Annotated in this window: 82 protein-coding genes and 3 tRNA genes (1 of these 85 only partly in view); 44 read left to right on the plus strand and 41 right to left on the minus strand. The window is 37.6% G+C overall.

The genetic code is table 11. The features are described 5' to 3' along the window. Positions 1-168, minus strand: the beginning of a protein-coding gene (gene hemW, locus PVV63_RS00950; protein WP_273790222.1) for a radical SAM family heme chaperone HemW. It extends 1,032 nt beyond the left edge of the window; 168 of the gene's 1,200 nt are visible here — the first part of the coding sequence; it begins with the start codon at positions 166-168; its stop codon lies off the left edge, out of view. After that, on the minus strand, positions 165-812 hold the full coding sequence (gene rdgB / locus PVV63_RS00955; RefSeq protein WP_273790223.1) for an RdgB/HAM1 family non-canonical purine NTP pyrophosphatase: 648 nt from the start codon (positions 810-812) through the stop codon (positions 165-167). Before rdgB ends, hemW begins: the two co-directional genes overlap by 4 nt. 503 nt (positions 813-1,315) lie before the next feature. On the opposite strand from rdgB, the gene hrcA reads away from it, so the two are divergent. Together hrcA and grpE are read left to right on the plus strand one after the other, a co-directional pair. Next, the gene (gene hrcA, locus PVV63_RS00960; RefSeq protein ID WP_273790224.1) at positions 1,316-2,386 is read left to right on the plus strand and encodes a heat-inducible transcriptional repressor HrcA; all 1,071 of its coding nucleotides are present in this window, start codon (positions 1,316-1,318) and stop codon (positions 2,384-2,386) included. Positions 2,387-2,510: 124 nt separating this feature from the next. Continuing rightward, positions 2,511-3,173, plus strand: a complete 663-nt coding sequence (gene grpE / locus PVV63_RS00965) for a nucleotide exchange factor GrpE (RefSeq protein WP_273790225.1) — start codon at positions 2,511-2,513, stop codon at positions 3,171-3,173. Positions 3,174-3,279: 106 nt separating this feature from the next. Here the strand turns inward: grpE and thpR are convergent, their stop codons facing one another. The 6 genes from thpR to PVV63_RS00995 form a co-directional block, all read right to left on the minus strand. After that, positions 3,280-3,819 (minus strand): RNA 2',3'-cyclic phosphodiesterase, encoded by a 540-nt coding sequence (gene thpR / locus PVV63_RS00970; RefSeq protein ID WP_273790226.1) that lies wholly within the window; start codon positions 3,817-3,819, stop codon positions 3,280-3,282. Positions 3,820-4,444: 625 nt separating this feature from the next. After that, entirely contained in the window at positions 4,445-4,738 is a 294-nt protein-coding gene (locus PVV63_RS00975; protein WP_012754483.1) for an HPr family phosphocarrier protein, read from the minus strand. 10 nt (positions 4,739-4,748) lie between these two features. Beyond that, positions 4,749-5,150 (minus strand): PTS sugar transporter subunit IIA, encoded by a 402-nt coding sequence (locus PVV63_RS00980; protein WP_273790227.1) that lies wholly within the window; start codon positions 5,148-5,150, stop codon positions 4,749-4,751. A 135-nt stretch (positions 5,151-5,285) separates the two neighbouring features. Further along, positions 5,286-5,750 carry an HPr kinase/phosphatase C-terminal domain-containing protein gene (locus PVV63_RS00985; protein ID WP_273790228.1) on the minus strand — a complete coding sequence of 155 codons (465 nt, stop codon included), beginning with the start codon at positions 5,748-5,750 and terminating at the stop codon, positions 5,286-5,288. 23 nt (positions 5,751-5,773) lie between these two features. Then, positions 5,774-7,558: a sensor histidine kinase gene (locus PVV63_RS00990; protein ID WP_273790229.1), complete on the minus strand. Its 1,785-nt coding sequence runs from the start codon at positions 7,556-7,558 to the stop codon at positions 5,774-5,776. A gap of 39 nt (positions 7,559-7,597) precedes the next feature. Then, positions 7,598-8,320, minus strand: a complete 723-nt coding sequence (locus tag PVV63_RS00995; protein ID WP_005774392.1) for a response regulator transcription factor — start codon at positions 8,318-8,320, stop codon at positions 7,598-7,600. 386 nt (positions 8,321-8,706) lie between these two features. Between PVV63_RS00995 and lysM the strand changes: the two genes are divergently transcribed. Then, positions 8,707-9,162: a peptidoglycan-binding protein LysM gene (gene lysM, locus PVV63_RS01000; RefSeq protein ID WP_273790230.1), complete on the plus strand. Its 456-nt coding sequence runs from the start codon at positions 8,707-8,709 to the stop codon at positions 9,160-9,162. Positions 9,163-9,282: 120 nt separating this feature from the next. Here the strand turns inward: lysM and PVV63_RS01005 are convergent, their stop codons facing one another. Continuing rightward, a complete protein-coding gene (locus tag PVV63_RS01005) occupies positions 9,283-9,837 on the minus strand; it encodes a copper chaperone PCu(A)C (RefSeq protein WP_273790231.1) in 555 nt (184 codons plus the stop codon). A 471-nt stretch (positions 9,838-10,308) separates the two neighbouring features. On the opposite strand from PVV63_RS01005, the gene PVV63_RS01010 reads away from it, so the two are divergent. The 6 genes from PVV63_RS01010 (at position 10,309) to lepA (ending at position 20,818) form a co-directional block, all read left to right on the plus strand. Further along, a complete protein-coding gene (locus PVV63_RS01010; RefSeq protein WP_273790232.1) occupies positions 10,309-10,485 on the plus strand; it encodes a hypothetical protein in 177 nt (58 codons plus the stop codon). A gap of 319 nt (positions 10,486-10,804) precedes the next feature. Beyond that, the gene (gene dnaK, locus PVV63_RS01015; RefSeq protein ID WP_273790233.1) at positions 10,805-12,697 is read left to right on the plus strand and encodes a molecular chaperone DnaK; all 1,893 of its coding nucleotides are present in this window, start codon (positions 10,805-10,807) and stop codon (positions 12,695-12,697) included. Between the two features lie 158 nt (positions 12,698-12,855). Then, on the plus strand, positions 12,856-13,998 hold the full coding sequence (gene dnaJ / locus PVV63_RS01020) for a molecular chaperone DnaJ (RefSeq protein ID WP_273790234.1): 1,143 nt from the start codon (positions 12,856-12,858) through the stop codon (positions 13,996-13,998). A gap of 1,727 nt (positions 13,999-15,725) precedes the next feature. Continuing rightward, positions 15,726-16,631, plus strand: a complete 906-nt coding sequence (gene argB / locus PVV63_RS01030) for an acetylglutamate kinase (protein ID WP_273790235.1) — start codon at positions 15,726-15,728, stop codon at positions 16,629-16,631. A gap of 32 nt (positions 16,632-16,663) precedes the next feature. Then, positions 16,664-17,578 carry a DMT family transporter gene (locus PVV63_RS01035; protein WP_273790236.1) on the plus strand — a complete coding sequence of 305 codons (915 nt, stop codon included), beginning with the start codon at positions 16,664-16,666 and terminating at the stop codon, positions 17,576-17,578. A gap of 1,434 nt (positions 17,579-19,012) precedes the next feature. Then, a complete protein-coding gene (gene lepA, locus PVV63_RS01040) occupies positions 19,013-20,818 on the plus strand; it encodes a translation elongation factor 4 (RefSeq protein ID WP_273790237.1) in 1,806 nt (601 codons plus the stop codon). A gap of 517 nt (positions 20,819-21,335) precedes the next feature. Here lepA and dapD read toward each other — a convergent pair. After that, on the minus strand, positions 21,336-22,184 hold the full coding sequence (dapD, locus tag PVV63_RS01045) for a 2,3,4,5-tetrahydropyridine-2,6-dicarboxylate N-succinyltransferase (protein ID WP_273790238.1): 849 nt from the start codon (positions 22,182-22,184) through the stop codon (positions 21,336-21,338). Between the two features lie 105 nt (positions 22,185-22,289). Here dapD and PVV63_RS01050 point away from each other — a divergent pair, with 105 nt between their 5' ends. Then, entirely contained in the window at positions 22,290-23,153 is an 864-nt protein-coding gene (locus PVV63_RS01050) for an LOG family protein (RefSeq protein WP_273790239.1), read from the plus strand. A 32-nt stretch (positions 23,154-23,185) separates the two neighbouring features. On the opposite strand, the gene truA is transcribed toward PVV63_RS01050, so the two are convergent. From truA to def, 3 genes are read right to left on the minus strand one after another with little or no spacing between them, the layout of a single operon-like run. Further along, positions 23,186-23,929 (minus strand): tRNA pseudouridine(38-40) synthase TruA, encoded by a 744-nt coding sequence (gene truA / locus PVV63_RS01055; RefSeq protein ID WP_273790240.1) that lies wholly within the window; start codon positions 23,927-23,929, stop codon positions 23,186-23,188. Position 23,930: 1 nt separating this feature from the next. Beyond that, positions 23,931-24,860 carry a methionyl-tRNA formyltransferase gene (fmt, locus tag PVV63_RS01060; protein ID WP_273790241.1) on the minus strand — a complete coding sequence of 310 codons (930 nt, stop codon included), beginning with the start codon at positions 24,858-24,860 and terminating at the stop codon, positions 23,931-23,933. Then, entirely contained in the window at positions 24,860-25,396 is a 537-nt protein-coding gene (gene def, locus PVV63_RS01065) for a peptide deformylase (RefSeq protein WP_273790310.1), read from the minus strand. Before def ends, fmt begins: the two co-directional genes overlap by 1 nt. Before the next feature lie 96 nt (positions 25,397-25,492). On the opposite strand from def, the gene PVV63_RS01070 reads away from it, so the two are divergent. After that, entirely contained in the window at positions 25,493-26,674 is a 1,182-nt protein-coding gene (locus PVV63_RS01070) for a DNA recombination protein RmuC (RefSeq protein ID WP_273790242.1), read from the plus strand. A 111-nt stretch (positions 26,675-26,785) separates the two neighbouring features. After that, positions 26,786-27,373: a hypothetical protein gene (locus PVV63_RS01075; protein WP_273790243.1), complete on the plus strand. Its 588-nt coding sequence runs from the start codon at positions 26,786-26,788 to the stop codon at positions 27,371-27,373. A 1,591-nt stretch (positions 27,374-28,964) separates the two neighbouring features. Here PVV63_RS01075 and PVV63_RS01080 read toward each other — a convergent pair. Then, positions 28,965-29,040: transfer RNA gene (locus tag PVV63_RS01080), tRNA-Ala, on the minus strand. A gap of 117 nt (positions 29,041-29,157) precedes the next feature. Next, positions 29,158-29,538, minus strand: a complete 381-nt coding sequence (locus PVV63_RS01085; RefSeq protein ID WP_273790244.1) for a TIGR02300 family protein — start codon at positions 29,536-29,538, stop codon at positions 29,158-29,160. 187 nt (positions 29,539-29,725) lie between these two features. On the opposite strand from PVV63_RS01085, the gene aroA reads away from it, so the two are divergent. From aroA to pncB, 5 genes are all read left to right on the plus strand, one after another. Further along, a complete protein-coding gene (aroA, locus tag PVV63_RS01090; protein ID WP_273790245.1) occupies positions 29,726-31,054 on the plus strand; it encodes a 3-phosphoshikimate 1-carboxyvinyltransferase in 1,329 nt (442 codons plus the stop codon). Continuing rightward, entirely contained in the window at positions 31,051-31,698 is a 648-nt protein-coding gene (gene cmk / locus PVV63_RS01095; RefSeq protein WP_273790246.1) for a (d)CMP kinase, read from the plus strand. The genes aroA and cmk overlap by 4 nt, the downstream gene beginning before the upstream one ends. 132 nt (positions 31,699-31,830) lie before the next feature. After that, positions 31,831-33,531 carry a 30S ribosomal protein S1 gene (rpsA, locus tag PVV63_RS01100; RefSeq protein WP_026500132.1) on the plus strand — a complete coding sequence of 567 codons (1,701 nt, stop codon included), beginning with the start codon at positions 31,831-31,833 and terminating at the stop codon, positions 33,529-33,531. Positions 33,532-33,759: 228 nt separating this feature from the next. Further along, positions 33,760-42,330: a GH36-type glycosyl hydrolase domain-containing protein gene (locus PVV63_RS01105; RefSeq protein ID WP_273790247.1), complete on the plus strand. Its 8,571-nt coding sequence runs from the start codon at positions 33,760-33,762 to the stop codon at positions 42,328-42,330. Positions 42,331-42,463: 133 nt separating this feature from the next. Then, positions 42,464-43,768 carry a nicotinate phosphoribosyltransferase gene (gene pncB, locus PVV63_RS01110; RefSeq protein ID WP_273790248.1) on the plus strand — a complete coding sequence of 435 codons (1,305 nt, stop codon included), beginning with the start codon at positions 42,464-42,466 and terminating at the stop codon, positions 43,766-43,768. Positions 43,769-45,330: 1,562 nt separating this feature from the next. On the opposite strand, the gene PVV63_RS01115 is transcribed toward pncB, so the two are convergent. The 10 genes from PVV63_RS01115 to nth all read right to left on the minus strand — a co-directional run bounded on the left by PVV63_RS01115 (position 45,331) and on the right by nth (position 55,076). Next, positions 45,331-45,717 carry a YbaN family protein gene (locus tag PVV63_RS01115; protein ID WP_273790249.1) on the minus strand — a complete coding sequence of 129 codons (387 nt, stop codon included), beginning with the start codon at positions 45,715-45,717 and terminating at the stop codon, positions 45,331-45,333. A gap of 409 nt (positions 45,718-46,126) precedes the next feature. Further along, positions 46,127-47,032 (minus strand): metal ABC transporter permease, encoded by a 906-nt coding sequence (locus PVV63_RS01120; RefSeq protein WP_273790250.1) that lies wholly within the window; start codon positions 47,030-47,032, stop codon positions 46,127-46,129. Beyond that, on the minus strand, positions 47,029-47,895 hold the full coding sequence (locus PVV63_RS01125) for a metal ABC transporter permease (RefSeq protein ID WP_273790251.1): 867 nt from the start codon (positions 47,893-47,895) through the stop codon (positions 47,029-47,031). Before PVV63_RS01125 ends, PVV63_RS01120 begins: the two co-directional genes overlap by 4 nt. After that, positions 47,892-48,722 carry a manganese/iron ABC transporter ATP-binding protein gene (locus PVV63_RS01130; RefSeq protein ID WP_273790252.1) on the minus strand — a complete coding sequence of 277 codons (831 nt, stop codon included), beginning with the start codon at positions 48,720-48,722 and terminating at the stop codon, positions 47,892-47,894. The genes PVV63_RS01125 and PVV63_RS01130 overlap by 4 nt, the downstream gene beginning before the upstream one ends. Beyond that, positions 48,719-49,627, minus strand: coding sequence for a metal ABC transporter substrate-binding protein (locus PVV63_RS01135; protein WP_273790253.1), 909 nt, complete (start codon positions 49,625-49,627; stop codon positions 48,719-48,721). Before PVV63_RS01135 ends, PVV63_RS01130 begins: the two co-directional genes overlap by 4 nt. A 289-nt stretch (positions 49,628-49,916) precedes the next feature. Then, positions 49,917-52,331 carry a phenylalanine--tRNA ligase subunit beta gene (gene pheT / locus PVV63_RS01140; RefSeq protein ID WP_273790254.1) on the minus strand — a complete coding sequence of 805 codons (2,415 nt, stop codon included), beginning with the start codon at positions 52,329-52,331 and terminating at the stop codon, positions 49,917-49,919. A 39-nt stretch (positions 52,332-52,370) separates the two neighbouring features. After that, complete coding sequence (gene pheS, locus PVV63_RS01145; protein WP_273790255.1) at positions 52,371-53,447, minus strand: phenylalanine--tRNA ligase subunit alpha; 1,077 nt, start codon at positions 53,445-53,447, stop codon at positions 52,371-52,373. A 94-nt stretch (positions 53,448-53,541) separates the two neighbouring features. Continuing rightward, positions 53,542-53,943 (minus strand): 50S ribosomal protein L20, encoded by a 402-nt coding sequence (rplT, locus tag PVV63_RS01150; RefSeq protein ID WP_012754515.1) that lies wholly within the window; start codon positions 53,941-53,943, stop codon positions 53,542-53,544. A 33-nt stretch (positions 53,944-53,976) separates the two neighbouring features. Then, positions 53,977-54,180 carry a 50S ribosomal protein L35 gene (gene rpmI / locus PVV63_RS01155; protein ID WP_183193590.1) on the minus strand — a complete coding sequence of 68 codons (204 nt, stop codon included), beginning with the start codon at positions 54,178-54,180 and terminating at the stop codon, positions 53,977-53,979. A 155-nt stretch (positions 54,181-54,335) separates the two neighbouring features. Continuing rightward, the gene (gene nth, locus PVV63_RS01160; protein ID WP_273790256.1) at positions 54,336-55,076 is read right to left on the minus strand and encodes an endonuclease III; all 741 of its coding nucleotides are present in this window, start codon (positions 55,074-55,076) and stop codon (positions 54,336-54,338) included. 120 nt (positions 55,077-55,196) lie between these two features. Between nth and PVV63_RS01165 the strand changes: the two genes are divergently transcribed. The 3 genes from PVV63_RS01165 (at position 55,197) to ilvD (ending at position 58,738) form a co-directional block, all read left to right on the plus strand. Further along, positions 55,197-55,628 (plus strand): Hsp20 family protein, encoded by a 432-nt coding sequence (locus PVV63_RS01165; RefSeq protein ID WP_012754518.1) that lies wholly within the window; start codon positions 55,197-55,199, stop codon positions 55,626-55,628. A gap of 26 nt (positions 55,629-55,654) precedes the next feature. Further along, positions 55,655-55,906 carry a DUF1150 domain-containing protein gene (locus PVV63_RS01170; protein ID WP_012754519.1) on the plus strand — a complete coding sequence of 84 codons (252 nt, stop codon included), beginning with the start codon at positions 55,655-55,657 and terminating at the stop codon, positions 55,904-55,906. A gap of 993 nt (positions 55,907-56,899) precedes the next feature. Beyond that, on the plus strand, positions 56,900-58,738 hold the full coding sequence (gene ilvD, locus PVV63_RS01175) for a dihydroxy-acid dehydratase (protein ID WP_273790257.1): 1,839 nt from the start codon (positions 56,900-56,902) through the stop codon (positions 58,736-58,738). 1,038 nt (positions 58,739-59,776) lie between these two features. Here the strand turns inward: ilvD and mutS are convergent. Beyond that, positions 59,777-62,521, minus strand: a complete 2,745-nt coding sequence (gene mutS, locus PVV63_RS01180) for a DNA mismatch repair protein MutS (protein WP_273790258.1) — start codon at positions 62,519-62,521, stop codon at positions 59,777-59,779. A 195-nt stretch (positions 62,522-62,716) separates the two neighbouring features. Between mutS and PVV63_RS01185 the strand changes: the two genes are divergently transcribed. Beyond that, on the plus strand, positions 62,717-65,017 hold the full coding sequence (locus PVV63_RS01185) for an NADP-dependent malic enzyme (RefSeq protein ID WP_273790259.1): 2,301 nt from the start codon (positions 62,717-62,719) through the stop codon (positions 65,015-65,017). 67 nt (positions 65,018-65,084) lie between these two features. Here PVV63_RS01185 and secB read toward each other — a convergent pair whose 3' ends face one another. After that, the gene (gene secB / locus PVV63_RS01190) at positions 65,085-65,561 is read right to left on the minus strand and encodes a protein-export chaperone SecB (RefSeq protein WP_273790260.1); all 477 of its coding nucleotides are present in this window, start codon (positions 65,559-65,561) and stop codon (positions 65,085-65,087) included. A 143-nt stretch (positions 65,562-65,704) separates the two neighbouring features. Then, positions 65,705-66,199, minus strand: coding sequence for an FxsA family protein (locus PVV63_RS01195; RefSeq protein ID WP_273790261.1), 495 nt, complete (start codon positions 66,197-66,199; stop codon positions 65,705-65,707). A 174-nt stretch (positions 66,200-66,373) separates the two neighbouring features. Between PVV63_RS01195 and PVV63_RS01200 the strand changes: the two genes are divergently transcribed. Both PVV63_RS01200 and PVV63_RS01205 read left to right on the plus strand, forming a co-directional pair. After that, on the plus strand, positions 66,374-67,066 hold the full coding sequence (locus tag PVV63_RS01200; RefSeq protein ID WP_273790262.1) for a Tim44/TimA family putative adaptor protein: 693 nt from the start codon (positions 66,374-66,376) through the stop codon (positions 67,064-67,066). A 52-nt stretch (positions 67,067-67,118) separates the two neighbouring features. Then, entirely contained in the window at positions 67,119-67,709 is a 591-nt protein-coding gene (locus PVV63_RS01205; protein WP_273790263.1) for a Smr/MutS family protein, read from the plus strand. Positions 67,710-68,622: 913 nt separating this feature from the next. Here the strand turns inward: PVV63_RS01205 and PVV63_RS01210 are convergent. Next, a complete protein-coding gene (locus PVV63_RS01210) occupies positions 68,623-69,159 on the minus strand; it encodes a GcrA family cell cycle regulator (RefSeq protein WP_273790264.1) in 537 nt (178 codons plus the stop codon). 486 nt (positions 69,160-69,645) lie between these two features. On the opposite strand from PVV63_RS01210, the gene PVV63_RS01215 reads away from it, so the two are divergent. The 3 genes from PVV63_RS01215 to PVV63_RS01225 are packed head-to-tail and all read left to right on the plus strand — an operon-like array spanning position 69,646 to position 72,830. Next, the gene (locus PVV63_RS01215) at positions 69,646-70,860 is read left to right on the plus strand and encodes an aspartate aminotransferase family protein (protein WP_273790265.1); all 1,215 of its coding nucleotides are present in this window, start codon (positions 69,646-69,648) and stop codon (positions 70,858-70,860) included. Beyond that, positions 70,857-71,792, plus strand: coding sequence for an ornithine carbamoyltransferase (gene argF, locus PVV63_RS01220; RefSeq protein ID WP_273790266.1), 936 nt, complete (start codon positions 70,857-70,859; stop codon positions 71,790-71,792). Before PVV63_RS01215 ends, argF begins: the two co-directional genes overlap by 4 nt. A gap of 36 nt (positions 71,793-71,828) precedes the next feature. After that, positions 71,829-72,830: an Hsp33 family molecular chaperone gene (locus PVV63_RS01225; RefSeq protein ID WP_273790267.1), complete on the plus strand. Its 1,002-nt coding sequence runs from the start codon at positions 71,829-71,831 to the stop codon at positions 72,828-72,830. An 848-nt stretch (positions 72,831-73,678) separates the two neighbouring features. Here the strand turns inward: PVV63_RS01225 and PVV63_RS01230 are convergent. From PVV63_RS01230 to ccmA, 4 genes are all read right to left on the minus strand, one after another. After that, entirely contained in the window at positions 73,679-74,293 is a 615-nt protein-coding gene (locus tag PVV63_RS01230; protein WP_273790311.1) for a DsbE family thiol:disulfide interchange protein, read from the minus strand. Between the two features lie 191 nt (positions 74,294-74,484). Next, positions 74,485-75,264 (minus strand): heme ABC transporter permease, encoded by a 780-nt coding sequence (locus PVV63_RS01235; RefSeq protein ID WP_273790268.1) that lies wholly within the window; start codon positions 75,262-75,264, stop codon positions 74,485-74,487. Positions 75,265-75,310: 46 nt separating this feature from the next. Next, complete coding sequence (gene ccmB / locus PVV63_RS01240; protein ID WP_273790269.1) at positions 75,311-75,976, minus strand: heme exporter protein CcmB; 666 nt, start codon at positions 75,974-75,976, stop codon at positions 75,311-75,313. A gap of 11 nt (positions 75,977-75,987) precedes the next feature. Then, positions 75,988-76,599, minus strand: a complete 612-nt coding sequence (gene ccmA, locus PVV63_RS01245; RefSeq protein ID WP_273790270.1) for a heme ABC exporter ATP-binding protein CcmA — start codon at positions 76,597-76,599, stop codon at positions 75,988-75,990. Between the two features lie 296 nt (positions 76,600-76,895). On the opposite strand from ccmA, the gene acnA reads away from it, so the two are divergent. The 11 genes from acnA to gpsA all read left to right on the plus strand — a co-directional run bounded on the left by acnA (position 76,896) and on the right by gpsA (position 91,443). Next, positions 76,896-79,583 carry an aconitate hydratase AcnA gene (gene acnA / locus PVV63_RS01250; RefSeq protein WP_273790271.1) on the plus strand — a complete coding sequence of 896 codons (2,688 nt, stop codon included), beginning with the start codon at positions 76,896-76,898 and terminating at the stop codon, positions 79,581-79,583. A gap of 238 nt (positions 79,584-79,821) precedes the next feature. After that, the gene (rpsT, locus tag PVV63_RS01255) at positions 79,822-80,088 is read left to right on the plus strand and encodes a 30S ribosomal protein S20 (RefSeq protein ID WP_273790272.1); all 267 of its coding nucleotides are present in this window, start codon (positions 79,822-79,824) and stop codon (positions 80,086-80,088) included. Between the two features lie 701 nt (positions 80,089-80,789). Next, on the plus strand, positions 80,790-82,361 hold the full coding sequence (dnaA, locus tag PVV63_RS01260; protein ID WP_273790273.1) for a chromosomal replication initiator protein DnaA: 1,572 nt from the start codon (positions 80,790-80,792) through the stop codon (positions 82,359-82,361). Positions 82,362-82,547: 186 nt separating this feature from the next. Then, on the plus strand, positions 82,548-83,669 hold the full coding sequence (gene dnaN, locus PVV63_RS01265; RefSeq protein ID WP_273790274.1) for a DNA polymerase III subunit beta: 1,122 nt from the start codon (positions 82,548-82,550) through the stop codon (positions 83,667-83,669). Positions 83,670-83,689: 20 nt separating this feature from the next. Beyond that, entirely contained in the window at positions 83,690-84,820 is a 1,131-nt protein-coding gene (gene recF / locus PVV63_RS01270; RefSeq protein WP_273790275.1) for a DNA replication/repair protein RecF, read from the plus strand. 54 nt (positions 84,821-84,874) lie between these two features. Beyond that, positions 84,875-85,327 carry a type II 3-dehydroquinate dehydratase gene (aroQ, locus tag PVV63_RS01275; RefSeq protein ID WP_273790276.1) on the plus strand — a complete coding sequence of 151 codons (453 nt, stop codon included), beginning with the start codon at positions 84,875-84,877 and terminating at the stop codon, positions 85,325-85,327. 130 nt (positions 85,328-85,457) lie between these two features. Further along, positions 85,458-86,429 (plus strand): ubiquinol oxidase subunit II, encoded by a 972-nt coding sequence (cyoA, locus tag PVV63_RS01280; protein WP_273790277.1) that lies wholly within the window; start codon positions 85,458-85,460, stop codon positions 86,427-86,429. Positions 86,430-86,505: 76 nt separating this feature from the next. Then, the gene (gene cyoB / locus PVV63_RS01285; RefSeq protein WP_273790278.1) at positions 86,506-88,524 is read left to right on the plus strand and encodes a cytochrome o ubiquinol oxidase subunit I; all 2,019 of its coding nucleotides are present in this window, start codon (positions 86,506-86,508) and stop codon (positions 88,522-88,524) included. Beyond that, positions 88,521-89,189, plus strand: a complete 669-nt coding sequence (locus PVV63_RS01290) for a cytochrome (ubi)quinol oxidase subunit III (RefSeq protein ID WP_273790279.1) — start codon at positions 88,521-88,523, stop codon at positions 89,187-89,189. Before cyoB ends, PVV63_RS01290 begins: the two co-directional genes overlap by 4 nt. Beyond that, entirely contained in the window at positions 89,189-90,037 is an 849-nt protein-coding gene (gene cyoD / locus PVV63_RS01295) for a cytochrome o ubiquinol oxidase subunit IV (RefSeq protein WP_273790280.1), read from the plus strand. Before PVV63_RS01290 ends, cyoD begins: the two co-directional genes overlap by 1 nt. A gap of 398 nt (positions 90,038-90,435) precedes the next feature. Beyond that, positions 90,436-91,443 (plus strand): NAD(P)H-dependent glycerol-3-phosphate dehydrogenase, encoded by a 1,008-nt coding sequence (gpsA, locus tag PVV63_RS01300; protein WP_273790281.1) that lies wholly within the window; start codon positions 90,436-90,438, stop codon positions 91,441-91,443. 1,938 nt (positions 91,444-93,381) lie between these two features. Here the strand turns inward: gpsA and fabI are convergent. From fabI to fabA, 3 genes are read right to left on the minus strand one after another with little or no spacing between them, the layout of a single operon-like run. Continuing rightward, entirely contained in the window at positions 93,382-94,200 is an 819-nt protein-coding gene (gene fabI, locus PVV63_RS01305; RefSeq protein ID WP_273790282.1) for an enoyl-ACP reductase FabI, read from the minus strand. 48 nt (positions 94,201-94,248) lie between these two features. Next, on the minus strand, positions 94,249-95,469 hold the full coding sequence (gene fabB, locus PVV63_RS01310; RefSeq protein WP_273790283.1) for a beta-ketoacyl-ACP synthase I: 1,221 nt from the start codon (positions 95,467-95,469) through the stop codon (positions 94,249-94,251). Positions 95,470-95,526: 57 nt separating this feature from the next. Continuing rightward, entirely contained in the window at positions 95,527-96,036 is a 510-nt protein-coding gene (gene fabA, locus PVV63_RS01315; RefSeq protein WP_273722474.1) for a 3-hydroxyacyl-[acyl-carrier-protein] dehydratase FabA, read from the minus strand. A 232-nt stretch (positions 96,037-96,268) separates the two neighbouring features. On the opposite strand from fabA, the gene irrA reads away from it, so the two are divergent. Beyond that, the gene (irrA, locus tag PVV63_RS01320; RefSeq protein WP_273790284.1) at positions 96,269-96,781 is read left to right on the plus strand and encodes an iron response transcriptional regulator IrrA; all 513 of its coding nucleotides are present in this window, start codon (positions 96,269-96,271) and stop codon (positions 96,779-96,781) included. Positions 96,782-96,826: 45 nt separating this feature from the next. Here the strand turns inward: irrA and PVV63_RS01325 are convergent, their stop codons facing one another. From PVV63_RS01325 to PVV63_RS01340, 4 genes are all read right to left on the minus strand, one after another. Further along, positions 96,827-97,387 carry an SH3 domain-containing protein gene (locus PVV63_RS01325; protein WP_026500127.1) on the minus strand — a complete coding sequence of 187 codons (561 nt, stop codon included), beginning with the start codon at positions 97,385-97,387 and terminating at the stop codon, positions 96,827-96,829. Positions 97,388-99,006: 1,619 nt separating this feature from the next. Then, entirely contained in the window at positions 99,007-99,240 is a 234-nt protein-coding gene (rpsU, locus tag PVV63_RS01330) for a 30S ribosomal protein S21 (RefSeq protein ID WP_012754552.1), read from the minus strand. A gap of 188 nt (positions 99,241-99,428) precedes the next feature. After that, entirely contained in the window at positions 99,429-101,102 is a 1,674-nt protein-coding gene (locus PVV63_RS01335) for a formate--tetrahydrofolate ligase (RefSeq protein ID WP_273790285.1), read from the minus strand. Between the two features lie 755 nt (positions 101,103-101,857). Next, positions 101,858-101,934 (minus strand) — tRNA-Arg (locus PVV63_RS01340). 355 nt (positions 101,935-102,289) lie between these two features. Here PVV63_RS01340 and PVV63_RS01345 point away from each other — a divergent pair. The 3 genes from PVV63_RS01345 (at position 102,290) to pgi (ending at position 108,415) form a co-directional block, all read left to right on the plus strand. Next, positions 102,290-103,429: an efflux RND transporter periplasmic adaptor subunit gene (locus tag PVV63_RS01345; RefSeq protein ID WP_273790286.1), complete on the plus strand. Its 1,140-nt coding sequence runs from the start codon at positions 102,290-102,292 to the stop codon at positions 103,427-103,429. After that, positions 103,426-106,560, plus strand: coding sequence for an efflux RND transporter permease subunit (locus tag PVV63_RS01350; RefSeq protein ID WP_273790287.1), 3,135 nt, complete (start codon positions 103,426-103,428; stop codon positions 106,558-106,560). Before PVV63_RS01345 ends, PVV63_RS01350 begins: the two co-directional genes overlap by 4 nt. 190 nt (positions 106,561-106,750) lie before the next feature. Further along, positions 106,751-108,415, plus strand: coding sequence for a glucose-6-phosphate isomerase (pgi, locus tag PVV63_RS01355; protein ID WP_273790288.1), 1,665 nt, complete (start codon positions 106,751-106,753; stop codon positions 108,413-108,415). A 318-nt stretch (positions 108,416-108,733) separates the two neighbouring features. Here pgi and PVV63_RS01360 read toward each other — a convergent pair. Then, positions 108,734-108,823 (minus strand) — tRNA-Ser (locus PVV63_RS01360). Positions 108,824-109,108: 285 nt separating this feature from the next. On the opposite strand from PVV63_RS01360, the gene rplU reads away from it, so the two are divergent. From rplU to ptsP, 3 genes are all read left to right on the plus strand, one after another. Further along, entirely contained in the window at positions 109,109-109,588 is a 480-nt protein-coding gene (gene rplU / locus PVV63_RS01365) for a 50S ribosomal protein L21 (protein WP_273790289.1), read from the plus strand. Positions 109,589-109,600: 12 nt separating this feature from the next. Continuing rightward, positions 109,601-109,870, plus strand: a complete 270-nt coding sequence (gene rpmA, locus PVV63_RS01370) for a 50S ribosomal protein L27 (RefSeq protein ID WP_100130483.1) — start codon at positions 109,601-109,603, stop codon at positions 109,868-109,870. 1,406 nt (positions 109,871-111,276) lie between these two features. Continuing rightward, a complete protein-coding gene (gene ptsP / locus PVV63_RS01375; RefSeq protein ID WP_273790290.1) occupies positions 111,277-113,808 on the plus strand; it encodes a phosphoenolpyruvate--protein phosphotransferase in 2,532 nt (843 codons plus the stop codon). Positions 113,809-115,343: the final 1,535 nt, after the last annotated feature.

Here is a 115,343-nt window from a genome sequence, read left to right on the forward strand (position 1 = left end):
ATGGCGTGGGCCTATTTTGTGGTATTGTGTTTCTATTTCGCGCTTAAAGGCGGTGACAAAACGTGGTTGATCAACACCATGGATGCGAACATGCGAATTAAAGTCACAATAAGGACATTTAGCTGCACAAAAGGGCCAATGAATGTAAATGCCAAAAGGTTCTTTCATGAGAATGCTAAAAGGTTTTCTGCCAAAAGTTTGAAAGCACGTGCGCGATGTGAAAGAGGGGGAATATCATTACGTTTCCAGTTGTGTTTTTGCTCTGTTGACATTTCTCCAAAGGTATTTTCACATCCATCGGGTAAAAAAATAGGATCAAAACCAAAGCCTTTATCTCCCCGTGGAGGCCAAATGAACGTTCCTTCAACGCATCCACGGAAGTAATCTGCATGAGCATCAGGCCATGCAATGCAAATGACGGATATAAAACGGCATTTCCGTTGACTTTTTTCTCGTGCTCCGACTTTTTGGAGTTCATTTTCTATTTTTTTCATAGCTTTTGGAAAATTACGTGTACCATCGGCTTGAATTGCCCAATCAGCGGTATAAACGCCTGGCGCACCCTCCAATGCATCTACCTCTAAGCCTGAATCATCAGATAGGGCAGGAAGTCCTGTTTTTTTTGCTGCTGAAAAAGCTTTAATATAAGCATTTTCTTCAAATGTTTTTCCCGTTTCTTTTGGTTCTGGCAAGCCCAGTTCTTTTGCCGATTGTATTATTAAACCGAAAGGCGTAATTAAAGTAGTGATTTCATGCAATTTTCCGGTGTTATGTGTAGCAATGACAAGTTTTTTATCTGCTATGCTTCTCATATAGATTTCTCCAAAAATGAAAGGGGAATTATTTTTGTGCTAAAAACCGACTTTAATGCTCATACACACACATTTTACATGATATGATTATTTTACACGTTTAATGATATTTTATTCCAATAAAATTTTTTATCTTGTATGAAGATAACCTTGCAAAGATATGAAAGACATCTCTTTATTTATATAGCATTTTTATGGTAAATTTCCAATTTCCTGCTTGCTCTAAAGGGTGAAATTTTCTATCTACAGCGGTTTTTAATCAATCTAGATTCTCTTGATAAGTCCCTACAGCAGACCACTTTACAGATCAACTCTTATCTTAAATATTTCTCACACACTCTAACAAAAAATATTTCCTGCGTAATTTATCAAGCATCACTCTGAAAGGTAGCATTTTACAGCTCAATAGGATAATATATTTTTATACTACTTAGACTATTTGACCAAACCTTGACAAAACTTATATAAGAGATGAGGATTTTAAAAGTAGTGAAACAATTGTGATGAAGCACAAAACTATTGATAATGAACTAAAATATCTTGATGAACGTTCGCGTGATATTTTTCGCCATATTGTTGAAGCTTATCTTAATGATGGTGAACCTGTAGGGTCACGTAATCTTTCGCGGCTTTTACAACAGACATTATCGCCTGCGACGATTCGCAATGTGATGAGTGATCTTGAACATCTCGGTTTGATTTATGCACCACATGTTTCTGCGGGTCGAATGCCGACACAATCAGGTTTACGCTTTTTTGTTGATGCATTTATGGAAGCGGGTGATTTGCCAAACGAAGAGCGAGAAAATATTGAAATGCAAGTCAAAGAGGCTGGTCATGCACAATCGGTTGAACATTTTCTTGTTCAAGCAAGCCGAGTTCTTTCAGATCTTTCACGTGGGGCAGGGCTTGTTTTAGCAACAAAACAAGAAGGAACATTGAAACATATTGAATTTGTACGCCTTGATAGGGAGCACGCTCTTGCCGTTTTGGTGACTCAACAAGGTGAAGTTGAAAATCGTATTGTTCATTTACCAGAAGGGGTTACCCATGCACAATTGACGGAAGCAACGAATTTTCTCAATGCCCATATTCAAGGGCGTACATTGAGTGAAGCTAAAGGGGAAATTGCCCGCTTATGCGCAGAAACAAGGGCCGCACTTGATGATTTATCACATCATCTTGTTGAAACGGGATTAGCTCTTTGGGGAGGAGAAGATGCTGATCATAAAATACACCTCATTGTTCGCGGGCGTAGCAATTTACTTGAAGATGTAAAAGCAGAAGAAGATTTAGAACGGTTACGCCATTTGTTTGATGATCTTGAAACGCGCGAGAGTATGGCACAGCTTCTCGATTTAACGGATGAAGGTTCTGGGGTTAGAATTTTTATTGGTTCAGAAAATAAGTTATTTTCTCTTTCTGGTTCTTCTTTAGTTGTAGCACCTTATCGAGATTCACAACAAAGAGTCATTGGTGCTTTAGGTGTTATTGGTCCTACACGGCTTAATTATGCAAGGATTGTGCCCATGGTTGATTATACAGCTCAACTTGTGTCACAGTTATTGCGTTAAAACGATGCAAGTAAGTATTTGTACTATAAAAGCTCATTGTATTATATACATCGCTACCCCTTGATTTTTGTCTGTAGAATTTCGATATCGAGAATAACGAATCTTATGAAGGAATAAAATTTTTATGTCTGATGAAAAAAACAAATTTACTGACGCTTCATTTGAAAATTGTGATTTAAAAAATCCAGCTGATCGTAATACACTTAAACAGGCAGCCGATGAATTTTTAAAAACACATAAAACAGAGGAACACGAAGTCATTGAAACAGAAAGCAATGAGGTTAGTGATCTTTTAGCGTCTTTGCAGGATGAAAATAAAGAACTGAAAGATCAGCTTTTACGTCTTGTTGCAGATATGGAAAATCTTCGACGCCGTACTATGCGAGATGTGGCGGATGCAAAGGCTTATTCCATTGCTAATTTTGCACGGGATATGTTATCGGTTTCTGACAATCTCAATCGTGCTTTGGAAGCTATTCCAGAAGGTGCACGGGAGAGTGATGCTGGTTTGAAATCATTGGCAGAAGGCGTTGAAATGACTGAACGTGCCATGATGGCAGCATTAGAACGTCATGGGGTGCAAAAAATTCATCCAGAGGGGCAAAAATTTGATCCTCACTTTCATCAAGCGATGTTTGAAATTCCCAATGCTGATGTTCCAGATAATACTGTTCAACAAGTGGTTCAGGCAGGTTATATTATCGGGGAAAGGGTGTTACGTCCAGCTATAGTGGGTGTAGCTAAAGGAGGAGCAAAAGAAGCTTCTGTTGAAGCTGATTCGACTTAAAATACATCAATAACAAACCTCTATCGTAAAATGCAGTATTCCCTGCAGTTTCATATATATAGGGTCTTTTCTCAAAGAGTTTTTAAAGGGTGTGACAAACACCCTTTTATTTTTGAAGTGGCCAATTTCCTTTTACAATATAGGGAGCCTTATTTAAGGGAGAGGCCGATAACAATAAAACAAAATGATCAACTTCAAAAGGAGGGACAAAAAAATCATTTTGAAAAGATAGATAAGAAGAAAGATCTTTAAGATTAATATCAAATATTCGTGCAAGAGTGATATGCGGAATAAACAGTCTTTCATCAGGCTTTAACTCTAATTTATTCCGAATATATTGCATCTTTTCATGTAAAAGAGTAAGCTTTGCACAAGGTTCAATGCGAACCACAAGAGAATGGGGAGCATTTTCTGAACCAAAAACTTCAAAACCCTTTATCTGTAGCGTAAAAGAAGGAAGTTCTATAGTGTTAAAGGTATGCATAATTTCATCTGCTGTAGAACTTTCAACTTCGCCAAAAAAAGATAAGGTGACATGAAAATTTTGCGGGTTGATCCATTGCGCTTTTGGTAAGCCATTTTGCAATGATACGAGGGCTTTTGTTGTTTGTTGAGGAATCTGGAGAGCACTAAATAGACGACCCATGATATTATCTCCTTATAATGAAAGATGCTATCCCAAGCGCAATATAGATAATAAGGGCGGGGCACGTACCACATAAAACAAGGCAATAGTATAGAAAAAGAATGTCTAAAAAATGCTTACTATAATTATGAGCGTACAAAGCTTATTCGTTTTAAGAAAATGGTTATGACATTGATAAGAATTGCATTTTCATGATCTGTATCACAATGATGTGCAATGGAAGATTACTTGTGTATTATAAAGGCTACAAAGTTAGCAGAAAATAAGAAAAGTTGATAGATTGTTGATGTGCGAAATTATTTTGACATTTATCTTTAGCCTAAAATAAAGCATATTCTAATACAAGGTGAAGAGTTCTCTTTTCTGTAAAGATTTAATTATATGATTAAGTCGGGGAATAGCCATAATACGCAAAACTATTCAAATTGGTCAAATAATGTTAGGAAAGGAAGAAAAAAACCAGCATAACAAAATTACTATAAGCTTTTACATTTATGATAATTATACCAATCCATAATGGATATGAATATTGGTATAAAAGCGGGAAGAGAAATTAAAATTCAAAATAATGATGGAAAGTTCCTATTTTCTAAGAATTATCATCCTTGTTTATGATGAAAAAGCACTAGTTTTCCTCTCCAAAGTTGTTATTGATGAGCTTTTCAAGAGCATTAAGAGCATCTGTTGCTTCTGGTCCTGAAACACGAATGGTGAGGTTGCAACCGGATGAAGCCGCTAGCATCATAAGTCCCATAATTGATGATCCGCCAACAATTTTTCCATCTTTTTCAACTTCAACAGTAACATTAAAATTGTCAACAGTTTGTACAAATTTTGCAGAAGCACGTGCATGTAACCCACGTTTATTACAGATATTGAAATGACGACTTATACACGGGAGGGTATCTTTGGAAAACATTGGTATTTTATTATCCGCTAATCATACTTGGTACATTAATATATTTACGCCCTGCTTCTTGTGCTATTCTTAACGCGTCTGATAATGAAATATCCGGACATTTGCGAATAGAAATCAGTTTAATAAGCATGGGCAAATTAACACCCGCAATCATTTCAACGCGTCCTTTTTCAATAGCAGGAATAGCTATATTTGATGGTGTTCCACCGAACACATCTGTTAATATGATGACGCCATGATCCGTATCTGTATCGGTTACTGCGGCTATAATATCACCTCGGCGCTGATCTATATCGTCATCGGGATAAACGCATATTGTTGCGAACTTTTCTTGTACTCCAACAACATGTTCCACGGCATGTAAAAATTCGACAGCCAGCTCACCGTGCGTTACAAGCACGAGTCCAATCATTTACGCAAACTCCTGTTAACTAATAAGACCCAACCATATTGGTGGGAAAGACATTGTACAAGGCTTTATCTTGCTGCCAAGAAAAATTTGCAAAAAAAAGGCAAAAATTGTGATTTTTTTATCTTTAGAAAAAAATTAGACAGATTTTTGCCATATTTTTTTAAACAAAAATGCTTCAATAGCTTGACAAATGGCGGTACAATCGGCTTCACGAAGAGAGGGAAGTTTTAAAAGAGGAATGTGCAAATTTTCAAATTGAAAAGTTTTATTTGTGGAAAAACGTTCATATTCCGGACCGAGAAAAATAACACAATCGATAATTGTGTGCTTTTCAAATTCTATCATATAAAGACCAACGCCACGAATCTCGATGCCGCCCTCTAAATTATCGGGAGTGTATCCGTGAAGCTTTCCATTTTCCGCACGCAACATTGTATAATCATCACTGATAAGCTTCGCTTCACGTTTTGACCACTCAGCGCGGTCAAGCAAAGAAAGGGTGAGGGTTGATTTTCCTGATCCCGATGGACCTATAATTAACAGCCCCTTGCCGCCTAGTTGAAGGCAATTTGCGTGGAGTATTTCACATTTTGTTTTCATGTCTTTTACTTTGGATAAAAGATTTATTTAGCAAGCGGAAGCATAATAGTAAAACGTGCACCAGTTTTACACTTCCCAAGTGTAGGATCAATAATATTTTCGGCTGTAATTGTCCCATTATGAGCTTCGATGATTTGCCGACTAATAGAAAGGCCAAGTCCAGAGTTTTGCCCAAAAGCATCTTCATTTGGTCGATCTGTATAAAAACGTTCAAAAATGCGTTCAATATTTTCTGAACGAATACCTGGGCCATTATCTTCAATGGTTAAAATAAGGGTTGAAGCATGACTTTTCATAGTAATGCAAATTTTGCCACGATTCCGAGGAATAAAAGAACGCGCATTTTCAAGAAGATTTGAAATCACTTGTCCTAAACGGAGTTCGTGTCCCAATACAAGATAGGCTTTTCCATGAGGACGTGGGACAATATTAAGGCTTATATCAATGGTTTGCGTATTACGATACACTTCCTGAACAGCATGAACAAGACTTTCCAAAAGCGGTGTCATATCAACAATCTCTGCGGTTTCTCGTGCAAGCTCTGCATCGAGCCGTGATGCATCAGAAATATCTGTAATCAACCGATCAAGGCGGCGCACATCATGTTGAATAATTTCAAGCAATTTCTCTTGTGCTTCTTCATTTTTAGCCAGAGGGAGCGTTTCAACAGCACTGCGTAGAGAGGTGAGAGGATTTTTTAATTCGTGGCTTACATCAGCAGCAAAGCGTTCAATGGCTTCAATACGCATATAAAGGGCATTGGTCATATCACGAATAGAAGTTGAAAGGTGACCAATTTCATCTTCACGCATTGAAAAATCAGGAATTTCTACACGCTGATTATTGCCATTACGCACTCGATTAGCCGAGGCAGATAATTTACTTAATGGATGGGCAATCGTATGGGCCAAAAAGAGAGAAAGAACCAAAAGTACGCTACCTACAACGGCAAAAACTTTGAAGATAACCAGTCTTTCGCCTTTTACAATGTTATCAATATCGGAACCAGTGGTTGAAAGAAGAAGAGCTCCAACCACTGCGCGATAGCGTTGAACAGGAACGGCAACAGAAACAATTAATTGCCCTTGTCTGTTGCGTCTTTTTGCCGTAGCAAGAGATCCGTTTAATGCGCGGTACACTTCTGGATAAGCAATACCACTGGTTTTTGTTTGTTCTCTGTCAAGAGCAATACCTTTACCATAAAATGCGCTTGAATACCATGAAGTAAGGCGATCCCACATGTTTTGTTCTGTTTTAAGTGGGGGTAAATCATAACTAAAAACTTCTCCACTAGAATAAAGAACGCGCGAATCAAGAAGGAGAGTAGCATCACGATCATAGATACGTGCTCTTGTCGTTTTAGGTGTGATGAGACGCCGTAAAAGAGGGGCAACTTGCTCAGGGTTAATAGGAAAATCCCAAGAATCGGTTGATTGAGGGGCTGGTGTAACGCTTTCACCAGTCTGTAACTCTAAGAGTTTTTGGGGATCAATGAGGATAGAATTTGTATCTACTGTTGCAGAAGCAGCAATAGCCCCAGCAATAATTTTTCCTTGGGTACATAAACTTTTAATTTTTGCTTCAATTAAACCATCGCGAAATTGGTTAAGGTATAAAATGCCTGTAACTAAAACGGCAAGGGCAGCAATGTTTAATATAACAATGCGACGTGTAAGGCTGGAAAAAAGCAATTGTCTAAAGAGACGTTGTATTCGAAGATGCAAACGAGAAAACATAAGAAATGGCGTTGAGGATGTACCATTAACGGTTGTTTTTTGTAAAGTTTCCAGTTGAGAATTGTCTGTCATCGATTTGATTGCCGTTCAAATTTTTGCGACAAAGTAGTTTTATACCTCGTGGAAACGATAACCTACACCATAAAGTGTTTCAATCATTGCAAAATCATCATCCACTTGTTTAAACTTTTTACGCAGACGTTTAATGTGACTATCAATGGTGCGATCATCTACGTAGACTTGATCACTATAGGCAGCATCCATTAAAGCATCACGACTTTTTACAACTCCTGGTCTTTGTGCTAAGGTTTGCAGAATCAAAAATTCCGTAACGGTTAAAATAACAGGTTTATCTTTCCATGTACAGGTATGGCGTTCTTGATCCATCACAAGATCTCCACGTTTGAGAGAAGAGGTGGAAGAAGTTCCTGTAGAAAGCGGTTGGTTACGTGCATTAGAACGGCGCAAAATAGCTTTCACGCGTTCAATAAGAAGACGTTGGGAGAAAGGTTTAGTAATAAAATCATCAGCTCCCATTTTGAGACCAAATAATTCATCAATTTCATCATCTTTAGAGGTGAGAAAAATAACTGGAAGATCAGATTTTTGACGCAAACGACGCAAAAGTTCCATCCCATCCATTCGGGGCATTTTAATATCAAAAATAGCTAAGTGTGGAGGGTGAAGTGTGAGACCCTTGAGTGCAGATGCTCCATCTGTATAGCTTTCAACCCGATATCCTTCTGTCTCAAGCGCAAAAGATAAAGATGTCAAAATATTGCGATCATCATCAACAAGTACAATCGTTTGTGTGATTGTTGGTGTATCTTTCATGGTTTCTTAGACCTTTCTATTGCTGTGGTAGCAAATTACCCACACTTATTTATATGGGAGTTCATATTTTTTTTGCAAAACAAATATGATACAAATTGTAGCAAAGTAAAAAACCTTTTGTCATTACTGTAAAATCTTGTTTTGCTTTCATAATTTATAATGTTTCTATGTCTATTAAGATCCCTTCATTTGAGAGAAAATTTTCATAAAGGCTTTTTTTATCAAGGTTTATTACAAAGTTTATTATTGTATTTGTCTCATAATTGAACAGATGTAGTTTTGATTGTTGAAGTTTAGAAAATCTGCCTATGTGTTTTAAGAGCAAAGAAAAGAATGTGGCAATATATGCACAAAAATTTGTTTCTGCTACACGAAAGGAGGTCGTAATGGGATTTTTTAATTTTATTAAAACTGTAGGGGAAAAGTTAGGTATTGGGGACCATGAACCAAAAGAAAAGGATTTTAAAAGAGCATTTGATGATTTTCAACTCGGTACAGAAAAAGTCAATATTCAAGTTGAAGACGGTAAAGCTATTTTAAGCGGTGAAGTTCCAGACAGGGAAACACTTGAAAAAGCACTGCTGGTTGTTGGCAATTCACAAGGTATCTCTTCTGTAGATGTTGATCAATTAAAGGTTATAGATACAACGCCTAGAAAAACTTCTCGCTTTTATGAGGTTAAATCTGGTGATAATCTTTGGAAAATTGCTGAAGAGGTTTATGGAAAAGGGCAAGGTAATAAAAACACATTTATTTTTGAAGCCAATAAGCCAATGCTAAAATCTCCCGATAAAATTTATCCTGGACAAGTTTTACGTATTCCTGAAATTGACCATAGTTAATTCATCAAAGAGGATAATTTTTTACTGATGGCATTAAACAAAAAATAAAGGAGCGTAAAAAAATTCACGCTCCTTCATTTTATAAAGTGTGTATTTATTGTGTATTTATATAAAAGGAGCTTAGTGAACAAGAGAGGATTTAGAAGGTGATGGTACTTTCATAGCGTTTACAGAGAAATCAACATCAATGGTTCCTGCTTTCTCAAATGTCAATTTTGCGCTAATTTTATCACCTAACTTGAATGGTTTTGAAAGCCCCATAAACATAATATGATCACCGCCAGGCTTAAGCGTGATTTCTCCATTTCCCGGAATTTCAATGCCATTGTGCATTTTTTCCATTTTCATAATATCATTAACGACAGCCATAGAGTGTATCTCTGTTGTTTTTACTCCGTTTGTGGAAATAGAAACCAAACGGTCTGGGGTATTACTGTGATTAATAATGTAGAGATAACCGCTACCAACTCTTATACCTTTAGGTGTTTCTCGTGTCCAAGGATTGAGAATTTCTATGTCGCCAAGTTTATATTGCTGAGCACCTGCTGGCAGGGTTATACCAGCAAAGAGAAGAGCACACACGATATTTATGATAACCTTTTTGTATGGATATTGTGTATGGATTATATTCTTAAAGATGAGATTTGTTATTTTCTTAATAATAGATGTCATCATTGATTTACCCTCCTTCATAAGATTCATACTTTGAATATTTTTTTATTTTAGCAGAGCTTTTATTTAAAATAAAAGAAAGAAATACTAAAATGAAATTGATTTGAGTATGAGAATAAAAATCATAGAATTATTTGATTCTAAAGGAAGGCAGTAAGGTTTACAACGACAACACACCTCTCAACACTTCCGTATTCATCTCATAAATAATATTTGTAAATGGTATAAAATCTATGATGCACTACTATTTTGCTTAATAAAATATAATATAGAACAATCATCAACCACTTTACCAATTTTAATATTATAACAGCTCTTGGCATTTTAAAGCGTTTATACAGACGCATTTTTATATATTTTCAAAGTTCAAAATTATACAGTTAGGAAAAAACGCTTTAGGTGAGTTTAAAGCACAGATTTCAAATAGCAGTAAACAATGAGACCGTTAGAAGGAGAATTTTTGAAAGGGGATCGATGGATAATACCTTTACAGATGTGAGTATTAGATATGATGATTATTTTAGTCCAAGAAAAATTTATAATATTCGTGATATAAATTATTCGCCTTTTAAAAAGCTTTTACGGGAGTATGATTTTATCAATGATGAGAAGATCAAGAGCGAGAGTGCAATCGCTCTTTTATTTTTTTAATTTTTATAGAAAGATATATTTGTTGAGAATTGCAAGAAAAATATATTATGATCTCAAGTCTCTCATAAATATGGTATTTATGGGTCATTAGAGCGCCTATTTTAAAATAAATTTTTTATTTTAGAGATGTTTCTCTCATTATTCTCTTGTAGCAATAAAAGCCTGTTCTTATATACGAGGCAGCAAGGCTTGTTGCGACTTGCAGTTTATTATTATTTATGTTGCTTGAAGCAATATACGGGCTTTAGGTGTTATGAGGAGCTATCTTAAAAAGATGCTTTATGAAGGTTGAGGTAGCTTGCTGAATGGAGATTATAATATGGCAAAAGTAATTGGTATTGATTTGGGGACAACGAACTCTTGTGTGGCTGTTATGGATGGCAAAAACGCAAAAGTTATTGAAAACTCAGAAGGAGCGCGAACAACACCTTCCGTTGTTGCCTTTACTGATGGGGGGGAGCGTCTTGTTGGGCAGCCTGCTAAACGGCAGGCGGTGACAAATCCTGAAGGGACAGTTTTTGCAGTTAAACGTTTGATAGGGCGCCGTTTTGATGACCCTATGGTTGAAAAAGATAAAGCACTTGTGCCTTATAAAATTGTTAAAGGTGACAATGGTGATGCATGGGTTGAAGAAGCGGGAAAGAAATATTCTCCGTCGCAAATTTCAGCTATGATTTTGCAAAAGATGAAGGAAACAGCAGAATCTTATCTTGGTGAAAAAGTTGAACAAGCCGTTATTACGGTTCCTGCTTATTTTAATGATGCGCAACGTCAAGCTACGAAAGACGCGGGTAAAATTGCTGGACTTGAAGTTTTACGGATTATTAATGAGCCAACAGCTGCTGCTTTAGCTTATGGTTTGGACAAAAAAGACGGAAAAACAATAGCAGTTTACGATCTTGGTGGTGGTACATTTGATATTTCAGTTCTTGAAATTGGAGATGGCGTTTTTGAAGTTAAATCAACCAATGGAGATACGTTTTTAGGTGGTGAAGACTTTGATATGCGCCTAGTTGGTTATTTTGCAGATGAATTCAAAAAAGAGCAAGGAATTGATCTGAAAAATGATAAATTAGCTTTACAGCGCTTAAAAGAAGCGGCAGAAAAAGCAAAGATTGAGCTTTCTTCGTCACAGCAAACAGAAATCAATTTACCATTTATCACGGCAGATCAATCAGGTCCCAAGCACTTAACAATGAAATTGACTCGGGCAAAATTTGAATCTCTCGTTGACGATTTAGTGCAGCGTACCATCGAGCCTTGTAAAGCTGCGTTGAAAGATGCTGGATTAAAGGCTGGTGAAATTGACGAAGTTGTTTTAGTAGGTGGTATGACACGTATGCCCAAGATTCAGCAAGTCGTGCAGAGCTTCTTTGGTAAGGATCCACACAAAGGTGTTAATCCTGATGAAGTGGTCGCAATGGGTGCTGCCATCCAAGGAGGTGTATTGCAAGGCGATGTCAAAGACGTGTTGTTGCTAGATGTAACGCCTTTATCTTTGGGTATTGAAACCTTGGGTGGGGTTTTCACACGCCTTATTGAGCGCAATACCACTATCCCAACAAAAAAATCGCAAGTTTTTTCGACAGCTGATGATAATCAGAGTGCTGTGACGATTCGTGTTTTCCAAGGTGAACGGGAAATGGCAAGTGATAATAAGTTATTGGCTCAATTTGATCTTGTTGGTATTCCTCCAGCACCACGTGGTATACCTCAAATTGAAGTTACTTTTGATATCGATGCGAATGGTATTGTTAATGTTTCGGCCAAAGATAAGGGAACAGGTAAAGAGCATCAAATTCGTATTCAGGCATCAGGTGGTTTAAGTGATGCTGATATTGAAAAAATGGTAAAGGATGCAGAAGAGCACGCGGCTGAGGATAAAAAACGCCGTGAAGGTGTTGAAGCTAGAAATCAAGCGGAGGCTCTTATTCATTCAACTGAAAAGTCGCTCAATGAATATGGCGATAAAGTATCAGCTGAAGAAAAGGGACAGATTGAAACAGCAATATCTGATTTGAAATCTGCGCTTGAAGGCAGTGATACGGAAGAAGTAACAACAAAGATGCAAAAATTAGCAGAAGTCAGTATGAAGCTTGGACAGGCTATGTACGAAGCCTCACAAGCAGCGAGCGCTGACACTGAAACAGAGGCAAAGAATGATGATGTTGTTGATGCTGATTTTGAAGAAGTTAATGATAAGAAGAAATAGTGTCAGCATATGTGTTGATTAATTTATAAACCCGGCCTTTGAAATATAAGGCTGGGCTTTATTATTTGAGATAAGTTGCAACTTTGTTGCTAAAAATATAAATTAAAAGCAATATTATCCATAAAGATGGATGACAGAAAAATTATCAGGAATACATGATGAAGGTTGACTATTATGAAATTCTTGGCGTGACTCGCGAATGTGATGATAAAAAGTTGAAATCTGCTTTTCGTAAGTTGGCAATGCAATATCATCCTGATCGCAACGCGGGGGATAAAGAGGCAGAGCGAAAATTCAAAGAAATTGGCGAAGCCTATGAAGTTCTTAAAGATCCTCAGAAGCGTGCTGCTTATGATCGATTTGGCCATGCGGCCTTTGAAAATAGTGGTGGTCAAGGGGGAGCAAATCCCTTTGGCGGTTTTGCTGCTGGTGGTGGATTTGCGGATATTTTCGAAGACTTTTTTGGTGAGATTATGGGAGGGACACACCGTAAGCGTGGTGACAGTCGCGAACGTGGTGCAGATTTGAGTTATAATATGGAAGTGACTTTAGAAGAGGCATTTTCAGGAAAAACTGCAGAAATTAATATTCCTAGTTCCGTCACGTGTGATGTTTGTGAGGGATCAGGAGCGAGAAAGGGCTCTAAGCCGCAAGTTTGTGGAATATGTCATGGATCTGGTCGTGTGCGTGCAGCACAAGGTTTCTTTTCTATTGAGCGAACATGTCCTTCATGTCATGGACGTGGTGAAACTATTACGGATCCATGTCCCAAATGTCAGGGGACACGACGCATAGAGAAAAAACGTTCATTGAGCGTAAATGTTCCAGCTGGTATTGAAGATGGAACGCGTATTCGCCTTTCTGGTGAGGGTGATGCTGGTATTCGTGGTGGCCCCAATGGTGATCTTTATATTTTCCTTTCCATTAAACCGCATGAGTTTTTTCAGCGAGAAGGAGCAGATCTTCACTGTCGCGTTCCTATTTCAATGGTAACAGCTGCTTTAGGAGGAGAGTTTGAAGTTTCCGACCTTGATGGTGTTAAAGCACGCGTTAAGATTCCAGAAGGGACACAAAATGGACGTCAATTCCGCCTTAGAGGCAAAGGTATGCCCATGTTGCGCCGTCAGCAAGCAAGGGGTGATCTTTACATCCATATCACGATTGAGACACCGCAGAAATTAACGCAAGAACAACGTGAATTGTTGCAAAAATTTGAAAAGCTCTCAAATCATGAAAATTCACCGCAATCACATGGTTTTTTTTCACGTATGAAAGAATTTTTTGAAAATATTTCTGGTTAAAATATGTGAATGTTCTCAGAATAATTAGAGAGAGCTGTAGGAAAGTTATTTTCATTAAGTTTTCTATTATCTCATTGTCTTTGAAAAGCATTTTTTCTTGAAAAGAAAAGAGAGAGACAGCTAATTTAGGATAAACTCCTGCTGCTGATAGTTTTTATATTTCATGAGTTTTATGGATAAGTCTTATTTTTGAGTGTCTATGACATTTTAAAAAGGGCTTATCCATATAAGAACGCAATTGAGTGATTGATAATAAATATTGCCAGTGTCATGATAACTGCCTTTATGCATTCAGTATTTTTTGTGTTTATTTTTTCACTCAAAATTTCTTTTTAAAGGCTCTATAATAAAACTATAAAATAGGTAGCGGCTTGCCAAGAAACGCTAAATAAGCTGTTAGGCAATCCATCTTTTTCAAATAAAGTATCAACTTCTTATAACCGATTTTATTTTTGGCATTTTTCATAGTTTTAATCACTGCTTCCTTTAAAATAAGGGTTATTTTATTTGGAATAGCTTTTACATGCCTCATCTTAGCTTTTAGCCGTAATCATGTCTTTTTAGATGCGGATTTAGTTTTGTATTTCTGATGTCATAAATACTTCTTCCAGATAATAAAAAACGCTATAATCAAGTTTATTTTGTTCCAAAGAAATTGTGGAATGAGATAATGTGTGTTTAATGCTAAAGAAGACATAACAAAACACGTTTTGAGGTATTCGATGTATCTCTCTTGTAGGGAAACAGCTTCGATGGAATTCACTTAATTGAATTTATTGGCATAATAAAAAGTTGGTGGGAAGATAGAAGACGTTACCTTTAAAAAGAAAAAATAAATACAATAAAAAAATAGCACAATATGCTTAGAAAACAGCACGACATATTATTGAAATTGTTAGTGATATGGAAAGAGAAGTATACGAAATGAATCTTTTTTCATAAAATAACATAATTAAAATAATACATTAAAAGAATTAACAATTCTAAAAAACATTGAATAATTCAAGCATGTATTGCTATGCAGAAAGAAAAACTTAATGACCGATCATGAAAAATGAGAAGTTTTATAAAACCTTACGAAGAGAGTAATCTAAACAATTAAATGCTTTTACGAAGATGCTTTTGAAGAGCTATCACAATATATGGATAATGTTGCAAAGCCTTTTTTCGATTTTACGATATAAAAAGATAAATTATTATTATAAATCAACTTATTATGATTCTCCATGAGGAGCGTTCAATCGACATTTCCTCATGTTTAATGATTGAGAAAAAGTCAAATTTTTAAAACCAAAGTTATAGTTTATTGGGATAAGCTATAAAGCAGTTGAGTGATTTCTTAATCTTGGGAATATGTTAATTTTATTATTATAAGAAACTTTATTTTTATCTTATAAAATCAATGGTTGTATATATTCCTATTCATTGTTAAGTATCCGTAGGGATAAACTAATGAGTTGAATGTGCAGCGTAGCTTCAAAATTTTGCTTTTCAATTTTATATATAAGATCATAAAATAATGACGTTTTTTACGCCTATTTTGTTTAATTTTTCGCTGTCAATTTTTAAAGGAAGTTTTTGTATTTCATTTCGCTATTCCTTTTTCGTAATTTAGAGGAAAATTGACGATTTTCAGGGGGGTGGATAGAGTAAAGTTTGGTTTTATTGTTTTCACTTTTCCTAAATTTCATTAAGAGATGGTAAAAAGTGATGAGGAGGCTCTATTGATGGATGATGCTAAAAACGGTGATGTAGATGTTTTGGAAAAACAAGCAGCATTTTTATCGTCTGCTTTACCCTATATGCAAAAATATGAAAATGAAACGGTCGTGGTAAAATATGGCGGCCATGCTATGGGTGATCCTGCTTTGGGGCGAGCATTTGCGCGTGATATTGCTCTATTAAAGCAATCGGGGATTAATCCTGTTGTTGTTCATGGTGGTGGGCCTCAAATTGCTGAAATTTTAATGAAAATGGGGATTGAATCGCGATTTGAAAACGGATTACGGGTAACCGATGAGCGGATCGTTGAAGTGGTTGAAATGGTTTTAGCGGGTTCCATAAATAAAGAAATTGTTGCTCTCATCAATGCTGAGGGAGAATGGGCAATAGGATTATGCGGCAAGGATGGCAATATGGTTTTTGCCGAAAAGGCTTATAAAACTGTCATTGATCCTGATTCGCATATTGAACGTGTTTTAGATTTGGGGTTTGTTGGTGAGCCTGTTGAAGTTGACCGCACATTGCTAGATCTTTTAGCATGTTCTGAAATGATACCGGTTCTTGCTCCTGTGGCTCCAGGACGCGATGGTAAAACTTATAATATTAATGCTGATATTTTTGCTGGAGCTATTGCTGGTGCATTAGAGGCTAAACGCCTTTTATTTCTCACTGATGTTCCTGGTGTTTTGGATAACCAGGGTAAACTTTTAAAAGAATTGACAGTTTCTGAAGCTGAGAAATTTATTAAAAATGGGACAATTTCAGGAGGCATGATTCCAAAAGTAGAGACTTGTATAAAAGCCCTTCAAAATGGCGTGGAAGGTGTTGTCATTTTAAATGGTAAAACTCCTCATTCTGTTTTACTAGAGCTGTTTACCGAACAGGGAGTTGGAACGCTTATTGTTTCATAAATTGTGGGGAAAATTGGAAGAGAAAGTTTTTCATGGTGAATCTAAAACAGTTTAAATATCCTTTATTAAGTAAGCCAGAATTGGCAATATTTACTGCGACAATATTGTGGGGCGTTACATTTTTAGTCATTCACATTGCGGTACGCTATAGTGGTCCTCTGTTTTTTGTTGGATTTCGTTTTATTGTTGCATCTCTTATATGTGGGGTAATTTTTTGGCGCTCTATAAAAGGTATAACTGTTTATGAAGTTTTCGCTGGGATGGCGATAGGTTTAGCCATGTTTTTTGGTTATGCTTTTCAAGCAGCTGGACTTCAAACAATTATTAGTAGTCAGTCAGCTTTTATCACAGCGCTTTATGTACCGATGGTTCCAATCTTGCAATGGATTGTTTTTAAAAAACCTCCCCGTTTAGCTTGTTGGATTGGTATTATTTTCGCTTTTATTGGGCTTGTATTTATTTCAGGACAAAAGCCGGGAAATTTTGATTTTTCAAAAGGCGAAATTTTAACTTTGTTAGGCGCTTTAGCGATTGCTGGAGAAGTCATACTCATCGGAATTTTTGCGAACAAGGTTGATAGTCGGCGTGTAACCATTATTCAGTTATTTTTTAGTGGTTTTTTTTCATTTGCTTGTATGCCTTTGATGGGTGAAAGCATCCCTGAATTTTCGTGGGTGTGGTTTAATATTGGTATAGGATTGGCATTAATGAGTGCCATCATTCAATTAGCTATGAATTGGGCACAAAAGTCTATTTCCCCTACGCGTGCGACACTCATTTACGCAGGTGAACCGGTATGGGCTGGTATTGTTGGGCGTTTGGCTGGCGAACATTTATCTCCCTTAGCTTTATTGGGCGGTTTGCTTATTCTGATTGGGATAATTGTGGCTGAATTACAACCTTCACAATGGCGTAAAAAAAATAAAGCAATTAAAAAAATTGATTAGCTATACATTTTTTTATTATGATTTTATTGCATGAGATTTTTGCTTGTAGAGTTTTCATTTTTGAAGCTTTTTTAATATTAAGATGATTAAGAAGTTCTATAAGTTATTCCAGCTTTTTCATGCCAAATTGGAGAAATAGTATGCTTCTATCTGTTTGCCTAACTTCTGAAACGGGAAGACAACCTTTATTGAGCCAAAGCATGAGGTGATATAAAGGTAAAAATTAACGCTCATCTTTACGATCATGTTTAAATTTGGCTTTAACAACTTTCAAAAACATCTACGGTAATGTTTTTGAATAATGAGAATTACGCACTGTCGCACGTTATTTCTTTTGTCCTTTAATAGAGTTACGCTTCTCATGCAAAATAGAACGCCCAAAGTATCCCCATAACAAAGCGTTTTTTAAAAGATAATTTTCTCAATATACATCATATTCATTGACAGTCCGCATGAAGTATAGAAAAACCACAGAGCATCATCATTTTACTTAAAATAAAGGGCACTAGCATTTTCTTTATCAGTTCTCAATATTATGATAGCCTTTGGCATTTGAAAGAGAGAGGCATTTTTACTCATTTCTTAAACGTTTTTATCCATACACTAGCTCTGTTTTATAATGGGGAAGCAAAAAATTTATTGATTCATTATGAGAAGATTTAAAATGAGAGAGGCTCGCGATATTCAGAGTTTTAATTTAAATCGCAAAACAATAAACGATCATTATAAATCAATGTGTTATCCAATGAATCGAAGAGGATTGGTGTGCTTTATGTTTAATGGAGGAAGGAAGGAGTTATATAAAAACATGACTCAATAGAGCATATTTCTAAAGTTTTAAAAATTGAGAAGAAACTCCCTCGATATTCATGTTATCTTATATAAGATTGCTAAAAAAGAAGATTATTGCATACAAATAAAAAAGCATTTCTTGCGAATTTATTGCAAGCCTAAATGATATACACGCCCATCATATAAATATGATAATACATTGATTTATAACTATAATATAGCATTATTCACATTGAGTTAGAACCCTGAATACTGTAAAATTTTCTCACTTCAAATCATTTTCATGTTAAATCAATCCAAATCACTTGCTTACACATCACAAGTGGGTGGGGGGCATGTGGGTAAAGACTGTACAAGAAAGGCATATCTCTTATAAACTTTTTCAAGTGTAAAGGATCGTCGTAATATTGGAGGCTGGCAAAGTGTGTGATGGTGCCGGCTTACTACAGCATATGAGTTATCAAATAAGATGTGAAAGAATCATTTTAGCACCCTTGGATTTAATTTAGCAAACAAAAGCCTCATTTTTTAGGCTATAAAAAGTTGTGTTTTGAGAAGCTTTTTAGGTTTATATTATTTTGATAGAAGCCGGAACATAATTGGTCTTTGCGTTTTGTATTATTCTTTGCTAAATCGCCTTATATGACAATAGATCGTAATTATATTCGTAATTTTTCCATCGTGGCGCATATTGATCACGGCAAATCAACTTTAGCTGATCGTTTGATTCAAATAACAGGTGGGCTTGATACACGTGAGATGAAAGAACAAGTACTCGATTCCATGGATATTGAGCGTGAACGTGGAATTACTATTAAAGCACAAACGGTACGTTTACACTATAAGGCAAAGAATGGTGAAACCTATATTTTAAATCTTATGGATACACCTGGTCATGTGGATTTTGCTTATGAGGTTTCGCGTTCATTGGCAGCTTGTGAAGGTTCTCTGTTGGTGGTGGATGCAAGCCAAGGCGTAGAGGCGCAGACGTTAGCAAATGTTTATCAAGCCATTGATAATTCCCATGAGTTGGTTGTTGTGCTCAATAAAGTTGATCTGCCAGCAGCAGAACCTGAGCGTGTTAAAGAACAAATTGAAGATGTGATAGGCATTGATACATCTCAAGCAGTAGAAATATCAGCAAAAACAGGCTTAGGTGTTCCTGATGTTTTGGAGGCAATTGTTACACAATTACCACCTCCCCATACAGGCGATGTTGCAAATCCCTTGAAAGCAATGTTGGTTGATAGCTGGTATGATGCATATCTTGGTGTCATTGTTTTGGTACGGGTGATAGATGGTATTTTAAAAAAAGGTCAAACCATTCGTATGATGGGTACAGGAGCAAAATATCCAGTTGAGCGCGTTGGGGTTTTTACACCTAAAATGGTACAGGTTGATGAGTTAGGACCAGGCGAGATTGGTTTTATCACTGCCTCTATCAAAGAGGTAGCAGATACACGGGTTGGGGATACGATTACTGAAGAGCGTCGTCCTTGTGAAAATGCTTTGCCTGGTTTTAAGCCGGCGCAACCAGTTGTCTTTTGTGGTCTTTTTCCAGTTGATGCTGCAGATTTTGATGATTTGCGTGCAGCCATGGGCAAATTACGCTTAAATGATGCGAGTTTTTCTTTTGAAATGGAAACATCTGCGGCTTTGGGATTTGGTTTTCGCTGTGGCTTTTTGGGACTTCTTCATCTTGAAATTATTCAAGAGCGATTAGAGCGTGAGTTTAATTTGGATTTAATCGCGACAGCACCTTCGGTTGTGTATCGCATGAATATGAATGATGGTTCTGTTAAAGAGTTGCATAATCCAGCGGATATGCCTGATGTGGTTAAAATTTCTTCCATTGAAGAACCATGGATTCGGGCGACAATCATGACTCCTGATAATTATCTTGGGTCAATTTTAGAACTATGCCAAGAGCGGCGGGGGGTACAGGTTGGTTTGTCTTATGTTGGAACCCGTGCTATGGTAACGTATGATTTACCACTGAATGAAGTTGTTTTTGATTTTTATGATCGGCTAAAGTCAATCTCAAAGGGTTATGCTTCTTTTGATTATCAGATGACCGATTATGCGGAGGGGGATTTAGTTAAAATGTCTATTTTGGTGAATGGAGAGCCTATTGATGCATTATCGATGCTTGTTCACCGCACGATTGCAGAAAAGCGCGGGCGTTCCATGTGTGAAAAACTGAAAGATCTTATTCCCCAGCATATGTTTCAGATTCCAGTTCAAGCGGCTATTGGTGGTAAAGTTATAGCGCGCGAAACGATTCGTGCTTTGCGTAAAGATGTAACAGCGAAATGTTACGGGGGTGATGTTACGCGTAAGCGCAAACTTTTGGAAAAGCAAAAAGAAGGCAAAAAGCGGATGCGCCAATTTGGAAAAGTAGAAATTCCACAATCAGCATTTATTCAAGCGCTCAAAATGAACAAATAATGAAAAAAGGAGTATTTTCTCTCATTGATTGCGCTTTTGCTTTTGTCGATTGGTTCAGGTGTTTAAAGGACACTTTAAATGGAATTGCGCCGTGCTTCATGTTTTTGTGTATTGCGTAAAGGTGTCACTTTCTCATGTAAAACAGAATGCTTTAAACAAAATGCGTTTGTGTTGCATATTTGTGCACGTATTTTAATAAATATCTCTCAATACACTCGACCTCATTTCACGATAGCGTGCGTAGAAAGTATAACGGTAAAGCTTCCGTGAATGACATAAAACTCATAACCATATTTATTGTCATAAAGACACATGGTGCTTGAGAAAATTCATTAAAGACATTTTTATTCTTTTTTTAAAGTGCTTCTTACCCATACACCAACAGTGTTTATGAGACGAGCAGGAAATGATAGTGATTGATTCACTATGAAAGGATTTGAAATGAGAGAATCCTTGTATTCGAGGTTATTATTCAAGTTAAAAAACGATGAAATATTATTATGCATTAATCTTGTGTCTAAGAACGTAAAAGATCATTAATGGATGTTTTTTCTCGTGTTTTTTGATCAACACGTTTTACAATAACAGCACAATAAAGGCTAGGTCCTGCTTCACCATTTGGTAAAGGTTTTCCAGGGAGAGAACCTGGTACAACCACTGAATAGGCTGGTACTTCACCAATAAAAATTTCACCTGTTGTACGATCAATAATCTTTGTTGATTTTCCAATAAAGACTCCCATTCCCAAAACAGCACCTTCACGGATAATACAGCCTTCAACAATTTCAGAGCGAGCACCGATAAAGCAATGATCTTCAATGATTGTTGGATTTGCTTGCAGTGGTTCCAAAACACCTCCAATACCAACACCGCCAGAAAGATGGACATGTTTACCAATTTGTGCACAAGAACCAACGGTGGTCCATGTATCAACCATTGTGCCCTCATCGATAAAAGCACCAAGATTGACAAAGGATGGCATCAATATAACATTGGGTGCAATGTAAGCAGAATGACGTACAATGGCTCCAGGAACGGAACGGAAATCAGCATTTTTAAAATCTGCTTCTTGCCAACCAGAGAATTTTGAAGGAACTTTATCCCACCAATGTGTTCCATTGATTCCACCAGTAATAAGTTGCATAGGATTAAGCCGAAAAGAGAGCAAAACCGCTTTTTTCAACCATTGATGAACATGCCATTGTCCATTTTTTTGTCGTTCTGCAACACGGATTTCACCTTTATCAAGAAGGTTCAATGCATGTTCGACACTCTCACGGATTTCGCCTTTTGTGGTAGTATCGATAGAATCGCGATCGTCAAAAGCTTGTTCGATAATAATTTCAAGTTGTGTGGTATGGGTCATGACGAGAGTTCCGTTAAACAAGTTGAAGCTTCAAGATTTATTCTCTATGAACTACGCGAAGAAAAGTGTTCAGTCAATAAAACGATGAAGAAGTAGGACAAGTGCATGAAAAAAAATTGTAAAGAAAAAAGAAAAGCAGAGCAAGAAAACTGGACACCACTTCTCCATACGAAGGATGCTCTACAGCAAATACATAAAATCTCTAATTCAGCACAAATGCGTTCGTCTACTTATCGTTTAGCCTATATCGATCAAGATTTTATGATGCGTCCAGAGCTGCGCTCACAACGTATTGGTCTTGAATTTTTAAAGCCGGAAATAACCCTTAAAGAATATGATATTCAATCAACAGTTGTTTTGTTTGGTGGCGCGCGTATTCCTGAACCTGGGCAAGCAGCGTGGGCTGCAAAAAATGAAATACAAAAGAAAAATTTGCATGCTATGTCACATTATTACGATGAAGCAAGAGAGTTTGCGCGTTTGTGCTCACTTTATTCTGCTACGACAGAATATCGTGAATTTGTGGTTGTTACGGGGGGCGGACCAGGAATCATGGAGGCGGGAAATCGTGGTGCTTGTGATGTTGGTGCCCCAACGATTGGCTTGAATATTATTTTACCACATGAGCAAGAGCCTAATTCCTATGTGTCGCCGCATTTGTGTTTCAATTTTCATTATTTGGGGATGCGCAAAATGCATTTTTTAGTACGAGCGAAAGCATTAGTTGTTTTTCCTGGAGGATTTGGGACTCTGGATGAACTGTTTGAGACGTTAACTTTAGTACAGACGGGGCGTATGAAACAGGTACCAATTTTATTGTTTGGCAAAGAATTTTGGAGCAATACTATCAATTTTGAGTATCTGTCTGAACAAGGTACAATTTCTCCTACTGATGTTAATTATATGAAATTTGTCAATACAGCAGCAGAAGCTTTTGAAGAAATTCGTTCTTTTTATAAACTGCCTTAACGACTTTTAAGACGTTCATTCTTGAAGGATAATTAGTACTCTACTTTGGTTAAATAAAGTCCTGAAGGAGGAGCAACAACACCACAACGTTTACGATCTTTAGCATGAAGAGCTGCTTCGAGGTCTTGAGCTGTCCAACGTCCAATACCCACTTCCATGAGGCTTCCTGCGAATGAACGGATTTGATGATGAAGAAAAGAACGAGCTTGCGCATAAAGGAAAATTTCTTCACCTTCTCTTTGAATATCAAGGCGTTCAAGGGTGCGAATAGGGCTTTTGGCTTGGCAATGTGCTGAACGGAAAGTGGTAAAATCATGTTTTCCTACAAGCTTTTGAGCAGCTTCATGCATGGCTTCAGCATTAAGAGGCTTTGGCAACCACCACACGCGTTTGGCATTTAAGGCTGGTGGAGAGCGACGATTAAGTATTTTAAAAAGATAATGGCGTTTGGTTGCGGAAAATCGTGCATCAAAGTCATCAGGGACATTTTGTACGTTTAAGACTGAAATCGCTTCTCCTTGTTTACGTAAAAGAGCATTGAGCGCATCACGTACAGTATGGGGATGCCAGTTTTTTATGAAATCAACATGCGCAACTTGTCCCGTAGCGTGTACGCCCGCATCGGTTCTTCCTGCTGTTGTTATGGTCAATTGTTGTCCACTAAAGGAAAAGAGCGCCTGTTCAAGAGCTCCTTGTATAGTGAGAAGTTTTGCTTGACGCTGCCAACCAGCATAATTTGAGCCATCATATTCAAGAGTGAGTTTAAAACGTGGCATCTTAAAAAACAGCAGAAATATGAGCGCCTCGCAAAAAGGCTGCGCTTTCAAGGACTTTACCGCCAGATCTTTGGAGAGAGGTTATTTCTATCCGTCCTTGCCCACAATGGATAATCAAAGAATCTGGTTCTATCCGTCCAATTTCAAGAGAAGGACCTGTTGTTAAACGACTATCAAGAATTTTTACACGTTCTTCTCGTCCACCGATATTCATATTGCACCAGCAACTAGGAGAGGGAGAGAGCGCGCGAATATGCCTATGAATAAACTCTGCTGGTTTTGTCCAATCAATGCGGGTTTCTTCTTTTCTAATTTTGGCGGCATAGGTGATGCCTTCTTCTGATTGTGGGGTCAGTTTAAGTCGTCCTTTTTCAAGAGTGGATAAAGTCTCTACCATAAGTTCTGCGCCAATATGTGAAAGTCTGTTTGAAAGCTCAGCAGTGGTGGTGTTATCAGTAATGGGGATGGAGCGAGAAAGAGCGATAGGCCCCGTATCAAGTCCTTCATCCATTTTCATGATCATGATACCTGTTTCTTTATCACCAGCCATAATTGCTCGTTGAATAGGCGCAGCACCACGCCAACGTGGTAAGAGTGAAGCGTGGGCATTAAAACAACCAAAACGCGGCGTTTCGAGAATAGCTTTGGGTAAAAGGAGTCCATAAGCCACCACAATAGCAGCATCAACAGAAAGTGCTGCAAATTGCTCCTGTTGTTCGATTGTTTTAAGTGTTTGAGGTGTAAAGATGGGTATAGATTTCTCTTTTGCTACGGTGTGAACAGCGGAGGGGATTAATTTAAGCCCTCGACGTCCTGCTGGGCGAGGGGGTTGACTATAAACAGCAACAACATCATGACCTGCATCCAGTAAAGCATGTAAAATAGGAACAGAAAAATCTGGTGTTCCCATAAAACTTAATCGTAAAGCCATTACAAAACTGCTTCCTGCATGTTTTTTTCTTTTGCGCGTTTTTTAAATTTTCGTATCACCATATCGCGTTTGATCTTTGAAATGTAATCAATAAAAAGGCGCCCATCTAAATGATCAATTTCATGCTGCAAGCAAGTTGCTAAGAGATCGTCTGCTTCAATTTCTGTTTGTTTTCCTTCACGGTTCTGATAGCGAACACGAAGGCGTTTAGGACGTTCAACCTCTGCAAAATAATCAGGAATAGAAAGACAACCTTCTTTGTAAATATTACGCTCATCTGAAAGCCATAAAATTTCAGGGTTGATAATAACAAGTGGTTTTTTCTGCTCATCTTCAGAATTTCCAGAGACATCTATAACCAACATACGTAGCGGTATACCAATTTGAATAGCAGCAAGACCAACGCCCTTAGCATTATACATGGTTTCCAACATGTCATCTGCAAGTTTTTGGAGAGATGAATCGACCTGCTCAACAGGTTTGGACACTTCCCGTAAAATCGGATCAGGTAAAGTAATTAAAGATCTCATTGGCATAGGCATAAGTAGAGATTAATCAATGGTTTGTTATTGGTCAATATTGAATAACGGATTCTTGCGTTTTTTTACAATAAGAGCGTTATATTACAATTTATGTTTGATTCGTTTTTTTCCATACTCGCTGGTGATTTTTTTTCTAAACTAGTGCTTTTGCTTTTATTTATACTTGTCTGTTTGGCATTTTTTATGTTGATACATTCTCATCGAAAAAAAGCATTTTTGGAAAATGAAATTGCTGAACGCGCACGTGAGGCACAAATGCAGATGGCTACCTTGCTGAAAACACAAGCTGAAATGCAAGGGCGAATGCAAACGATGGCGGAAATTTTTGGTCAACGGCAGGCTGAATTGAATAAATCACTCAGTGAGCAACTCAATGGGATGACAACAAGCTTAGGCCAAACACTTCAGGTACAGACTAAATCCACTTATGAAAATTTGAATCGTTTGCAAGAGCGTTTAGCAGTGATTGATGCGGCACAAAATAATATTCAATCGCTTACGGGACAAGTTGTTCAGTTACAGTCTATTTTAAGCAATAAGCAGACACGTGGTACTTTCGGTCAGGGGCGGATGGAAGCAATTATTGCTGATGCCTTACCAACAAACGCTTATGCTTTTCAGGCCGTTCTTTCTAATGGAAAGCGCCCAGATTGTCTCATTCATATGCCCAATAAAGCCCCTTCTCTTGTTGTTGATGCTAAATTCCCTCTGGAGGCTTGGAATGCTATGCGTAAGGCAGAATCAGCGCAAGAGCGTCAAGAAGCAGAACGCCAATTTCGTACCAATATGGAAGTCCATATTCGTGATATTGCACAAAAATATTTGATTCCTGGAGAAACTCATGACACTGCTTTCCTTTTCGTGCCATCTGAATCGATTTTTGCAACAATTTATGAGGACTTTGAGGCATTGGTACAAAAATCCAATAGAGCTCATGTGATTATTGTTTCACCATCTTTGTTGATGCTCTCTGTCCAAGTGGTACAAACCATTATGAAAGATGCGCGGATGCGTGAACAAGCGCATTTAATTCAATCAGAAGTAGCAAAATTGATGGAAGATTTTGGACGAATGGATATGCGTGTTCGCGCATTACAGAAGCACTTTCACAAAGCAGGTGAAGATATAGAGGGAATTTTGATATCGTCCTCCAAAATTATGAAACGGGCAAATCGCATTGAAACTGTTGAATTAAAAGAAAATTACTCTGAACCAACAAAAATGACAACATTAGCTCAGTCGCAAACATTGCGTTTTGCTGATGAGGAATAAAGCAAAGCAAGCTTCTTAAATATCACAAGTTAGATCATGTTCTTTATTGATTGGTAATCATTTTTTAGTACCTCTATCTTGTTTTATTTCTTAAACGAGAGGAATAGGAATATGCGACACCTTTTGTTTTTAGGGGCACTGGTGTTTTTGCTAGAGGGATGTGCAACAACCACTCCCATCCACACAAATAATGCTTGTGCTATTTTGGCACAAAAAAATGGTTTTTTTGACAATTGGGGTAAAGTGTCTCAAAGAGCGGAAATGCGCTATGGAATTCCTATGCCTATCATTCTTGCAACCATTAAGATGGAATCGAGCTTTCGTCACAATGCACGTCCTCCACGCAAAAAACTACTTGGTTTTATCCCATGGAAGCGTCGGTCGACAGCTTATGGTTATGCTCAAGCGCTTGACAGTACATGGGCAATGTATCTTCGCTCGACAGGAAAGTCTTTTGCATGGCGTACGAATTTCGCAGATGCTGCTGATTTTGTTGCTTGGTATCATCGCCAAAGTGTTCAACGCAATGGGGTGAGATTTGATGATGCATATAGCCTTTATTTAAATTATCATATGGGACATGGTGCTTATGCGCGTAGTGGCGGGCATGCCACTACGGCACTCTCACAGGCAGCACAGCGCATGGCAAGGATATCGAGGCTCTATGAACAGCAATTAAAAAGATGTGGATGGCATTAGGGAAGATTTTTGAAAATCTCAATCAGGGAATTGATGTGGTAAAATCATTTGAGGGAAAAATTTTTTATGATACGACAAGGCTGTCTCGTTTTTCTGATCATTCAATGAAATAAATTGTTATTTTTTAGAATAAACTCAAGCAACAGAAAGCTTTTGCAATACACAATATATTTGAAGATACTCTCGACATTTTTACCTCCTTTGTTTAAAAAATTTACAATGGAAACTATTTTCTATTTAGCGCTGGTATTTCGCATTGGGCTAAGTACCAGAGGTTATTGAAGAAAAATTTTAAAATATAATATCATTTTTTATTTTAATTATGCGTATTACTGGCTGATTATTATATGAATATTTTCTTTATTAAGCGTATAAAATAGCAATTAAAACAAATGCAATTCGGGCATCATAAAAAGGGTAAAATATTCAATATAAAAAAACGAGAAATGCATTAAACGAAAAAACGTTGTTTTGTATAAAGAGGGCGCTACAGTCCTCAAAAGAACTAAGTATATTTAGTATTGTATGAAATAAAACATACTCGTCCATCCAGTCCATTTTAATTGAAAGAAGTTATCTTATTGTATTGTAAAAACACTATCGTTTATAGGATGATAAGGTATATGCAACTTTACACACAATGAATATTCAGGGTAGGGAGTGTTCAGAGAAAGATTTGTAGCGCCTATGAAGTAACAAGTCAGTCTCCAATGTTGTGATAGCTTTTGCATTTGGGAATATTTATGAGAAGCATTTTTATTCTTTTTCTTAATTGTTTAAGCATATTGATTTATAAAGATAATATATCGTTATTCATATTAAAGTAAGAATTTCGAATGACGTAGGGTTTTATCGTTTCAGATCTCTTGAGGTTGAATCAATAAATCCATTGGCTTGCACATAACAAGCGCAATTGGCATGTGGATAAAAACTGTGAAAGAAAAGACTAAAAATGTTTTTTATGAACATTCTAAAATGTAAGAATTATCGCCAACATTGGGAATTAGCACAATAAAGATGGCGCTACTTTGCTCTCACACCTCAACCTTTCTTGTGATGCGCAAGGAAAAAAATAATTGATTCAATATATTATTTAAGCGTTAATATACCTTAGTATTGAGCAGGTAGATGCTAATCAAAGTGAGTAATTTTTTTGGCAGGACATCTGATCAGATTAAAAATACTCAAAAAAAGCTCTAATTTTCAATAATTGAGAAGTATATTTTAATATTTTATTCTCTACTCTTTGTTTAAGTACTTCATACCTTTTAAAAAGATATCGGTAGCCAACATATTATGATTTTGTGGAAATATTGTGGTAAAGGAAATTCAAATTTTGTCCTTTAAGACAAGGCGTAGGTTAAACCGCTCATTTTCTATTTCTGTGCAAAACATAAAAGAATTATCTACTTTCACGGTTGCAACAGTAAAATTTTATAATCCAACAAATGATTAAAAACGTATTATAATATCATTAAAATGCAAGGAACAAGCGCTATTGGAATTATGATTAAATAGCACATAAACCTTTTAAATTGATGTACACATCCTTTATTATAATTGATTCCCTTGATAGAACAGTTTGTCCTTTTGGTGGAGCTAAGCGGGATCGAACCGCTGACCTCTTGCATGCCATGCAAGCGCTCTCCCAGCTGAGCTATAGCCCCTATAAAAACAAATTTTTCCAAAAGGACAGTATACAATTCTAACTTTTCTAGAACGATCAAAGTTGAAGATCAAGAAGAATTTACATTCAATGGAAAAGATGTTCTTTTTTATTTCTCTTAAGCATCGTCATCATTAGAAACACCGCCTCCGAGAATATTAGTAACGTCATCATCTTCATCGTCACCATCATGAGATAAAAATGTATCATCATCATCACCAAGATCTACATCACTATCTTCTAAATCAGGAAGATCGTCATCTTTAGAATCCTCATCATCCTCTTCAAGAAGCATAAAAGCAGATTTTTCAAGTGCTGTATCAAGCTCTTCAGTATCAACTTCTTCCTCATTGTTTGCTTCAGCTGCTGCAACTTCAAAGTAAGAACGCGGATAAGAAATTCCTGTATAGGGCGACACAATAGGATCGCGATTTAGATCGTAAAATTTTTTTCCTGTTTCTGGATCAACACGTTTAGTTCCAAGTTCTTGTTTTGCCATAAACCGTGCCTCTTTGATTAACTATTATTCCATTAAAAGATAAATTTTATGGTGCTTAATCGAAAAATAATACCTTTGTCAAAGATAAATACACTGTTCCACAGTGATTTTTTCATGACGTCTTTTAAAGCATGTGCTAAAGGATGCACAATTTCATAAAAGTTAGATAGAATTAAATAGAATTTCCATGCAAAAAGCAATCCCTATAACCACCTATAAATCGAGTAGTCTCTCTGGAAAAATTCAAATACCAGGAGATAAATCAATCTCTCACCGCTCTCTTATATTGGGAGGATTAGCAAGTGGTGAGACATATATTCATGGATTACTTGAAAGCGCTGATGTACTCAATACAGCTGCTGCTATGCAAGCTATGGGTGCCTGTATTATTAAAAAAGATGACTTCTGGATCATACGAGGAACAGGGAATGGTTGCCTTTTAGCTGCACAAAAACCTTTAGACTTTGGAAACGCTGGAACAGGTGCTCGTTTGGTTATGGGAATGGTTGGTCCTTATCATATGAAAACAACCTTTATTGGTGATGCTTCTCTCTCTAAACGTCCAATGGGACGTATCCTTGATCCACTGCGTCTCATGGGGGTTGAAATTGAGGCAACGCGCGACGATCATCTTCCTTTAACGCTTTATGGTCCGAAAATGGCTAATCCGATTCGTTACCGTGTTCCAATAGCTTCCTCCCAAATTAAATCAGCAATCCTGCTTGCTGGACTCAATACCGCCGGCATTACAACTGTTATTGAACCAGTTCTGACACGAGATCATACGGAAAAAATGTTAAAAGCATTCGGTGCGCAACTTGAAATAGAAAAAGATAACGAAGGTGCGCGTTTGATTCACCTTAATGGTCAACCCCATCTTACTGGACAAACGATTCATATTCCGGGCGATCCTTCTTCTGCTGCTTTTCCAATTATCGCAGCCCTTCTTGTAGAAGACTCTGATATCACCATTGAAAATGTTTTGATAAATAACTCTCGAATAGGACTTATCGAAACATTGTGGGAAATGGGTGCTCAAATTGAATTTTTGAACCGACGTCAAACAGGTGGAGAGGATGTTGCTGATCTACGGATAAAATCATCGGTCCTTAGAGGCGTTACGGTGCCCAAAGAACGTGCTCCATCGATGATAGATGAATATCCTGCTTTGGCAGTAGCAGCAGCCTTTGCAGAAGGCAAAACAGTAATGCTAGGAATTGAAGAGTTGCGTGTAAAAGAATCAGATCGACTGTCTGCTGTTGCTCAAGGACTCGAAATTAATTGCGTAGACTGTGAAGAAGGTCAAGATTTTCTTATTGTTTATGGAAAAGGTTCTGCCAAAGGTTTGGGTGGTGGACATGTCTCCACACATCTTGATCATCGAATTGCTATGTGTTTTCTCATTTTTGGGCTTGTATCAGAAAAACCTGTTACCATTGATGATAAACGAATGATCGCTACGAGCTTTCCAGAATTTATTCCTTTTATAAAACAACTTGGGGGAAAAATCGCTTGAAGCCTTTTGTTATCGCCATTGATGGACCTGCAGCCTCAGGCAAAGGAACCTTAGCACGCAAAATTGCTGCACATTATCGCCTTCGCCATCTCGATACTGGTCTTACTTATCGTAGTGTTGCTCATACGCTTTTACAACAAAATTTAGCTCTTAATGATGAAAAAAATGCTATTATTTATGCTAAAGAACTTGATTTTAATACCTTAAATTCTTCTCTTCTTTCTTCTCATGAACTTGGTGAAGCGGCTTCAAAAATAGCAATTAATCCTGCTGTACGCAAAATTCTTGTCGAAAAACAACGCAACTTTGCTAAAGTTTTGCCCGGCTGTGTGCTTGATGGGCGTGATATCGGAACTATTGTTTGTCCTGATGCCGATATCAAGTTTTATATTCTAGCCAATGTCCAAACACGCGCCAAACGTCGCTACCAAGAGATTTTAAAAAAAGGTGTTCAAGCAAATTATCATGAAATCCTAGCTCAACTTGAACAGCGCGACAGTCGCGATATAACGCGCAAACAAAGTCCATTAAAACCAGCAAAAAACGCCCACTTGCTTGATACGTCAGAATTGAGTATAGAAGCAACATTTGAAGTTGCATGCAGTTTTATTGATCCAATCATAAAAATGCATATAATTGGATAAATTCGTTAAGGTAACTTCCAGCCTAGCGCTAACTTTTTTCCTTTATTCAAGGAAAAAGGCTAAGAAGTTGCTTATGTTAACACTAACCCAGCGCTCATACCTTATAATACAAGGTATATATTAGGAGTTCTTATGTCACAATACAATCCCACAACAGCGGATTTTGAAGCCCTTTTAACAGAATCTTTTCAAACTAATGATCTTAATGAAGGATCTGTTGTTAAAGGTCGTGTTATTGCAATCGAAAAAGACATGGCCATTATTGATGCTGGTCTTAAAGTCGAAGGACGTATTCCTCTCAAAGAATTTGGAGCTAAAGCAAAAGATGGTTCTTTGCAAGTTGGCGATGAAGTTGAGGTTTACATTGAACGCATTGAAAATGCGATGGGTGAAGCTGTTTTATCGCGTGAAAAAGCACGGCGCGAAGAAAGTTGGGTCCGTTTGGAGGAAAAATTCAATGCTGGTGCACGCGTTGATGGAGTGATCTTTAGCCAAGTAAAAGGTGGTTTTACAGTCGATCTTGATGGTGCCGTTGCTTTCTTGCCTCGCAGCCAAGTTGATATTCGTCCCATTCGTGATGTTTCACCCCTCATGCATAATTCACAGTCCTTTGAAATTTTGAAGATGGATCGTCGTCGTGGCAATATTGTGGTTTCACGTCGCACTGTCTTAGAAGAAAGTCGCGCTGAGCAACGTTCAGAAATCGTACAAAATCTTGAAGAAAACCAAATCGTTGAAGGTGTGGTGAAAAATATTACAGATTATGGTGCCTTTGTTGATCTTGGTGGGATTGATGGTCTCTTGCACGTTACAGATATGGCATGGCGGCGTGTTAATCACCCATCTGAGGTGCTCACAATTGGCCAAACGATTAAAGTTCAGATTATTCGCATTAATCAAGACACGCACCGTATTTCTCTTGGAATGAAACAGCTTGAAAGTGATCCTTGGGAAAGCATCAGTGTCCGGTATCCGATTGGTAAAAAAATTACGGGTGCTGTTACCAACATTACTGATTACGGTGGTTTTGTTGAAATTGAACCAGGAATCGAAGGGCTGATCCATGTTTCTGAAATGAGCTGGACAAAGAAAAATGTTCATCCTGGAAAAATTCTGTCTACATCACAAGAAGTAGAAGTGGTTGTTCTTGAGATTGATCCTTCTAAACGGCGTATTTCTCTTGGCTTAAAGCAAACATTTGAAAATCCATGGGAAGCTTTTGCCAATAAATTTCCTGTCAATTCGCAAATTGAAGGAGAGGTTAAAAATAAAACAGAATTTGGTCTGTTTATTGGGCTTGAAGGCGATGTTGACGGTATGGTTCATTTGTCTGATCTTGATTGGAACCGTCCTGGTGAACAAGTTATTGATACTTATAATAAAGGCGATATCGTTAAGGCTGTGGTCCTTGATGTTGACATTGAAAAAGAGCGCATTTCTCTTGGAATTAAGCAGCTTTCCAGCGATAAAGTTGGAGAAGCAGCTGCTTCTGGCGAATTGCGAAAAGGTGCTGTTGTAACATGCGAAGTGATTGCTGTTAACGACAATGACATTGGTGTGAAATTGATTGATCACAACCTTGAGACAACCATTCGGCGTGCTGATCTCGCGCGTGATCGTGATGAGCAACGTCCTGAGCGTTTCGCAATTGGGCAAAAGGTTGATGCTCGCATCACAGCATTTGATAAAAAAACACGTAAAATTTCAGTATCGATTAAAGCTTTAGAGATTGCAGAGGAAAAAGAAGCTGTTGCACAATATGGTTCTACAGATTCAGGTGCTTCTCTTGGTGATATTCTTGGTGCAGCTTTGAAAAAACAAGAACAAGATTAATCATCAATCATTAAAGTTAGTGTTATTATTAAGGTCACTCATTTTAGGAGTGACCTTTTTATTTTCTAAAGAAATTGTCTGCTTATTTTTAAATTATTGAAACAAAAATTATAAATGCTTGCAAATAAAAACAAAAAGTTTGTTTTTTGTCTAACAACGGTTCACTATTCAGATAAAATGCTTAAAATTTAAATAAAAAACGATGTAATTGAATAACAATGGGACATTATGACGTGCATAAGACCTTTCATAAAGTGCTTTTTTTCTCAAAAAGAGAAAAAAGACCATTTTATTAATACGGATTTTCCTCTTCGTGCAATTTATAAGGTACAGGAAGATCTTTATAACTTAGGGCATGATATAGCTTCTGGTAAAGAAATTTTACTCCCTGAATATGAAGGAGTAGAAGATTTTCGCAAGAGATTGAATGAAAATGCTAAACTTATTCTTCATGCCTTTCACACCAGTGATTTTGCTGCCCGAAATGATGAAACCATCGCACCTTCTGCTCAATGGCTCATTGATAATCATTACACCATTGATAAAACCATACAAAAGCTACGTCGTAATCTACCCAAGTCCTTCATAAAGCAACTTCCTCTTTCTACACACAAAGCGGGAATACCACGAATTTTTGCTTTAACTTGGCTTTATATTGCGCATACCGATAGCAGCTTTTCACAAGAAACACTCACTGCTATGACCAACGGATTTCAAGAAGTTTGTGCGCTCACAATTGGTGAATTGTGGGCTCTTCCTTCTGTTATGCAAATGCTGCTCATTGAAAATGTCCGTCGTCTTTCAGTCCGTATCGAAAAAGCGCGACATATGCGCCATCTTGCTAGTCAAGTAGCTGATAAAATCTCTCTTGTAGAAAATAAAACAAATCTACACTCTCTTTTTACGCAGTATAAACCATTTACTGTTGATCCAACTTTTTCAGCACATTTATTCTATCGCCTGCGCAGTGCATCTGTCGATTCAACCGTAGCATTAACTTGGCTTGAAAAGCAATTGAAAAGCCAAGGCAGTAGCTTAGAGATTGCAACAGCTGATGAACATACCCGACAAGCAGCAGATGGTGTGACCATGGGAAATATTATCCGTGCTCTTAAAGCTATAGATGATGTTGATTGGATAGCATGGTTTGAAACAGTGAGTTGTGTCGATTCTATTTTGCGTAAAAATAGTGATTTTTCTGAAATTGATGCTCACTCACGCAATATTTATCGACAAGTCATTGAAAAAGTTTCACGCTTTTCGCCTCTTAGTGAACTGGAAGTTGCACATAAAGTTGTAGAAATGGCAAATTCCACTTCTAAAGATATGCCTCATCATTCTTGTGTGGGGTGGTACCTTGTTGATGATGGTCGTGGCATATTTGAAAAGGCTTGTGGATATATTCCGCACTTTCTCATAAAATGGACACGCGCTTCTTGTTGCTCAAAATTGAGAGTCATCGCCGTTCCTGTCTCTTTTCTGACGCTTGCTCTTTTGCTGGTAATTTACGCCCTTTTACAAATATCTGGCATGACACAATGGATGTCTTTTTGCTTTACTGTATTGGCGCTTTTTCCTGCTATTGATGCTTCTTTTGCTTTATTTAACACTGTTGTTTCGTGGTTTGTCCCATCAAAACAACTCATTGGTTATGAATATAAAGAAGGTATTCCAAAACATGCACGGACAATGGTTGTTGTACCTACTTTGATGACATCACGCGCTAATGTTGATGAACAAGTGCGCAATCTTGAAGTGCACTATCTTTCCAATCCTAAAGGTGCCATTCATTTTGCGCTCATTACAGATTGGGTGGATGCTCCATTGAGAGAAACGCAAGATGATCTTGATTTATTGCACTATGCGCAAAAGAGTATTGATAAACTCAATAGTCGTTATCATCGTGATGAACTTCCTCTTTTTTTCCTTTTACATCGCCGACGCCTTTATAATGCAAGCGAAAAATGTTGGATGGGATGGGAACGAAAGCGAGGAAAACTTCATGAACTTAATCGGCTCTTAAGAGGCGATAAAAATACAAGCTTTTATCCTCCCAATCCACATCTTCCTATGGATTGCCGTTTTGTTATGACGCTGGATTGTGATACACGTCTTACTCCAGAGAGCGTCGCGAAACTTGTTGGAAAGCTTAACCATCCACTCAATCATCCCGTTTTTGATCCACAAAGTGGAAAGGTTGTAAAGGGCTATAGCATTTTACAACCACGCATTATTCCTTCTCTTACAACAGGAAAAAAAACATCAATTCTCCAACGGGTTTTTTCTATCAACCGTGGCATTGATCCTTATGTTTTTGCTGTTTCTGATACTTATCAAGATCTTTTAGGAGAAGGCACCTTTATCGGTAAAGGTCTTTATAATATTGATGCATTTGAACAAGCGCTTAATGGCAAAATTAAAGAAAATACTATTCTTAGCCATGATCTCTTAGAGGGAGGTTATGCTCGTACTGCTCTGGTAAGTAGCATAGAAGTCATTGAAGACTATCCAACCGCTTACAATATTGATGTTATGCGTTATCATCGTTGGGTCCGCGGTGATTGGCAGCTTTTGCCTTATCTTTTTTCCCACCGTCAAATAAGTTTCGTGACGCGTTGGAAAATGCAGGATAATTTACGTCGTTCTCTCACTCCACTTATGTGGTTAATCGCAGCATTTGCAGGATGGGCTTTTTTGTCTTTAAAGAGTGCAATCGTCTGGCAAATATTCTTGTTGTTTAGCTCCTTCATTTCACCCATTCTATGTGTATTAAAAACGTTTGTCTCATCTAATATAGATCATTCTTTGCGTGGACATTTTCAATTAATTGGGAACAAAATTGCTCTTACAAGCGCTGATATATTTCTTAAAACGACGTTTCTTGCTCATTCGGCGTATTTTATGACCGATGCGATTATTCGTACACTCTATCGTATGACGATTTCAAAACAGCATCTTCTTGAATGGAAAACTTCTGCCGCAACAAAATCAATGCCCAATAGTTTGCGTTTCTATGTTTTTACAATGGCACCAGCATCGCTTATCGGTGTTCTTACTATAGCGCTCCCTCTTTTTTCTGATAGTTTTGCAAGCTTGGTTGCTTTACCTTTTGGGATAGCATGGTTTTTTTCACCCTTTATTGCTTGGATTGTGAGTCAACCTTCAACCTTTCAAGATAGCCTTTATCTTTCTTCAAAAGATGAAAAAAAACTCCGCTCTATTGCACGGCGGACATGGCTTTATTATGCAACCTTTGTCAACGAACAAAACAACTATTTGCCTCCCGATAATTTTCAAGAAGATCCTGAACCTCTTGTTGCTCAACGTACATCGCCTACGAATATTGGCGTTTATCTCCTTTCTATTATTGCAGCACGTGATTTTGGCTGGATTGGTTTTGAAGAGACCATCACCCGTATTGAATGTACATTACGCTCTCTTACAAAAATGGAAAAGTTCCGTGGTCATCTCTATAATTGGTATGAAACGGATACACTTAGGCCTCTTTTGCCTACTTATGTATCAACCGTTGATTCGGGAAATCTTGCCGGTCATTTGGTAACACTTTCTTCTGCGTTAAGTGAATGGGCTGAAAAACCGCCTCTTTTTTTTCAAAGTGATCGAGAAGGCTTATCGGATGTTCTTGCTATTCTTGAAGAAACTGTCAGAGAAATTCCAGATCATCAACCCAGTTTACGCTCTTTACGCCAAAAAATCGAAGAAAACATCACTCGTTTTCATGATTCTGTCTTCACTTTTATAGAACAAGAAAATACGATCCCTTCTCACGTCATAGATCTTTCACTTGCAGCCCACGATATTGTGCACTTAGTCGGTGAACTTGACCACAAAATTCAAACGATAGAATCTGCTCGTGCACTTTCTTGGGCTAAATGCCTTATCGACACCTGTAACGCTTATCATCATGATGCGACTGCTCATTGTGATACTGAAAAATTACGTAAAAAACTAAACAGGCTGGCTATAGTGGCACGGCAAATAGCCTTTGATATGAAATTTGACTTTTTAGAACAGCCTAAACGGCATCTCTTATCCATTGGATATCGTGTTCAAGAAAACAAACTCGATGAAAATTGTTATGACCTGCTTGCTTCAGAAGCACGTCTTGCAAGCTTTTTTGCCATCGCAAAAGGAGATATAAAACTTAAACATTGGTTTCGTCTTGGTCGACTTCTCGTACCCATAGGTGGGAAAGGTGCACTCCTATCATGGTCTGGATCAATGTTCGAATATCTTATGCCATCTCTCGTAATGCATGAACCTTTAGGGTCTCTCCTAGATCAAACAAATCGATTGATTATTCGTTGTCAAATACAATATGCCCATAAACGGGAATTGCCATGGGGTATTTCAGAAGCCGCATTTAATGCTCGCGATCATTTAATGAATTACCAATACGCTCATTTTGGTGTTCCAAACCTCGGACTCCAACGTGGTCTTTCACGCAATGCTGTCATTGCTCCCTATGCCAGCCTTCTAGCGGCACAATATGTTCCTGCTTACGCTGTCGCTAATTTAAAACGACTCCGTGATCTTGGAGCTTTAGGAACATATGGTTATTATGACTCTGTTGATTTTACTCCAACACGCGTGAAAACAGGGGAAAAATACGCCGTTGTACGCAATTATTATGCGCACCATCATGGCATGTCTATCCTTGCTCTTAACAATGTTATTTTTCAAGGGCGAATGCGTGATCGTTTTCACCGTGATCCCGTTATTGAGGCAACACAATTGCTCTTACAGGAAAGAGCGCCTCATCTCATTCCTATTATTCATACCAAAGCTGTTAATCGTATGCGCAATAAGTCTCAAGCATTTGATGCAGCCCCTTTGCGCATTATTACAAACCCGTTACTCAAACCACGAGCAACTTTACTTTTGTCTAATGGCTTTTATTCTACCATGTTAACAGCGAATGGTTCTGGTTACAGCCGTTGGCACGATTATGCGATTACGCGCTTTATTCCTGATGCAACAGAAGATCAACAAGGTACTTTATTCTTCTTGCGTGACACGCATAGTGGACGGTGGTGGTCTGTTACTGGTGAGCCAACACGTGTTATTGAAGAAGAAGCTGTCAGCATTTTTACAGATGAAAAGGCTGAATATACAAAAATGGTTGATGGTATTAAATCAACACTTGAATGTCTTATTACATCTGAAGGATGTGGCGAAGGGAGACGTATTCAATTGATGAATACGACAAATAAAGACCGATTCATTGAAGTGACTTCTTATGGTGAATTAGCGCTTGCCACGATGGATACAGACCAAGTTCATCCTGTTTTTTCCCGTATGTTTATAGAGACAGAAATTGCTGAAGAAGGTAAAACAATTTTTGCCAAAAGGCGCAAACGCTCGCCTAATGATCCTGAAGTCTATGTTGCCCATTTTGTTTCTAGTACAACAGATATTCTCCAAGAGACAGAAGCTGAAACAGATCGCTCTCTGTTTATTGGTCGGGGGCGATCCATTCATCGGCCCGCTGCATTTGACCAAAATGCTCGTTTCAGTAACAGTCAAGGTTGTGTTCTTGATCCTGTTATGTCATTGCGATGCCGTATAAAAATTTCAGCCCATGAAAAAGCAGAACTTATTTTTTGGACCTTTGCTGCTCATACAAAAGAAGCGCTAAATAATCATATTAAACATTATCGACAATCTGATATGTTTCAAAAAGAACTTTCAATGGCATGGACGCGCTCACAAGTCGCACTGTATCAGAGCGGAACCCAGCTTAAAGAAGCTATTATCTATCAAAAATATGCAACACCGCTTATCTATCCAGAAAGAACGTGGCGTCTTCCTTCTGAAATATTAGCAAAAACGCTAGGAAAACAGTCTGATCTTTGGCCCATGTCTATCTCAGGAGACAATCCACTCTGTCTTCTTAGATTAAATAACGAGGGAAATATAACCGTACTGCGCGAGCTCCTTAAAGCACACGAATATTGGTGTATGCGCGGACTCATTGTTGATTTGGTCATTCTTAATGAACAAACATTTTCCTATATACAAAATACACAACGCGCTCTCGAGTGGGTCTGTGAAACTTATTATCACCACACGCAAAAAGCAGATGAACGCCAACATATTTTCATGCTTCGACGCGATCAAATGAGTGAACAGAGTTTTAAAACGCTTCTTGCATCAGCACGCATCGTTCTTGATGCCCAAAATGGCTCTTTATCTGAACAACTTAAACGACTTGATGAGAATGATTTTAATCTCACAATTCGTAAAAATTATCAAGAATCTTATGATCAATTAGACTTGCCAAGAAATAACGAAGGACAGCAATTTACAACACAAACTGAACAAAATCTTTTTTCTTCCATTGGTCTTATTAGCCAACAAAAACCATCCTCTTTTCTCCCAAATGGAGAAGATCTAAGATATTGGAATGGTTACGGTGGTTTTAATCAGCACAATCATTATGTAATACGTCTTCATGGACGTACCACCACACCACATCCGTGGATTAATGTCATTGCTAATCACAGATTTGGTTTTCATGTCTCTGCTGAAGGTGCAATTTTTACTTGGGCTAACAATAGCCGCGATTATCAACTAACTCCTTGGGCGAATGATCCAACGTCTAACCGGCCAGGAGAAGCTCTTTATCTGGTTGATCGCCAGTCTTTAAAACGTTTCTCACCCGTTTCTACTGTTGAATGTGACGAAAATATTGTCTATGAGGCTTGTCATGGGTTTGGATTCTCAACTTTTAAATCAACACATTCAGAAATCGCATTAGAACTGACTCATACACTTGATCCCGAAAAACCTATTCGCTTTTCACGTCTTATCCTTACGAATGAAGGGAAAAAACCACGTAGTTTACGCCTTTATAATTATGTTGAATGGGTTTTGGGAAATATCCGTACAAAATATGCCCCCTTTATTGTTTCCTCTTATGAGGCCAGATGGGGTGCACATTTTATTCAAAATCCCTATCACATCGAGAAATCTCAACAAGTTACATTTTTATCAGCATCCGAAATGCCAACCAGCACTACGACCAATCGCGCTGAATTTATTGGTGCAACGGGAACCGTAACACGTCCAAATGCGATCCGTAAAGCCGGTGCTCTTTCGAATACCATTGAAGCAGGATGTGATCCTTGTTCAGCATTCGCCTATGATATTGATCTTCAACCAGGGCAAACAAAAGAAATCATCTTCTATCTTGGCAGTGCTGAAAATAGGCAAGAAGCTGAAAAATTACTTAATCAAGTACGTGCAAGTGATTTTGAGATTCAGCTCACAAAACAAAAACAGCAATGGAGTGATTTTGTTTCTCCTTTCCAAGTCAAAACACCGGACGCTTCTTTTAATCTTATGGTCAACCATTGGCTTCCTTATCAAATCTACTCATGCCGCATCATGGCACGCGCAGGCTTTTACCAAGCTAGTGGTGCATTTGGTTTTCGTGACCAGTTACAAGATAGCCTGTCTTTGTTATTGCTGGAACCACAATTAGCACGTGAACAATTGTTAAATGCAGCAGCGCACCAATTTCTTGAAGGTGATGTGCAACATTGGTGGTTGCCTGACACAAATGCTGGTGTTCGTACATATATTTCTGATGATATCGTTTGGCTTGCATATGCAACAGCTCTTTATGTCAATACCACTGGCGATAATGCCTTTCTTGATACGCTGATTCCTTTTATTGAAGGTGATGTTCTCAAAAGTGGGCAACAGGATGCTTATTTTCAACCCACCCAATCCTCAAAGGTTGCAACAGTTTATGAACATTGTGCTTTAGCTTTAGACCTTGCCATTAAACGCTGCGGACCACATGGTCTCCCTCTTATTTTAGGTGGGGATTGGAATGATGGCATGAATTTGGTCGGTGTGGAAGGAAAAGGCGAAAGCATTTGGTTAGGATGGTTTCTTGGGCACACATTACAAGCATTTATCTCTTTAGCCAAAAAACGTGGTGACAATAGCCATATGCAAATATGGAGTACGTACCTTGAACATTTAACAAAATCCCTAGAGAAAAATGGTTGGGATGGTGCTTGGTATCGACGTGGTTATTTTGATGATGGAACGCCTCTGGGCTCTAAAGTCAATGATGAATGTCAAATTGATACCATTGCTCAATCTTGGGCTGTCATTTCTCAAATGGCATCGCTTGAACGCCAAAAACAAGCAATGACATCAATGCTGGAACATCTCTATGATAAAAAAGGTGGACTCATTCGCCTTTTTTGGCCGCCTTTTGATAAAAGTACGCTCGAGCCTGGTTACATAAAAGGTTATCCTCCAGGAATTCGAGAAAATGGTGGTCAATACACGCATGGTGCCATTTGGAGTATTTTTGCGTTGGCTGAAATGGAACAAAACGATAAAGCTTATGCTTTATTTTCTATGATAAACCCAATTACCCACGGACAAGATCCTGAAATTTATCGTGTTGAACCTTATGTGATGGCCGCAGATATTTATGCTGTTGAACCACGATGTGGTCAAGGCGGTTGGACTTGGTATACAGGTTCAGCCGGTTGGTTTTATCGCGCCGCAACACAAGCTATTCTTGGAATACAGCGTCAGGGAGACCTCTTGTTTTTGCAGCCACATTTACCCTCTATTTGGCCAAAATATGAAGCAACAATGAAGTTTTATGATGCCGTTTATAGCATTAAAGTAAAATGGGGACCTAAAAATATGCTCTATGTTAATAGCAAAGAATATACCGAATTTCATACAGGGATAAAGTTACAAAAAACAGGTCAGCATGAAATTATACGTATTGTCAAATATTAAAGATGAAAGATGAAAAAAGAGAGCAGACTTTTTTATTCTTGCCCAAAACTGTAGAGTTGTTATATTGCACCGCCTATATTAGCCGTGTTGGTGCATAATATTTTAGATTTTATGAAACTGAAAGAAAAAGGTTATGAATCATCCGGATATTGCTAGACGTGTTTACAATCATACTTGGAAACTTGATCCCATTATTCGTTCACTTCTCGATACGGATTTTTATAAGCTTCTTATGGTACAGATGATTTGGGGGTTATATCCTAATGTTGATGTTACTTTTTCCCTCATAAATCGCTCTAAAACAATACGTCTTGCCGATGATATTGATGAGAGTGAATTACGTGCTCAACTTGATCATGCTCTTAGTTTGCACTTTACAAAAAAAGAAATGATCTGGCTTGCTGGTAATACATTTTATGGACGCAAACAAATTTTTGAACCGGATTTTCTTCAGTGGCTTGAGAATTTTCAACTCCCAGAATATGAACTAACTCGTAAAGATGGCCAGTATATTCTTCATTTTTATGGTTCGTGGGCTCATAGCTCTATGTGGGAAATTCCAGCCCTTGCTATTATAAGTGAATTACGTTCACGTGCTGCTCTCAAAAAACTAGATCGTTTTGCTCTTGATGTACTTTATGCGCGTGCTAAAGCAAAAATGTGGAGTAAAGTTGAACGTCTCAAAAAATTGCCTGATATTAAAATATCTGACTTTGGGACAAGGCGCCGCCATTCTTTTTTATGGCAGCGCTGGTGTGTGGAAGCATTAAAAGAAGGGATTGGTAATTCTTTTACTGGAACTTCTAATGTTCTTCTTGCCATGGATACGGATTTAGAAGCTCTTGGAACCAATGCACACGAATTGCCCATGGTTATTGCGGCTCTCAGCAATAACGATGATGAATTACGCAGAGCTCCGTATCAAGTCTTGCAAGATTGGAACCGTTATTATGGTGGAAATCTTCTCATTGTTTTACCTGATACCTTTGGTACAGAAGCATTTTTACGCAATGCACCAGATTGGGTAGCTGATTGGACGGGTTTCAGACCCGATAGTGCGCCCCCTATTGAAGGTGGCGAACGTATTATTCAATGGTGGAAAGAAAAAGGAAAAGATCCATGCAAAAAACTTCTAATTTTTTCTGATGCTCTTGATGTCAATACAATTGAAAAAACCTATCATCATTTCCATGGTAAAGTGCGCATGAGTTTTGGATGGGGCACGGATCTTACCAATGACTTTACAGGCTGTGCACCTCAGGAAATCGAAACTCTTGATGCTCTTTCCCTTGTTTGTAAGGTGACCTATGCCAATGGTCGACCAGCCGTGAAACTTTCAGATAATCCTGAAAAAACGATCGGTGATTCAAAAGAAGTACAACGTTATATCAATTTTTTTGGTAATACAAAGCGAATTGCTAGACCTATAAAGACGTAGTTTTCGGCTCTTTAAAACAAGTATATTGCCTCAACATATTGTTTATAAGATTGATTTTTGTTCTGCCCTAAGGATGAGGATTCTTAACCTTTGCTGGTCTGAAATAGTTCTGCTGTTTTTTGAGCAGATTCTACTTAGTCTATCAACGCATACGCTTCACTTACATAAGGATCAACAGATCAAACTTAAAAATATTCACTACGCATTAAAAAAATACTTAACGCGCTAGGGAAGTTTAGCCAAGGAGGCTTCCTTATATCATTTGTCATAAATAACGGTGTTATACGGCATAACAAGATACTATCATTTTGCATGTTGAATGAGCGTGCGCGAGTATCATAAGTTTTTCTCATTTCAATCCTGTTAAATCAAGCACACTAATCCCCTTGCATATATGAAGGTTTTCAAGTTTTAAGGGTTATTGTTGTAGTTTGACAGTAGGTTTTATACTAAGTGGAAAGAGGCGGGATTAAGTAGGAATACGTGGTAATTTGTTGTTTTATGTACAATTTTTACCATTAAATGCGCGTTTTATCAAAATAGATTTTGACACCTAAAATTACAAAAATTACCGAAAATCAGAAAAAAGTGCGTTTCCATAGTAAAAATGAGAAAAGGCTTTCAAAACCCTTTGAGAACACCTTTAAAACTCTTTGAAAAAAATAAATTGGTACAAAATCTAGTGTCAAAATATACAAAACCAGATGACAAGCTACAATTGCAACATTAGAAATTACTAAGGCAACATTGGAGGATGATAAATAGCATGGTGACTATCGGTATGCATTTTGCAAGGCAAGGATGATGGTGCTCAAATAGATTTTATACACTTTACAGGAGATTTTACTTTATCCATGTATGGTCTGCTATTATGAAATGAGTAAAGCGTTGAGAAATGTTTCATTAAAATAAATGTGTAAATAACATGATTTGGGAGACCTTTTGTTTTACGTGAGGGGCATGACTTCATTAAAAAACAGAGAATGCAATAATATTTTTATTTCGAATAAGCTTTATATCAAGACAGAGAAATTATTTATTCGCATATTATAATAAGAATGCGTGTATGTATAAACCATTTGAAAAATTCTGTTGTTTCTTATGAATTATTCTTAAGTTAAGAACAGATGTAACATTAAAGATTGATATAATAGACCGGCTTCTTAACTGTATAAGTATAAAAATGAGGGTATTTAGTAAGCTTTGTATTATATCCTCATTAAGAGATATGAAAACAAACGAAATGTCTATCATATCAATGACTTTTCAATGATGTATATATAGAGATTCATACAAACATGCTTTACAAAAATAATGACTCTCTTCCATGAATGTGATTTATCATTGTTTACCAAGTGAGAACATTTTGAGTGTTCGTAAACAATCTTCTTTGTTCATAAAAATTATTTCACAAACATATTATTAATTAATTGCGCTCAAAAATCTTGCTATTTCATATGTATTTTGGATATGGAGAGCTTATATTCAAAACTTAAAAGTCCTCATAGTTTTTACAAATAAGTCGAATCTAAAAAGAGTATCTCATAAAGCCTTTTTTATCATTAAGAAGATGGACGTGTTACAATATAAATGGCAATCAGCAATAATATAACCGCAACAAGTAAGGAAATCCATAAAGGAGGGTGTAGCATTACGAAAAAGGATAAAAATCCTCCTGTCATACTCATCATTGCAAAAACTTTAACGAATGGAGAGATTGCTTTTTTTTCTTCCCATCGCTTAATAGGGGGACCAAAAATACGATGATTATTCAACCATTGATGAAAACGTGGAGAAGAACGCGTAAAACACCATGAGGCAACCAATAAAAAAGGCACCGTTGGCATAATAGGTAATACGACACCGATAATACCTAATATAACCATCGCCCACCCTGCTATATAATAGCAGATACGTAAAGGGTGCGATATCTTCGAATCTTTTTTCATTCTCTCGTACTATTTTCCTCTACGCAAAACCCTATACAAAAACATTGTATCTGTTTTTTTCTGTTTACATGTCTGAGTGCACAATTACGCTCTACCCCTTCATGCGTAAGTGTCTTTGCTGTTATAAGTTCCTTGAAAATACCGAATAGCTTACACAATATGATAATCATTTTAAATGATTTCAAGAAAAGAGGAGAGATTTTAGAAAAACAAAAAAATAAAAAGGCTGCAGAAGAAATCAATGCAGCCTCTTAATTAAGAATGCAGTGTTGGGGGGGGAGAAAATATACTGCACTCACCTGCTAGATATTAGGAGGAAAAACAATCTAGCACCCCGAACTCTAATTAAAATAAAAATGAGAAACAATATATAAAAATGCATGGCTGATATGCATGAATTTTAACACTTTCAAGTTTCTTGAACTGTGTTTCGACGAAAGAAAATCATCATGAAAATAGCCATAAAAATCAATGTCAAGATCAACACAATTGTGGAAGCAGAATCAGAGCCGATAAATAAGCTGAGATAAATCCCTAAAAAACCAGAAAAAGCTGCAACAAGTATCGCGATCATTAACATAAAAGAAAACCGCTTTGTGACAAGATAGGCAATTGCTCCTGGTGCTATCAGTAAAGAAATAACGAGCACGATACCGACAGCTTTCAAAGCGGCAACAATTGTAAGAGAAATCATCGTTAGAAGGGTATAGTGGAGTAGAGATATTGGTAACCCCATTGCACGTCCTTGAACTGTGTCAAAAATATACAGCATAAAGTCGCGCCATTTTGCTGCTAAAATAAAAGTGACAACAGCAGAAATGATTGCCGTCTGCGTTATATCAAGCCAGTTAACACCCAGGAGATTACCAAATAGAATATGATTCAAATCTAAGCTACTATAAATAGATGTGGCTAAAACAAGCCCTAAACCAAACATTGAAGAAAAGACCACGCCCATCACCGTATCCTGTTTGATACGGCTATTGCTCCCTAAAAAACCCGTTAATAGTGCACACACCATTCCTGCAACAAAAGCACCGCAAGTAATCAAAGTCATTGTAATATTCTCTGGACGCATATGCTGAAACCAAGCAAATGGCAAAGAAGTTAAAAATGCGATTACCCATGGTGTTGTCATATAACCAACAACAACACCTGGAAAAACTGCATGAGAAATGGCATCCCCTAACAGCGCCCATCCTTTCAAAATAAGAAAACAGGAAAGCATCGCCATGGGAATAGAAAGAATCATGACAATAAGCATACCCTTAAGCATAAAAGAAAACTGAAACGGAAGCAGTAATTGATCAATCATGATAATATTACACCCTTTTTTGCTGCATTTATGCGTAAGCGCGCGGCAATAAACCCATGTTTAGGAGCAAAAATAAAAGCTAAAACAAATAAAGATGCTTGAAAAAGCACAACAACCCCCCCCGTTTGTGCATTCAAAAAATAACTCACATAAACACCCAAGATACTTGTGAAGGTTCCAATTACAACTGCAATAACCAAGATGTTCACGAAACGATCACTTAAAAGATAGGCCGTTGCCCCAGGTGTCACAACAAGACAAATGACTAAGAACGCTCCAACGGTTTGCATCGCAGCAACGGTACAAGCGGCAAGCAATGTGAAAAAGAGAATCTTTAAAAACTTTACGTTTAATCCAATGGCATGCGCATGCGTCTCATCAAATAACGAAACAAGAAGATCTTTCCATTTCAAAAGCAATATAAGCAACGAAACAAAGCCGATAAAAGCCAATTGTAGAATATCTGTTGAACTAACTGCTAAAATATTTCCCAAAACAATCGTATCAATATTAACAGCCATTGGTTTTAATGATTTGAGAAACAACCCAAAGGCAAAAAAGGAAGAAAAAATGAGCCCAATAATGGTATCTTCTTTAAGCTTTGTCCGGTGGTTAAAAAAGAGCATTGCTGCTGCTGCAAGACCACCAGAAAAAAAAGCGCCAAGTGAAAAAGGTAACCCTAAAAGGTAAGCTCCTGCTACACCAGGAACAATCGAATGGGAAAGTGCATCACCAATCAATGACCAACCTTTTAACATCAAAAAAGCCGAAAGAAAGGCACAAACACACCCAACTAACCCAGAAACCCACATTGCATTCACCATATATTGATAGCTCAGTGGCTCAAGCAACCAAGAAATCATGCAACGTGCTCCACTCTTTCAATATCTTCACAAACGGCAGACTGCTTTCTTCCCATGAAAACATCATTTTTTTTTGTGGTTTGAAGATCAAAAATATGGTGGTGCAAAGACCCTCCAAAAGTTTTCTCCAGATTTTCCTTTGTAAAGATTTTTTCTGTTAACCCAGAAGCTAAAACGGTCCCTTTTATTAAAACTGTATGATCACAAAATTCGCGAACAGAACCCAAATTGTGAGTTGAAACCAAGATCACTGCTCCTTCTTTACGAAGATCTTGTAACAAAGCAATGATTTTATCTTCTGTTGTAACATCAACCCCTGTAAACGGCTCATCTAATAAAATAGCTTTTGCTTTCTGTGCAAGAGCGCGCGCTAGGAAAACACGCTTTTTCTGTCCACCAGAAAGTTCTCCAATTTGGCGCTTGGCAAAAGCCAACATATCAACGCGTTCTAAGGCAATACGAACGGCTTCATAATCTTGTGTACGGGCATAGCGAAAGAAATTCATATGACCATACCGCCCCATCAATACAACATCTTCGACCAAGACAGGAAAATTCCAATCAACATCTTCACTTTGAGGAACATAAGCAATGAGGTTTTTTTTCAAAGCTATATCAACAGGTAAATCAAACATGCGAATTTTTCCCTTTGAGGGGCGTACAAACCCCATAATCGCTTTAAATAACGTTGACTTACCGGATCCATTAACACCAACCAATGCCGTAATAGAACCCTTTGGACTTTCAAAATTCACTTCGCGTAAAGCTGTATGTCCATTACGATATGTTACCGTTACTCCTTGGGCAAATATTCCACATTCCGTCATTGGCTTTTTACTCCCTCTACTAAAGCATTGCTAATACGCCCACTCGTGACACGTAATAAATCAATATAAGTGGGTACCTCACCATTTTTCTCACTTAAAGAATCAACATAAAGAACACCACCGTATTTAGCCCCTGTTTCTCTGGCAACCTGCTTAGCAGGCGCAGGGGAAATAGTGCTTTCAGAAAAAACTGCATGAATATTGTATTTGCGAACCATATCAATAACATGCTTGACCTGCTGTGGTGTTCCTTGTTGGTCAGCATTGATGGGCCATAAATAAAGTTCTTTTAGATCAAAATCACGTGCCAAATAGCTAAAAGCCCCCTCACTTGTCACAAGCCAACGTTTGTCTTGCGGTACAGCTTCTAATTCAGCCCTAATTGGATCAATCGTTGCACGAATTTTCTGTTTATAAATTTCAGCATTCTGTTTATAAATTTCAGCATGTTCAGGATCATATTTTACAAAAGCATCGCGAATATTATCAACGTAAATCAAAGCAGAGGTCGGTGACATCCACGCATGAGGATTAGGTTTACCGCTAAAGGGGCCTTCACCAATTTTAATGGGTACAATACCTTTTGAAACAACAACACTTGGAACATCCTTGATATTTTGAAAAAACTTTTCAAACCAAAGCTCTAACTCTAAACCATTCCACAATACAAGGTTAGCTCCCTGAGCACGCATAAGATCGCGTGGGGTGGGTTGGTATTCATGAATTTCCGCACCTGGTTTTGTAATGGATTCAACATCAGCGGCATCACCTGCTACATTGCGTGCCATATCAGCAATGATAGTGAATGTCGTAACAGCTTTAAATTTACCAGCACACAAAGCAAAATTGGGTGTAAAAAAAATAACACTTCCAAAAACTATGGTGAAAAACGTTCTTACGTTCATTGGTTTTCTCTTTCCTTTATATGCCTTCTTTTTATTGCAAATAATTTGCATTATCATTTAGCAATAGCAGTTATCTTTTACATTTGCAATGAAGGATTAAGAGAAAAATAACTTTTCAAAATGTTTAAAAACAGTTTTTTCATATTGAAAAAATTGATGATTTAAGCAGCTTGTTTTGGTAAGGAGGTCCCCTTTCAAGAAGTTCTATAGCTCTTGAATGCCAAACAAAAAGGGAGCACTCAAAGATGCTCCCACTTCATGTAAAATATCTCATAAAAAATGAGAATACTCAGTAGCGTAAATATGCACCTGTCATTTTGGTAACATTATCCACGATCTTTGAGGCAAGCTTTTCTAAATCTTCATCCGTTAGAGTCCGTTCTATGGGCTGAATAGTTACTTCAATTGCAACAGATTTTTTATCTTCACCAAAGCTTAAATCTTCAAAAATATCAAAAACCTGCACTGAATGAATAAGTTTTTTATCGGCTCCACTTGCCGCCCGAATAATAAGAGAAGAGGCAACAGTTTTATCCGCTATAAAGGCAAAATCACGCCGCACCATTTGAAAAGGTGAGAGTTTCAAAGGAGGACGGCTTTTGGTCGTTTTTTTCTTTGATTCTGGAATTCGGTCTAGAAAAATTTCAAAGCCGCATAAAGGGCCACTGACATCTAACTTTTCTAATGTAGCAGGATGAAAAACACCAAAAAAACCAAGAATAATCTTTGATCCAAGTTTTATGACACCTGAACGACCAGGATGATACCAATCTGGTGCTCCAACTTCAATCTGCACTTTCCCAATATCCATATCACATGCTTCTAAAATAGCTAAAGCATCTGCTTTGGCATCAAAAACATCAACGACGGTTGCATTTCCATTCCAAAAGCGCCCAGCACCTTTAAATTGCTCTGTTCCGCGACGAATCCCACTAACAACACGGTGTTGTTTATCAGGGGTGTCGCCCTCATAAATACTGGAAACTTCAAACAAAGCAAGATCGGAAAAACCACGATCAGCATTTCTTTGTGCCGCCATAATCAAACCAGGTAAAAGGGAAGGACGCATCATTGACATATCAGCAGCAATAGGATTAACCAATTTAAGCTCTTCTTGACCTCCTCCAAAAGCAAGAGCTTGATTTTCAGAAATAAAAGACCATGTTACCGCTTCTTTCATACCGCGTTGCACTAAAGCCAAACGTGTAGCACGTGAACGAATTTGTGCGCATGTTACAATCTGATCTTTTTCTTCTACGAAGTTTTCCAAAGGAATAGGTTTAATTTTATCTAACCCATAAATTCTCATGATCTCTTCCACCAAATCGGCTTTACCCATAATATCAGGGCGCCATGATGGTACTTTTACCGTAACGATATCTCCTTTTCCTTCAACAAAAAATCCAAGTTTTGTTAAAATAGAGATGATTTTTTCAGGCTCTATTTCCAAATTTGTTAAACGTTTAATTTCAGAAAAAGGAAAAGCGATCTGTTTGATTTCTTGTTGCTGATAGCCAACGATCCTCTTCTTAGATACTTCACCACCACAAAGATGCAAGACCAATTCTGTTGCAATCTCAAGCCCTGTTTCTATAAAAGCCGGATCAACACCTCGTTCAAATCGATAACGTGCATCACTGATAAGACCTAATGCTCTTCCTGTTTGTGCAATGCTTTGCGCATCCCAAAGCGCCGATTCAATAATAACGCGATGTGTTGTTTCATCACAACTCGTTCTTTCTCCGCCCATGATACCGGCAATCGAAACAACTCCCTCGTCATCTGCAATGACACAATTCTTAGCGCCCAAATGATAGATTTTTCCGTTCAGGGCTTGAAGCTGTTCTCCCTCACGCGCACAACGTACACACAAATTACCTTTAATTTTATCTGCATCAAAAACATGGAGTGGACGACCAAGGTCAAAACTGATGTAATTGGTCATATCAACAAGCGCATTAATCGGTCTCAAACCAATTGCATTCAAACGCTGTTGCATCCACTGTGGTGATTCGCCATTTTGAACATTGCGTACTTCACGCCAAGCAAAACCTAAACATAATGATGAATCTTGCGAAAAATCTAATGAAACATTGAGAGGTGTTTCAAAGGAAGGCTCAAATTTTGGTAAAGACAATTCTTTTAATTGTCCGATTCCTGTAGCGGCAAGATCACGGGCAATACCACGAACACCTGTGCAATCGGAACGATTAGGGGTCAAACCAATATCAATGACCGGATCATCTAAACCAGCATAAGCTGCAAATGAACCTCCAATAGGACTATCTTCTGGAAGTTCAATAATCCCATCATGCTCATTCGATAATTCAAGCTCTGCTTGTGAACACATCATCCCAAAACTTTCAACACCACGGATTTTTCCTACAGATAATGTTACATCAAGTCCTGGAATATAAGTACCTGGTAGTGCCAGAACACCAATAAGACCTGCACGCGCATTTGGTGCTCCACAGACAACTTGAACAGGTGTGGAAGTCCCTGTATCGACGGACAGAATCTGGAGTTTATCTGCATCAGAATGCTTTATTGCTGTTAAAACTTTTGCAATCACAAAACCTTTTAAAGAAGATCGATCATCAACGGAGTCAACTTCAAGACCGATAGCTGTTAGTTTCTCACAAATTTCATCCAAAGATGCATTTGTCTCTAAGTGATCTTTTAACCACGACAATGTAAATTTCATTTTAAAACCTCACATGAAAGCGATGACTAAGATCACACATTATCTATTAGGAAAAAAAGCAGGCATATCAAAGAAACGAAAGCCATAGTGGTCTAACCAACGCAGATCAGCATCAAAAAAAGCCCGCAAATCAGGCATACCGTATTTCAACATGGCAATACGATCAATGCCCATTCCCCATGCAAAGCCTTGATATTCATCGGGATCTAAGCCAACATTTTTCAACACATGAGGGTGCACCATTCCGCATCCTAAAATTTCCAACCAATCCTGCCCTTCTCCGAACTTTACGTCTGAACCAGAACGATCACATTGAATATCCACTTCCATAGATGGCTCGGTAAAAGGGAAAAAAGAGGGACGAAAACGCATTTTTACAGAGGGAACTTCAAAAAATTCTTTACAAAAGGTTTCATGTAGCCACATCATATGGGCAATGGTGGAGGTTTTATCGATGACAAGACCTTCTACCTGATGGAACATGGGAGAATGTGTTGCATCCGAATCCATGCGGTAAGTTTTTCCAGGAATAATGATCCGTATCGGTGCTTTTTGTCTTTCTAGTGTGCGAATTTGTACAGGTGATGTATGGGTCCGCAATAATTTTCGTTCTCCCATTTTATCAACATCAAAAAAGAAGGTATCATGCATTTCGCGTGCTGGATGCCCTTCAGGAAAATTCAATGCCGTAAAATTATAATAGTCTGTTTCAATATCAGGTCCCTCTGCAAGAGAAAAACCCAACTTCGTATAAATGGCAATAATTTCCTCAATCACTTGTGAAATAGGATGAATGCGTCCCCGTTCTATAGGTGAAGAGCGAACAGGCAAGGTAACATCAACTGTTTCACGAGAAAGACGGGCATCCATTGCCTGTCTTTTCAGAAGATCACGCTTTTGCGCCCATAATTCTAAAATACGATTTTTTAATCCATTAAGAACTGGTCCAACTTTATGACGCTCGCCAGCATCCATTTTTCCTAATTCTTTTAATTTTTCAGAGATACTACCTTTTTTACCCAATGCTGCAATACGCACTTCTTCAAGAGCTTTTTCATCACCTGCTGCCTCTAAGGCTAAACAAATTTCTTGTTCCAGACGCTCAATATCATTCATATTTTTGCCTATTTTTTAATAAAGAAAAACCCGCACTCGCAATAGCCAGCACGGGACCTCAAATAAATGAATGCTTTAAGAGAACACGACTGGCTTATTTGACAGCGCCTTCGAAAGCATTAGGTGTCGTATCTTTTAAATATTCTAAAGCTTTTTTTGCCGAGGCAACTAAAGCAGAAAATGCTTCCGCCTCGTGGATTGCTATATCTGAAAGAACTTTACGATCAACTTCAATACCAGCTTTTGATAAGCCATCAATAAAACGTCCATAAGTTAAACCTTCTGCACGAACAGCCGCATTAATCCTCTGAATCCACAAAGCACGGAAAGTACGCTTTCTATTTTTGCGATCACGATAAGCGTATTGCTTTGAACGATCAACCGCTGCTTTAGCTGCACGAATGGTATTTTTACGACGACCGTAAAAACCTTCAGCCTGTTTAAGAACTTTTTTGTGCTTAGCGTGTGCTGTCACACCTCTTTTCACACGAGCCATATTATAATCTCCTCAAAATCAAAAGCGTAAGGTTTAAATACCATTCGGCAAATAATGCTGAATGACTTTTTTAGCATCTTGTTCACACAAAACCATTGTTCCACGTGCATCGCGAATAAATTTATTCGAACGCTTAATCATGCCGTGGCGCTTACCGGCAGCTGCTACTTTAATTTTGCCTGACGCAGTGATTTTAAACCGCTTTTTAGCGGATGATTTGGTCTTCATCTTGGGCATTTTGCTACTCCGTACATTAATTTATTCAATCAAAAATTTTATTCACTCAAGCGGACCAACGCTTGAACAAGCATTTAAACAGCCACGGCATGCCCTGCCGGGCGGCTCTTAAAGACGTTTTCATAAGCTAGTATACACAAAATTGCAAGACCGTATTACAAAAAAATCGGCGCTCCATTGCCTTGAAGCTCAACTAAAGGTGCTGGAATTGCATTTGTTTTGATGGCTGCTTTACATAAATCGGCAATAATGCATTGCGTACATTGTGGTTTACGGGCTTGACAAATATAGCGACCATGTAAAATCAGCCAATGATGTGCATGGCGAATATAATGAACCGGTATAATCTTTAATAATTTTTTCTCAACAATTTCTGGTGTTTTGCCAGGCGCTAAACCAAGACGATTGCTTAAGCGAAAAATATGTGTATCTACTGCCAATGTAGGTTGACCAAAAGCAACATTCAAGACCACATTAGCCGTTTTGCGCCCTACTCCAGGAAGGGCCATGAGTGCTTCACGCGTATCGGGTACTTGACCGCCATAATAATCAATTAAATAGTTGCAAAGCGCATAAACATTACGTGCTTTTGCACGCCAAAGACCAATTGAACGGATATGATGTGCTATTTCTTCTTCTCCTAATGCAACCATTTTTTCCGGTTGATCAGCAAGGCGAAATAATTCTTTTGTCGCTTTATTAACGCTTACATCTGTCGCTTGAGCCGAAAGCACAACGGCAACCAAAAGCGTAAAAATATTTGTATAGATAAGATCACTCTTAGGCGCTGGGCGTTGCACAGAAAAACGGCGAAATATTTCTGCAATTTCATTTTCATTATATAATATACCAGATAAATTTCGCACTTTTGACAATTTTATGGTACGTTGAGGCATTGAACTCTCTTAAATCTTCTCTCTTGAAGTTATCATTCACGCTCGCCATATGAGAGAAATGCAGCGAACACTTTTATAGAGTGTGGTCAAGTAAAGCCGTTTTAAAGAGGATACTCATGAATGACACATGTGACGCCTTTCTCCAATCCCTTTCTTTTAGGGTTTGAAACCGTAGAAAAAATATTGCAACGTATCGGTAAAGCTGATGAGGCTTACCCAGCCTATAACATTGAACGTTTGCATAAAAATGATGATGCAAATCATATCCGGATAACTTTGGCTGTTGCTGGATTTAAGATTAACCATCTTAATATTTTGCTTGATGATAATCAATTGGTTATTCATGGTAAACAAACAGACAACCAAAATCATCAATATTTATATCGCGGTATAGCTGCGCGACAATTCCAGCGAACCTTTGTTCTCGCGGAAGGGATGCATGTTACAAATGCGGAGTTGAAAAATGGTCTTTTATCAATTAATCTGTATCAACCAAAATTAAAAAAAGAAATAAAACAGATTCCAATTAAAGTCAGTAGTGGTGAGTCATAAAAGTTAAGGCGTAAAGGAACAGTGAAATGGGAGAACATAAACAAAACTTGTCGTTTCAGAACACATCCTACTCTGATGCGGGACAGATTGCCTATTTAAAAAAAGTTTGTACAGATGATCTGGCTAAAAACTTTCCAGATCTTCCACCGATGACCCCAGGCATTACGATATGGGCTCTCTTTGGTGAAACAGGTTATCCTATCATTTTATCCGATGAGCGTTCTATCGCTCTTGCTGGAGCCAATGAGCATGAACTACAAATTGTAACTCTGCACTAGATTACCTTACGAGAAAAAGCTGTACTCTTTTATAAATTCTATCTGTTTTTTCGTAAAGGGTGTAATGTGGGTTATAATGAGATTAAGTATTGATTTATATTCATAATTAATTTTTTACAACTGGAATGAGAGTCCCGAATATCATAAGGTTCTCTCATTTGAGATCTTCTTATATTGAAACAATTAAAGTCACTTGCTTTATGTCATAAGCAGGGAGAGCCATGTGGATAAAAACACTTGAAGAAAGGAATAAAAATATCTCTTTTTAATTGTCTCAATTACCAAAGACATTCACAATATGGGGATGAAAAAATGTATGATGGTGTCAGTTTTCTTCTTCATAAGTGTGAAGATGTCTCTTATAGATTTATATTATTCACGAGGGCTGTTATACCATTCATGGGCGCTATCGTGAAATGGGCTCGAGTTACATTGAAAGATGTCTCTTTAAAATGAGTACATAAAGGCTATACAAGTGTATTTTGTTTGGTGTGTTTTGTTCTTCCTGAGGGGAGTAGCTCTATTGAAGAGTGTAAAAACAAAAGCATGAGATAATGCGTCATAATTATTTAAAAGATATTTCTATGAATGCGTTTAAAAGGTGTAAAGCTGAATTGTAAGGAGATGATAGATTTTTACCACGATGCCTTTATATTCTTTCCAAATGAGGCTGTCTTCTTGTTCCAGAAATTACGCAAACAGATAGATGCAATATACTGACCAAATCTGGCATACAAAAATCTGGAACAGTTCGTTCCACACTGAAGCGTTTTGATATTTGTCTCAAACGTGGACTTGCACAGGGATTAGATGTTGATTAACAGGTAAGAAAAAAACAAAGGCTTTATGAAAAAGTTTATGCAGAGCTTTTAATTTTGTGCTTCAAATGCCTCAGTACGAGGTATTTTGCTCTTTTAAATATTAAAGCTCTTGTTTTTATAATGAAGTTACAGCACAACAAGAAAAATGGAATTATTTGAGGGGAAAAAAATAATGCCTTCTTACCGTTCAAGAATATCAACCCACGGGCGTAATATGGCAGGAGCCCGCGGACTTTGGCGTGCAACAGGGATGAAAGATACTGATTTTGGTAAACCCATTATTGCGATTGCGAATTCTTTTACACAATTTGTACCAGGGCATGTCCATTTAAAAGATCTTGGGCAATTAGTCGCACAACAGATAGCTGTTGCCGGTGGTGTTGCGAAAGAATTTAATACCATTGCTGTAGATGATGGTATTGCGATGGGGCACGATGGAATGCTCTATTCTTTGCCCTCACGTGAAATCATTGCTGATTCTGTAGAGTATATGGTTAATGCACATTGTGCGGATGCACTTGTCTGTATTTCTAATTGTGACAAAATTACGCCTGGTATGTTAATGGCTGCTTTACGGTTGAATATTCCGACAATCTTTGTTTCTGGCGGTCCTATGGAAGCAGGTAAGATTAAATGGAAGGATCAAGATCTAAGGGTTGATTTGGTCGATGCCATGGTTGCAGCAGCTTCAGAACAAAATTCAGAAGAAGAAGTTGCTGAAATGGAGCGTGCAGCTTGTCCTACATGTGGTTCTTGTTCAGGAATGTTTACGGCCAACTCCATGAATTGCTTAACGGAAGCATTGGGGCTTTCTCTTCCTGGAAATGGATCAATGTTAGCAACACATGCAGATCGGCGGATGCTTTTCGAAGAAGCTGGAAAACAGATTGTTGCATTGGTTAAGCGTTATTATGAAAATGATGATGAAACAGTTTTGCCACGCTCTATTGCTTCACGCAAGGCTTTTGAAAATGCAATGACCGTTGATATTGCCATGGGGGGATCAACCAATACAGTACTGCATCTTTTAGCCGCGGCGCAAGAAGGTGAGGTGGATTTTACCATGACGGATATTGATCATCTTTCACGTCGTGTTCCTGTTTTATGTAAGGTTGCTCCTGCTGTTGCAAATGTACATATGGAAGATGTTCATCGCGCTGGTGGTATTATGGGGCTTTTAGGCGAACTGGATGCGGCGGGACTCATTGATACATCAACTTATACGGTTCATGCAAAAACAATGAAAGAAGCTCTTTACCGCTGGGATGTAAAGCAAACTAATGAGCCAACAGTTCGTGCATTTTATCGTGCTGCTCCAGGTGGTATTCCGACACAAACAGCTTTTAGCCAATCTTGTCGCTATGAGACCCTTGATCTTGATCGTGAAAAAGGTGTGATTCGCAATAGGGAACATGCATATTCACAAGATGGAGGATTGGCAGTTCTTTATGGAAATCTTGCAAAAGATGGCTGTATTGTAAAAACAGCAGGCGTTGATCAATCAATTTTAACTTTTAAAGGTCCGGCAAGAATTTTTGAAAGCCAAGATTCAGCTGTTTCAGCTATATTAACTGATAAGATTAAAACAGGTGAAATTGTTTTAATCCGTTATGAAGGTCCACGTGGTGGACCTGGAATGCAAGAAATGCTTTATCCAACGAGTTATCTCAAATCTAAAGGATTAGGCAAGGTTTGTGCACTTGTTACGGATGGACGTTTTTCAGGAGGAAGTTCAGGGCTTTCGATAGGACATATTTCACCAGAAGCTGCGGAAGGAGGAGAAATTGCGTTAGTGGAAGAAGGGGATATCATAGAAATTGATATTCCAAATCGTAGAATTCATATGTTGGTGGATGACGTTGAGATGAAGCAGCGCCGTGCTAAGATGGAAGCAAAAGGAAAAGGCGCTTGGCAACCGATTGAGAAGCGTCAGCGTAAAGTTTCAAAGGCTCTCAAAGCTTATGCAGCGATGACTACATCTGCTTCAAAAGGTGCAGTACGTAATATTTGATGAGTTGAATAGAGACAGTACTCTGATTTTTTGCATCTTTTGCACGATATTCTGAGCTAATTATTTTATGAGTTTATGAACTTATCAGAATATTTCGAGTCATGGATGAGTATGATTAAAAAGCTATCAATACAACTAAAAGCAGCTGCGGATTGCTTATTTTAGCAGCTATGTAAGATAGATAAAGATAGATACAGTATCATTACTTTTCATATCATATTCCAATCTTATACGAAATTACAATTTCCTGTTCTCATATTTATGGAAGATATTTATTGTACTGGTGGCATTATCTTGTTGTACCGTAAAACACTGTCATTTAGGACTGTGATATACGGCATCCTCCTTAAATATTAAGTGTTTCTTAGTGCGTGGTGAATATTCTTAGACTTGTTTGTAAAGCTTTTAGTTTAAGTGAATCACATGACTAGGAAATCAAGATAAATTCCTTAGAATCTGGATTGTTTGCAGACTTGATTCGAATGAAAATCTCTATCCTTTGAGATGTAAGAAGGAGTTTAAGGATATTTAGGAAAATAAAATGCTGCTGTGATATATCTGATTATATGTTCCATATGAAAACAGTAAAAGAGCTCTTTATAGCTTAAAATGTGAAGAAAATACGAGACCCATTATCCATGAATTTATTATGCAAAATGGGATGGTATCCCAACACCAACAGCTTTAAACTAGAAATGTTGCTATGATAACAATAATATCGATCGTGAAAAAGCATAATTCACTAAATATGGCGTATTTGCAAGGTGGAGGAGATTTCATGACAATCTTTACAAAAAACGACTATCTTGTAAAAATAGTCGATCTTGACCAATTTTTTGTATAAGAGCCAATATTAATCTAAGGGAATATGAAATATAATGCATATGGTTTTGCTTCTATAGGCAATTATACTTACAAATATATTATGTAGAAAAGCGATGGGAATACGATAAATAACTGTTTATGCTGTGGTATATCAAAAATGGTTACGTTATCTCCTATTAAGAAGGTTTTTTAATAAAAAATAACATCTGTTTTCTATAAAGGGTTACTCTTTTCAAGTTGTTTGAGGTGGTAAATTGCTTCTAAAGCTTGTTTAGGAGAGAGTTCATCGGGATGAATATTTTTTAAAGCTTCGTGAAGTATACAATGTTTGTTTTTTGCTTCATTGACTGGAGATGTTGCTTTAAGAGAAAAGAGTGGTAAATCATCAATGAGTTTATGTCCTTTTCCAGCCATTTCGCCTTGTTCTAATTGATGGAGTACATCTGTTGCTCGTGTAATAACGGCTGGGGGAAGTCCAGCAAGCTTTGCGACTTGTACACCATAGGAACGGTCAGCGGCTCCAGGTGTGACCTCATGAAGAAAAACTACATCACCATCCCAATTTTTGACTTTCATGGTTACGTTATGCAGTCTGTCAAGTTTTTCGGTAAGTGCAGTCATTTCATGAAAATGGGTAGCAAGAATAGCACGACAATGGTTAACTTCATGGAGATATTCAACAGCAGCCCAAGCAATAGAAAGTCCATCAAAGGTTGATGTTCCACGTCCTATTTCATCAAGAATAACAAGGGAATGGTGGCTAGCATGATTGAGAATCGTTGCTGTTTCAACCATTTCCATCATAAAGGTTGAGCGCCCCCGTGCAAGATCATCGGAAGCCCCAACGCGACTAAATAGGCGATCAACGACACCAATATGTGCTGAAGTTGCTGGAACGAAGGACCCCATTTGCGCCATAATAGCAATAAGAGCATTTTGCCGCAAAAAAGTTGATTTTCCTCCCATATTAGGCCCTGTCAACAGCCAGATTGCTGCATATTGCTGATTTTCTTGCACAGAGAGATCACAATTATTGGCAATAAAAGGTTCTGCTGCTTGTTTGCGGAGTGCTTGCTCGACGACAGGATGGCGTCCTGCTGTAATATGAAAGGTAAGTGAAAGATCAATTTTAGGGCGGCAATATCCTTGTTCTTCAGCAAGATATGCTAAAGCGACAGAGACATCTAAAATAGCAAGTGCTTCAGAGGCTTTACGAATAAAATCAACTTGTTCGGTAATTTCCTGAACGAGAATATCAAAAATCTCTAGTTCAAGTGTCAATGCGTGATTGGCAGCATGGGCAATACGGCTTTCAAGGTCAGCGAGCTCTGTTGTCGTAAAACGCATAGCGTTTGCCATTGTTTGCCGATGAATAAAACGTGCTTTAGCTTGTGGATTATTTGTAAGGGAAGATGCTTGTGTGCTGGTTACTTCAATGAAATAACCTAGAATATTATTATGCTTTATTTTAAGCGTCTTAATATCTGTTTCTTGGGCATATTGCGCTTGAAGTTCAGCAATGACACGGCGAGATTCATCACGTAAAGCACGCATTTCATCGAGCTCTTTATGATAATTAGAACGAATAAAACCACCATCACGTTTAAGGAGTGGGAGATCATCAGCTAATGCCTGTTCTAAATGAAAGTATAACGCTGTGGGTAAGTTTGAGAACACCTGTTGTACATCACTTATTTCTTGAGGCAGAAGCTCATTATCAAGAAGTTGATGCAATTCACGAATGATTTCAAAGCCGCGCTGGATTGTTGCCATATCACGGGGACCTCCTCGTCCAAGAGCCAAACGTGAAACGGCGCGGGGCATATCTGGTCCCCCCTTTAAAATAAGCTTTATCGCTTCTGCAAGAGAAGGATTACGTAGAAAAAAATCGATAGAATCCAAACGCGTATCAATAGCCGAAGGAGTGGTGAGGGGAGCAATAAGGCGGTCAATAAGAAGGCGTGATCCTCCTCCTGTTACAGTGCGATCAATAGCTTTTAATAAACTTCCATCCCGTTGACCTGATGTCGTACGAATAAGTTCAAGGCTTAATCTGGTTGCGGCATCAATAAAAAGAGTCGCACTTTCATTTTGGCGCTCAGGCTGCATGAGGGGAGGGCGATGCGTGATTTGTGTTTTTTCGATATAACGAATAGCAGCTACAATTGCAGAGAGTTCGGAACGTGAATAATCGGCAACGCCTTCAAGAGTTGAGAGTTTAAAATAATTGCAAATATCGCGTTCAGCGGTGAGTGCATCAAAGAGACAAGCAGGTTGAGGTGAAACGATACGATCAAGAACACTAAAAAGTGACTTGTGAGATTTATCATGAAAAAATGAATCAGCAACAATGATTTCTTGTGGATCAACACGCATAATATCTGCTAAAAGTTTTTCTTGGCGGCTTTCTGTTACACGAAATATGCCTGTTGAGATATCAATCCAAGAAAGAGCAAATTCCTCTCCATCGCTAGTTTTTATACGGGAAAGTGTCATCAAATAATTTGCGCGTGTTGGATCAAGGAGTTTTTCTTCTGTTATCGTTCCAGGTGTTACAAGGCGAACAACATCACGCCGAACAACAGATTTTGAGCCACGTTTTTTTGCTTCAGCAGGATCTTCTATTTGTTCACAAACAGCAACTCGGTAACCACAAGCAATCAGTTTTTGTAAATAATCATCAGCAGCATGAACGGGAACACCGCACATAGGAATATCTTGTCCTAAATGTTTTCCGCGTGCTGTGAGTGTGATTCCTAAAGCCTGAGCAGCTTCAATCGCATCATTAAAAAATAATTCATAAAAATCCCCCATTCGGTAAAAGAGAAGGGAATCATGATGGACGGCTTTGATTTCTATGTACTGCTCCATCATAGGTGTAAGACGTTCTTGAGAGGAAGCAGATGAGGAGGCAGGCTGTGGAATTAAATTATTTTTATGATTGTTTTTTTTATCCATTTGTACGAGGCCTGTTTCCTTTAAGTGAAGTTTTTACTCTTTTTTATTTACTTCAATATCTATTTATCTCTAAATTGCAACGCATCATCAGATTTGCTAAGGCAAGAATAGCGATTTCTAATATATGAATCAGATTTAATGACTATACGCATTATCAAGCAAAATTTACACTGTTTTTGGAGAAAATAAAGTGAGATGAAAAAGAGCGAGCAAGATCAGAAAATATCTCAAACTGTTTACAGTGCGAGCGAAAGAGAAGCTCTAGATTTTCATAGTCGTGGTCGACCAGGAAAGCTTGAGATTGTTGCAACAAAGTCTATGGCAACACAGCATGATTTAGCACTTGCTTATTCACCAGGTGTTGCCGTTCCAGTTAAGGCAATTGCTCAAAATCCAGCGCTAGCTTATGATTATACAGCAAAAGGCAATCTTGTTGCTGTTATTTCAAATGGTACAGCTATTTTAGGGTTAGGCAATTTAGGTGCACTTGCTTCTAAGCCGGTCATGGAAGGCAAAGCAGTGCTGTTTAAGCGTTTTGCGGATATTGATTCCATTGATTTAGAAATTGATATAAACGATACAGAAAGTTTTATCAATTTGGTGCGCCATTTAGAACCTTCTTTTGGTGGAATTAATCTTGAAGACATTAAGGCGCCAGAGTGCTTTATGATTGAAAGCCGCCTACGCGAGGTAATGAATATACCTGTTTTTCACGACGATCAACATGGTACAGCAATTATTGTTGCTGCTGGTGTTCTCAACGCTTTGACTTTAACAGGGCGCGATATGCAAAATACGCGGTTAGTCTGTAATGGTGCTGGTTCTGCAGGGATTGCTTGTATTGAACTGATTAAAGCGATGGGCTTTCGTTCCGAAAATATCATATTATGTGATACAAAGGGTGTGGTCTATGAAGGCCGCAAAGAGGGAATGAATCAGTGGAAATCTGCGCATGCTATTCAAACAGATAAACGTACGCTTATGGAAGCAATGGAAGGTGCAGATATATTTTTTGGGGTTTCTGCTAAAGGTGCTCTTACTCCTGAAATGGTAAGATCCATGGCACCCCAGCCGATCATTTTTGCTATGGCTAATCCCGATCCAGAAATTACGCCGGAAGAGGTTATGCAAGTGCGTCATGATGCCATTGTCGCAACAGGACGTTCCGATTATCCAAATCAGATTAATAATGTTCTCTGTTTTCCTTATATATTTCGTGGTGCGCTTGATGTGCGTGCAAGAGTTATTAATGAAGACATGAAGATTGCTGCGGCAAAGGCTCTTGCTAATTTAGCGCATGAAGAAGTGCCTGACAGCGTTGCGGAAGCTTATCATGGAAAGCGATTAAAATTTGGTCCTAATTATATCATCCCTGTTCCTTTTGATCCGCGTTTATTTACGGTTGTTTCAATAGCGGTAGCAAAAGCAGCAATGGAAAGCGGTGTTGCGCAAAAGAACATAGATGATTTAGAGGCCTATGAGCGCGATTTGAATGCGAGACGTGATCCTACTTCCTCGATGATGCGTGGGGTTTATAACCATGTTCGTCAAGCGCCAAAACAAATTGTCTTTGCAGAAGGTGAAGAAGAGCAAGTTATGCGGGCAGCCGTTTCCTATGTCCATCAAAAATTAGGACAAGCGATTTTGGTTGGTCGTGAAGAGCAAGTAAGAGAAGCGGCTGTTATCGCTGGAATTGATCTGGAGCATGAAGGTATTTCCATTATGAATGCTAAGCTTTCTTGCCGTACAGATGCTTATGCGAATTATCTTTATAAAAAGATGCAGCGTCAAGGCTGGCTGTTGCGTGATTGTCATCATCGTATCAATAATGATCGCAATTATTTTGCTGCGTGTATGGTGGCACTAGGAGATGCTGATGCAATGGTTACAGGGGTGACACGCAATTATGAAACAGCGTTAATCGATATACGTCGTGCAATTGATGAAAAACCAAAAGAACGATTGATTGGTATTTCAATGGCTATTTGCCGTGGACGAATTGTGTTTATTACGGATACAGCCGTTTATGAAAATCCTAATGCTGAAGAACTTGCGGATATAGCGGAACAAGCAGCTTCATTTGTGCGAGGATTTGGATATCAACCACGGGTAGCATTTTTAGCATTTTCTACATTTGCTTATATGAAAGGGCAGACGACGCAGCAAATTCAGGATGCGATTAATATTTTGCATGAACGCAAAGTTGACTTTGAGTTTGATGGAGAAATGAGTGCTGATGTGGCACTCAATTCCAAATTGATGCAGCAATATCCATTTATGGGATTAACGGAGCCCGCTAACATTTTGGTTATGCCTGGATATCACGCGTCTTCCATTGCAAGCAAAATGTTACAAGAACTTGGTGAAGCAACCATCATTGGTCCTATTTTAATTGGATTGGAAAAATCTGTCCAAATTGTACCATTTAGTGGAAGCGATACAGATGTTGTCAATATTGCAATGCTTGCGGCTTATCATGCCGCAAAAGTCGTCTAAAGGAAAAAAGCCCCTACTATACCAAGAATATATCAAGGGGCTTTTTAATAACAAAAGAATAAACTTTTTAAGAAGGCTGTATTTGACTGTCTTTTTGTTCTTCAGAAAGACGCTTTTGGAAGAGTGCTGCAAAATCAATAGGATCAATCCACAAAGGTGGAAAGCCACCGTTTTGAGTAGCATCAGATATAATTTGGCGAGCAAATGGAAATAAAAGACGGGGACATTCAATAAAGACCAGAGGCATAACATGTTCTTGTGGAATGTTTTTAAGGTGAAAAACACCACCGTAAATCAATTCTACATGAAATAAGGTTTCAGCTTCATCATTGGCTTTGACGGAGAGAGACAAAACGACATCATAATTGTCATCACCAATTGGGTTAGCATTGACGTTAATATTGATATCAATTTGTGGTGATTTTTCACGTGCACGCAATGAACGAGGAGCACCTGGATTTTCGAATGATAAATCTTTTAAATATTGAGTTAATACAGCAAAAACCGGCTCTCCACCACTGTTATTCATTTCACCTTCGGCCATACGACGAACCTCTCTTATTATAATATGTATAATTTATTTTAGATCTAAAGACCAGATTGGTTATCACGCCTTGCAAAAGGTTGCAAGAAATGCGCTCTTTATCTTGAATATTTTTTTAGTTTGTTGCAGATTTTTTAGGCATTTCAATGGTTATCATCATTTTTGCGCCATGGAGATTCTGTCGTATCATGAATTGTGTAATCTTCTGCTTTAAGATCAATTATTTTTTCAGAGTCATTTTTTCTTTTAGTATTGGGATTCATTTTGTTTTTTAATGATATAAAGAAATGCCAAGCAACAGAGCGAATTGGTTTAATAAGAAGTAATATTCCCAAGAGATCACTTACAAAGCCGGGAAGAATAAGTAAAATTGCACTAAAGATGATGAAAGCATCATTAATAATATTATTCTCTAATGTGCGTCCTTGGACAAGTTCAGTTTGTATATTTTTTAAAAGGCTAATCCCTTGAATTCGCAATAAAACAACCCCAACTATGGTTGTGAGAATAACCAAACTCAAAGTTGCCAAAATACCAATTTCTTGACCAACAAAGATAAAACCAGCAATCTCGATTAAAAGAATGCAAAGAAAGATAACAACAAAAAAACGAGGATTTATAGAATAAAGTTTTATCACATGAAAATTTCCTTCTGGATGAGTAGGGGGAGAAATTCTTAAGAGCACTCCGTTTAAATACAAAATCTATAAAAATATTTGAATGATAAGATTCCTTATTTTACATATTTATTGATAAATGGTATTGACTGCAATGTTTATTAGAGACTTAAGCTTTGGAGATTGACAGCGCCTATGGAATTTGACGTTATACTTGTCATAGCTCTTGTTGTTATGGTTGTTATTTTTGTGCAACTCCGTAATGTATTAGGGAAACGAATTGGGTTTGAAAAGCCACCCTTTGATCCTTATTCACGTCGTTCTAAAAAACAGGTTGAAGCAGAAACGGCTGATAATATTGTTTCGTTCCCTCATCAGAAAAATTCACAAAAAGACGACTTTAGTGAAATTGATAAAATTTCACCGGAGGGGAGTCTTTTGAATAAAAATTTGCGGGAATTGCATAGAATTGATTCTCATTTTTCTCCTCAACTTTTTATAAAAGGTGCGCAAATTGCTTATGAAATGATTGTAACAGCTTTTGCCAAAGGTGATCGCAATCAGCTTAAAAGCTTGCTTTGTCAGGATGTTTTTGAGAGTTTTTGTACGGCTATTGAGCAACGAGAAAAAAATAAAGAAAGAATAGAATTCACTTTTGTTGGAATTAATAAGATCGAATTTATTGCGGCGGCAATACAAGAAAAGGATGAACTTTTAACGATACGTATTGTCAGTGAGATGATTTCTGTTACTTATAATGAACAGGGCGAGCGTATAGACGGTGATCCTGACGCTATTGTAGAAATCAGAGATATTTGGACTTTTGTTCGCAATAGTTTATCGTCAGATCCCAACTGGAAGCTTTTTGCTACAGAAAATGAAAATTAAAATACTTTTTGTTTTTCTTCCATAAGCATTCAATGATTTATGAGAAATTAAAATGTCCTCAAGTAAATGGAGACAAAAAAGAGATTTATTGGCTTCACAAGATCGCCTTTTATGGGAGATGGTTTGTCGTACGATAACACCGCTTCACGGTAAGATGCTCTCTTCTACTTCAGAAATTATTGCAAATATTAATGATAAAAATCAACCTGTAACTCAAATCTCCTCATTGTCTCAGGAAAATCAACAACCCTCGACAATTATTAAAAGAGAAAAGAGGGCAGTTATACAAGCACAAAAGATTCATTTCTTTGATCATGTTGCATATCGTAAAATTTCCCAAGGTCGTTATCCTCTTGAGGCGCGTCTTGATCTTCATGGTTATATGCAGGAAGAAGCTTATTTTTTCTTAAAAAAATTTCTACAATCCTCTCAGCAGAGAGGATTGCGTTATGTCCTTGTGATTACAGGAAAAGGACGATCCGTTGGGAGTGATGGAGCTTTGTATAGATTTGTTCCGTATTGGTTATCAACACCAGCTTTTCGATATTATGTCCACGCGTTTGAGCAAGCAGCACGTCAGCATGGCGGAGAAGGTGCGCTTTATGTTTGGTTGCGCCGTTTTATGTCGGGAGAAGGAATGTGATGTCATTATGGTCGTTTCAGGTTTAATATTTATTTATACTTATAATTTATTGTTTTCGTATATTTCGTAAGAGCCTTGAATACAATATTCCCTTCGTTATAATTTTTTATAAAGAATTATAAAGATATTATTTTACATTCTACGTATTGCTTCACGCTTTTGTTTATAGCATTCGTTAACGGGGCACATCCCTCACACAAAACAGAACGACATTGAATTGAATATATCCACAGGCTTGTTTTAAAGAAACATCTTTCAACGCTCTCAAGCTTATTTTGCGACAGTATCCGTGAAGAGTATAATGATAAATCCATGAAGCACCCCCCCTATCTTTATGCTTAGTAAAAGAGTAAGCTGGCATCATCATACACTTTACCATCTCCCAATGTTGCAACAACCCTTTAAGTCATTGGTATTTTAAAGCGTTTATACAGAGGCATGCTTTTCTGTAAGTGTTTTTACTCTCCGCAGTTCTCATCTCGCGCGTGACGCCCAAACGAAAGATTTTGATCGATTCAATATAAGAGGACTTAAAATGAGAGAGATATAGATGGATCTCATTCAGGTTGCAAAGCGATAAATTATTTTTATAAACCACAGCATTACTCTATTAAATACACGAAGAATAAAAACATGAGAAATTGAGAACTGTATTATTCAAAAGACATTGCTATGGATAGTGTTAACAGCAGTACAACTAAATTAAAGAGAATCGTGAAAATAAACAAGAATATAACTTTACAACACATAGCTGCGCAGTAGCATCAAAAGATACAGTTTCGTTGAATAATTTCATGAAGAAATTTTTTCATTCATTAAAAGCTCCATCAAATTTCGTTCTCATAATAATTCGATAATTAAAATTTAATAACGAAGCGCAGAAGACGTAAAATACGAGATTCAATTGAGGATATTACACTCTTATCCGACGTCTTTCAGATATTGGTTGAAATGCTAGCTTAGCATGAAAGGCACAATAGGGGCTACTTTCATCAGAATCTGCACCACAAAAATGAAAATCTGCTGATAATGGATCGCCAACCGGCCATCTACATGTATTTTCACTCAATTGTAGAAGATTAAGTTGACGTGATATAGGCACCACTACATTGGATTTTGTGGACATATCAACTTCTTTTACATCTTCCACTACAAATTCTGTCTTTAAAGCTGTTTCTTCAATACTTACAGATGATGTGTTTATTGGCGATACCGTGGATGTGTTGCGACGCACACGTGGAGATGATGGGCTGCTGCTTCCCACGGGAGTTTTTTGCGCACGCGTGCTTCCTTGAGCTGTCTTACCACGTCCTGGTAACTTTAATCGATGTACTTTGCCGATGACTGCATTTCTGCTGACCCCACCTAATTGAGCAGCAATTTGACTTGCACTTAACCCTTCACTCCAAAGCTTTTTAAGAAGCTCAACGCGTTCACATGTCCAACCCATACCAGCACTCCATTCCGATTACGTCACTAAGATGCTCTCCCCCGTTGCATCTTCAAATGTTTAAATAATGTTTTCATTACGCTGAATGAAAGAACTTTACACTCTAAACGAGCATAAGAAAATCATCCAACCTGTGGACTTACAAATCAAAACACATCATCTTGCTTATTACATTGTAAATTACAATATGCACTCACTCTATGACAAGAGTCTTTACCTCTTGAAGAGTTTATTTAGAATGTTTTCCCCAACTTGCAAATCAATCATAGGTTAAACTTTCACTTTTGTTTAAGGCTTTTCCCCAAAATGCTTATTTGTAGAACCTTCATTGACTTTTTTTCAATTGGTGTAATGATCTATTCTATAGGTGTAATCACTAATCGTAATGAAATGTTGAAAGCACCGTAACGAAATGTACCATGCTATTTTATTTGTAGTGTTGCTTTGTATATATATTGAAAAGGTTAAAATATAAAGGGAATTATGATGGATGCTGTCTCTATACAACCACTTTATGAATGCTTCGCACGACGAAATTTGCATTTTGAACAGGGGCATGGTGTATGGCTTATTTCCGATAAAGGAGAACATTATCTTGATTTCACATCTGGCATTGCTGTTAATGCATTAGGGTATTCACATCCAAAATTGGTTGATACGCTCAAAATACAAGCTGAAAAACTTTGGCATGTTTCTAATATTTTTCAATCTCCTGAACAAGCATCTCTTGCCACGCGGCTTTGTGCAAATAGTTTTGCGGATAAGGTTTTTTTCTGCAATTCAGGTACTGAAGCATTGGAGTGCGCATTCAAAACGGCACGTCATTATTACTATGCTGCTGGTCATTCAGAACGCATTGAAATAATTACTTTTGAAGGGGCATTTCATGGACGTACACTTGCAGCACTTGCTGCGACTGGGCATGAAAAATATCTTGAAGGCTTTGGACCTAAAGCTGGTGGATTTATTCAAGTACCTTTTTGTGATGAAATCGCTTTGTGTAATGCTATTAATAAAAATACCGCCGCTATTCTTATTGAACCTATTCAAGGAGAAGGAGGAATACGAACGGTCCCTCATGAATATTTAAGATTTTTGCGCAAAATATGCGATGATAATGGTCTATTATTGATTTTAGATGAAGTCCAAACGGGTATAGGACGAACAGGAAAGCTTTTTGCTTATGAATGGAGTGATGTCACACCTGATATTCTTACCCTCGCAAAAGGATTAGGAGGGGGATTTCCATTAGGCGCTTGCCTTGCAACGGATAAAGTTGCAAAAAGCATGACACTTGGGACACATGGTTCAACCTTTGGAGGAAATCTTCTTGGAATGGCTGTAGGAAATAGTGTTCTTGATATTTTGTTAGAGCCAAGTTTTCTCAACCATGTTCAGCGCATGGGGGATAAACTAAAAAGTGGACTTTTGCATATTCTCAATATCTATCCTGATATTATCCGCGCAGTTCCGGGGATGGGGCTAATGTTGGGTATTCAATGTGTTGTGTCTTCAAATCTTGTCGTTAATGCTTTAGAAAATGAACATCTCTTAAGTGTTGCTGCCAACAACAATGTTGTGCGCTTATTGCCTCCTCTTATCATTAGGGAAGAAGAAATAGATGAAAGTTTGCATCGTATTGAAAAAGCAATAGCTTATCTTTCGCAAGTAAACAAAGAAAGACAAATATCACACACATGACAAATGCTCTTCGTCATTTCACGGACTTATCCATTTTAACGCCAGCAATAGCACGCGCACTGATCGATTATGCGAAGATCCTTAAAGCATCTTTTAAAGCAGGAAAAGGTTCAAAACCTTTTATAGGTAAAACACTTGCGATGATTTTTGAAAAACCATCCACACGAACCCGTATTTCATTCGATATCAGTATGCGCCAGCTTGGCGGAGATACAATCATGCTCACGGGTTCAGAAATGCAGCTTGGTCACAGTGAAACTATAGCTGATACGGCTCGTGTTTTATCTCGTTTTGTGGATATCGTGATATTACGAACAACAAAACATCAACGTATGCTCGAATTGGCACAATATGCACAAATTCCTGTCATTAATGCCCTTACAGATGATACACATCCTTGCCAAATTCTAGCAGATATATTAACCTATGAGGAGCATCGGGGGCCTATTTCTGGTAAAATATTTGCGTGGATGGGGGATGGTAATAATGTACTCCATTCCTTAATTGAAGCTGCAGCTCTTTTTGATTTTCATTTGCGTATTGCTACTCCAAAGGGCAGTGAGCCACAGGAAAAATTTATCCATTGGGCACGTGAACGAGGAGCACATCTTACACTAACCCATAATCCCCAAAAAGCAGCTCAAGATGCTGATTGTATTATGACCGACACATGGGTCTCCATGGGACAAGAATTTCGTGCTCGCAGTCGTTCTACTTTTCAGCCTTATCAAGTCAATGAATCTCTCATGAAATTAGCAAAATCTGATGCTCTTTTTATGCATTGTCTTCCTGCTCATCGTGGTGAAGAAGTTGTCGATACTGTGATTGATGGACCGCACTCCGTTGTTTTCGATGAGGCTGAAAATCGTCTTCATGCTCAAAAAGCAATTCTTTCTTGGTGTTTACAAGATGCGTTTTTCTCTCCACAATAGCCTCCCTACAACAAATTATATAAAAAAGGCAAAGCTATGAGTGAACAAGCTAAAGATGAAGCCTCTCCCAACAACAACTTCTTGCATGAAGATGATAGTGTTATTCCCTTTCAAGTTGAAGAACTTGATATCCGTGGACGTGCCGTAAAACTTGGGGAAACTTTAAATTCTATTCTTAACAGACATCAATACCCTGAACCGGTTTCTTATCTTCTGGCAGAAGCTTTACTTTTAACGGTTCTGCTTGGAACTTCTCTAAAACTTACGGGAAAATTTATTCTACAAACCCATTCCGATGGACCGGTTAATATGTTGGTGTGCGATTTTTCGCCTCCTTCCAGTTTACGTGGATACGCTCGTTTTGATAAAGAACAGCTGAAACAAGCCATAGACAATGGTCAAACCTCTTCAGAAACACTTTTAGGAAAAGGCACTTTAGCCTTCACAATTGATCAAGGTCCCCATATGCAACCCTATCAAGGGATAGTTGCATTAGATGGATCAAATTTACAAGAAGCTTCTCGTATTTATTTTGATCAATCAGAACAAATTCCTACCGATATCCGTCTGGCTGTTGCTATATTAATTAATCGTGACCAACAAGGAAAACCGCAGAAAAGCTGGCGAGCTGGAGGTATTTTGATCCAACTTTTACCCCAAGAATCGTCTCATCATAAAATAGATGCCCCTCATCAAAAGCGAGAAGAAACGAAAACTCATACCCAATTGGATAACCAATGGCAGGAATCTAAAATACTCACGGAAACGATTGAAAGTTCAGAATTAACAGATCCCCAAGTCGGTAGTAAACAGCTCTTGTTCCGTCTTTTTCATGAACAAGGTGTTAGAGTTTTTAATCCTTTTTCTCTTGTCGATCAATGTTCTTGTTCACACGAAAAAATTAAAGGAATCCTAGAAGGCTTTTCTATTGATGAACGCAATAAAATGGTTAAAAATAAATATATTTCAGTCACATGTGAATTTTGCTCAAAAACATATTGTTTTACACCGCAAGAATTTTTAGAAGAAAAAACATAATCAAATATTTTTCATAAAAAATGATGATTGCAACAAAAGCCTATTTTATTTGCGTCATAAAAGTTTGCGCATAAGCTCATATGAACTTCTAGAATATTTTTTGTCTTAGAATTTTTTAATGTATACGAGTGATTTTTCTGTTGAGATCAGTAATTACGTTATAGAGTGCTTAAAAAAGAGTTCTCTGTAAAATATATTTTCTCCTCTCGAAAAAGCTTCTTTTATACTTTTTACATCTCAAAAGTTTATTTCTTACAATGAATTCTTTTATAATGTTCATTGATAGATTGATTATGTATTCATAACTTATCTTCTCTGTTAAATGAGACTTTTTGATTGTAGTCATATTTTCTTACTCGAATTTATCTTATTAAGAGTCAAAAAAGCTCATTAGTTATAATCATAAGAGAAATTATCGATAGAATAAGAATGTATAGACTCAATATGGACTTTATAGAGTCTATTACGAACAGATAGTGTAATGGGAATAAATATAACAATGACGCTGCGAAGGAACGGGTTTGTTATTTTATAAAAAAGATGAGAATAGTGGTGAAGTCCCCTCATAACAATGTGCATTTTAGATAAAAATGCGAAGACAAAATACTATATGACTTTGAAAATAATAGTTGGTTGCTGTCACTAATCTAACGATGGTTCTACAGCAATATTGTTTTTGTCCAAGTAATCAAAAATAAAGCTCCCAAACAGATATTTCTTTACACATGTTTTTGAATCAACAATGGTAATGCTCTTGTAAAATTTTTCTAAGAAGAATGATGGTCCGTATAAATAAAATAGCATACATAGCATGATAAAACGTTATGTTTTTACAAACCTGCATTATTTTATTTTTCTTCTGTCATAATCGCTTGTTCAATTTTTGGTAGAATTTTTTTTTGATAAATTTGCCACGTTAAGGGACCAACATGTTTGGCAATAATGATGCTCTCTTTATTTAAGAGAAAGGTTTCTGGGGGGCCATATATTCCCCAATCAATGGCTGTATATCCTGAAACATCAAAGCCAATAAATTTAAAAGGATTACCAAAACTGTTTAAAAAACGCAGAGCGTTTGTTTTATTATCTTTATAATTAATACCAATCAGATCAAAACGTTTATCTTGTGCAATTTGCATAAGAATAGGATGTTCTTCGCGACAGGGCAGACACCAAGAGCCCCAAAAATTGACCAATGTGACACGTCCTTTAAACTGTTTTGAATTGAGATAATTTTCTTTATCAAGAAGAGGAAGATGAATATTGGGAGCAGGTTTTTCAGCCAATGCGTTTGCGAGAAGAGAAGAATCTTGAAGGTGTTTTTTATCCATAAAGTTGAAAAAAAACACCATGAGAAGAAGAAAAAGAACAAATGGTCCAAAAAAAACAAGTAGAACAGGCAAAGATATATTTTTTTTAAGTTTGGAGGGATGTTTTTCATTATACTTTTCTTTTTGTGACAGCTCTTTTTTGTTTAGTTGTTGGAGAATTTTTTTTTGGTATAGAGCTTTGCAAAGAATATATCCAATAAGACATAAGAGAGATATTGCAGAAAGCACATAGCTTAAAACAACAATTTGCTCGTGTTTAAGGGTGCTAAGGAAAAAATCAATTTTCTGAGATAGATTTCCTAAAAGTCCGCTGTGGATGCCATTTAGGTCGAGCATGATGAAGCGTCCTGTTGTTGTGCACGACGGGATTTTTTAATCTGAAGTATTCGGATATAATGACTATTGATTTCATTTCGCATAGCCATCAAATAAAGCACAATAAACATAAAGATAAAACAAAAGAGCATTGTTATAAGGGGCCATAACATAGCATTGTCGATTGTTGATCCTCCAGCACGTAACAATGATGCTGGTTGATGCAATGTATTCCACCAATTAACGGAAAATTTAATAACAGGGATATTAACAAATCCAACAAGTGTAAGAATTGCAGTCGCACGAGCGGCTTTTACTTGGTTGTCAAAAGCACGCCCAAGCAGGATAATGGAGAGATAGATAAAAAGCAGAATTAAAACTGATGTTAACCGTGCATCCCAGACCCACCATGTTCCCCATGTAGGTCGCCCCCAAAGCGCTCCTGTCATGAGAGCCAAGGCGGTAAAAATTGCCCCAATAGGCGCTCCACATTTAAGTGCCACGTCAGCAAGATGATATTTCCAAATCAGATTTCCTAATGCCGCTGCACTCATCGTTACATAACAGAATGTAGACAACCACGCAAAGGGAACATGAAGGTACATAATCTTAACAGTAATGCCTTGTTGATAGTCATCAGGAGAATGCATCACCAGCATAAGCCCTAAGATAAGGAAACACAATGTTATGCCGGCCAACCAAGGTAAGACGATACTGCTTATTTTCATGAAAAGGGTGAAACTTGCAGGGAGTGACTTGATTTTATATGTACGAGATAGTTCATTCATAAAATTCATAATAGGCAGAGTTTTGCTATGCGGCAATCATCTTTTATTATTCTGATAAAAGTTTAAGCGTTATTGCAGCAACAAAAGAGCTAAAGAGACTCAAAAGAAGTGAAAAAGCACTGAGAAGAGCTAGGGAAGTAAGAAAAGAGGTATTTGGGTTTATTGGGGCTGTAGCAGCCGAAACACCAAAAATCATAATTGGAATGATCCACGGCAAGATAATGATAAAAATAAGCAAAGTACTGTGCAACAATGAGGTTGCGAGTGCAGCGCCTATAGCACCAATAAAAATAATAGCTGGTGTTCCGCATAAAAGGGTGAGTATTGTTGTAAAAGTTATTGTTACATCTAAATGGAGCATGAGGGCTAAAATAGGTGTGGCAAAAATAAGAGGAAGCATCGTTCCTACCCAATGGGCAAAACATTTGGTAAAGACAATTAGAGTAAAACTTTGTCTTTGTCCTGAAAGGATAAATTGGTCGAGATTACCATCATCGCGATCGATTTGGAAAAGTTTGTTCAGATTGAGAAGCCCTGCAAGAAGGGCTCCAAACCACAATATACCTGGTCCTATTTGTGCAAGGATTTTTGGGTCTGGCCCAATGGCAAAGGGGGTTATGACAACAACAGCGATAAAAAACAATAATCCTGTTAGTGAAGAGGCTTGTAGCGCTAATAATAGTTTAAGATCACGCCAGAACAGTGCTTTCATTTTATTCTCTCCTAGAGAGGTAAAAATTTTTCCAGAGCGATTTTATGGTTTTCTGGAATGCCTATGGAATTATGAGTTGCAGCGATAATCATACCACCTTGATTGAGATGACGCTGGAAAATACGAGCAAGGAGTTTTTGAGCATGGTTATCAAGCCCAGATATTGGTTCATCTAAAATCCAAAGAGGACGATAGGAGAGCAAAAGGCGAGCAATAGCTACGCGTCTTTGTTGTCCAGTTGACAGAGCGTTAAAGGGTAAATGTTCAAGGTTAGAAAGACCAATATCGGCAAGAGCTTCATGCGCAAAACGTAAATGTTGACCGTAAAAATCTGCCCAAAATTGCAAATTATCAATGACAGATAAAAGAGGTTTCATAGCATTTTGAGGACCAAGATAATGACAGGCAGTTGCAACAGGGTATATTTGATCATGGTCTTTAAGTATTATATGACCTTCAGCAGCTTCAAGAAGACCGACAATGATTCGGAGTAATGTAGACTTTCCGATACCATTAGGACCGGTGATTGTCATAAGTTGCTGTGAAAATAAACAAAAAGAAAGACCTTTAAACAGAATTTCTTCGTTTCTGTAAGCGGCTAAATCTTTGCCTGATAACACCATGTGATTGCCTATTTTGTTTTTATTTTCATATTCTTTATTGTATTATAGAATAAAAAACACATTTTTTATGCAATTGTACCTAGAATAGTTCTAGAAATAGTTCTATAAAGGATACCTTACATCAATATCTGGTGTAAAATGGTTTCTGGCGCTGATTTCCGCATTTGCCTATGAGAGGTGGAGGGGAAATGGATAGCGGAGGTAATTGCGTCTGCGCTCAAGCTGCGACCTTGACTCGTAGTTTGTGTTGTTCATTCCTGGAAATTGGGTGGTTATAGTATTGAGGGTGGACAGTCATGACTCAAATTGATAGCTTTAATTGTCGCAGAGTATTAAATGTTGGTGGCAAAGAATATATTTATTATAGTTTGATCGAAGCGGAGAAGAACGGACTTGAGGGTGTTTCTCGTTTACCGTTTTCGATGAAAGTTATTCTCGAAAATTTATTGCGATTTGAAGATGGTCGCACAGTTAAAAAAGAGGATATCCTCAATGTTGCTAAGTGGTTAAACGACAAAGGGAGTGCCGGGGCAGAAATTGCTTACCGTCCTGCGCGTGTTCTTATGCAGGATTTTACAGGTGTTCCAGCAGTTGTTGATCTTTCTGCAATGCGTGATGCTATGGTTAAACTTGGTGGTAGCGCTGAAAAAATCAATCCTCTCATTCCCGTTGATCTCATCATTGATCACTCAGTTATTGTTGATGCTTTTGGCACTTCCATGGCTTTTAAGGAAAACGTCGAGCATGAATATGAACGCAATGGTGAACGCTATCGTTTCCTTAAATGGGGGCAGCAAGCCTTTCAAAATTTTCGTGTTGTTCCTCCAGGAACAGGGATTTGTCATCAGGTTAACCTAGAATATTTAGCACAATGTGTATGGATGAAGAATGAAGAGGGGTGTGAGACGATTTATCCTGACACCTGTGTGGGAACTGATTCGCATACGACTATGGTAAATGGTTTAGGGGTTTTAGGTTGGGGTGTTGGTGGTATTGAAGCAGAAGCAGCAATGTTAGGCCAACCTGTTTCTATGTTGTTACCTGAAGTGATTGGTTTTCGTCTAACAGGTAAACTTAAGGAAGGTGTAACAGCCACCGATCTCGTATTGACGGTGACTCAAATGCTACGTCGGAAGGGTGTTGTCGGTAAATTTGTTGAGTTTTTTGGTCCTGGTTTGGAGCATATGACACTTGCTGATCGGGCAACGATTGGAAATATGGCACCTGAATATGGAGCAACGTGTGGTTTTTTCCCAATTGATAAGGAGACAGTGCGTTATCTCAATATGACAGGGCGTGATGAAAATCGGATTGCCTTAGTGGAGGCTTACACCAAAGCACAAGGGATGTGGCATGATGAAATGGTAGCTCATCCCATTTTTAGTGATACAATTGAATTAGATATGGGAACTGTTGTCTCTTCTATGGCTGGTCCTAAACGTCCTGAAGGACGTATTGCATTGGAAAACGTTGGGCAGGGTTTTGAGAAGGCATTGGTCGAAGACTATAAGAAGACTTCTGGACAAGATAAGCGTTATCAGGTCGAGGGTGAAGAATATACGCTTGGTCACGGTGATGTGGTGATCGCTGCGATTACGTCGTGTACGAATACATCGAATCCAAGTGTTCTTATTGCAGCGGGTCTTTTGGCACGAAATGCTGTGGCAAAGGGGCTCAAGAGTAAACCATGGGTAAAAACTTCTCTTGCACCTGGTTCACAAGTCGTTGAAGCTTACCTTCAAAATTCGGGTCTGCAAAAAGATTTAGATGCACTGGGATTTAACTTAGTAGGATTTGGGTGCACAACATGTATTGGGAATTCTGGTCCTTTGCATCCAGCTATTTCCAAAACGATTAATGACAATGGTATAATTGCATCTGCGGTTCTTTCAGGAAATCGTAATTTTGAAGGGCGTGTTTCCCCTGATGTGCAAGCGAATTATTTAGCTTCACCACCGTTAGTTGTTGCACATGCGCTCATCGGGACGGTGTGTAAGGATTTAACCAAGGAGCCTCTTGGTGAAGATTCAAATGGCCAACCCATTTATTTGAGAGATATTTGGCCAACTTCTCAAGAAATACAGGAGTTTATCGAAAAAAATGTCACGCGTAAGGTTTTTGCCGAAAAGTATGCAGATGTTTTTAAGGGAGATGAAAATTGGCAAAAAGTTCAGATTCCTACGGGTTCTACCTATTCTTGGGATGAGCGATCCACCTATGTACGCAATCCACCTTATTTCGATGATATGCAGAAAACGCCTGATATCTTACCAGATATTAGAGATGCACGGATTTTAGGTTTATTTGGTGATAAAATCACGACGGATCATATTTCTCCTGCTGGTTCTATTAAAGCAGCTTCTCCTGCCGGAAAATATTTAATGGATCATGGTGTTAAAGTAGCTGATTTTAACCAGTATGGAACGCGTCGTGGGAATCATGAAGTTATGGTGCGTGGGACCTTTGCCAATATTCGCATTCGTAATTTTATGTTAGGGGAAAATGGTCGAGAAGGAGGTTATACGGTTCATTATCCGTCAGCGGTAGAACAAACCATTTACGATGCAGCAATGGCGTATAAACAAGAAGGTATTCCGCTCGTTGTTTTTGCAGGTGTTGAATATGGTAATGGATCATCACGCGATTGGGCTGCCAAGGGGACCAATCTTCTTGGTGTCAAAGCGGTGATTGTGCAATCTTTTGAAAGGATACATCGTTCTAATCTTGTTGGTATGGGCATTGTCCCTTTTGTCTTTGAGGAGGGGCTAAGTTGGAAATCTTTAGGCTTAAAGGGAGATGAAAAGGTGACAATTGAAGGGATTCATAACTTGAAACCTCGTCAAAAGACTGTAGCGAAAATTACTTTTTCTGATGGTACGGTAAAAACCGTTCCATTATTATGCCGTGTTGATACTGAAGATGAGCTAGATTATTTGCATCATGGTGGAATTTTGCAATATGTCTTGCGTAAGTTAGCTGTTTAGATTCTTTTGTTTGTTAAGGAATATCTATTATTAGGCTATAAAGTTGCGGATCAAAGAGTTTGGCTTCGTTTTTTTATGACTATCTTTGAAAATCTAATTGACGTTAGCTTTGGGATTGCGTTATAAACCACACGAGTTATAGGCAGCTTTATAGTTTTGCTTGGGTTGGATTTATTTATATTGGTAGAGTTGTTATTGAGACTCATTTTACCAAGGTGTTGAAAGAGAGATTATATTTATGGCGAATACACCTTCTGCTCGAAAAGCGGTGCGCAAGGTTGCGGCGCGCACACAGGTTAATAAGGCCCGCCGTTCACGCGTTCGTACTTTTATACGTAAGTTTGATGATGCTTTGGCGGGTGGCGATAAGGCATCTGCGGAGATTGCATTTAAGAATTTTGAGCCTGAAATTATGCGTGCAGTTTCTAAAGGGGTTTTTCATAAAAATGCTGCTGCGAGGAAAGTATCGCGTTTAGCTAAACGGTTGAAGGCTCTCAGCGTTTAAACTTTTTCTCCTTTAATTGAGAAAAAAGCCAGTATCCATGAGGATGCTGGCTTTTTGTTTATTATTTCAAAAAGTTTCTATTGAAATAAGAATCGATAATGATTCTCCACTTGAAAAAGGAGAGAAAGTTTATAGAGGGGGGTATGGTTATCCACAAGCTTTGTGGATTTTTACAGAGTCTTTTTTGTCAAGCATTTTATTTTTTTTTTTAAATCTGAAGAGATTCTTTAATTATTGGTAAATTTAGAGAAAAAAAATGAATTGAATCAATATTTTTTTCAGTCCTCATTAATATAAGCATTTTTTTTGGGTTTTTTGATTTTATTTTGACCTCTTGCATTTTACCTCTGCTGTTTTGTATGGTTCTTATGAAGACTAAAAAGCATGAAGGGGTCACATCAGCGTATTATTCTGTACTTTGTTGAATACAAGATGTTTTGATTTAGGCTTTTCTAAACTTTTGTGTTGGAGAGGTTTTCTGACGGTTTTCTAGTTTTCTTAATGGATATGTTTACCATTTTAGAAGGGTGGGTCATATCATGAGTGCAAGTAAATCTTATTGGTCATCTTTGTTAGTGGGGTTGTGATGAGGCTATCCTAGGGGAGGGTGAGTAATCTTATTTGGGGTAGGGCGTTTTGCCTTCGCTAGATTTATTTTAGCTGTTTGGCAGGACAAAATTTTATTTTTATCAGGATGGAAGATGGTGGATAAATTGAACTCTAAAGCTAGTTCCTTTAAAAGGGTTTCGGTAAATATCCTGTCGGCAGAGAACATAATAAAGAATAGGATGACGGAGAGTGATGAGAATGTTTGTAGAAGTGCTCCTATAGGGCATTCTATTGTTTCAGAGGAGGAAAGTGCAGCGGCTTTTATACGTGTTATGGCGCAATTAAAGGTACAGGTTGGTGTTGAGGCTTATACCAGTTGGTTTGGGCGCGTGAAGCTTGCTGAATATAGTCATACTCTTGTAAAGCTTTCTGTTCCTACTGCTTTTTTACGTTCATGGATTAATAATCACTATGGTTCTCTTTTGACTCATTTATGGAAACAAGAGAATTCAGCAATTCTTCGTGTTGAAGTTATTGTTCGTGGTATGGAACGCGTTTCAAGAGATGTCGTTTGTAAAAGAAGTGTTCCTTCTGTTGTACTAGAGGAGCAGGCGACTTCATCTTTTGTTGAAAGTTGCGCAGAGCATTCAGTTAAGAGTTCTCAAACGGGAGTTTTTGGATCTCCACTTGATTCTCGTTATACTTTTGAAAGTTTTGTTGAGGGGGCTTCTAATCGTGTTGCTTTAGCCGCTGCGCGTTCTATTGCGGAGGGGCATAAAAGTGCTTTACGTTTTAATCCTCTTTTTATTCACGCATCTGTTGGCTTAGGAAAAACACATTTGCTTCAAGCGATTGCTGCTTCTGCATTGAAGCGTTTAACGTCTGCGCGCGTTATTTATTTAACTGCTGAATATTTTATGTGGCGTTTTGCAACAGCTATTCGTGATAATGATGCTCTTTCTTTTAAAGAACAGCTTCGTGATATCGACCTTTTAATTATTGATGATATGCAGTTTTTACAGGGTAAGTCGATACAACACGAGTTTTGCCATTTGCTTAATATGTTGCTTGATAGTGCAAAACAGGTTGTTGTCGCTGCAGATCGTCCACCAGCAGAATTAGAATCGCTTGATCTTCGCGTTCGCTCTCGTCTTCAGGGAGGGGTGGCCCTTGAAATTGAAGCACCAGATTATGAAATGCGTTTGCAAATGTTGCGCCAGCGGTTGAAGGTGGCACAACAAGATGATGGCATGGTATCAATTTCTGATGATATCTTGGAATATATTGCGAAAACGGTTTTAGGGTCGGGGCGTGATATTGAAGGTGCATTTAATCAGCTCTTGTTTCGTCAATCTTTTGAGTCTGATTTATCTTTAGAGCGGATTGATGAGTTATTAGGTCACTTGACACGTCCTGGTGAACCTAAGCGTATTCGGATTGAAGAAATTCAGCGTACGGTAGCACGCCATTATAATGTTTCTAAACAGGACTTGTTATCTAATCGTCGAACACGTACGGTTGTGAAGCCACGGCAAGTTGCAATGTATTTAGCAAAAGTATTGACTCCTCGCTCGTTGCCAGAAATTGGGCGCCGTTTTGGTGGGCGTGATCATACAACAGTTTTACACGCTGTGCGTAAAATTGAAGATTTGGTTTGTGGTGATCAGACCTTGGCTAAGGAACTTGAATTGCTTAAGCGGTTGATTGGAGAACAGGCTGTATAGTGTTTATCGTTTCTTTCCTTGGAGAGACTTTAAAGAATTGAATGAAAAGATTTATTTTTTCTTATGCAGGAGTGACTTGCCATTTTAAGAGAGGTTTAATAAACTCTAGCAGGCGATTCTTAAAGAGGGTCTATTCTTTAAGTCTAAAGAATTCTTATAGTTTTTAGTAAATCATACGGGGCTTTTATGCGTATTACAGTTGATCGCAGTCAATTTCTCAAGTCTCTTGGTCGGGTTCACCGTGTGGTAGAGCGCCGTAATACTGTTCCTATTTTATCGAATGTGTTGATTGATGCAGAAAATGGCCGTGTACAGTTAAAAGCAACAGACCTTGATTTAGAGGTTATGGAATCTTTTGCAGTTAATGTTAAACAAGCTGGAGCAACAACTGTTCCAGCACATTTGCTTTATGATATCATTCGAAAACTTCCTGATAGCAATGAAGTTGTATTATCCGTCGATGAGAATCAAGCAGGTACAATGTCCGTGGTTTCGGGTTGTGCACATTTTCAGCTTCAATGTCTTCCGAAGTCAGACTTTCCAGAGTCGCTTCCTGGGCAGTTTGGTTATCGTTTTTCTTTATCGGCATCAGGCTTAAAACATTTACTTGATTGTACACAATTTGCTATTTCTACTGAAGAAACCCGTTATTATCTTAATGGTATTTATTTCCATATTATTAATGATGATGTTTTGAAATTGCGTTTGGTTGCAACTGATGGTCATCGTTTGGCACAAGTTGAGATGGAAGCTCCTTCGGGAGTTGAGGGAATGCCTGGTGTTATTGTTCCCCGTAAAGCTGTAGGAGAATTGCAAAAACTTCTTTCAGAAGAAAATGATAGTGATGTGTGTATAGAGCTTTCAGAGACAAAAATTCGTTTTTCTATAGGCTCTGTGATTTTTACATCAAAATTAATTGATGGAACATTTCCAGATTATCAACGTGTTATCCCTCTTGGAAATGATAAAGAATTAATTGTTAATAGGCAGGACTTTTCTTCTGCCGTTGATCGTGTTTCAACGATTTCAAGTGATCGGGGGCGTGCAGTTAAATTAACGATTGAGCATGGACAGTTAAGGCTTGTTGTTAATAGCCCAGATTCGGGCAGTGCAGAAGATCAATTATCAGTAACTTATGCATCTGAACCGCTTGAGATAGGGTTTAATTCACGTTATCTTTTGGATATTGCTGGGCAGCTTTCAAGCGATGAGATGGTTTTTATGTTGGCTGAGGCTGGAGCACCCGCTCTGATTCGTGATAATGATGATGTGGATGTGCTCTATGTACTGATGCCTATTCGCGTTTAGGGGCGGTTGTTTTGCAATGTATGGCCAGTCATGTGCACAAAGTGGCAGTGAGGCAGCTGAAGCTTTTACGTTATCGCAATTATTCTTTTTTCAATATTCATTTTTCTGGTCAGCATGTGGTTTTTACTGGCCATAATGGTGCTGGTAAGACGAATCTTTTAGAGGCATTATCTTTTCTTTCTCCTGGCCGTGGTTTGCGGCGCGCTGTTTATTCTGACGTTAGCTTTGTAGATGGTGGTGGAGGATTTGTTGTATTTGCGCGTCTTGAATGCGCTCTTTATGGTGAAGTAAAGATTGGTACAGCTTTCGAGGTTAGCGATAACAGTCGAAAGGTCCATATTAATGGTGTGAATGAGTCGAGTGATTGCCTAACAGATTATTGTCATATTAGTGTCCTAACACCGTCTATGGATGGTCTTTTTACAGGTCCTTCACTTGAGCGCCGTAGTTTTTTGGATCGTATGGTTTTGGCGATTGATCCCTTGCATAGGCGCCGCATAGCCGATTATGATAGAGCTATGCGCGCACGTAATCGTTTGTTTTTAGATGGAAATGAAGATTGTGCTTGGTTTGATGCTTTAGAAAAGCAGATGGCAGAACTGGCGACAGCTATTTCTGCGGCGCGTGTTGATGTTATTCGTCTTTTAAATGACATGTTTACACAAATGCCATCACAGATACCTTTTCCACGAGCTTTTTTGCAAATTGATGGTTTTTTGGAAACAGCTCTTAGTGAAATATCAGCAACTGAAGTTGAAGAACAATTTTGTGATCGATTACGGCATAATCGCGCAATGGATCGTGCTGCTGGTCGGACGTTAGAAGGACCACATCGTGCAGATTTGCAGGTTTTTTATGCTGATAAAAATAGAGCAGCAACATCTTGTTCAACAGGTGAACAAAAAGCGCTGCTGACAGGTTTAGTTTTGTGTCATGCACGTCTAACAGGTATGATATCGGAAAGATCTCCCATTCTTCTTCTTGATGAAATGGCTGCCCATCTTGATTCGCATCGACGTGCTGCTCTATTTGATATTCTTGATGATTTAGCTGTACAAACATTTATGACAGGAACAGATCGTCTTTTATTCGATGACTTAAAAGGACGCGCAGAATTCTTTGAGATTAAGGATGGAGCTTTATTGCCATAAAAACATGCTAAATATTTTTTTAATAAGTGATAGGTCTGAAAGAAAAGGCTTGCTATGTCAGAGATAATAACAATTTTAAATGGTCCTAATTTAAATTTTCTAGGTCAACGTGAGCCAGAAATTTATGGAATTGAAACTCTAGAAGATATTGAAAAAAGATGCAGAGAATGGGCAAAAAAAAATGATATTATAATAAATTTTTATCAAAGTAACTGTGAAGGGCAATTAGTAGCATGGATACAAGAAGCAATAGAGGCAAGTTCTGGATTGATCATTAATCCAGCGGCTTACAGTCATACATCTGTTGCACTTCTTGATGCCCTAAAAATGTTTTCAGGGCCGAAAGTAGAAGTTCATTTATCTCATATTTATCAGCGTGAAGCTTTTCGTCACCATTCTTATACATCTGCAGGTGTAGACGCTGTCATAACTGGGTGTGGAGGTGATGGATATTGGTTTGCACTTGAGTATATTGCAAAACAATTAAGCAAAACAATTAAATTGTGATAGATAAAGAGTAGGCGTTTAATAAGAGTAATATAGGCATTGAATTCTCTTGATAATTATTTTCAAATCTGTACAATGTGAGGTATATATTTATGACAATTTTTAGTGCGTATGACGGGGGTAAATAAAGGTGAAAAGCTTTGTTAGACAATTAGAAATGCTTGTGATTTTAGGGGGAGCACTGCTTTTGTCTGGTTGTAAAATTGATGTTATACAGCCATCAGGTTATGTTGCACGTCAACAGCTCATTTTGATCGTTGTTTGTGTGGTGGTGATGCTTTGTATTGTCATCCCAGTTATGGTGAGTGTGGTATTTTTAGCTATAAAATATCGTGCATCGAATATGAAAGCGGACTATTCTCCTGATTGGGCGCATTCAAATAAAATTGAAGCATTGATGTGGGGTATTCCAGTTGTAATTGTAATGGTTTTAGGTTCATTAACAGCTTATTATACCTATAAGCTTGAACCTACAAATCCTCTTCCAGTGGAAGTTGTGGGTGAAGGAAAGCCATTACAGATTGATGCTGTTGCTCTTGATTGGAAATGGCTTTTTATTTATCCTGAATATGGTGTTGCATCGATTAATGAGATTTATGCGCCTGAAGGACGTCAAGTTTTATTGCAATTAACGTCAGAGAATTCTGTCAATGCTTTTTGGGTTCCCAAATTGGGTACAGTTCTTTACGCTATGCCGCAGATGAATGCTAAGTTGCATTTGGTCGCTGAAGAGCAAGGAGTATTCAAAGGAGCCTCAGCAAATTACAGTGGTGATGGTTTTTCGAGTATGCGGTTTAAGTGGCATTCTGTGTCTTTGCAGGATTTTGAGGATTGGATTGTAAAAGCTCGGGCTAATGGTCGAGTACTTGATCGTGCATCTTATCGTCAACTTTCTATTGCGCCTCGTATGGGTGATATTGCTGCGAAGGAAAAAGATGCTGAAGTTCGTTATTTTGCACCTGTTGAGAAGCGGCTTTACTATCGTGTTGTTAATCGATGTGTCGATGAAAAGACGGTATGTAATGAAGATTTAATGAAACGTGCTGCTGCTCAGACGCTGTGGGGTGCACTATGTTCAGTATTTGATCCTGATGTTATTTAACAGAGTCAATAAAGTAAAGAGCCCTTTTAACAAAGGTTTCTTTTAAACTTGAATTTCATTTGAAATGGGTTGAGAAATGTTTGGAAGACTTACAGATCCTACGGCAGGTGCTTTTCATGCGCTTGCACATGAACCGATCGTTTTGTATACATGTATTGCGATTGTTTTGGTTGGTTTAATTGCTGTTATTGCTTTAACAGCACTTGGGTGGTGGGGGATTCTATGGCGAAATTGGATTACAACGGTTGACCATAAACGCATAGGTATTATGTACATCGTTCTTGGAATTATTATGCTTGTTCGCGGTTTTGCGGACGCACTTATGATGCGAACGCATCAAGCTTTAGCTCTTGGGAGTGAAACAGCGGGTTATTTGCCCCCTGAGCATTTTGATCAAATTTTTTCGGCGCATGGTACGATCATGATTTTTTTCATGGCCACGCCTATTTTATTTGGTCTTTTTAATTATCTTATACCGCTTCAAATTGGTGCGCGTGATGTTGCTTTTCCCTTTGCAAATAATCTAGGTTTTTGGATTACGGCTGCGGGGGCAATATTAATTAACATATCCCTAGGTGTTGGTAATTTTGGTCGTGGTGGTTGGCTGATGTACCCACCTTTTACAGAATTGCAAACGAGTCCAGATACAGGGGTAGATTATTATTTATGGTCACTTCAGCTTTCTGGTATTGCAACAACAATGGGATCAGTAAATTTTATTGCAACGATGATTAAAATGCGTGCTCCTGGAATGACAATGATGAGAATGCCTATTTTCTGTTGGAGTGCTTTTGTCAGCAATGTTCTTATTTTAGTTATTTACCCTGTCTTGGCTGTAGCATTTGCACTCTTGGCATGCGATCGTTATTTGGGCATGAATTTCTTTTCTAATGTTGGTGGCGGAAATCCGATGGTATGGATTAACTATGTTTGGGTTTTTGGTCATCCTGAGGTTTATGTTTTGGTTGTTCCTGCTTTTGGAATTGTTTCTGAGGTTGTGTCAACTTTTTCTTCAAAGCGCCTCTTTGGTTATACTTCGATGGTATGGGCCATGTTGGTTATTTTGATTCTTTCGCTTCTTGTTTGGGGACATCATTTTTTCACAATGGGTGGCGGTGAAGCTGTAAATACTTTCTTTGGTATTGCGACAATGATCATCGCAGTTCCAACAGGTGTAAAAGTCTTTAATTGGCTGCTTACGATGTATAAAGGTCGAATTCGCTTTGAGCCTCCAATGCTTTGGTGCATGGGCATGATCTTTACATTTGTTGGTGGTGGATTAACCGGTGTTTTATTATCTATTGTCCCTGCTGATTGGCAGTTTCATAATTCGCTCTTTTTGATAGCACATTTCCATCATACAATTATTGGAGGTGTGGTTTTTGCGTACTTAGCGGGGATTGCATTTTGGTTTCCAAAAGTTTTTGGTTATAAACCAAATCGCATACTAGGTATTGCATCTTTTTGGTGTTGGTTTATTGGTTTTTACCTTGCCTTTTTCCCCGTTTATGCGCTTGGTTTAATGGGGGCGACGCGTCGTCTTCAGCATTACATGGAACCTAGTTGGCAGCCGATGTTTATTATTGCTGCATTAGGTGCTTGTATTATCTTACTTGGTATTCTTTGTTTTGTGTTACAGGTTGTTTTGGCGATTTGGTACGGTATTAAGCATAAAGGTCACTTACCGGTAACATTAAATGATTCTTGGGGTGATGCACGTACACTTGAATGGTTTACCTCTTCACCGCCTCCTTCCTATAATTTTGCCCTCCTTCCAAAGATACAGTCTGATGACGCTTATTGGAATATGAAGAAAAGTGGTTATCAACGGCCGACAAGTGGATTTACAAAAATTCATATGCCATCAAATACATCTGCTGGAATTATTGCGGGATTCTTCTCATTAGTTGTTGGTTTTGCACTTGTTTGGCATATTTGGTGGCTTGTTGCGGTTGGACTGGTTGGTTTTATTGCAACGCTTGTGTGTCATTCATTAACAGGTGATCATCATGGTTACTATATTCCAGCTGAAGAAGTGCAAAAAACTGAAGATGCCTTTACGGCTGTTCTTAAAGAACAAGGAGTGACAGTATGAGTGCTGTAATAATGAATAACGCGAGTACTATAGATGAACTTCACCACGATAGTAGCTCGGTAATGACGTTTGGTTTTTGGGTCTATATTCTTTCAGACTTAATCCTGTTTTCGACATTGTTTTCAAGTTTTGCTGTATTTTCTGCTTCTTATGGCGGTGGTAAAGCGGGTAATGAGTTTATAGATTTAAAGTTTGTTTTGGTTGAGACTGCTTTCTTGTTGTTTTCATCCGTCACTTATGGCTTTGCAATGGTACAAGCACATAAAAATAACATCAGTGGTGTGCGTTTATGGATGGCTATTACCTTTGTATTGGGGTGTTGCTTCATTGGTATGGAACTTTACGAATTTCATGAACTTTTGAGTGAGGTTTTTTATTACGATCCAAATGCTTATGCGGGTATTGATCCTGCAACAGGTTTACAGCTTTTTGGACGGGAAATTCTCTCTGCTTATTGGTCAGCATTTTTTGCTTTGGTTGGCACCCATGGACTTCATGTAAGTGTTGGTCTTCTTTGGATGGTTGTGATGTTTTTTCATCTTCGTCGTAATGGTTTGGATCAGAACAATAAAACACGTTTAGCATGCCTTTCCATTTTTTGGCATTTACTTGATATTGTATGGATTGGTGTTTTCACCATGGTTTATCTATTAGGAGCGTTGTGATGAGCGTGCAAAATGAAACACATGGTCCCAGTACTGGTTCCTATTTGGTTGGTTTTATTCTGGCTGTATTTTTCACTTTGGGTTCTTTTGTTCCTGTGATGTATGGAATGATGGAAAGTTGGGCAGTTAGTACAAAGGTTGCGTATCTTATTGGGATGGCGATCATTCAGATTATAGTACAAATTGTTTTCTTTTTGCACTTGAATTCTGGTCCAGACGCCAAGTGGAATTTAAGCGCGTTATGGTTTGCTGCTATTTGCGTTTTTGTTATTATTGGGGGAACTTGGTGGGCTATTTCTCATTTAAATTATAATATGATGGGTGGTTCAGGACGTGTTATTGAACCGGAAATATCAAGTAGAGATGATTCTTCAGTGTCTGAGCAGTTATCAAGCAAAGATATATCCGTAAGAAAACAGCCAGAAAAGATACAGGGTTCAGAAATGCCCATTGGGCAAGATCTAAGTACGCAAACTCCTGTAGATCAAGAAGCTAGTTCAGAAATGCCCATGGGGCAGGGTCTAAGTACGCAAACTCCTGTAGATCAAGCACCTGGTTCAGAAGTACCCATGGGGCAGGGTCTAAGTACGCAAACTCCTGTAGATCAAGCGCCTGGTTCAGAAATACCCATGGGGCAAGGTCTAAGTACGCAAACTCCTGTAGATCAAGCGCCTGGTTCAGAAATACCCATGGGGCAGGGTCTAAGTACGCAAACTCCTGTAGATCAAGCACCTGGTTCAGAAATACCCATGGGGCAAGGTCTAAGTACGCAAACTCCTGTAGATCAAGCGCCTGGTTCAGAAATACCCATGGATCAAGATCCAAATACACAGTTTCCTGTGGAGTAGTTGTTAGAAATATCTATGGAGCTGATGCGGCATGTATCAGCTCGTAGAAGAAATTCGTAGGATATAAAGAAGGGAAAAAATACAAGATATCAGTGGATATGAGTATCATTATTTTGAATATACTTTTAATTTAAAAGAGAAAGTCCGTGGGGTATTTAGTCAAGCTTTAATTTTTGAGACAAATAGCTATTTGTAGAATATACAAAAAGTGATGTTTGTAAAATTTACTACAAAGAAAGAGAATGTGAGAAACAAGTTTTTATGTTGTGTGAGATAAAAAAACACGAAGCAGTAATGTTTTTAGATTTACAGAATTTATATTAAAGATAGCATTAAAGTTATTTGTAATAATAATATGCAATTGAAATCAAAAATTTAGAGAATAATCAGAAAACTTAATGAAAACCGTTGCAATGACAGTTATTGGTGCTGGTTCTTTTGGTACTGCATTAGCGATAGCTCTTGCCCGTAATGGTCATAATGTTTTACTTTGGGGATATAGTCCTCAACATATCAAAGAATTACAGGAACAACGTTGTAATCAAGTATATTTACCCGATATTCGATTTCCTGACAATTTATTACTTGAAGCTTCGCTTGAAACTGCAATAACGGCGAGTCACAATATATTAATCGCAGTTCCAAGCCATGTATTTCATCAAGTTTTGTGTAATATTCAGCCTTATTTAGATCAGTATTCACGTGTTATTTGGGCTACAAAAGGTTTAGAACATGGTACTGGACGTTTTTTACAAGAGGTTGCTCGTGAGATTTTAGGTGAAAAAATTCCTTTAGCTGTTTTTTCTGGACCAACTTTTGCTCAAGAACTAGCTATTGGTTGGCCTACTGCAATGACGATAGCAGCTTCTGATGTTGAGTTTGGTAAAGAATTGCAGCAACTTTTTTATTGTGACAAAAGTTTTAGAGTTTATAAAAGTTCAGATATGATTGGTGTTCAATTAGGGGGAGCAGTCAAAAATGTTATTGCTATTGGTGCAGGAATATCAGATGGCATAGGTTTTGGGGCAAATGCACGAATAGCTCTTATCACACGAGGACTAGCTGAAATCAGTCGTTTAGGGGGGGCTATGGGTGCTGAGCTTTCCACATTTATGGGAATGACAGGCTTAGGTGATCTGGTTTTGACATGTACTGATAATCAGTCACGTAATCGTCGTTTTGGAATACTTCTTGGTAAAGGAATAGATATAAAAGAAGCGGAAAAACAAATTGGTCAGGTTGTGGAAGGATACTTAAATACCAAGGAAGTACATACGTTGGCGCAGCGTATTGGGGTAGAAATGCCCATTGTAGAACAAATTTATCAAATTCTCTATTGTGGTAAAAACATAACTGAAGCGGCAAATACATTACTAAGCCGCGCCCTCAAGGACGAAATACAATGATATCCTGTTTTTTAATAATTCAAATCGTAAAAAATAGAAACATGCTATGATAGACATATAAAATAGATTTTATTGATGGTTGTATAAGGTAGTCATATTCCAGCAAATTATAGATTCATATCATTCGATTCTTTATGAAACATGGCTGAAATATGAAAGTTTTTGCTTTTATCTAAGGGCTATCTCTTTGAAGATAAATTATCGTTTCCACTTACACATGTTTATGTAATGTAATGAACAAGATATTTCTATTGTCTCTTAAATTCATCTCACAATGATATTTGCAAACAGAATAATACAAGACTCATTAGGTAGAAGCATCTTATTTATGTAACGTATAAGTTAAGAATATCGGGGCAGGGATATTATGTATCTCTGTTTTTGTAATTCTTTAAAACAAGAAGACAATCTGTTTTGGGAAGAAGATGAAATTTTAAAGATGAAAACCAGTTCCCATTTCTACAATCATTTTTAAATTCAGTTTTACGCTATCTAAAGCAATATCTTTTAAATAATGGAGATTATCTCACACCTTTATTTTCTCATTTTTTAATGAAAGCATTTCTCTGATGTGTCAGGTAAAATAGAACGCCCAAAAAAACACGATAGCTGTTGTATATTCACGCGCTTGTTTTAAAGAGACCTCTCTTAAAACTTCCAAGTCCACTTCGCGACGGTAACCGTGAATAGTGTAACGATAAAGCTATTGTGCACATCCCCATCTTTACGTTTATGAAGGAGGAAGCCGAGCATCATTACACCCCCCAATGTTGAGACAGCTCTAAGCACTTGAAGCTGTTCAGTAGAAATATTTAAGTCTTTTATTTTCTCACATGTCAATTCTGTTTTTTATATGCAAGAAATGATTTTTGGAATTATAACTTTGAAAGTCTAAGGTTGAAAAAAATATTATTGTACTTGTTTGTGGCTGTCATTTACACTGAAAAATAATGTGATTATAAAGATAAAAAATTGATTTATATAAATAATTCATTTTATTTTTGTATTGAGTTAATTAAAAATATGTGTTTGCTTGTCACAAGCGGGTTAGTATGTGGATAAAAATTATTAAAGATACTTCTAATGAATCATCTCAAGTGTCAAGGGTTGTTTCAATATTAGAACATGACAAGTAAAATGACGGTGTCGGTTTGTCATCTGTATAAACATTAAAATGGTGGTAAAAAAAGGATTTTATGTACTTCACAGGGATTTTTTATACGTTCTACAGGTACCATTGTGAAATGGAATGGCGTGCATTGAGAGATATCTTTAAAAAATGCATGAAGGAGAAACAGCTATAGTGTTTTTGGGTGTTCTATTTTACCTGACACATCAGAGAAATGCTTTCATTAAAGAACAAGAAAAATAAAGGTGTGAGGTAAAGCGTAACCTCCATTATTAAAAAAACATTGATGTACATGCTTTTAAAATCGTAAAGCCTCATTAAAGAATAATAGTAAGATTAATGATTGATTTCTTTACGCCTTCATATTCGTCCTAAATTAGATTGTATTTGCGTTTCAAGAATAAATCAAACGGTAGGAATATTTTTTTCAATTTGCTATACAAAAGCTGAAACTAAGGATTTTAATAATTCTCTAATCTCTGTTTCAAACTACGGTAGCATGAGGGCTGGATATTGATTTATAAGCAACGACAAAAGCGTATGCTTTAGTAAGGTAAATAACGTCATAAAATACACACTTTATCAACCATGGATTGAAGAAATACTCCGGCTTTTTATAAAATATTTTGCGAAACAAGGCATCGTACATCTGGTTTTGTATTGACTTATTCTTACAAACATTTGCACATATGCCTTACGTCATATTATTATAAGTCAATACACTATTATATAGCTGAGAAAGTACTCAATACCCGATTAAAGCACTATGGACATGATTTATTTTCTTTTTTAGTGCAATGAAATAAATTTTATTCTTCTTGGGAATCGTCACTTTTTTTCAGTTCTTCAAGTATTGGCATAGACATGATGTTATAGCCTGAATCAACATAATGGATTTCACCTGTAACACCTGATGATAAGTCAGAGAGTAGATAAAGAGCAGATTTTCCAATTTCATGAATATTTACGGTACGCCGTAATGGGGCATTACGGCGTTGATGTGAAAATATTGCCCGCGCAGCTGCAATACCATTACCTGCTAAAGTTCTAACAGGACCAGCGGAAATCGCATTGACACGGATATTTTGAGGACCAAAGTCCGCTGCTAAATAACGTACCATAGCTTCTAAAGCTGCTTTAGCAACACCCATGATGTTATAATTAGGCACAACTTGCTGTGAAGCACCGTAGGTAAGAGTTAAAAGTGTTCCTCCATTGGGCATAAGCTTACCCGCGCGCTGGGCAATTTCAGTAAAGGAATAAGCTGAAATAACCATCGTGCGTTGAAAGTTTTCACGTGTTGTAACATCAACGTAACGCCCTTTTAGCTGAGTTTTATCTGAAAAACCAATGGCATGGACAATAAAATCAATTGTTTTCCATTCTTTTTCAAGTTGCTCAAAGACGTAATCAATATTTTCACTTTTTTCAACGTCACACTCTAGCACTAATTTGCACCCAAGTTTATCTGCTAGGGGATGAACACGTTTTCCAAAAGCATTTCCTTGATAAGTCAACGCTAATTCCGCTCCTGCTTGTGCGAGCTGACAGGCAATGCCCCAAGCAATTGAATGGTCATTCGCAATTCCCATAATAAGGCCGCGTTTGCCCTCCATCAAACCTTTCATATTATTCTCCGTAAGACCGTACTTTTTTCAATTACTAAGAGCTTTTGTTTATACATAACGTTGGAAAACAAGCGTTGCATTGGTACCGCCAAAGCCAAAAGTATTCGACAATACGGTATTCAGTTGTTGATGATCACGTCGTTCACGAACGATTGGCATATCAGCAAAAGCTGGATCAAGTTCTTCAATATGGGCACTTTCACAAATAAAATTATGATTCATCATTAACAATGTATAGATTGCTTCGTGAACACCTGCTGCTCCCAAGGAATGTCCTGTTAGAGACTTGGTAGCAGAAATGGGGGGGCATTGATCACCTGCTCCAAAGACACGACGGATAGCTTCTATCTCAGGAGGATCACCAACAGGAGTTGCTGTCGCATGGGGATTGATATAATCAATTTTATTATTGACTGTTGCAAGAGCCATGCGCATGCACCGCTCCGCTCCCTCTCCTGATGGGGCAACCATATCATGTCCATCGGATGTCGCACCGTATCCAACGATTTCTCCGTAGATTTTTGCACCACGTGCTTTAGCAAGTTCTAAATCTTCAAGGACTAAAACGCCAGCCCCTCCAGCAATGACAAAACCATCACGATTAACATCATAAGCACGTGAAGCTTTGTGAGGAATGTCATTATATCTGCTGGACATAGCGCCCATGGCATCGAATAAAACAGATAGTGTCCAATCCAAATCTTCGCAGCCACCGGCAAAGATGCGCTTTTGTTTACCATATTGAATCATTTCGTAAGCATTACCAATACAATGATTGGAGGTAGCACAAGCTGAAGAGATTGAATAATTGATTCCCTTTATTTTAAAGAAAGTTGCTAATGTTGCAGATGCTGTAGAACTCATCGCTTTAGGGACAACAAAAGGTCCAACACGTTTTGGACCTTTTTGGCGTGTAATGTCAGCAGCTTCTACGATTGAATGTGTTGAAGCACCTCCAGAACCCATAATAATACCCGTGTGTTCGTTCGATACTTCATGCGGTTCTAGACCCGCATCAGCAATCGCCTGATCCATGGCGATGTGATTCCATGCTGTTCCACGCCCATGAAAACGTAGAGCACGTCGATCTACGAGTTCTTCTATATTAATATCGGGTTTGCCATAAACTCTACTACGAAAGCCTAATTCGGCATATTGAGGTGCGTAAGAAATTCCGGATTTTGCTTCACGTAAACTGGTTAAAACAGCTCTAGGGTTATTTCCAATCGCGGAGACAATTCCCATTCCGGTTACAACAACTCGACGCATTCATACCTCCTCGTTCCATACAGAATAGTGAAAAGTTCTTTCTGACGGAAATAACGTTCAATCTTCTTTGAATAAAGCAACGCGTAAATCATTCGCCTTATAAATAGTCTCTCCATCTGCTTTTAGCCACCCATCAGCTATTCCTAAGACTAAATTTCCACGTCGAATACGCTTAAAATCTATTTCATATTCAAGAATTTTGGTTTGTGGAGTTACCATCCCTGATAACTTTACTTCACCTGTTGATATTGCTCTTCCTTTTCCTGGTTCGCCTAGCCAACCAAGAAAAAAACCTGTTAATTGCCACATACCATCCAGTCCGAGACATCCTGGCATGACGGGATCGCCTATAAAGTGACAATTAAAGAACCACATGTCTGGTGTAATGTCAAATTCGGCGCGAACCATTCCTTTATCGTATTTACCATCAGTTTCACTAATTTGAGTGATTCGATGAATCATCAACATTGGCGGTGCTGGCAATTGCGCATTACCTCTACCAAACATTTCGCCGCGAGCGCAGCTTAGAAGCTCTTCATATGTGTAGCGAGACTTTTGTTCAGCCATTGTTACTCCATTTATTTGCATATATCTTTAATTTCTGCGCTTTTCCCAACCTACTTTTAGAGCAAATTTTAAAGAGAGGGAAATGATTTTATATCATTTTTAATGACAAAAGCCTTTTTTTATGTATTCTACATAGGTAATTATTTAAAAATGGAATACAAGATTACACCATACTATTCCCATTTTTTTGTATTTTGATCTTATTTAGCAGGAATGTATTTGGGTTTGTAATATGTCAGTGAGTGCAGACAATTTAGATATGAATGAAGAGCAACAGTGCACAAAAGAGTGTGGAAAAATGGTGCAATATTATTCCATTTCTATGTTAGAAAAACGTTTGCGTCAAAATGGTCTGCGTCCAACACGTCAGCGGTTGGAACTTGCACATATGATTTTTTCTCAAGGAAATCGTCATATTACTGCTGAAGAGCTCTATGAGGAAGCGGTGAGGGCAGGTGTACCTGTATCTTTAGCAACGGTTTATAATACGCTTCATCAATTTACGGAAGCGGGATTATTACGGATTATTGCCGTAGAAGGCTCAAAAACTTGGTTTGATACCAATACCTCTGATCACTACCATTTTTATATAGAAGGTGAAAATCGTATTCTTGATATTCCTTACAATTTGGAAGAATCTCCCATTATTAGAAATTTGCCTAAGCCACCAGAAGGTATGGAAATTTCACATGTTGATTTAATCGTGCGATTGAAACCAAAAAATCGATCTTGTGATAGGCAGTGAGGATATTCAATAAGGAATAAAATTAAACTTATTGAGTTTGAGTATTCACCAGCCTTTTACTTTTTCATCAGGATAGATTCCCCATAACTGTGGTTGTTGAAGCCATCCGCGCGTATTATTAATATTTAGTTCGCACCATTGTCCATCACATTGGCGGATATTACCAATGACATTAGGTTCTACTTCTGCCACAAGTTCTGCGTTGTCGGTGGGGTTTTTTCGTAGCATCAGTCTTTTAGTTTTATCTTTTTGCCATGGAATAGTTATAGCAGTTCGCTTTCCCGATAAAAGTGATTGATACACCCATCCCTCATCGCCTTCGGCATCACGAATTTTGCGCCATTGATCATATTCTTGAATGATTTCAATAGGTAATCCCTTCTTTTTGTAGGTAAAAATGATAGAATAGTTGCTTCCTGGTCCGACGCGTACATTAACGCTGGTGGGTTTAATCGAAGCAAATCGCGGAAGTGGTAAACCACTGGGCCCTAAATTTTGATTAAATGTTTGTGCATGCAACAAATGAGGTGAACCTAATACAATGACTGTTGCTATTAAGATACATGATGCGAGTATTGAAACGCGAAACCAACGAGAATTTTGCACACCGAACTCCTTTATTTCATCATATATTGGAAATTTAAAATCTGAAAGATAAGACTGGAAACTGATAAAAAGTATGACACACTGCTCGTTAAAGAGATCTAAACGATGAGAAAATTGCTACAAAAATATCAAAATAAGGAAAACAAAAGCTTATATTTCTTAGTGCGTATCTTTTTTATGAGGGGATAGATATAAATAAACATTGGATTTTTATGTAGCTGTACGCGTGATAAAACAGTAAAGTATTACTGGAGCCTTAGCAGTTTTTGTACAGGAAATTAGGGCTAAAGTATTGCATCTCTTTTCTGAGTTTGTTTCTCGAAGTAAAAGTGCATGTATGCATACTATGAACAAAGAGCTGTTCAGAAAGGGATTATTGTGTGGCTTGAAAAGAAGTTTTGAATGAACAAAATAATACGATAAATAAAACATTTAAGCGTAAAAATATGAGCGACATTATAGAGTAGATTGATATATGAAGGGCTAATTTAAACAGGACACTTTTTCGTGATAATTCATTTATAAAATTTGCTACACTCTAATCTTATGCCATGATAATGCTTATCCGTATGGTAGATAAGCTGGCTCCATCGTTCTATTTACCAGCTTTCAATGTTATGCAGTTCCTATTATTTATGGTGTTCATAAGAAGCATTTTTGTTTTTTCTTAAATAGCTTTTATTCTATTTGCATACGAATCCCGCTTATGATGTACAAGAAGATAATCTTGATTGATTCAATATGAGAAGGCATTGAGAAACTGTACGTTATTCAGAATTATTAATTAATATGAAAAACAATTACTTATAATAACAAACCACTGCGTTAAAAACTTTAACTCGTTATTTAAATTGTAAAAATATTTCCATCAACAATGGTAATAAAAGGCACATTCATCCATCTTAAAATACAGTGTTTTCTCTGTTTATTGTCAAATTTCTTTTTCTCTAACTCAGTATAGACGAAAGTTGAAAGAAATAGAAGGGCTTATTCGATACAATTATGAGGGTAATTACATAAGTGATGAATAGAAGAAATTTATCAAGAAAAAAGAATTTATAGTTCAGTGGTTGAAATTCGTCATCCTTTAGAGAGACAGAATCAAGAGATATAAAAAGTTATGGAATTATATCGTTTCGTTACATAACTGAAGGGAAAGAGGATTATGAATTTGATATTATATTTTACACACAATCGCATATTGCGATAGTTATTTTTGTTTTGTAATCAGATCTAGGATGATCGAAAGATGTAGAATATTTAATGACAAAAAAGAAGTTCATCATGAAATTTGTACATAAGAAGCAGTGATGTAAGAGATATCCAGAAGGAGAAAATTATAGTGAAAAGTGATAATAAAACACCTCACACTCAATTCACATAGGAAAAAGTCGCTTAAATATCTAAAGTGTAGTTTGTTATCTATTTTTAAAATATAAGAGTGAAATAAAAACCACCTTTATGATAGAAATCTTATTATTTTCAAATAACTAACATATTAGATAACATTGTACACAAAAACCTACACACAAGCAATTTATTGCAATCGCCTATGAAGAAAAATTTTCTAGTAGCTTATTACCTATTGGTTATGCAGTTATATAATATCATAAAGTATATTACTTTACCGCAACAGTTCGTCCGTTACTAACAAAACCTTCTCTTTGTGCACGCTTACGAGCAAGCTTACGTGTACGACGAATAGCTTCAGCTTTTTCACGAGCACGCTTCTCAGATGGCTTCTCATAATAACTACGCATTTTCATTTCACGGAAGATACCTTCACGCTGCATCTTTTTTTTCAACGCACGGAGCGCTTGGTCAACATTATTATCACGAACGAGTACTTGCACTATCTATCCTGCTTTTTTCAGTGTCATAAATGATAGGAAAAAACCTACGTCCTTTTAAAGGCATATCCAAAAGGACAAGCACTTATATCATATAAATAAGACATTTGTCTATATCGCTTTTTAAAATTCTATTTTTTTTTACAATAAAACGCTTTTTATAATGAATGATAGAATTTACGGTTATAAATTTATGAAAGTCCTTGTATTTGATCATTTTCGTCAAGATGAATTTTTTCAGCCGCGGGATAATGGGGTAGTCCCGGCATGGTCATAACATCTCCACAAATGACAACAATAAAACCGGCTCCCGCACAGAGACGAACTTCTCGTATGGGAATTTCAAAATCAACAGGAGCGCCGTATTGCTTGGGATCAGAAGAAAAAGAATAAGGTGTTTTTGCCATACAAATAGGGTAGACGCCAAACCCCTCTTTTTCCCAAGATTCAAGTTGTTTGAGAATAGGGGCTGAGATGATGGCGCCACGTCCACCGTATAGCTTTGTTATAATACAATTAATTTTTTGAACGAGTGGAATATCATCTTGATAGAGAACTTTAAAATCAGAATCGTGCTTTTCAATCAAGGTAACGAGCTCTTGTGCAAGTTCTATAGCGCCTTTTCCACCTTGTTCCCAATGCTTACAGATAATAGCTTTGTGTCCAGTTGTTGCAACTATTTTTTGTAATGTTTTTATTTCAGCATCGCTATCGCTGTCAAAATGATTGATAGCCACAACACAAGGAATACCGTAGTGCTTCATATTTTTTATGTGTCGTAAAAGATTGGCAGCTCCTTTTTCTAAAGCGGTAATATTTTCTTCTGTCAGGTTATTTTTATCCAGACCACCGTTCATTTTTAATGCACGAATAGTTGCGACGATCACTGTAGCATTTGGTACAATACCTGCTTGCCTACATTTGATATTGAAGAACTTTTCTGCTCCAAGATCTGCTCCAAACCCTGCTTCTGTGACAACATAATCCGCAAGTTTTAAAGCAGTTTTTGTTGCTATAACTGAATTGCAACCATGAGCAATGTTGGCAAAAGGTCCTCCATGAACGAGAACAGGATTATTTTCAATTGTCTGTACGAGATTGGGTTGTATAGCATCTTTGAGAAGAACTGCCATTGCACCTTCCGCATTGAGATCAGCAACTGTGATGGGCGTTTTATCATAACGATAAGCAACAATAATTTTTTTGAGTCTTTGTGTAAGGTTTTCTAAATTTTCAGAGAGACAAAGAAGCGCCATAATTTCTGATGCAACAGTAATATCAAAACCTGTTTGACGTGGAAAACCATTTGTTATGCCCCCCAATGAAATGACAATATCGCGCAATGCACGGTCATTCATATCAAGAACGCGTTTCCAAACAATGCGACGTGGATCAATGTTTAGAGTATTTCCCCAATAAAGATGATTATCTATCATTGCGGCAAGAAGATTATGAGCAGCTGTAATAGCATGAAAATCACCGGTAAAATGTAAATTAAGGTCATCCATTGGAATGACTTGCGCATAACCACCACCAGCAGCACCACCTTTTACACCAAAACAGGGACCTAAAGACGGTTCTCTCAAGGTAGCTATTGTTTTTTTACCAATAAGATTAAGAGCATCACTTAGTCCAACTGTTGTTGTTGTTTTGCCTTCTCCGGCAGGTGTGGGATTGATAGCTGTGACAAGGATAAGTTTACCGTCTGGATTTTTATTAAGCGATTTTATGTATTCAGAAGAAATTTTAGCTTTATCATGGCCATAGGGAATGAGATTTTCATGTGAGATACCAATTTTTTGTGCAATTTCAACAATATGTTGCTTTTTAGCAGTGCGAGCAATTTCAATATCAGTTTTAGGCATGGAAAAATTCTTTAAACTTATCTTTTATTAATATTCGAGATCTGTACCCCATGGGTTAATTAGAAAAATTCATAGAGAACAGAAAATATTAAGATATCATAGAAGTCGATGATATGCCATGCAAGAGATAATGCTAAAGAAGCACAAGAAGAGTTTTATTGTTTTTTAGGAAAAAGAATCACTTTGCTTTTAAGCAGTAAAAATACGTTTAATTCAATTAAAAATATTGCAGAAAGAAGCTGTGGTTTGCAACAAAATGCTGATGATATTAATGGATACCATAAGTGTTTTATAGTGGTACGTTTGAGAAGTAGTTTATTTATTCTTTCCAATAACACACTGAAAAAGTTTTACATGGTGGTAACCCGGAATTTGTGGCGGCACATTTGAAGTCCCTCTTAAGATGGGACTGCTAGGAATAAAATATCCAGAAACATCCAGTTATGGAACAGTTAGAAATAAGCACGTAAAAAATTACCTAACTGATTAGAGAGTATAATCCGGAAGAGACCAAAAACAAGCGCATAGATTGAAAAAAGAAAATAACAATACACGCTACTCATGCAATCGCTACGATTATTAGCTAATAAAAGCCCTTAGGGCTGAATTGAAGGACTCATAACATCTTATTCTAGCAAAATGGCTAAAGAAACGACTCACAACAGAATGAAATAACAAAATACAAAGATAGATAAAAACAAATCACAAAATAAAGAATTTAAAAAGTCTGACTTTATAAGTAAGATATTGATAGATGGCGCACCCGAAGAGATTCGAACTCCTGACCCCCAGATTCGTAGTCTGGTGCTCTATCCAGCTGAGCTACGGGTGCATATATTTCAATTTTTTACATTGTCTAAGACAAAGGGTTCCTAATCGTTTCATTAAAGAAATGCAAGTGAAACTTGGATAGTAATAAAAAAATCTCTCTTTTTTATGAGATATTTTAAAAATATTATGGCTTCAGTTGGTTTTGATATGAACATTTTTTTGTTGTGACCATACAAAGCAATATGAACGATAGTTAACTTGACGTTTTTATAGATGAAAGATAATCAAGCAGAGATGAGATCTGTTTTTTGCGGTGGGGGTAAGACACACACACCCGCTGTTGGGTTTTTGTGTAAAACGCCGATATTACTGTTGAAAACTATTTCAGATAAACATGACACAGCAAGGGCGGATGTATGGCGTTATTAAAAAAGAGCTTTCCATTAGTGTTTTTAATCGTTGTTTTAACGGTTACTTATTGGGCTGGAAAAAAGAGTGCAGAACAACCCATTTCTATGGTGGATAAAACAAAAGTATCAGATAAAACTTCAAATGGAAAAATGGGAAGGCCACCGGTAAATGTTGTCGTTGATCTTGTAAAAATTCAAGATTTTTATGAACAACTTAACGTTTTAGGGAGTGGAAAAGCTCTTGCAGAAGTTGAGCTTACCCCTTTATCCTCAGGTGTTATTGATAAGCTTTTTGTGTCAGCAGGTACAAAAGTACAAGCCGATGATGTGATTGCAAAGCTTGATTCTAAAAAAGAAGAAATAGCGGCTGCAAAAGCAAAAGTGCAACGTGATAACAATGCGTTAACGCTTTCGCGCATTCTTAAATTACGCGCCAGCAATACAGCAACGGAAGTTCAAGAAATTATGGCACGCTTAGAGTTGGATAACGCAAATTTAGTTTTGCGTAATGCTGAATTAGATCTCGATCGGCGAACAATTCGAGCACCGATTCCTGGAGTTGTTGGTATTTTGCCCGTTGATGCGGGGAATAACGTGACCCTTAATACTGTAATAGGCCGTATTGAGAATAGAGAACGTATTTTGGTCGATATATGGGCCCCTGAACGATATGTGTCGCGCATCCATAAAGGAGATGAGGTAACGGCAACGTTAGTCGCGCAGCCAGATATGTCTTTTGTTGGTCATATTTATGCGATTGATAATATCGTTGATCCAGAAAGTCGCACACTTCATGTTCAGGTTGAAATCAATAATGAAAAAGATACGCTCATGTCTGGTATGTCCTTTTCTGTTGCCTTGCAATTTCATGGTGGTTCTTTTCCTGTCGTTAATCCTCTTGCAGTTCAATGGAATAGTAAAGGGTCATTCGTTTGGCGTGTGAGAAAAGGGAAAGTAGAGGCTATACCCGTATCAATTATTCAGCATAAAGCAGATCAAGTTTTCGTAAAAGCACCCCTAGAAAATGGTGATCAAGTTGTCATTCAAGGAGTGCAAATGCTTTATCCAGGAAGTAAAGTAACGATTGATGATCCAAAGTCTCATCAACAGCAATTACCAGCAGTTTACGGAACGGATATACAATGAGCCAAGAATTGAGCACAAAACAGCCTACGTCAAAGGTGGAGCAAGGTGGTCTCATTACCTTATTTATTCGCAGACCGGTTTTTACTTTTGTTTTAAATGCTATGATCATCATTGCAGGATTTGCAGCATGGTTAAATGTTGATGTAAGAGAATTACCCGATGTTGATACTCCCGTAACGACGGTTGTGACGGTGTTTTCTGGTGCGTCGGCAGAAACAATTGATCGTGAAGTTACAAAAGTTATAGAAGATGCCGTTTCTCGTGTTTCAGGTGTTAAGACGATTTCTTCAACGTCTTCTTTTGGGCGCTCCCGTGTACAGATTAATTTTAATGTTGGTGTTGATTTGAATGTTGCGGCATCTGATATTCGTGATGCTCTCTCCCGTATTACCTATTCTTTACCGAAAGATGCGGATTCGCCTTTGATTATTAAAGCAGATTCGAATGCAGCTGCCATGATGTATTTGGTTGTGACGTCACCAACAATGAGTGTTGATGATTTAACCACGATTGTAAACGATCAGATTGTTGATGCAATTTCTGCTGTTGATGGTGTTGGTGATGTACAGGTCGATAGTGCTCGCACAAAGATTTTTCAGATTGATATAGATCAAGCAAAACTTGCAAGTTATGGATTAACTGTAGCAGATATTTCACGTGTTCTTGCTGATATGACAACAGATGTGCCAGTAGGGTCATTACGCAATTCTAAGCAAACTTTAGTTGTACGTGCTACTGCACGTTTAACAACACCAGAATCTTTTGAACAAGTTGTTTTAAAGCCTCATGTGCATCTTGGTGATGTTGCGCATGTTACTTTATCGCCGGATATAGAAACAGTTATTCTTCGTATCAATGGAAAGACAGGTATTGGATTAGGTATCGTGCGTAAAGCACAATCCAACACTCTTAATATTTCTGAAGGTGTGAGAGCCGTTGTTGATAATCTCAAAAGTATTGTTCCTTCTTCTGTACATATAGACGTTATTAATGACGATGCAATTTTTATTAAAAGCGCTCTTCATGAGGTTGAAGTTGCGTTGGTCATTGCTATTTTGAGCGTTATCTTGGTCATTTTTCTTTTTCTCAGAGACATTCGTGTAACGCTGATACCTGCTGTATCTCTTCCTGTCGCTTTGATTGGTACCATTGCGGCTATTTATCTTGTAGGGTTTTCATTGAATATTCTCACATTTTTAGGACTTGTTTTAGCAACAGGGCTTGTTGTGGATGATGCCATTGTTGTTCTTGAGAATATTGTTCGGTGGCGCAACATGGGATTAGGTTCCAGAGCAGCAGCGGTGATAGGAACACGTGAAGTATTTTTTGCTGTTTTAGCAACAACACTGACATTAGTGGCTGTGTTTGTTCCTATTTCCTTTCTTCCTGGGCAAGTTGGAGGGCTTTTTAGAGAATTCGGTTTTGTTTTGGCAATTTCTATTTTGCTTTCTTCAGTTGTTGCCTTAACGCTTTGTCCCATGTTGGCTTCACGTTTTCTCAAAGAACATATTGAGGATAAAGAGGAAGAGTCCCATCATTTTGCTTTTTTATATAAATTAGGTACTTTTTTTCATAAGGCATATACTTACAGTTTGCATAAGTGTTTAGAAAAGCCTTGGGCTGTTGTTTTTGCTTCACTTATTTTTGGGGGTCTTTGTGTTGGAGGCTATACGAAGCTACAACAGGAATTAACGCCAGCAGAAGACAGAGCTGTGATCTTTTTGGTTATTAATGGACCACAAGGTATTTCAACACAATATTTGAACGAGCAAATAGAGCAAATTGAAGCAAGTCTACAGCCATTACGTGATGCAGGGGAGATTGCTAACAGTTACTCTATCGCGGGTGCTGGCGGTTCACCCAATACTGCTTTTTTGATTTTATTGCTTTCATCTTGGGATAAACGTTTACGTAGTCAGCAAGAAATCGTGAAAGATATTAATGCAAAGGTTAAACAGTTTCCCGCAGTTTTTGTATTTGCTGCGCAGGGAAATTCTTTGGGTGTGAGAGGAACTGGGCAAGGGTTGCAATTTGCAATTCTTGGCAATGATTATGCAACATTACAACCCATTGCTGATAAGCTGGTGAGTGCTTTACAAGATGATCCGCGTTTTATTCGCCCACGCCTTACTGTTGATGCAACACAACCGCAATTTTTTATTGAAATCAATCGAAAAAAAGCCTCCGATTTAGGGATTGATATCGCCAATTTGGGCGATACATTACAAACAATGTTGGATGGTAAAAAGATTGGTTCCATTAACGTGGATGATCATTCTTACGATGTTAAATTGATATCGCGTACAAATTCTATGAAGAGTCCTAGCGATTTAGAAAATATTTTTTTAAAAACCAAAGACAATCGATATGTTCCTTTATCTGTTATTGCGCGTTTACATGAAAAAGCTATTGCTCCTCAATTAAAACGGGAAAAACGCATGAATGCTGTTGTTTTAAGCGCAAATCTTGCTCCAGATATCGCTTTAGGGGAAGCTTACCAAACTGTACAGAAAATTGCTTCTCCTTTGTTATCAAAAGGAACCTATTTGGTTCCCTTAGGGGAAGCCGAAACGCTTAATGAAACATCTTCCAATTTTATGATTGTTTTTGGCATTGCCTTTTTGATTATTTTATTGATTTTGGCTGCTCAGTTTGAAAGCTTTATTTCAGGATTCATTATCATGGCCACTGTCCCATTAGGGATTGGTTGTGCTGTAATTGCTATGCTATTAAGTGGTGTGAGTCTTAATATTTACAGCCAAATTGGATTAATTTTGTTAATTGGTGTTATGGCAAAAAATGGTATTCTCATTGTTGAATTTGCAGATCAATTACGTGATCAGGGAAGAAGCGTGCGTGAAGCCGTAGAAGAAGCAGCAAACATTCGCCTTCGTCCAGTTTGTATGACAATGATTTGTGCCATTTTAGGAGGTATTCCTTTGGTTTTAGCCAAAGGTGCTGGCGCAGAAGCTCGTATAGCTTTAGGTTGGGTTATCGTTGGTGGCTTAGGTTTAGCAACTATTTTTACGCTTTATGTTACACCGGTTGTTTATCTTTTTTTAGGGCGTTTTATAAGACCAAAAGCAGAAGAAGATTTACGTTTAACAAAAGAACTCAATCAAGTTAAATGATGTATATGATAGAAAAGATTTGAAAATTTATTCTTGTAAAAATATCATTTTCGGATCTTATCCTTTATATTTTGTATATTCCTTCATTTTTATGTGAGCAGTGAAAATAGCGAGCAATAAAAGAGATGCTTTCTGCTTTGTTATTGTTTGGGCATAGATTTCATTATCAATAACCGTATAGGATAAGCTTATGGGAGATAGCTTTTCGATTCGAAATGAAATGGCTTTTGAAGCCACATTAAAAGCTTTAAGAAACCATGCCGCAAAGGATGGGGTCTATGATATTCGTCGGCATTTTGTAGAAGATGAACAGCGTTTTTCCCATTTTTCCCTCAGACTTGATGATCTTCTTTTCGATTTTTCAAAATGTGGTGTGACATTTAAAACATTGCAACTTCTAGATGATTTAGCGGTCGCAGCAGATGTGTTAGGCCGGCGTGATGCAATGTTTTCTGGTAAGGCGATTAATACAACTGAAAAACGCTCAGTTCTTCATATTGCATTACGTTTACCTGCTGATGAAATTTTCATGTTGGATGGTCATAATCTTATTCGCGATATTCAAGACGTCCTTGAAGATATGGAAAGATTTTCTGAAAAGGTGCGTGATGGAAGCTATAAGGGAAGCAGTGGCGAGAGAATAAGTGATATTGTCAATATTGGTATTGGTGGTTCTGATCTTGGTCCTGCAATGGTCACATACGCTTTAAAACCTTATCATGATGGTCCACAGTGTCATTTTGTTTCGAATGCTGACAGTGCCCATATTTCTGATACTCTCTCTATTTTGAATCCAGCAACAACGCTGTTTGTCATTGCTTCTAAAACTTTTACAACGGCTGAAACAATGGTAAATGCTCAAGTTGCACGTCAGTGGATTTGTTCACATTTAGGAGAAAAAGCCGTTTGTACGCATTTTGTTGCTGTTTCAAGTGCGCTTGATAAAGTGGCAGAATTTGGCATAGATTCCACAAGCGTTTTTAAATTTTGGAATTGGGTTGGAGGACGTTATTCAATTTGGTCAGCCATTGGACTTGTTGTTATGTTTGCAATAGGTGGTGGAAATTTTCGCAAATTTCTCAACGGTGCTTTGCAAATGGACCAACATTTTAAAACTATGCCTTTGCATAAAAATATTCCTATTCGTTTTGCTCTTTTAGGATTTTGGCATCGTGTTATTTGTGGTTATTCATCACGTTCGATCATTCCTTATGCACAGCGTTTAATACATTTTCCAGCTTATTTACAACAGCTTGATATGGAATCAAATGGTAAGCAAGTCTCGCTGGATGGAAAACCATTAAGTTTTTCAAGTGGTCCAATTGTTTGGGGGGATTCAGGAACAAATAGTCAACATGCTTTTTTTCAGCTTCTGCATCAAGGAACAGATATTATTCCTGTAGAATTTATTTTATTTATAAAAGGGCATGAGAAAAATTTACATTCTATGTATGAGATGTTGCTAGCAAACGGTTTAGCACAATCAAAAGCATTGATGAAGGGGCGTAGTATTGAAGATGCTCGGCATATCTTGATAAAAAATGGAGTTGGTGAGGGTGAGGCAGATCATTTAGCACTTCATAGAAGTTTTAAAGGAAACCGTCCCAGCATTACGTTGGTTCAAGATTTATTAACACCTTTTGCACTCGGTCGTCTTATTGCACTTTATGAACATCGTACTTTTGTTGAAGGGATTTTAATGAATATTAATTCATTTGATCAATGGGGGGTTGAACTTGGTAAAGAATTAGCAAACGAGTTACTACCAATTCTTCGTGGAGAAAGTAAAGCGGATAATCGCGATAGTTCAACATTAGGGTTGCTAGCACATATTCAAGCAAGACGTGCAAAATAAATATAATTTGACAGTAGGTTTTGCACTAACTAAGCAAAAGTAGAATGAGAGAGAAATATGAGATAATTCTTTAATTTTACTATGCGTTCTCTTATTATCTGAACTAGATTTATGTAACAGAAAATCAAAAAAGTGCAAAAATTGTAAAAAGGAGAATTTATTCGCAAAAACGATAAAGACCTTTGAGAGGTCTTTGAAGACCCTTTGAGCCCCCCTTAAAATCCTTCGAAAAAAATAAAATGGTACAAAATCTGCTGACAAGCTACAACCGGCAAGCTACGATTGAAGACATTTTAATAATATCGTTTTATAAATTAATGGCGGAGAGAGAGGGATTTGAACCCCCGATAGAGTTGCCCCTATGCCGCATTTCGAGTGCGGTGCTTTCAACCACTCAGCCATCTCTCCATAATAAAGTGAAACAAAAATCGGCACTATTTGAGTGTATAAGGGGTAGATAACCTTCAATTGTTTTTGGTACAACCTTTTTTTCTTTTTTATGGGACTTTATTGACAGAGAATAGAAATTCCTTCATATATACAAAATATAAGCGTGGGGAAATCTGCGCATATTTGTGTTGAAGAAGGTTTTATCCTTCTTTGAGATTTATTACGACTGATAAAAAGCAGCCTATTTTCCCTTATTTCAAGGCAGAAATTAAATAAGAGCTGGAGTGAACGGAAGGATAAAAAATGTTCGCAGTCATTAAAACTGGTGGTAAGCAATACCGCATTGTTGCTAATCAAGTGGTAAAAGTTGAAAAAGTTAGTGGAAATGCGGGTGATGTTGTTGAATTCAATGACATATTAATGGTTGGGCAAGAAGGTAATGCGGTTATTGGTACCCCTGTCGTTGCTGATGCATTGGTGACAGCTGAGATTTTAGAACAGGCACGTGGGCGCAAGGTTATCGCATTTAAGAAGCGCCGTCGTCAAAATTCTAAACGCACGCGTGGCCATCGTCAAGAATTTACGAGGCTTCGTGTTTTAGAAATTTTAATGGGTGGTTCAAAACCTAAAAAAGTTGCTGCAAAACCGATAAAAGAAGAAGCAACTACACCACAAGAAACAAAAGCTGCTGCTTCTGTTGAGAAGACGGCTAAAAAAACGGTTGAAAAAAAGACTGCGCCGCAGAAGAAAGCGTCTGTAGCATCAAAGAGTAAGAAAGATTAAAGGAGAGCGTCTATGGCACATAAAAAAGCTGGTGGTTCCTCGCGTAATGGTCGTGATTCAGAATCGAAACGTCTAGGCGTTAAAAAATTTGGTGGTGAAACCGTTATTGCCGGAAATATTATTATTCGCCAGCGTGGTACACGTTGGCATCCTGGTAACAATGTTGGTATTGGAAAAGATCATACGCTTTTTGCATTATCAAATGGAAAGGTTTCTTTTCAACGCAAAGCGGGTAATCGTTCCTATGTTTCAGTCATTCCTATGCTGGAGGCAGCAGAGTAATCTGTAACACTCTCTAGCAATCAACAGGATTTCATTGAATTATAGTTGTGGTTTTATAAGTATTAAAAGGGAAAGATAGAGTCTTATCTTTCCCTTTTTGCGTTGGTACTATAATAAATGTAGAAGATATGCGAAAAAGGTAGAATTGAGGAAATGGCTTTTCTCAATGAGGGAAAAAGTTTGTGCGATGTTATGTTAGTATTTAGTACTGAACATATTGATATTATGATAGAGTTTGTTGATAAATTTCTGTATAATAATAGTGAGAGAGACTTTCTTTTTATGCATGAAGAAGTGTCTAGTGATTTCTTATAAGAGAAGCAGTTTGTTTTCAGAAAATTATGAGAAATTTAATGAGAGCATTCTTTATGTAATCATTTTGATAAAGATGGGTCTTTTTATCGGCATTGTGGTATTGATGAGTTGTCATACTGTTTTTAGTTGGTAGTGTGGATAGGTGTGGCTATTCATTTAAAAAGACATAGGGATAAAAAATCCATAAGAAGGCAGCCAAAACTACTTTGAAAGTGACGTGCATTAAGGAATTTTCGGTAAATCAAGAGTGAAATTATATTTTTAAGGAGGACGGTGTTTAAAGATATAAAAATAACCAACGTGCAATCAGCGCCCTTCAAGAATATTTTTTCTGATTTCACTATTATTGTGTATTGTTGAAAGTAAATAAGCATAAGAGCTAGGGTTAAGGCAATCATTGCGTTTCATTTTTTACTTTATTTATCTTATTTGTAGAGTTTTTCTTTATTTTAGTAATTGATGATGGTGCTTGGGGGGATGTTCGTACTTTGCAAATGTGCGACAGAGGGTATTGTGTATTTGCGATATTGATTGAAGTAAAGGTGTAGCTTAAAATATATAAATATTATATATCGAGGGTTTGATATCATAAGATGGGCAGCACGGAATTTTAAAGATGATAAGTTGCATGGAGCAATTTGTAATTATGTAATGAATTTATAAAGAGGGATAATAGGTTAAATAAACTTTGAGGAATCAATCAAAATATTAGCTGAAGTTACGGATGATTGGGAAGGATGCTTTCTTGTAGGAAAAATAATGAAAAGTTATGTTGAATAACTTAGGATAATGAGAGCGTTTCGAAAACATAGTTTTTCAGGTGATTGGTTCTGTAGAAAATGGGGTTTTGTCTTTGTAAAGTAAAAGAGTAAGAGGCAGATTTGCTTATAATGGTTTTAAGCACTTCGCTAGATAATAATATCCAATTGTTTTATCGGTTATATTGAGGTATTTAAGCACCTCACTTAGCTATATTCCGTAAAATATAAATAAAGCTGTGGTGGTATTTATAGCTTGTATTTTGGGAAATGCAGCTTTGAAAAGGAATGTGTCAGAGATATTGGTGTTCAAATGTGAGGCAATTTGAATTCATGATGAGATATGAGAAAGCAGAAGCAATGAATGTAGATTTTGCTGATGGTGAAATCTTGTCTATAAGATCTGTACAACTTGCAGCTGCTTTTGATCATAAAAATGATGCAATTTATGCTGCTGCTGAATTGCTTGTGCAGGTTGGTGCAGTTGATAAGTGTTATCTGGCAAGCATGCTTGCACGTGAAGAAACAACCAATACTTGGCTTGGAAATGGTATAGCCATTCCTCATGGTATGGCTGAAAATCGTGATTTAATTATCAAGGATGCTGTTGCTGTTATACAGGTTCCTGCTGGTGTTGAGTGGCAGGATGGCAAGAAAGCATATTTGGTTATTGCCATTGCAGCGTGTCCAGATCGCTATAGAGAAATTTGTAAAAAATTGACGTCTCTTTTATTTGATAAAAAACAGCTTGAAGTACTTGCAACCACTATGGACAAACAACAAATTGTTACAACTTTGTTTGACCAAAATATGAAGATAGAAAAAACTTTTATTGGTGACCTTTCTGTGTGTCAGGAATGGACTTTAGATTATCCAAGTGGTCTCCATGCACGACCAGCTTCTCTTTGGGTTGATTTTGCGAAAAAGGCTCAAAGTTCCATCAGAGTTCGCCATGGTCAATATACCGTTGAAATGAAAAATTTGGTTGGTTTATTGCAATTAGGAGCAAAAAACGGTGATGTTCTGATTTTTTCTACAGATGCTTCAGAAGGAGCACAACTTCTCAATGATGCCATTGCTATTGCAAAAAAAGTGAGTATTAGTGAAAAATGCTTGATGAAAGCAATGGAATCTCAAACAAAGGCTTTTCATGGTTGGTATCCACGCTCTATGCAAAAAGGCATTTCTGGTGTTGGAGCGAGTTCAGGATTAGCATTTGGTAAGATTTTTGTTTTAAGGCAAAATGATATTTCCATAATAGACCAGCCAATTGATTTTGCAGCTGGTGCAGCATGTCTTGAAAATGCTCTTACAAAAACAAAACATAAAATGGCATCTGTAATTTCTGATATTACAGTGCGTATGGGAGCAGATTCTGCTGCAATTTTTTCTGCGCAAATGGTTTTGCTTGAAGATGAAAATTTAATAGCTCAAGCTTGTCGTTTTATAGCGGAAGGTCATGGTGTCGCTTGGTCTTGGGATAGAGCGGTTCGTCAATTTTCAGATATGTTTTTTAAGGTAGATAATCCTTTGTTAGCAGCACGTGCTGTTAATTTAGTTGATGTTGGTCGACGTGTTTTAGGTGAAATCAATCCATCCTATAGATCGTTCTTTTTAAATGATATTCCACATGGTGTAATTCTGGTTACAAATGACCTTTCTCCTTCTGATGTAGCACAACTTGATTGTACAAGGGTAAAAGGATTAGCAACAGCATGGGGAGGTCCATTATCTCATACAGCTATTTTGGCGCGTACTCTTGGTATTCCAATGGTTGTTGCTACAGGTGATGATATTTTAGCGATTCAGTCTGATATTCAGGCTATTATTGATGGCGATAACGGGTTTATTTACCTTGATCCTACGCTTGAAGACGTTGAAGATGCTCAAAGGCATATTGATACTGTTGCGCAAAAACGTGTCAGTGAAATAAGTGCGTGTAGATTACCAGCGCAAACGATAGATGGTCAAAGAATTCGTATCATGGCCAATGTCAACTACGCAAATCAGGTTCCTGTTGCGCTTGATTTGGGGGCTGAAGGTGTTGGACTCATGCGCACGGAATTTTTGTTTTTAGAGAATCCACATATTCCGGATGAAGAGCTACAATTTAATATATATCGGACGATGATTACAGCTGTAGGAGATAAGCCATTAATTATTCGTGCACTTGATATTGGTGGGGATAAACAGGTTACGCATTTACATTTATCTAAAGAGGACAATCCTTTTTTAGGTGTTCGAGGAACGCGGCTTTTGTTACGTCGACGTGATCTTTTGGTGCCTCAATTACGTGCTTTATATCGAGCAGCAAAAGAGGGCGGAGATCTATGGATTGTGTTTCCGATGGTCATGTCTGTTTCAGAGATTGTCGCTATAAAAAAGATTGCAGAGGAAATCCGCAACGATATTGATGCACCAAAATTAAAACTTGGTATTATGATCGAAGTTCCAGCAGCGGCCATTATGGCAGATGTATTGAGCGCCCATGTTGATTTTTTTTCAATTGGAACCAATGACCTAACACAGTATACAATGGCTGTTGATCGGCAAAATCCGTACCTTGTGTCTGAAGCTGATAGCCTTGATCCAGCAGTTTTGCGTATGATTTATCAGACTATTCAGGGAGCTGCACAACATAAGTGTTGGGTTAGTGTATGTGGTGGTATGGCTGGAGATCCTTTTGGTGCAATGATTTTGACTGGATTGGGAATTAATGAGCTTTCTATGATATCTTGCGATATTTCTCCAGTAAAGGCGTGTTTACAGACTCATAGTTTTGAAGATATGAAAATTTTAGCACAAAAAGCATTACAATGTGAAACTGCACGAGCTGTACGTGCTCTAAGCAAGGATATAAGGTGATAGAGAACATTAAGGGGAAAAAACGAGCTCATTTTTCAGACTAATCAGATCTTTAGTGTTGTAAAACATTATCCTTTAGGACAATTATAAGCAGCATATTAATTTGTAATGGTAATTTATCGTGTTACATAATGAGAGCCTTAAATATTGTAGGGTTTTCTCGTTTTAAATTTCTCTATATTAAATTAATAAAAATTATTCTTTTATACATTACAAAGAGGAGTAATGTATGGATAAAAACACTCTAAGAAAGAATAAATGCCTTTTATGCATTCTCTCAAATCGCAATGGATGTTGTAATATTAGGTGATAAATAGCGTGATGGTACTTGGCTTTTACTTTTTATTTAAGGAAAGATGATGCTATCCAATAGATTTTATACCATTCATAGACACCGTATGAGGTAGATGTGACAAGCTTTAAGAGATGTTTTTTAACAAACGTGTGGATGAGAAAGAAAATAGTATTTTTAGAGTATTCTGTTTTGTTATGAGACCATATCCCACTTAAAGAATGCGATAATCAAAAGTATGAAGTAATACGTAATCTCTTTTAAATAATAGAGATTACTTTAGATATTTTGAAAACTGTAAAGCTGAATTTAAAAGCATATGGTAAAAATGAAAACAGGTTTGCATTTTTATGATTTTGTATTTGACCAAAATGACTATTTTTTCATTTCAGAAAATAAGATATATTCATACATATTAAATTAAAAATGCAAAGGTTTTTTTTGTCTGAATTTTATTTTCTTTAGTATCAACTAAATATAGAAGTGTGAAATTGAATAGAGGATTTAGAGTAGGGCTTATTCTGTAATCCTATGAAAGAGGAAACTGACACCATCACACTATTTTACAGCCCTCAATGTTGCAAGAATTCGTGCTATTTGAAAAAATACATAAGAGGCACTTATCCTCTCTTAAAATGTTCTTCCTCCACATACCATCCCCGCTTATGACGTATAAACGATAATTTATTATTATAAATCAATATTTATATATTATCTGAAACATAAAAGTGATTAGCAGGTAGATCTCATTTCAAGAGAGAGTTGTTTGTAATCAAAGTTACAGTGATTAAGTATTTTCATCCTTGGAGGCAAGAAGAAGGTTGAAAACGATTTTTATTGAAATGAAATTTATTATCTGAATAAACAATTTTAATATTATATATATAAGAAGTTCATATCGTTATTATTCTATTTATTATTAGGGTAATCAATGGTGTTAAGTGAGAGATATTTAATTATTTGGTTATGCAAAACCATGGACTGTATGCCAATTTTAAGAGAAGTATTTTTTTGTGAAGCAGAAAGTGCGTAAATGAGTATGAAAATTTATAACTGGTGACAATCTTTTTATTCCCATTATTGTATTCTACAAACCTATCCACGAAAAAAGTTTTTTCCTAAAAAGAAGGGATGTGCTTGTTATTCAACAGATATAAGCTCTTACTTTAATAAATGAATTTATTTTTTGGGTTTTGAATGTATAGTTTAGACTTGCACGTTATTTCTTTCTGGGTATAGTGCA

Source organism: Bartonella sp. CM31XJBT, assembly GCF_028618555.1.
In the GTDB taxonomy this organism is placed as follows: domain Bacteria; phylum Pseudomonadota; class Alphaproteobacteria; order Rhizobiales; family Rhizobiaceae; genus Bartonella.

Excerpts from the sequence above, each read along its gene's own strand:
- ccmB (WP_273790269.1), bottom strand. The coding sequence starts at position 75,976 with ATGAAAGCACTGTTCTGGCGTGATCTTAAACTATTATTAGCGCTACAA.
- PVV63_RS01130 (WP_273790252.1), bottom strand. The coding sequence starts at position 48,722 with ATGACGGAATGTGGAATATTTGCCCAAGGAGTAACGGTAACATATCGT.
- cyoD (WP_273790280.1), top strand. The coding sequence starts at position 89,189 with ATGAGCGTGCAAAATGAAACACATGGTCCCAGTACTGGTTCCTATTTG.
- fabI (WP_273790282.1), bottom strand. The coding sequence starts at position 94,200 with ATGAAAGGTTTGATGGAGGGCAAACGCGGCCTTATTATGGGAATTGCG.
- fabA (WP_273722474.1), bottom strand. The coding sequence starts at position 96,036 with ATGGCTGAACAAAAGTCTCGCTACACATATGAAGAGCTTCTAAGCTGC.
- mutS (WP_273790258.1), bottom strand. The coding sequence starts at position 62,521 with ATGGATAAAAAAAACAATCATAAAAATAATTTAATTCCACAGCCTGCC.
- pheS (WP_273790255.1), bottom strand. The coding sequence starts at position 53,447 with ATGAATGATATTGAGCGTCTGGAACAAGAAATTTGTTTAGCCTTAGAG.
- def (WP_273790310.1), bottom strand. The coding sequence starts at position 25,396 with ATGCCAATGAGATCTTTAATTACTTTACCTGATCCGATTTTACGGGAA.
- truA (WP_273790240.1), bottom strand. The coding sequence starts at position 23,929 with ATGCCACGTTTTAAACTCACTCTTGAATATGATGGCTCAAATTATGCT.
- PVV63_RS01235 (WP_273790268.1), bottom strand. The coding sequence starts at position 75,264 with ATGAATGAACTATCTCGTACATATAAAATCAAGTCACTCCCTGCAAGT.
- PVV63_RS01345 (WP_273790286.1), top strand. The coding sequence starts at position 102,290 with ATGGCGTTATTAAAAAAGAGCTTTCCATTAGTGTTTTTAATCGTTGTT.
- PVV63_RS01225 (WP_273790267.1), top strand. The coding sequence starts at position 71,829 with ATGAGTGAACAAGCTAAAGATGAAGCCTCTCCCAACAACAACTTCTTG.
- ilvD (WP_273790257.1), top strand. The coding sequence starts at position 56,900 with ATGCCTTCTTACCGTTCAAGAATATCAACCCACGGGCGTAATATGGCA.
- PVV63_RS01120 (WP_273790250.1), bottom strand. The coding sequence starts at position 47,032 with ATGATTGATCAATTACTGCTTCCGTTTCAGTTTTCTTTTATGCTTAAG.
- PVV63_RS01115 (WP_273790249.1), bottom strand. The coding sequence starts at position 45,717 with ATGAAAAAAGATTCGAAGATATCGCACCCTTTACGTATCTGCTATTAT.
- pgi (WP_273790288.1), top strand. The coding sequence starts at position 106,751 with ATGGGAGATAGCTTTTCGATTCGAAATGAAATGGCTTTTGAAGCCACA.
- ccmA (WP_273790270.1), bottom strand. The coding sequence starts at position 76,599 with ATGGTGTTATCAGGCAAAGATTTAGCCGCTTACAGAAACGAAGAAATT.
- acnA (WP_273790271.1), top strand. The coding sequence starts at position 76,896 with ATGACTCAAATTGATAGCTTTAATTGTCGCAGAGTATTAAATGTTGGT.
- fabB (WP_273790283.1), bottom strand. The coding sequence starts at position 95,469 with ATGCGTCGAGTTGTTGTAACCGGAATGGGAATTGTCTCCGCGATTGGA.
- hrcA (WP_273790224.1), top strand. The coding sequence starts at position 1,316 with ATGAAGCACAAAACTATTGATAATGAACTAAAATATCTTGATGAACGT.
- rplU (WP_273790289.1), top strand. The coding sequence starts at position 109,109 with ATGTTCGCAGTCATTAAAACTGGTGGTAAGCAATACCGCATTGTTGCT.
- dnaN (WP_273790274.1), top strand. The coding sequence starts at position 82,548 with ATGCGTATTACAGTTGATCGCAGTCAATTTCTCAAGTCTCTTGGTCGG.
- PVV63_RS01170 (WP_012754519.1), top strand. The coding sequence starts at position 55,655 with ATGGGAGAACATAAACAAAACTTGTCGTTTCAGAACACATCCTACTCT.
- rdgB (WP_273790223.1), bottom strand. The coding sequence starts at position 812 with ATGAGAAGCATAGCAGATAAAAAACTTGTCATTGCTACACATAACACC.
- PVV63_RS01205 (WP_273790263.1), top strand. The coding sequence starts at position 67,119 with ATGTCCTCAAGTAAATGGAGACAAAAAAGAGATTTATTGGCTTCACAA.
- PVV63_RS00975 (WP_012754483.1), bottom strand. The coding sequence starts at position 4,738 with ATGTTTTCCAAAGATACCCTCCCGTGTATAAGTCGTCATTTCAATATC.
- PVV63_RS01050 (WP_273790239.1), top strand. The coding sequence starts at position 22,290 with ATGAAAAAAAATTGTAAAGAAAAAAGAAAAGCAGAGCAAGAAAACTGG.
- thpR (WP_273790226.1), bottom strand. The coding sequence starts at position 3,819 with ATGGGTCGTCTATTTAGTGCTCTCCAGATTCCTCAACAAACAACAAAA.
- aroA (WP_273790245.1), top strand. The coding sequence starts at position 29,726 with ATGCAAAAAGCAATCCCTATAACCACCTATAAATCGAGTAGTCTCTCT.
- PVV63_RS01135 (WP_273790253.1), bottom strand. The coding sequence starts at position 49,627 with ATGAACGTAAGAACGTTTTTCACCATAGTTTTTGGAAGTGTTATTTTT.
- PVV63_RS01105 (WP_273790247.1), top strand. The coding sequence starts at position 33,760 with ATGACGTGCATAAGACCTTTCATAAAGTGCTTTTTTTCTCAAAAAGAG.
- dnaA (WP_273790273.1), top strand. The coding sequence starts at position 80,790 with ATGGTGGATAAATTGAACTCTAAAGCTAGTTCCTTTAAAAGGGTTTCG.
- PVV63_RS01290 (WP_273790279.1), top strand. The coding sequence starts at position 88,521 with ATGAGTGCTGTAATAATGAATAACGCGAGTACTATAGATGAACTTCAC.
- ptsP (WP_273790290.1), top strand. The coding sequence starts at position 111,277 with ATGATGAGATATGAGAAAGCAGAAGCAATGAATGTAGATTTTGCTGAT.
- rplT (WP_012754515.1), bottom strand. The coding sequence starts at position 53,943 with ATGGCTCGTGTGAAAAGAGGTGTGACAGCACACGCTAAGCACAAAAAA.
- dnaJ (WP_273790234.1), top strand. The coding sequence starts at position 12,856 with ATGAAGGTTGACTATTATGAAATTCTTGGCGTGACTCGCGAATGTGAT.
- PVV63_RS00980 (WP_273790227.1), bottom strand. The coding sequence starts at position 5,150 with ATGATTGGACTCGTGCTTGTAACGCACGGTGAGCTGGCTGTCGAATTT.
- PVV63_RS01210 (WP_273790264.1), bottom strand. The coding sequence starts at position 69,159 with ATGGGTTGGACATGTGAACGCGTTGAGCTTCTTAAAAAGCTTTGGAGT.
- PVV63_RS01200 (WP_273790262.1), top strand. The coding sequence starts at position 66,374 with ATGGAATTTGACGTTATACTTGTCATAGCTCTTGTTGTTATGGTTGTT.
- aroQ (WP_273790276.1), top strand. The coding sequence starts at position 84,875 with ATGTCAGAGATAATAACAATTTTAAATGGTCCTAATTTAAATTTTCTA.
- PVV63_RS01085 (WP_273790244.1), bottom strand. The coding sequence starts at position 29,538 with ATGGCAAAACAAGAACTTGGAACTAAACGTGTTGATCCAGAAACAGGA.
- rpsA (WP_026500132.1), top strand. The coding sequence starts at position 31,831 with ATGTCACAATACAATCCCACAACAGCGGATTTTGAAGCCCTTTTAACA.
- PVV63_RS01035 (WP_273790236.1), top strand. The coding sequence starts at position 16,664 with ATGGTGAATCTAAAACAGTTTAAATATCCTTTATTAAGTAAGCCAGAA.
- argF (WP_273790266.1), top strand. The coding sequence starts at position 70,857 with ATGACAAATGCTCTTCGTCATTTCACGGACTTATCCATTTTAACGCCA.
- PVV63_RS01125 (WP_273790251.1), bottom strand. The coding sequence starts at position 47,895 with ATGATTTCTTGGTTGCTTGAGCCACTGAGCTATCAATATATGGTGAAT.
- PVV63_RS01185 (WP_273790259.1), top strand. The coding sequence starts at position 62,717 with ATGAAAAAGAGCGAGCAAGATCAGAAAATATCTCAAACTGTTTACAGT.
- rpsT (WP_273790272.1), top strand. The coding sequence starts at position 79,822 with ATGGCGAATACACCTTCTGCTCGAAAAGCGGTGCGCAAGGTTGCGGCG.
- nth (WP_273790256.1), bottom strand. The coding sequence starts at position 55,076 with ATGCCTCAACGTACCATAAAATTGTCAAAAGTGCGAAATTTATCTGGT.
- pheT (WP_273790254.1), bottom strand. The coding sequence starts at position 52,331 with ATGAAATTTACATTGTCGTGGTTAAAAGATCACTTAGAGACAAATGCA.
- argB (WP_273790235.1), top strand. The coding sequence starts at position 15,726 with ATGGATGATGCTAAAAACGGTGATGTAGATGTTTTGGAAAAACAAGCA.
- PVV63_RS01215 (WP_273790265.1), top strand. The coding sequence starts at position 69,646 with ATGGATGCTGTCTCTATACAACCACTTTATGAATGCTTCGCACGACGA.
- rpmI (WP_183193590.1), bottom strand. The coding sequence starts at position 54,180 with ATGCCCAAGATGAAGACCAAATCATCCGCTAAAAAGCGGTTTAAAATC.
- PVV63_RS00985 (WP_273790228.1), bottom strand. The coding sequence starts at position 5,750 with ATGAAAACAAAATGTGAAATACTCCACGCAAATTGCCTTCAACTAGGC.
- PVV63_RS01075 (WP_273790243.1), top strand. The coding sequence starts at position 26,786 with ATGCGACACCTTTTGTTTTTAGGGGCACTGGTGTTTTTGCTAGAGGGA.
- PVV63_RS01070 (WP_273790242.1), top strand. The coding sequence starts at position 25,493 with ATGTTTGATTCGTTTTTTTCCATACTCGCTGGTGATTTTTTTTCTAAA.
- dnaK (WP_273790233.1), top strand. The coding sequence starts at position 10,805 with ATGGCAAAAGTAATTGGTATTGATTTGGGGACAACGAACTCTTGTGTG.
- recF (WP_273790275.1), top strand. The coding sequence starts at position 83,690 with ATGGCCAGTCATGTGCACAAAGTGGCAGTGAGGCAGCTGAAGCTTTTA.
- lysM (WP_273790230.1), top strand. The coding sequence starts at position 8,707 with ATGGGATTTTTTAATTTTATTAAAACTGTAGGGGAAAAGTTAGGTATT.
- PVV63_RS01165 (WP_012754518.1), top strand. The coding sequence starts at position 55,197 with ATGACACATGTGACGCCTTTCTCCAATCCCTTTCTTTTAGGGTTTGAA.
- PVV63_RS01005 (WP_273790231.1), bottom strand. The coding sequence starts at position 9,837 with ATGATGACATCTATTATTAAGAAAATAACAAATCTCATCTTTAAGAAT.
- fmt (WP_273790241.1), bottom strand. The coding sequence starts at position 24,860 with ATGGCTTTACGATTAAGTTTTATGGGAACACCAGATTTTTCTGTTCCT.
- irrA (WP_273790284.1), top strand. The coding sequence starts at position 96,269 with ATGTCAGTGAGTGCAGACAATTTAGATATGAATGAAGAGCAACAGTGC.
- cyoB (WP_273790278.1), top strand. The coding sequence starts at position 86,506 with ATGTTTGGAAGACTTACAGATCCTACGGCAGGTGCTTTTCATGCGCTT.
- gpsA (WP_273790281.1), top strand. The coding sequence starts at position 90,436 with ATGAAAACCGTTGCAATGACAGTTATTGGTGCTGGTTCTTTTGGTACT.
- grpE (WP_273790225.1), top strand. The coding sequence starts at position 2,511 with ATGTCTGATGAAAAAAACAAATTTACTGACGCTTCATTTGAAAATTGT.
- PVV63_RS01350 (WP_273790287.1), top strand. The coding sequence starts at position 103,426 with ATGAGCCAAGAATTGAGCACAAAACAGCCTACGTCAAAGGTGGAGCAA.
- PVV63_RS01010 (WP_273790232.1), top strand. The coding sequence starts at position 10,309 with ATGGATAATACCTTTACAGATGTGAGTATTAGATATGATGATTATTTT.
- rpmA (WP_100130483.1), top strand. The coding sequence starts at position 109,601 with ATGGCACATAAAAAAGCTGGTGGTTCCTCGCGTAATGGTCGTGATTCA.
- PVV63_RS00990 (WP_273790229.1), bottom strand. The coding sequence starts at position 7,558 with ATGACAGACAATTCTCAACTGGAAACTTTACAAAAAACAACCGTTAAT.
- pncB (WP_273790248.1), top strand. The coding sequence starts at position 42,464 with ATGAATCATCCGGATATTGCTAGACGTGTTTACAATCATACTTGGAAA.
- PVV63_RS01335 (WP_273790285.1), bottom strand. The coding sequence starts at position 101,102 with ATGCCTAAAACTGATATTGAAATTGCTCGCACTGCTAAAAAGCAACAT.
- dapD (WP_273790238.1), bottom strand. The coding sequence starts at position 22,184 with ATGACCCATACCACACAACTTGAAATTATTATCGAACAAGCTTTTGAC.
- secB (WP_273790260.1), bottom strand. The coding sequence starts at position 65,561 with ATGGCCGAAGGTGAAATGAATAACAGTGGTGGAGAGCCGGTTTTTGCT.
- lepA (WP_273790237.1), top strand. The coding sequence starts at position 19,013 with ATGACAATAGATCGTAATTATATTCGTAATTTTTCCATCGTGGCGCAT.
- PVV63_RS00995 (WP_005774392.1), bottom strand. The coding sequence starts at position 8,320 with ATGAAAGATACACCAACAATCACACAAACGATTGTACTTGTTGATGAT.